This window comes from Silvania sp. (genome assembly GCF_051656365.1).
GTDB lineage: Bacteria > Pseudomonadota > Gammaproteobacteria > Enterobacterales > Enterobacteriaceae > Enterobacter > Enterobacter hatchlandensis.
The window spans coordinates 1-114,401 of the sequence record NZ_JBOGBT010000075.1 but is presented as its reverse complement, the minus strand read 5'-3'; the positions used below and the strand labels follow the sequence as shown (position 1 = coordinate 114,401).

107 protein-coding genes and 4 pseudogenes are annotated in these 114,401 nt (G+C 56.8%); 67 read left to right on the top strand and 44 right to left on the bottom strand.

What is annotated here, in order from left to right; genetic code table 11:
• Positions 1-51 precede the first annotated feature (51 nt).
• Entirely contained in the window at positions 52-1,311 is a 1,260-nt protein-coding gene (locus ACRDD5_RS14805; protein ID WP_271283946.1) for a dicarboxylate/amino acid:cation symporter, read from the bottom strand.
• Between the two features lie 464 nt (positions 1,312-1,775).
• On the opposite strand from ACRDD5_RS14805, the gene ACRDD5_RS14800 reads away from it, so the two are divergent.
• The 16 genes from ACRDD5_RS14800 to bglB all read left to right on the top strand — a co-directional run bounded on the left by ACRDD5_RS14800 (position 1,776) and on the right by bglB (position 20,117).
• Complete coding sequence (locus tag ACRDD5_RS14800) at positions 1,776-2,312, top strand: SCPU domain-containing protein (protein ID WP_418939623.1); 537 nt, start codon at positions 1,776-1,778, stop codon at positions 2,310-2,312.
• An 87-nt stretch (positions 2,313-2,399) separates the two neighbouring features.
• On the top strand, positions 2,400-2,870 hold the full coding sequence (locus tag ACRDD5_RS14795; RefSeq protein ID WP_271284283.1) for a Csu type fimbrial protein: 471 nt from the start codon (positions 2,400-2,402) through the stop codon (positions 2,868-2,870).
• Between the two features lie 16 nt (positions 2,871-2,886).
• A complete protein-coding gene (locus tag ACRDD5_RS14790) occupies positions 2,887-3,645 on the top strand; it encodes a fimbrial biogenesis chaperone (protein ID WP_271284284.1) in 759 nt (252 codons plus the stop codon).
• Entirely contained in the window at positions 3,621-6,005 is a 2,385-nt protein-coding gene (locus ACRDD5_RS14785; protein WP_438677148.1) for a fimbria/pilus outer membrane usher protein, read from the top strand. The genes ACRDD5_RS14790 and ACRDD5_RS14785 overlap by 25 nt, the downstream gene beginning before the upstream one ends.
• Positions 6,002-6,967 (top strand): Csu type fimbrial protein, encoded by a 966-nt coding sequence (locus ACRDD5_RS14780; protein ID WP_271283949.1) that lies wholly within the window; start codon positions 6,002-6,004, stop codon positions 6,965-6,967. Before ACRDD5_RS14785 ends, ACRDD5_RS14780 begins: the two co-directional genes overlap by 4 nt.
• A gap of 83 nt (positions 6,968-7,050) precedes the next feature.
• On the top strand, positions 7,051-8,718 hold the full coding sequence (tar, locus tag ACRDD5_RS14775) for a methyl-accepting chemotaxis protein II (protein ID WP_438677147.1): 1,668 nt from the start codon (positions 7,051-7,053) through the stop codon (positions 8,716-8,718).
• Between the two features lie 44 nt (positions 8,719-8,762).
• Positions 8,763-10,364, top strand: a complete 1,602-nt coding sequence (gene tap, locus ACRDD5_RS14770) for a methyl-accepting chemotaxis protein IV (protein WP_438677146.1) — start codon at positions 8,763-8,765, stop codon at positions 10,362-10,364.
• Between the two features lie 19 nt (positions 10,365-10,383).
• Entirely contained in the window at positions 10,384-11,250 is an 867-nt protein-coding gene (cheR, locus tag ACRDD5_RS14765; RefSeq protein ID WP_271283952.1) for a protein-glutamate O-methyltransferase CheR, read from the top strand.
• Positions 11,247-12,296, top strand: coding sequence for a protein-glutamate methylesterase/protein-glutamine glutaminase (locus ACRDD5_RS14760; RefSeq protein WP_271283953.1), 1,050 nt, complete (start codon positions 11,247-11,249; stop codon positions 12,294-12,296). Before cheR ends, ACRDD5_RS14760 begins: the two co-directional genes overlap by 4 nt.
• A 16-nt stretch (positions 12,297-12,312) precedes the next feature.
• Entirely contained in the window at positions 12,313-12,702 is a 390-nt protein-coding gene (gene cheY / locus ACRDD5_RS14755; protein ID WP_271268555.1) for a chemotaxis response regulator CheY, read from the top strand.
• A 10-nt stretch (positions 12,703-12,712) separates the two neighbouring features.
• Positions 12,713-13,357: a protein phosphatase CheZ gene (gene cheZ, locus ACRDD5_RS14750; RefSeq protein WP_271283954.1), complete on the top strand. Its 645-nt coding sequence runs from the start codon at positions 12,713-12,715 to the stop codon at positions 13,355-13,357.
• 159 nt (positions 13,358-13,516) lie between these two features.
• Positions 13,517-14,665 carry a flagellar biosynthesis protein FlhB gene (gene flhB / locus ACRDD5_RS14745; RefSeq protein ID WP_271283955.1) on the top strand — a complete coding sequence of 383 codons (1,149 nt, stop codon included), beginning with the start codon at positions 13,517-13,519 and terminating at the stop codon, positions 14,663-14,665.
• Positions 14,658-16,736, top strand: a complete 2,079-nt coding sequence (gene flhA / locus ACRDD5_RS14740) for a flagellar biosynthesis protein FlhA (protein WP_271283956.1) — start codon at positions 14,658-14,660, stop codon at positions 16,734-16,736. The genes flhB and flhA overlap by 8 nt, the downstream gene beginning before the upstream one ends.
• On the top strand, positions 16,736-17,128 hold the full coding sequence (flhE, locus tag ACRDD5_RS14735; protein WP_438677145.1) for a flagellar protein FlhE: 393 nt from the start codon (positions 16,736-16,738) through the stop codon (positions 17,126-17,128). Before flhA ends, flhE begins: the two co-directional genes overlap by 1 nt.
• Before the next feature lie 261 nt (positions 17,129-17,389).
• Positions 17,390-18,973 carry an MFS transporter gene (locus tag ACRDD5_RS14730; RefSeq protein WP_271283958.1) on the top strand — a complete coding sequence of 528 codons (1,584 nt, stop codon included), beginning with the start codon at positions 17,390-17,392 and terminating at the stop codon, positions 18,971-18,973.
• A 4-nt stretch (positions 18,974-18,977) separates the two neighbouring features.
• Positions 18,978-20,117 carry a beta-galactosidase BglB gene (bglB, locus tag ACRDD5_RS14725; protein ID WP_271283959.1) on the top strand — a complete coding sequence of 380 codons (1,140 nt, stop codon included), beginning with the start codon at positions 18,978-18,980 and terminating at the stop codon, positions 20,115-20,117.
• A gap of 34 nt (positions 20,118-20,151) precedes the next feature.
• On the opposite strand, the gene argS is transcribed toward bglB, so the two are convergent.
• Complete coding sequence (gene argS, locus ACRDD5_RS14720; RefSeq protein WP_271283960.1) at positions 20,152-21,885, bottom strand: arginine--tRNA ligase; 1,734 nt, start codon at positions 21,883-21,885, stop codon at positions 20,152-20,154.
• 174 nt (positions 21,886-22,059) lie between these two features.
• Here argS and ACRDD5_RS14715 point away from each other — a divergent pair, with 174 nt between their 5' ends.
• The gene (locus ACRDD5_RS14715; protein WP_438677159.1) at positions 22,060-22,620 is read left to right on the top strand and encodes a VOC family protein; all 561 of its coding nucleotides are present in this window, start codon (positions 22,060-22,062) and stop codon (positions 22,618-22,620) included.
• Positions 22,621-22,705: 85 nt separating this feature from the next.
• Positions 22,706-23,449, top strand: coding sequence for a copper homeostasis protein CutC (gene cutC / locus ACRDD5_RS14710; RefSeq protein WP_438677144.1), 744 nt, complete (start codon positions 22,706-22,708; stop codon positions 23,447-23,449).
• A gap of 102 nt (positions 23,450-23,551) precedes the next feature.
• On the opposite strand, the gene cmoB is transcribed toward cutC, so the two are convergent.
• The 5 genes and pseudogenes from cmoB to ACRDD5_RS14685 all read right to left on the bottom strand — a co-directional run bounded on the left by cmoB (position 23,552) and on the right by ACRDD5_RS14685 (position 27,129).
• On the bottom strand, positions 23,552-24,523 hold the full coding sequence (gene cmoB, locus ACRDD5_RS14705) for a tRNA 5-methoxyuridine(34)/uridine 5-oxyacetic acid(34) synthase CmoB (protein WP_271283962.1): 972 nt from the start codon (positions 24,521-24,523) through the stop codon (positions 23,552-23,554).
• Positions 24,520-25,260 carry a carboxy-S-adenosyl-L-methionine synthase CmoA gene (gene cmoA / locus ACRDD5_RS14700; protein ID WP_271283963.1) on the bottom strand — a complete coding sequence of 247 codons (741 nt, stop codon included), beginning with the start codon at positions 25,258-25,260 and terminating at the stop codon, positions 24,520-24,522. The genes cmoB and cmoA overlap by 4 nt, the downstream gene beginning before the upstream one ends.
• Before the next feature lie 40 nt (positions 25,261-25,300).
• Complete coding sequence (locus ACRDD5_RS14695) at positions 25,301-25,696, bottom strand: MAPEG family protein (RefSeq protein ID WP_271283964.1); 396 nt, start codon at positions 25,694-25,696, stop codon at positions 25,301-25,303.
• 51 nt (positions 25,697-25,747) lie between these two features.
• Positions 25,748-26,566: pseudogene (locus ACRDD5_RS14690) on the bottom strand (DUF72 domain-containing protein).
• Positions 26,563-27,129: a hydrolase gene (locus ACRDD5_RS14685; protein WP_271283966.1), complete on the bottom strand. Its 567-nt coding sequence runs from the start codon at positions 27,127-27,129 to the stop codon at positions 26,563-26,565. Before ACRDD5_RS14685 ends, ACRDD5_RS14690 begins: the two are co-directional and overlap by 4 nt.
• Before the next feature lie 240 nt (positions 27,130-27,369).
• Between ACRDD5_RS14685 and aspS the strand changes: the two genes are divergently transcribed.
• The 6 genes from aspS to ruvB all read left to right on the top strand — a co-directional run bounded on the left by aspS (position 27,370) and on the right by ruvB (position 32,624).
• Positions 27,370-29,142 (top strand): aspartate--tRNA ligase, encoded by a 1,773-nt coding sequence (aspS, locus tag ACRDD5_RS14680; protein ID WP_271283967.1) that lies wholly within the window; start codon positions 27,370-27,372, stop codon positions 29,140-29,142.
• A gap of 1 nt (position 29,143) precedes the next feature.
• Positions 29,144-29,587 (top strand): dihydroneopterin triphosphate diphosphatase, encoded by a 444-nt coding sequence (gene nudB / locus ACRDD5_RS14675; RefSeq protein WP_438677143.1) that lies wholly within the window; start codon positions 29,144-29,146, stop codon positions 29,585-29,587.
• A gap of 26 nt (positions 29,588-29,613) precedes the next feature.
• Positions 29,614-30,354, top strand: coding sequence for a YebC/PmpR family DNA-binding transcriptional regulator (locus tag ACRDD5_RS14670; RefSeq protein WP_271283969.1), 741 nt, complete (start codon positions 29,614-29,616; stop codon positions 30,352-30,354).
• 34 nt (positions 30,355-30,388) lie between these two features.
• Positions 30,389-30,910 carry a crossover junction endodeoxyribonuclease RuvC gene (gene ruvC / locus ACRDD5_RS14665; RefSeq protein ID WP_271283970.1) on the top strand — a complete coding sequence of 174 codons (522 nt, stop codon included), beginning with the start codon at positions 30,389-30,391 and terminating at the stop codon, positions 30,908-30,910.
• An 83-nt stretch (positions 30,911-30,993) separates the two neighbouring features.
• Positions 30,994-31,605, top strand: coding sequence for a Holliday junction branch migration protein RuvA (gene ruvA / locus ACRDD5_RS14660; RefSeq protein ID WP_271283971.1), 612 nt, complete (start codon positions 30,994-30,996; stop codon positions 31,603-31,605).
• 8 nt (positions 31,606-31,613) lie between these two features.
• Positions 31,614-32,624 carry a Holliday junction branch migration DNA helicase RuvB gene (gene ruvB, locus ACRDD5_RS14655; RefSeq protein ID WP_271283972.1) on the top strand — a complete coding sequence of 337 codons (1,011 nt, stop codon included), beginning with the start codon at positions 31,614-31,616 and terminating at the stop codon, positions 32,622-32,624.
• A gap of 41 nt (positions 32,625-32,665) precedes the next feature.
• Here ruvB and znuB read toward each other — a convergent pair whose 3' ends face one another.
• Positions 32,666-33,451, bottom strand: a complete 786-nt coding sequence (gene znuB, locus ACRDD5_RS14650) for a zinc ABC transporter permease subunit ZnuB (protein ID WP_271283973.1) — start codon at positions 33,449-33,451, stop codon at positions 32,666-32,668.
• The gene (gene znuC / locus ACRDD5_RS14645) at positions 33,448-34,203 is read right to left on the bottom strand and encodes a zinc ABC transporter ATP-binding protein ZnuC (protein WP_438677142.1); all 756 of its coding nucleotides are present in this window, start codon (positions 34,201-34,203) and stop codon (positions 33,448-33,450) included. The genes znuB and znuC overlap by 4 nt, the downstream gene beginning before the upstream one ends.
• A 77-nt stretch (positions 34,204-34,280) precedes the next feature.
• Between znuC and znuA the strand changes: the two genes are divergently transcribed.
• The 3 genes from znuA (at position 34,281) to lpxM (ending at position 37,652) form a co-directional block, all read left to right on the top strand.
• Positions 34,281-35,225, top strand: coding sequence for a zinc ABC transporter substrate-binding protein ZnuA (gene znuA / locus ACRDD5_RS14640; RefSeq protein WP_438677158.1), 945 nt, complete (start codon positions 34,281-34,283; stop codon positions 35,223-35,225).
• A 15-nt stretch (positions 35,226-35,240) separates the two neighbouring features.
• Entirely contained in the window at positions 35,241-36,563 is a 1,323-nt protein-coding gene (gene mepM / locus ACRDD5_RS14635; protein WP_271283975.1) for a murein DD-endopeptidase MepM, read from the top strand.
• Positions 36,564-36,680: 117 nt separating this feature from the next.
• A complete protein-coding gene (gene lpxM, locus ACRDD5_RS14630) occupies positions 36,681-37,652 on the top strand; it encodes a lauroyl-Kdo(2)-lipid IV(A) myristoyltransferase (RefSeq protein ID WP_271283976.1) in 972 nt (323 codons plus the stop codon).
• A gap of 38 nt (positions 37,653-37,690) precedes the next feature.
• Here lpxM and pyk read toward each other — a convergent pair whose 3' ends face one another.
• Both pyk and ACRDD5_RS14620 read right to left on the bottom strand, forming a co-directional pair.
• Positions 37,691-39,133: a pyruvate kinase gene (gene pyk, locus ACRDD5_RS14625; protein WP_271283977.1), complete on the bottom strand. Its 1,443-nt coding sequence runs from the start codon at positions 39,131-39,133 to the stop codon at positions 37,691-37,693.
• Between the two features lie 122 nt (positions 39,134-39,255).
• A complete protein-coding gene (locus ACRDD5_RS14620) occupies positions 39,256-40,161 on the bottom strand; it encodes a MurR/RpiR family transcriptional regulator (protein WP_271283978.1) in 906 nt (301 codons plus the stop codon).
• A gap of 322 nt (positions 40,162-40,483) precedes the next feature.
• On the opposite strand from ACRDD5_RS14620, the gene zwf reads away from it, so the two are divergent.
• The 3 genes from zwf to ACRDD5_RS14605 all read left to right on the top strand — a co-directional run bounded on the left by zwf (position 40,484) and on the right by ACRDD5_RS14605 (position 44,686).
• Positions 40,484-41,959 carry a glucose-6-phosphate dehydrogenase gene (gene zwf / locus ACRDD5_RS14615; RefSeq protein ID WP_271283979.1) on the top strand — a complete coding sequence of 492 codons (1,476 nt, stop codon included), beginning with the start codon at positions 40,484-40,486 and terminating at the stop codon, positions 41,957-41,959.
• Between the two features lie 234 nt (positions 41,960-42,193).
• Entirely contained in the window at positions 42,194-44,005 is a 1,812-nt protein-coding gene (gene edd, locus ACRDD5_RS14610) for a phosphogluconate dehydratase (RefSeq protein ID WP_438677141.1), read from the top strand.
• Positions 44,006-44,044: 39 nt separating this feature from the next.
• Complete coding sequence (locus ACRDD5_RS14605; protein WP_271283981.1) at positions 44,045-44,686, top strand: bifunctional 4-hydroxy-2-oxoglutarate aldolase/2-dehydro-3-deoxy-phosphogluconate aldolase; 642 nt, start codon at positions 44,045-44,047, stop codon at positions 44,684-44,686.
• Between the two features lie 43 nt (positions 44,687-44,729).
• Here ACRDD5_RS14605 and purT read toward each other — a convergent pair whose 3' ends face one another.
• Positions 44,730-45,908 (bottom strand): formate-dependent phosphoribosylglycinamide formyltransferase, encoded by a 1,179-nt coding sequence (gene purT, locus ACRDD5_RS14600; protein ID WP_271283982.1) that lies wholly within the window; start codon positions 45,906-45,908, stop codon positions 44,730-44,732.
• Between the two features lie 151 nt (positions 45,909-46,059).
• Between purT and yebF the strand changes: the two genes are divergently transcribed.
• The 3 genes from yebF (at position 46,060) to ptrB (ending at position 49,316) form a co-directional block, all read left to right on the top strand.
• Positions 46,060-46,413 carry a protein YebF gene (gene yebF, locus ACRDD5_RS14595; protein ID WP_271283983.1) on the top strand — a complete coding sequence of 118 codons (354 nt, stop codon included), beginning with the start codon at positions 46,060-46,062 and terminating at the stop codon, positions 46,411-46,413.
• A gap of 87 nt (positions 46,414-46,500) precedes the next feature.
• Entirely contained in the window at positions 46,501-47,151 is a 651-nt protein-coding gene (locus ACRDD5_RS14590) for a tellurite resistance TerB family protein (protein WP_438677140.1), read from the top strand.
• Positions 47,152-47,240: 89 nt separating this feature from the next.
• Positions 47,241-49,316, top strand: a complete 2,076-nt coding sequence (gene ptrB, locus ACRDD5_RS14585) for an oligopeptidase B (RefSeq protein WP_438677139.1) — start codon at positions 47,241-47,243, stop codon at positions 49,314-49,316.
• On the opposite strand, the gene exoX is transcribed toward ptrB, so the two are convergent.
• From exoX to ACRDD5_RS14570, 3 genes are all read right to left on the bottom strand, one after another.
• Positions 49,298-49,960: an exodeoxyribonuclease X gene (gene exoX / locus ACRDD5_RS14580; RefSeq protein ID WP_271283986.1), complete on the bottom strand. Its 663-nt coding sequence runs from the start codon at positions 49,958-49,960 to the stop codon at positions 49,298-49,300. The two genes, ptrB and exoX, sit on opposite strands and share 19 nt — an antisense overlap.
• 24 nt (positions 49,961-49,984) lie before the next feature.
• Positions 49,985-50,641, bottom strand: coding sequence for a nitrilase-related carbon-nitrogen hydrolase (locus tag ACRDD5_RS14575; RefSeq protein WP_271283987.1), 657 nt, complete (start codon positions 50,639-50,641; stop codon positions 49,985-49,987).
• A gap of 109 nt (positions 50,642-50,750) precedes the next feature.
• Complete coding sequence (locus tag ACRDD5_RS14570; protein WP_271283988.1) at positions 50,751-50,981, bottom strand: DNA polymerase III subunit theta; 231 nt, start codon at positions 50,979-50,981, stop codon at positions 50,751-50,753.
• Positions 50,982-51,152: 171 nt separating this feature from the next.
• Between ACRDD5_RS14570 and ACRDD5_RS14565 the strand changes: the two genes are divergently transcribed.
• Positions 51,153-51,491 (top strand): YebY family protein, encoded by a 339-nt coding sequence (locus tag ACRDD5_RS14565; RefSeq protein WP_271283989.1) that lies wholly within the window; start codon positions 51,153-51,155, stop codon positions 51,489-51,491.
• A 472-nt stretch (positions 51,492-51,963) separates the two neighbouring features.
• The gene (gene pphA / locus ACRDD5_RS14560; RefSeq protein WP_438677138.1) at positions 51,964-52,608 is read left to right on the top strand and encodes a protein-serine/threonine phosphatase; all 645 of its coding nucleotides are present in this window, start codon (positions 51,964-51,966) and stop codon (positions 52,606-52,608) included.
• On the opposite strand, the gene ACRDD5_RS14555 is transcribed toward pphA, so the two are convergent.
• From ACRDD5_RS14555 to yebS, 5 genes are all read right to left on the bottom strand, one after another.
• Entirely contained in the window at positions 52,609-52,800 is a 192-nt protein-coding gene (locus ACRDD5_RS14555) for a YebW family protein (RefSeq protein WP_271284287.1), read from the bottom strand.
• Between the two features lie 104 nt (positions 52,801-52,904).
• On the bottom strand, positions 52,905-53,144 hold the full coding sequence (locus ACRDD5_RS14550) for a YebV family protein (protein WP_271283991.1): 240 nt from the start codon (positions 53,142-53,144) through the stop codon (positions 52,905-52,907).
• A gap of 103 nt (positions 53,145-53,247) precedes the next feature.
• Positions 53,248-54,690: a 16S rRNA (cytosine(1407)-C(5))-methyltransferase RsmF gene (gene rsmF, locus ACRDD5_RS14545; protein WP_438677137.1), complete on the bottom strand. Its 1,443-nt coding sequence runs from the start codon at positions 54,688-54,690 to the stop codon at positions 53,248-53,250.
• A gap of 76 nt (positions 54,691-54,766) precedes the next feature.
• Complete coding sequence (locus ACRDD5_RS14540) at positions 54,767-57,400, bottom strand: MlaD family protein (protein WP_438677136.1); 2,634 nt, start codon at positions 57,398-57,400, stop codon at positions 54,767-54,769.
• Positions 57,369-58,652 (bottom strand): membrane integrity lipid transport subunit YebS, encoded by a 1,284-nt coding sequence (gene yebS / locus ACRDD5_RS14535; protein WP_438677135.1) that lies wholly within the window; start codon positions 58,650-58,652, stop codon positions 57,369-57,371. Before yebS ends, ACRDD5_RS14540 begins: the two co-directional genes overlap by 32 nt.
• Before the next feature lie 131 nt (positions 58,653-58,783).
• On the opposite strand from yebS, the gene ACRDD5_RS14530 reads away from it, so the two are divergent.
• The 4 genes from ACRDD5_RS14530 to htpX all read left to right on the top strand — a co-directional run bounded on the left by ACRDD5_RS14530 (position 58,784) and on the right by htpX (position 63,208).
• On the top strand, positions 58,784-59,281 hold the full coding sequence (locus tag ACRDD5_RS14530) for a GAF domain-containing protein (protein ID WP_438677134.1): 498 nt from the start codon (positions 58,784-58,786) through the stop codon (positions 59,279-59,281).
• Between the two features lie 97 nt (positions 59,282-59,378).
• On the top strand, positions 59,379-60,065 hold the full coding sequence (gene proQ / locus ACRDD5_RS14525) for an RNA chaperone ProQ (protein ID WP_271283996.1): 687 nt from the start codon (positions 59,379-59,381) through the stop codon (positions 60,063-60,065).
• A gap of 19 nt (positions 60,066-60,084) precedes the next feature.
• Complete coding sequence (gene prc, locus ACRDD5_RS14520; protein ID WP_438677133.1) at positions 60,085-62,133, top strand: carboxy terminal-processing peptidase; 2,049 nt, start codon at positions 60,085-60,087, stop codon at positions 62,131-62,133.
• A gap of 193 nt (positions 62,134-62,326) precedes the next feature.
• Positions 62,327-63,208 (top strand): protease HtpX, encoded by an 882-nt coding sequence (gene htpX / locus ACRDD5_RS14515; protein ID WP_271283998.1) that lies wholly within the window; start codon positions 62,327-62,329, stop codon positions 63,206-63,208.
• 45 nt (positions 63,209-63,253) lie between these two features.
• On the opposite strand, the gene ACRDD5_RS14510 is transcribed toward htpX, so the two are convergent.
• Positions 63,254-64,627, bottom strand: a complete 1,374-nt coding sequence (locus ACRDD5_RS14510; protein WP_271283999.1) for an MFS transporter — start codon at positions 64,625-64,627, stop codon at positions 63,254-63,256.
• A 177-nt stretch (positions 64,628-64,804) separates the two neighbouring features.
• On the opposite strand from ACRDD5_RS14510, the gene kdgR reads away from it, so the two are divergent.
• Positions 64,805-65,596: a DNA-binding transcriptional regulator KdgR gene (gene kdgR / locus ACRDD5_RS14505; RefSeq protein ID WP_271284000.1), complete on the top strand. Its 792-nt coding sequence runs from the start codon at positions 64,805-64,807 to the stop codon at positions 65,594-65,596.
• Positions 65,597-65,651: 55 nt separating this feature from the next.
• Here the strand turns inward: kdgR and ACRDD5_RS14500 are convergent, their stop codons facing one another.
• Complete coding sequence (locus ACRDD5_RS14500) at positions 65,652-65,891, bottom strand: YobH family protein (protein ID WP_271268442.1); 240 nt, start codon at positions 65,889-65,891, stop codon at positions 65,652-65,654.
• 160 nt (positions 65,892-66,051) lie between these two features.
• Between ACRDD5_RS14500 and mgrB the strand changes: the two genes are divergently transcribed.
• From mgrB to rlmA, 7 genes and pseudogenes are all read left to right on the top strand, one after another.
• Positions 66,052-66,195 carry a PhoP/PhoQ regulator MgrB gene (gene mgrB / locus ACRDD5_RS14495; RefSeq protein WP_271284001.1) on the top strand — a complete coding sequence of 48 codons (144 nt, stop codon included), beginning with the start codon at positions 66,052-66,054 and terminating at the stop codon, positions 66,193-66,195.
• Positions 66,196-66,269: 74 nt separating this feature from the next.
• Positions 66,270-66,560 (top strand): YebO family protein, encoded by a 291-nt coding sequence (locus ACRDD5_RS14490; RefSeq protein ID WP_438677132.1) that lies wholly within the window; start codon positions 66,270-66,272, stop codon positions 66,558-66,560.
• An 18-nt stretch (positions 66,561-66,578) separates the two neighbouring features.
• On the top strand, positions 66,579-67,568 hold the full coding sequence (locus tag ACRDD5_RS14485; RefSeq protein WP_438677131.1) for an MBL fold metallo-hydrolase: 990 nt from the start codon (positions 66,579-66,581) through the stop codon (positions 67,566-67,568).
• Positions 67,569-68,093: 525 nt separating this feature from the next.
• Positions 68,094-68,238, top strand: a pseudogene (locus ACRDD5_RS14480) (DUF2627 domain-containing protein).
• A 12-nt stretch (positions 68,239-68,250) separates the two neighbouring features.
• Positions 68,251-68,460, top strand: a complete 210-nt coding sequence (gene cspE / locus ACRDD5_RS14475; RefSeq protein ID WP_001062678.1) for a transcription antiterminator/RNA stability regulator CspE — start codon at positions 68,251-68,253, stop codon at positions 68,458-68,460.
• Between the two features lie 217 nt (positions 68,461-68,677).
• A complete protein-coding gene (gene ftsI / locus ACRDD5_RS14470) occupies positions 68,678-70,396 on the top strand; it encodes a peptidoglycan glycosyltransferase FtsI (RefSeq protein ID WP_438677130.1) in 1,719 nt (572 codons plus the stop codon).
• 63 nt (positions 70,397-70,459) lie between these two features.
• The gene (gene rlmA, locus ACRDD5_RS14465; protein ID WP_438677129.1) at positions 70,460-71,275 is read left to right on the top strand and encodes a 23S rRNA (guanine(745)-N(1))-methyltransferase; all 816 of its coding nucleotides are present in this window, start codon (positions 70,460-70,462) and stop codon (positions 71,273-71,275) included.
• Here rlmA and mntP read toward each other — a convergent pair.
• From mntP to manX, 5 genes are all read right to left on the bottom strand, one after another.
• The gene (gene mntP / locus ACRDD5_RS14460) at positions 71,272-71,838 is read right to left on the bottom strand and encodes a manganese efflux pump MntP (RefSeq protein ID WP_438677157.1); all 567 of its coding nucleotides are present in this window, start codon (positions 71,836-71,838) and stop codon (positions 71,272-71,274) included. The genes rlmA and mntP overlap by 4 nt on opposite strands.
• A 388-nt stretch (positions 71,839-72,226) precedes the next feature.
• A complete protein-coding gene (locus ACRDD5_RS14455; RefSeq protein WP_438677128.1) occupies positions 72,227-72,685 on the bottom strand; it encodes a DUF986 family protein in 459 nt (152 codons plus the stop codon).
• A 54-nt stretch (positions 72,686-72,739) separates the two neighbouring features.
• Complete coding sequence (locus ACRDD5_RS14450; RefSeq protein WP_271268435.1) at positions 72,740-73,591, bottom strand: PTS mannose transporter subunit IID; 852 nt, start codon at positions 73,589-73,591, stop codon at positions 72,740-72,742.
• Positions 73,592-73,603: 12 nt separating this feature from the next.
• Positions 73,604-74,404: a PTS mannose/fructose/sorbose transporter subunit IIC gene (locus ACRDD5_RS14445; protein WP_271284007.1), complete on the bottom strand. Its 801-nt coding sequence runs from the start codon at positions 74,402-74,404 to the stop codon at positions 73,604-73,606.
• 46 nt (positions 74,405-74,450) lie between these two features.
• Positions 74,451-75,419: a PTS mannose transporter subunit IIAB gene (gene manX, locus ACRDD5_RS14440; RefSeq protein WP_271284008.1), complete on the bottom strand. Its 969-nt coding sequence runs from the start codon at positions 75,417-75,419 to the stop codon at positions 74,451-74,453.
• Positions 75,420-75,881: 462 nt separating this feature from the next.
• Here manX and yoaE point away from each other — a divergent pair, with 462 nt between their 5' ends.
• Positions 75,882-77,444, top strand: a complete 1,563-nt coding sequence (yoaE, locus tag ACRDD5_RS14435) for a CNNM family cation transport protein YoaE (protein ID WP_271284009.1) — start codon at positions 75,882-75,884, stop codon at positions 77,442-77,444.
• Positions 77,445-77,455: 11 nt separating this feature from the next.
• Here the strand turns inward: yoaE and ACRDD5_RS14430 are convergent, their stop codons facing one another.
• From ACRDD5_RS14430 to pabB, 4 genes are all read right to left on the bottom strand, one after another.
• Positions 77,456-79,048 carry an EAL domain-containing protein gene (locus tag ACRDD5_RS14430; RefSeq protein ID WP_438677127.1) on the bottom strand — a complete coding sequence of 531 codons (1,593 nt, stop codon included), beginning with the start codon at positions 79,046-79,048 and terminating at the stop codon, positions 77,456-77,458.
• 162 nt (positions 79,049-79,210) lie between these two features.
• A complete protein-coding gene (sdaA, locus tag ACRDD5_RS14425; protein WP_438677126.1) occupies positions 79,211-80,575 on the bottom strand; it encodes an L-serine ammonia-lyase in 1,365 nt (454 codons plus the stop codon).
• Positions 80,576-80,758: 183 nt separating this feature from the next.
• Positions 80,759-81,337 carry a CoA pyrophosphatase gene (locus tag ACRDD5_RS14420; protein ID WP_271284012.1) on the bottom strand — a complete coding sequence of 193 codons (579 nt, stop codon included), beginning with the start codon at positions 81,335-81,337 and terminating at the stop codon, positions 80,759-80,761.
• A 3-nt stretch (positions 81,338-81,340) separates the two neighbouring features.
• Positions 81,341-82,693, bottom strand: coding sequence for an aminodeoxychorismate synthase component 1 (gene pabB / locus ACRDD5_RS14415; protein ID WP_438677125.1), 1,353 nt, complete (start codon positions 82,691-82,693; stop codon positions 81,341-81,343).
• Between the two features lie 61 nt (positions 82,694-82,754).
• Between pabB and ACRDD5_RS14410 the strand changes: the two genes are divergently transcribed.
• Entirely contained in the window at positions 82,755-82,937 is a 183-nt protein-coding gene (locus ACRDD5_RS14410) for a YoaH family protein (RefSeq protein ID WP_271284014.1), read from the top strand.
• A gap of 6 nt (positions 82,938-82,943) precedes the next feature.
• Here ACRDD5_RS14410 and ACRDD5_RS14405 read toward each other — a convergent pair whose 3' ends face one another.
• Positions 82,944-83,288 carry a RidA family protein gene (locus ACRDD5_RS14405; RefSeq protein ID WP_438677124.1) on the bottom strand — a complete coding sequence of 115 codons (345 nt, stop codon included), beginning with the start codon at positions 83,286-83,288 and terminating at the stop codon, positions 82,944-82,946.
• Between the two features lie 127 nt (positions 83,289-83,415).
• On the opposite strand from ACRDD5_RS14405, the gene ACRDD5_RS14400 reads away from it, so the two are divergent.
• From ACRDD5_RS14400 to rnd, 5 genes are all read left to right on the top strand, one after another.
• Positions 83,416-85,326, top strand: coding sequence for a helicase C-terminal domain-containing protein (locus ACRDD5_RS14400; protein WP_271284016.1), 1,911 nt, complete (start codon positions 83,416-83,418; stop codon positions 85,324-85,326).
• 66 nt (positions 85,327-85,392) lie between these two features.
• Positions 85,393-86,088 (top strand): tRNA (adenosine(37)-N6)-threonylcarbamoyltransferase complex dimerization subunit type 1 TsaB, encoded by a 696-nt coding sequence (gene tsaB / locus ACRDD5_RS14395; protein WP_438677123.1) that lies wholly within the window; start codon positions 85,393-85,395, stop codon positions 86,086-86,088.
• A gap of 35 nt (positions 86,089-86,123) precedes the next feature.
• Entirely contained in the window at positions 86,124-86,714 is a 591-nt protein-coding gene (locus tag ACRDD5_RS14390) for a Slp/YeaY family lipoprotein (RefSeq protein WP_438677122.1), read from the top strand.
• A gap of 204 nt (positions 86,715-86,918) precedes the next feature.
• The gene (fadD, locus tag ACRDD5_RS14385) at positions 86,919-88,604 is read left to right on the top strand and encodes a long-chain-fatty-acid--CoA ligase FadD (RefSeq protein WP_271284019.1); all 1,686 of its coding nucleotides are present in this window, start codon (positions 86,919-86,921) and stop codon (positions 88,602-88,604) included.
• A gap of 74 nt (positions 88,605-88,678) precedes the next feature.
• Positions 88,679-89,806: a ribonuclease D gene (gene rnd, locus ACRDD5_RS14380; RefSeq protein WP_271284020.1), complete on the top strand. Its 1,128-nt coding sequence runs from the start codon at positions 88,679-88,681 to the stop codon at positions 89,804-89,806.
• Positions 89,807-89,863: 57 nt separating this feature from the next.
• On the opposite strand, the gene minE is transcribed toward rnd, so the two are convergent.
• The 3 genes from minE to minC are packed head-to-tail and all read right to left on the bottom strand — an operon-like array spanning position 89,864 to position 91,677.
• A complete protein-coding gene (minE, locus tag ACRDD5_RS14375) occupies positions 89,864-90,130 on the bottom strand; it encodes a cell division topological specificity factor MinE (RefSeq protein ID WP_003859937.1) in 267 nt (88 codons plus the stop codon).
• Between the two features lie 3 nt (positions 90,131-90,133).
• Positions 90,134-90,946: a septum site-determining protein MinD gene (gene minD, locus ACRDD5_RS14370; protein WP_271284021.1), complete on the bottom strand. Its 813-nt coding sequence runs from the start codon at positions 90,944-90,946 to the stop codon at positions 90,134-90,136.
• 23 nt (positions 90,947-90,969) lie between these two features.
• Positions 90,970-91,677, bottom strand: coding sequence for a septum site-determining protein MinC (gene minC, locus ACRDD5_RS14365; protein ID WP_271284022.1), 708 nt, complete (start codon positions 91,675-91,677; stop codon positions 90,970-90,972).
• A 126-nt stretch (positions 91,678-91,803) separates the two neighbouring features.
• Between minC and ACRDD5_RS14360 the strand changes: the two genes are divergently transcribed.
• From ACRDD5_RS14360 to ACRDD5_RS14350, 3 genes are all read left to right on the top strand, one after another.
• Positions 91,804-92,079 (top strand): YcgL domain-containing protein, encoded by a 276-nt coding sequence (locus ACRDD5_RS14360; protein ID WP_271284023.1) that lies wholly within the window; start codon positions 91,804-91,806, stop codon positions 92,077-92,079.
• A gap of 48 nt (positions 92,080-92,127) precedes the next feature.
• Positions 92,128-92,787, top strand: coding sequence for a fumarylacetoacetate hydrolase family protein (locus ACRDD5_RS14355; RefSeq protein WP_271284024.1), 660 nt, complete (start codon positions 92,128-92,130; stop codon positions 92,785-92,787).
• Between the two features lie 93 nt (positions 92,788-92,880).
• Positions 92,881-93,324, top strand: coding sequence for a YcgN family cysteine cluster protein (locus ACRDD5_RS14350; protein WP_271284025.1), 444 nt, complete (start codon positions 92,881-92,883; stop codon positions 93,322-93,324).
• A gap of 39 nt (positions 93,325-93,363) precedes the next feature.
• Here ACRDD5_RS14350 and dsbB read toward each other — a convergent pair whose 3' ends face one another.
• A complete protein-coding gene (gene dsbB / locus ACRDD5_RS14345; RefSeq protein WP_271284026.1) occupies positions 93,364-93,894 on the bottom strand; it encodes a disulfide bond formation protein DsbB in 531 nt (176 codons plus the stop codon).
• A 143-nt stretch (positions 93,895-94,037) separates the two neighbouring features.
• The gene (gene nhaB / locus ACRDD5_RS14340; protein WP_438677121.1) at positions 94,038-95,576 is read right to left on the bottom strand and encodes a sodium/proton antiporter NhaB; all 1,539 of its coding nucleotides are present in this window, start codon (positions 95,574-95,576) and stop codon (positions 94,038-94,040) included.
• A 198-nt stretch (positions 95,577-95,774) separates the two neighbouring features.
• Between nhaB and fadR the strand changes: the two genes are divergently transcribed.
• Positions 95,775-96,494: a fatty acid metabolism transcriptional regulator FadR gene (fadR, locus tag ACRDD5_RS14335; protein WP_271284028.1), complete on the top strand. Its 720-nt coding sequence runs from the start codon at positions 95,775-95,777 to the stop codon at positions 96,492-96,494.
• A gap of 67 nt (positions 96,495-96,561) precedes the next feature.
• Here the strand turns inward: fadR and ACRDD5_RS14330 are convergent, their stop codons facing one another.
• Positions 96,562-98,094, bottom strand: a complete 1,533-nt coding sequence (locus ACRDD5_RS14330; RefSeq protein WP_271284029.1) for a SpoVR family protein — start codon at positions 98,092-98,094, stop codon at positions 96,562-96,564.
• Between the two features lie 323 nt (positions 98,095-98,417).
• Here ACRDD5_RS14330 and ACRDD5_RS14325 point away from each other — a divergent pair, with 323 nt between their 5' ends.
• The 3 genes and pseudogenes from ACRDD5_RS14325 to ACRDD5_RS14315 all read left to right on the top strand — a co-directional run.
• Positions 98,418-99,716 carry a D-amino acid dehydrogenase gene (locus ACRDD5_RS14325; protein ID WP_438677120.1) on the top strand — a complete coding sequence of 433 codons (1,299 nt, stop codon included), beginning with the start codon at positions 98,418-98,420 and terminating at the stop codon, positions 99,714-99,716.
• A 12-nt stretch (positions 99,717-99,728) separates the two neighbouring features.
• The gene (gene dadX, locus ACRDD5_RS14320) at positions 99,729-100,799 is read left to right on the top strand and encodes a catabolic alanine racemase DadX (protein WP_271284031.1); all 1,071 of its coding nucleotides are present in this window, start codon (positions 99,729-99,731) and stop codon (positions 100,797-100,799) included.
• A gap of 67 nt (positions 100,800-100,866) precedes the next feature.
• A pseudogene (locus ACRDD5_RS14315) lies at positions 100,867-100,956 on the top strand (hypothetical protein); the annotation flags it as partial.
• On the opposite strand, the pseudogene ACRDD5_RS14310 reads toward ACRDD5_RS14315, so the two are convergent.
• A pseudogene (locus tag ACRDD5_RS14310) lies at positions 100,954-102,621 on the bottom strand (potassium/proton antiporter); the annotation flags it as partial. The pseudogenes ACRDD5_RS14315 and ACRDD5_RS14310 overlap by 3 nt on opposite strands.
• A gap of 97 nt (positions 102,622-102,718) precedes the next feature.
• Positions 102,719-103,633, bottom strand: a complete 915-nt coding sequence (ldcA, locus tag ACRDD5_RS14305; protein ID WP_438677119.1) for a muramoyltetrapeptide carboxypeptidase — start codon at positions 103,631-103,633, stop codon at positions 102,719-102,721.
• Between the two features lie 113 nt (positions 103,634-103,746).
• On the opposite strand from ldcA, the gene emtA reads away from it, so the two are divergent.
• On the top strand, positions 103,747-104,358 hold the full coding sequence (gene emtA, locus ACRDD5_RS14300; protein ID WP_271284034.1) for a membrane-bound lytic murein transglycosylase EmtA: 612 nt from the start codon (positions 103,747-103,749) through the stop codon (positions 104,356-104,358).
• 36 nt (positions 104,359-104,394) lie between these two features.
• Here emtA and ycgR read toward each other — a convergent pair whose 3' ends face one another.
• A complete protein-coding gene (gene ycgR, locus ACRDD5_RS14295; protein ID WP_438677118.1) occupies positions 104,395-105,126 on the bottom strand; it encodes a flagellar brake protein YcgR in 732 nt (243 codons plus the stop codon).
• Positions 105,127-105,330: 204 nt separating this feature from the next.
• Here ycgR and ACRDD5_RS14290 point away from each other — a divergent pair, with 204 nt between their 5' ends.
• Positions 105,331-105,585 (top strand): GlsB/YeaQ/YmgE family stress response membrane protein, encoded by a 255-nt coding sequence (locus tag ACRDD5_RS14290; protein ID WP_271284036.1) that lies wholly within the window; start codon positions 105,331-105,333, stop codon positions 105,583-105,585.
• A 52-nt stretch (positions 105,586-105,637) separates the two neighbouring features.
• Here ACRDD5_RS14290 and ACRDD5_RS14285 read toward each other — a convergent pair whose 3' ends face one another.
• Positions 105,638-107,323 (bottom strand): alpha,alpha-trehalase, encoded by a 1,686-nt coding sequence (locus tag ACRDD5_RS14285; protein WP_438677117.1) that lies wholly within the window; start codon positions 107,321-107,323, stop codon positions 105,638-105,640.
• Between the two features lie 334 nt (positions 107,324-107,657).
• Between ACRDD5_RS14285 and ACRDD5_RS14280 the strand changes: the two genes are divergently transcribed.
• The 3 genes from ACRDD5_RS14280 (at position 107,658) to ACRDD5_RS14270 (ending at position 111,312) form a co-directional block, all read left to right on the top strand.
• A complete protein-coding gene (locus ACRDD5_RS14280) occupies positions 107,658-109,016 on the top strand; it encodes a glycoside-pentoside-hexuronide (GPH):cation symporter (protein ID WP_438677116.1) in 1,359 nt (452 codons plus the stop codon).
• 41 nt (positions 109,017-109,057) lie between these two features.
• A complete protein-coding gene (locus tag ACRDD5_RS14275) occupies positions 109,058-110,422 on the top strand; it encodes a carbohydrate porin (protein WP_438677115.1) in 1,365 nt (454 codons plus the stop codon).
• A 140-nt stretch (positions 110,423-110,562) separates the two neighbouring features.
• Positions 110,563-111,312 carry a phage antirepressor KilAC domain-containing protein gene (locus ACRDD5_RS14270; RefSeq protein WP_271284040.1) on the top strand — a complete coding sequence of 250 codons (750 nt, stop codon included), beginning with the start codon at positions 110,563-110,565 and terminating at the stop codon, positions 111,310-111,312.
• Between the two features lie 22 nt (positions 111,313-111,334).
• On the opposite strand, the gene ACRDD5_RS14265 is transcribed toward ACRDD5_RS14270, so the two are convergent.
• Entirely contained in the window at positions 111,335-112,291 is a 957-nt protein-coding gene (locus tag ACRDD5_RS14265; protein ID WP_438677114.1) for a cupin domain-containing protein, read from the bottom strand.
• Between the two features lie 115 nt (positions 112,292-112,406).
• Here ACRDD5_RS14265 and ACRDD5_RS14260 point away from each other — a divergent pair, with 115 nt between their 5' ends.
• On the top strand, positions 112,407-113,603 hold the full coding sequence (locus ACRDD5_RS14260) for an MFS transporter (protein ID WP_271284042.1): 1,197 nt from the start codon (positions 112,407-112,409) through the stop codon (positions 113,601-113,603).
• Between the two features lie 50 nt (positions 113,604-113,653).
• Here the strand turns inward: ACRDD5_RS14260 and ACRDD5_RS14255 are convergent.
• Positions 113,654-114,401: MFS transporter (locus tag ACRDD5_RS14255; protein WP_438677113.1), on the bottom strand; the 748-nt coding region annotated here is incomplete at its 5' end.

Genomic DNA, 114,401 nt, shown 5'->3' with positions numbered 1-114,401 from the left:
CAAGCAAAACGGCAACCACAAGTTGCCGTTTGTCGTATTTTAGAGAAACCCTTACGCCTCCTGCTCCACCAGCTCAGGCTCCTCCTCCAGCAACCCCTCATTCTGCGCCAGCATCGCCGTCGCCACGCCATTCCCCAGCACGTTAATCGCCGAACGCCCCATATCCAGGAAGTGATCAATCCCCATCAGCAGCAAAATACCCGCCACCGGAATATGGAAGCTCGGAATGGTTGCCGCCAGCACCACCAGCGCAGAACGCGGTACCCCGGCGATGCCTTTTGAGGCCAGCATGAGGGTCAACATCAACACCACAATCTCGGAAAAACTCAGCTGGATATTGTACGCCTGGGCGATAAACATCGACGCAAACGAGCAATACACCATTGATCCCACCAGGTTAAACGAATACCCAATCGGCAGAACGAACGACACGATGTTGCGTGAACAGCCAAAGCGGGTGAGCTGCTCCAGCGTTTTCGGGTAGGCCGCTTCCGAGCTGCTGGTGGTGAACGCCACCAGTACCGGATCTTTCAGCATACTGACCAGCCGGAAGATCTCTTTTTTCAGCACCATATAACCCACCGCCAGCAGCACCAGACAGGTGAGGACGATTGCAAGATAGTAGCCACCGATAAACGAGGCGTAGTTCAGTAAAATGCCCAGCCCCTGGGTAGCAATCACCGAGGAGATGGCAGCGAAGATTGCCAGCGGGGCAACGTACATCACGTAGCCCGTCACCTTCAGCATGATGTGGGACACGACGTCCAGCGCTGCCACCAGCGGGGCGTTAAATTTTTCGCCCAGCGATGCGCCGCCAATGCCAAAGAACATCGAAAACACGACAATCTGCAGGATCTCGTTGTTCGCCATCGCCCCGGCAATGCTGGTCGGGATGGTGTGGGACAGGAAACCTTTCAGGGTCATACCGCCGGTCGCTAGCCCGGTCTCGACCGAACCGGTTGGTACGGCCAGATTCAGGCCGCTGCCGGGGTGCAACAGGCTGACGATAAACAGGCCGACCAGAATAGAGAGTACCGATGAGCTGATAAACCAGACCATTGCTTTACCGCCTACGCGGCCAATGGTGGCGGTTTCGCCGAGGCGCATGATCCCCACCGTGAGGGTGCTAAAGACCAGCGGCGCTATCACCATTTTAATGAGCCGCAGGAACATATCGGTAAATAACGTGATGTTGTCTGACCAGGTTGCTATCGCGTCGGCTGACGCATATTGATGAATAACCGCGCCGGACAGAATGCCCGCCAGCATAAAAATCACGATAAAGATCGTGAGTTTGTTTGCACTTGCCACCAAAAAATCCTCGTTAAATGTATGTATTATTCAATTTGCTGATTTATATAGGTTTTATTATTCAGCACATCAATAAATCCATTACCTAAACTGAAGTAAATTGATTGTCATTTCAATATTTTTTTAATAATTATTAATTTTGTTGCTAAGTTGGTGTGGATATATTGTGATGCTTATCACGTTTCTACCAATATATTTTCCCGCTTTGTTTGTTAATCAGGACATGACATTTTTTATCTAATTGTTTTAATTAGTAAATTTACGTCAATACGGCAAAGGTATGAGGTCCCGGGTGAAAAGTGGTTGAGTCGGGATCCATAAACTAAATTTCAGATTAACCACCCGACAGAAACGTAATGGGTGCTAACAGATTGAGCGTTATCAGAAAACGGTGATAACCCGATGCGATTTTTTCTGGAGGGTGGGAAATGAATAAAACACATCTGCTGCTATTTACCGGTGGGATGCTCGCCATCATTGCGTCCGGTCCAACCCAGGCGGTAACCAGCAGCGGCACCATTGGCGCGACCCTGACGTTGACCAACGGCTGTCTGATTAACGGCTCGCCAACCCAGAACGGGATCAACTTCGGTACGCTCGATTTTGGCACCCATCCCGCCACGTTCTCGACCCTGACCACCCAGTTAACCGGTGCCAGCGGCGGCAACACCTTTACCATCCAGTGCACCACCGCCAGCTACTCGGTGGCGATCACCGGCAACACCAACGCCACCGCGCCAGGCACGGTCGTGGGAACGCCAGGTACGCCGACGCGCTATCTGGTGAATACCTCCGACGCCAGCCAGGGTGTGGCCTACAGCCTGTTCAGCGACGGCGGATTTAACAACATCATTGCCAACAACGCACCGCTGCCGGTGGCCTCCACCGCGGGCGGCGTCGACAGCTACACGCTGTATGGGCGGATAACCGGCGGCGGCAATAGCGTCACCGTGGTGCCAGGCACCTACACCGATACCATCAACGTCAGCGTCACCTATTAGCGCCAGTTCCCGATGATTGGCAATACGCCATCGCTCCAACACCAGGGAGAGGGCAAACTGCGCGCTTTTTTTATCCTCAGCCTGCTGATGGCGGCGAGTCACGCCGGGGCAGTGACCACCCAGTCTTTTCAGGTCAATGCCACCATCACCCCCGGCTGCTCGGTGGTGGCGGGCAGCGGCGGCCTGCTGGGTACGCTCAATTTTGGCACCCACACCGGGGTGGAAAGCGGTGCGGTGAACACCAGCTTTGTGCCGAACGGATCGCTGTCGATCGCCTGTACGCCAGGAGTGGCGCTGAGCATGAGCATCGACGGCGGCCAGCACTATACCTCGGTGCGCAATATGCAGCGGGCGGGAGGCACCAGTCAGGTAGCGTATCGCCTGTACAGCAGCAGTTCACTGGCGGCCAACAGTGAAATCGGTGTCAACCAGTCGGTGTCCGTGGCCTACACCAACAGCAATAACATTGCGCTGCCGCTGTTTGGCGTGGCGCTTCTGACCGGGTTCAGTCCGGCCGGAAATTATGCAGATCAACTCACCGTGACCTTAACGTGGTGAAAAAGGGAGAGGGATGATGAAGGTATTCTCGCGGCGTTGCCTGCCCGGCCTGATGCTGGCGCTGGGCAGTATGGTAGGGCAGGTCCAGGGTGCGGCAACGATTCTGCTGTGGCCGATTGATCCCTGGCTGTCAGCCGATACCAAAGCGACCGAACTGTGGGTGCAGAATCAGGGCAACAGCGCCACCACCATGCAGGTACGCATTGTACGCTGGCGGCAGGAAAATGGCCTTGAGCGCTACACGGCGCAGCAGGAGGTGGTCGCCAGTCCGCCGATTGTCACCATCGACAAGGGCAGCAAGCAGCTCATTCGCCTGATCAAACAGGGGAATGTCCCGGTGGGGGTGGAGCAAGCCTACCGCATCATCGTGGATGAAATCCCTCAGCCGCAGGATAAAGAGACCCCGCAGATGGGGTTAAAGCTGCAGATGCGCTACTCCATTCCGCTATTCGTTTACGGGCAGGGGATAGAGACCATTAAAGAGGGCGCGCATCACGCGTTGGTGGAGCCGCGCGACCTCAGCTGGCGAGTGGTGCGTGAGAACGGGCAACCTGCGCTACAGGTGCGTAATCAGGGCGATGTGCATGTCCGGCTCAGCCAGGTCACGCTGCAGCAGGGTGGGCAGAGTCGCACCCTGGCGGACGGCCTGCTGGGGTATGTCCTGCCAGGCAGCGCGCGCAGCTGGCCGCTGCCGTCAGGCGTCGGGCAGCCGGGTCAGATGCGTGCGCAAATTAATGCCAGGGATACGCAATGGCAGTCGGCGCCCGTCAACTGAAGCCGTTGATGGGTATCCTGCTCTGTGTCAGTACAGCAAGCTGGGCCGAATCCGGTGACGATATGTTGCCGCCCCCGCCTGCACCGCAGTCGGTCAACGACGAGGCGGTGTTTCAGTTGGCGCTGGTCGTCAACCACTACGACACCGGGCTGGTGGTACCTGTCACCCGGCGCAGCGGCGATTACTGGCTAGGCAGCGCCGATCTGCTGCGCGCCGGGCTGCCCGCCGACCAGGTTGCCCCTGGGGAGGTGAATGTTTCCCGCCTGAAAGAGGTGCGCACCGAGTATGACAGCAGCGGGCAACGCCTGCTGCTCAGCGTCCCGCGGGAGTGGGTCGGCACGCGCGCCACGTCATTCAGCGGCCAGATGGCGCAAAGCACCCCGTACTTTGGCAAAGGGGCGCTCCTCAACTACGACTTCTACACCAACCACACTGAACACAGCGGCGGCCAGGCCTCCCTGTGGCACGAGTTTCGCTATTTTGACGAACGGGGATCGTTATCCTCCACCGGTTACGTGCGGCAAAACTTCACTGGCGGCAGCGGGCAACAGGAAGGATACGTGCGCTACGACACCACCCTGATGGTTACCAACGAAGAGGACGCCACCACCTGGACCGCCGGGGATGTGATCAGCGATGCCCTGAGCTGGAGCAGCAGCGTGCGCATGGGCGGGATAAGCTATGGCCGCGATTTCTCCCTGCGCCCGGACCTGGTGACCTGGCCTCTGCCGGAATTTTCCGGCGAAGCGGCGGTGCCTACCGCCGTGGATCTGTTCGTTAATGGCTACCGCGCGGGCTCCACCAATCTGCAGCCGGGGCCATTCACCCTCACCAATCTGCCCTATATCAACGGGGCAGGGGATGCGGTGCTGGTTACCACCGATGCGCTGGGGCGCCAGATCAGCACCACGCTGCCGTTCTACGTCACCAGCGAGCTGCTCAAACAAGGGCTCAGCGACGGGGCCATTACCCTCGGCAGCCTGCGGCGCAATTACGGTATCGACAGTTTTGATTACGGCCCGGCGGCGGGCAGCGGCTCATATCGTTACGGCCTGACCGACTGGCTGACGCTGGAAGGACACGTGGAAGGGGCGGAACAACTGGCGCTCGGCGGTGCCGGTACGGTGGTTAAGCTGGGGCAGTTAGGGGTAGTGAATACCGCCTGGACCCAGAGCCAGATGCGTGGCGACACGGGCGGGCAGCTGAACTGGGGCTATCAGTACAGCACCAGCGCCTTTAGCCTTGCCACCCAACACAGCCGCCGCGATCGCGGGTTTGGCAATCTGGCGCTGTACGATCAGCCGACGCTGTATGATGAATACGACCAGCCCATCGCCAGCCTGAGCCGCAATACCGACCAGTATTCCCTGACCTTCAACATGGGCGAATACGGCAATATCGGCGCGGCCTGGATCGGCGTCCAGAGCTTTGATAACCAGAAGACCGAGCTGCTGAACCTCTCCTGGAGCCGCAATCTGTGGGGCAGCAGCAGTATTTATCTCGCCGCCAGCCGGGATCAGCAGAAGGGCGACTGGACGGTAGCGATGTCGCTGCAGATCCCGCTTGGCGAACGTGACAGCGCCGCCATCACCGTGGAAAACACCCCGACAGCCGGTAGCACCCAGCGCTTCAACTATAACCACTCGATGCCCACCGACGGCGGCCTGAGCTGGAACATGGCCCTCGCGCGCCAGTCGCGTTCCAGCAACTATCAGCAGGGCTCGCTGGGCTGGCGCAACAGCAATATCGAGATCCAGGGCGGCGGCTACGGCGAGCGCAATATGATGACCTGGTGGGGCGAGGCGATGGGCTCGCTGGTGCTGATGGACGGAGAGCTGTTTGCCGCCAACAAAATCAATGACGCCTTTGTGGTGGTCAGTACCGATGGCCAGCCGGAGGTGCCGGTCAGCTACGAGAATCAGCCGGTCGGCAAAACCAACCGCAACGGCTATCTGCTGATCAGCGGCGTCTCGGCCTACTATCCGGCCAGCTACAGTATCAACACGCTCAACCTTCCCGCCGACACCCGCCTGAAGGAGACCGAGCGGCGCGTGGCGCTGCGGCGTAACAGCGGCTATCTGGTGGACTTCCCGATGGAACAAGAGCGGGTGGCGAGCGTGATCCTCCACGACGGCGAAGGGCTGGACATTCCGCTCGGCAGCCAGGTGACGCGCCAGGGCAGGCTCCCGGCGGTGGTAGGCTACGACGGGATCGCCTGGCTGGAAGATCTCGCGGACGTTAACGCCCTGACGGTGCGCACGCCGGATGGCAAACGCTGTCACGTGACCCTCACGCTGGACGCCAATCCGGGGCATAAGCTGCAAACCTTCGGGCCGCTAACCTGCCGGATGTCACCATGAGACGCCTGCTGCTGATGCTGGTCCTGATGCTGGTTTCCACGGCAAGCTGGGGGGCATGCACCGTCAGCACCGTCAATGCCAACTTTGGCAACGTCACCTCGTTTGCCCTTAGCGGCAGCGGGGAAGTGCAGACCACCGGCACGCTGGTGGTGACCTGCGACGCGACGCTCAACCTGCTGACCAACGACTCCATTACCCTTAATTACATCGGCGCGACCGTCAATGCCAACAGCCGCGCCACCCTGAAGCGCACCGATAATGCGGCGATAACCGACGTGATCCCCACCCGCCTGTGCGGGCTGGCCGGTTGCGGGAGCAGCAGCGAAGTGCAGATTGGCAAAGCCTACACCTGGAGCGGCCCGACGCTGTTGAGCCTGCTCGGTGCCAAACAGTACAATATTCCGCTCTATTTTCGCACCGTTCCCGGCCAGAACGTCAGCGCCGGGCCTTATCAGGTGACACTTAATTTCAGCATCAACTACAACGTCTGCGCGGTGGGTATACTTGGCTTGTGTAGCACCCCGCAGGTGGGAACCGCCACGACCAGCATCGTCCTGAATATGACCGTCACCAACGACTGCAGCGCAATGACCACGCCGAATGTCAATTTCAACAGTGCGCCGCTGGTGCAGAACTTCCCTACGGTGTCGCAGGCCATCTCGGTCACCTGCACCAAAGGCAGCGTCTATACCATCGGCATTAATAACGGTGCCAACGCCAGCAATAACGTGCGGCGCATGGCGAGCGGCAATAACCGCATGAGCTATGAAATTTATAAAGAAGCCACCAGCAATCGCTGGGGCAGCAGCGGCACCGAACGCTGGTCCAGCGGGGTTTCATCCCAGGTGAGCGCCGACGGTTTACTGCGCAGCTATAACTACACCGCCCGGGTGTTAACCACCCAAACGACGCCGCCCGCAGGCAACTACAGCGATACTCTGGTGGTCGACGTCGCCTTCTGAACCACGCTTTCCCCAACTCCTGCGTAAAGTTCTCGCCAGTTGTGCCGATAACACCGGGAACAAATCCAGTTAGAAGGTGTTGTATGTTGAACCGTATGCGCGTTGTCACAATGCTGATGTTAGTGCTGGTCGTCTTCGCACTTCTGCAGCTTATTTCCGGCAGCCTGTTTTTCTCGTCTCTTAAACACAATCAGGCCATCTTCGCGGCCTCCAACGATTTACGCCTTCAGCAAAGTGAACTTACCACGACCTGGGATTTGATGCTGCAAACCCGCATTAATCTCAGCCGCTCGTCGGCGCGGATGATGATGGATGCCGCTAATCAGCAGAGCAGCGCCAAAACCGAGTTGTTAAAAAATGCCCGCGCCACCCTTGATGAAGCCGGGAAACACTTCGCGGCCTTCAAGCAGATTGCACCGCTGCCGTCGATGGAACAGGCGAGCCAGAACATCGACGAAAAGTATCATAGCTATGCGGCCGGTCTGGCGGAGCTGATCCAGTTCCTTGAGAGCGGCAATACTGACGCCTACTTTGCCCAACCGACTCAGGGGATGCAAAACGCCCTGGGCGCCGCTCTGGGTGAGTACGCTAAAGCCAGCGACGCGCAGTACCGCACCGCCTTCACCACCAGCGTGGACGACTACCGCTTTGCGCAATGGCAGATGGCGATCCTCGCGCTGGCGCTGGCGATTGTGCTGATCGCTGTCTGGTACGGCATTCGGCATATCCTGCTTAACCCGCTGGGCCGCGTCATTACCCACATCCGCGAAATTGCCAGCGGCAACCTGATGCATACCCTGGCGATTTCCGGTCGCAATGAGATCACCGAACTGGCCAGCAGCGTGGACCACATGCAGCGCTCGCTGATCGAGACAGTCACCAACGTGCGTCAGGGATCGGATGCCATCTACACCGGCACCAGTGAGATCGCGATGGGCAACAATGACCTCTCGTCCCGCACCGAGCAGCAGGCGTCGGCGCTGGAAGAGACCGCGGCCAGTATGGAGCAGTTGACCGCTACCGTTAAACAGAACGCCGACAACGCGCGTCAGGCGTCGCAGCTGGCAGAGAGCGCATCTGAAACCGCCCAGCGCGGCGGCAAGGTGGTGGACGGGGTGGTGAAAACCATGCACGACATCGCCGACAGCTCGAAGAAAATCGCCGACATCATCAGCGTGATTGACGGTATCGCCTTCCAGACCAACATTCTGGCGCTGAACGCGGCGGTTGAAGCCGCCCGTGCCGGTGAGCAGGGGCGCGGATTTGCGGTGGTCGCCGGAGAAGTGCGCAACCTCGCCAGCCGCAGCGCCAATGCCGCCAAAGAGATCAAAACCCTGATTCAGGACTCTGTTTCACGCGTGGATACCGGCTCGGTGCTGGTGGAAAGCGCGGGTGAAACCATGAATGACATCGTCAACGCCGTCACCCGGGTGACGGACATCATGGGTGAGATCGCCTCGGCCTCCGACGAGCAGAGCCGCGGTATTGACCAGGTGGCGCTGGCAGTTTCGGAGATGGATCGTGTTACACAGCAAAACGCCGCGCTGGTGCAGGAGTCCGCCACGGCGGCGGCTGCGCTGGAAGAACAGGCGAGCCTGTTGAAGATGGCCGTTTCGGCATTTCGTCTTACCTCTACGCCCGCAAGAACGGTTTCCACCCACGCCGGACCTTCGATGACGGCGCCTGCCGCTGCATCGGGCAAACCGCGTGCGCTGGCAACCGGACAGGATGACAACTGGGAAACATTTTGATCGAACTTTAAACCGCGGCTGCTGGCCGCTGAATGGGAGCGTGGATGTTAAATCGTATTCGTATCTCGACCACACTGTTTTTGATTTTGATTCTGTGTGGGGTATTGCAGGTTGGCAGTAACGGCTTGTCGTTCTGGGCGTTTCGCGACGGCTATCAGAATTTACAGGAAGTGGAAGTCGGTAATCAGCAGCGGGCGCTGCTCGACCAGACCCGTGGCGTGCTGCTGCAGGCCAGTACCGCGCTGAACAAGGCCGGAACCTTAACAGCCCTGAGCTATCCGCCGGATGACATTAAAGCGCTGATGACCACCGCCCGCGACAGCCTGAAGCAGGCTGACGGCATGTTCAAAACCTTTATTGAACATCGGGCGATCAGTGCCAAAGGCGATGCGCTGAAAAAAACCGTGCAGGCGGGCTATGCCCAGTGGCACGGCGATTTAGATCATCAGGCGACCTGGCTTGAGAACAACCAGCTGTCGGACTTCCTCACTGCGCCAGTGCAGGAATCGCAGGCGGCGTTTGACGCCAGCGCGCAAAACTGGCAGCAGGAAATTAACCACTTTGTGGAAGAGGCCGGGGCGGACAGCCGCAACAGCTACCACATGTCGGGGGTGATCTTCGCCACCATGGTGGTGCTGGCCGCGTTGCTGACCAGCGCAGCGCTGTTCTGGTCGCGCAGAATGATTGTCCAGCCGCTGGCGATCATCAGCAGCCATTTCGACAGCATTGCCAAAGGCGACCTCGCGCGCCCGGTAGCGGTGTACGGCAAAAATGAAATTTCGGCCATTTTCGCCAGCCTGAAAGCGATGCAAAGCTCGCTGCGCGAAACGGTGACCCAGGTGCGCCACGGCAGCTATGCCATGCACACCGGGATCTCCGAGATTGCCGAAGGTAACAACGATCTCTCGTCGCGTACGGAACAGCAGGCGGCCTCGCTGGCGCAAACCGCTGCCAGCATGGAGCAATTAACCGCCACGGTCGGGCAGAACGCCGACAACGCCCGTCAGGCTTCGGGTCTGGCGAAAAGTGCTGCGCAAACGGCGAAGCAGGGGGGTGAACAAGCCACTCGCGTCGCCAGCACCATGAATGATATCGCCGCCAGTTCGCACAAGATTGGCGACATCATCAGCGTGATCGACGGCATTGCCTTCCAGACCAACATTCTGGCGCTCAATGCCGCGGTCGAAGCGGCGCGCGCGGGTGAGCAGGGGCGCGGGTTTGCGGTGGTGGCCGGTGAAGTACGCAACCTGGCAAGCCGCAGCGCCAATGCGGCAAAAGAGATCAAAGGGCTGATTGAAGAGTCCGTGTCACGCGTACAGCAGGGTTCTGCGCTGGTGGATACCGCCGCAAAAACCATGACTGAAATCGTCAGTTCCGTGACCCGGGTGAACGACATTATGGGTGAAATCGCGTCTGCGTCCGACGAGCAGCGTCGCGGTATCGAGCAGGTTGCCCAGGCAGTAAGTCAGATGGATCAGGTGACACAGCAGAACGCCTCTCTTGTGGAAGAGGCGGCGGCGGCCACCGACCAGTTAGCCAGTCAGGCAGATCATCTGACCTCGCTGGTGTCTGTTTTTAATGTGAATGAGCGTGTTGAAACCGTAACAGAAGTCGGGCGGTCGCAGACCGTTCCAGTGGGTTCCTGAAAGTGATTAAGAAGGCGCTATGACATCATCTCTGCCCTCAGGGCAATCGTCATTACTGTTACAGATGACACAGCGCCTCGCGCTGTCCGATACGCATTTCCGTCGGATATGTCAGTTAATCTACCAGCGCGCGGGGATCGTACTTGCCGATCACAAGCGCGACATGGTCTACAACCGTCTCGTGCGGCGCTTACGCACCCTCGAGCTGGATGATTTTGGCCGCTATCTGGGGATGCTGGAAGCGAATCCGAACAGCGCGGAATGGCAGGCGTTTATCAACTCGCTGACCACTAACCTGACCGCCTTTTTCCGCGAAGCGCATCACTTCCCGGTGCTGGCGGAGCATGCGCGTCGGCGTAGCGGGGAATATCGCGTCTGGAGCGCCGCTGCCTCTACCGGTGAGGAGCCGTACTCCCTCGCCATCACCCTTGCCGATACGTTAGGTACCGCGCCAGGTCGCTGGAAGGTGATTGCCAGCGATATCGACACCGAAGTGCTGCAAAAAGCGCAGAACGGCATCTACCGTCAGGAAGAGCTGAAAACACTGTCGCCGCAGCAGCTGCAGCGCTACTTCATGCGCGGCACGGGTCCGCACGACGGGCTGGTACGCGTGCGCAGCGAACTGACGAACGCAGTCGAGTTCTCGGCGCTGAACCTGCTCGAGAAGCAGTACAACGTGGCGGGACCCTTTGACGCCATTTTCTGCCGTAATGTGATGATCTATTTCGACAAAACGACGCAGCAGGAGATCCTTCGCCGTTTTGTGCCGCTGCTCAAACCGGACGGTTTACTGTTTGCCGGACACTCGGAGAATTTCAGCAATCTCGCGCGCGAGTTTAGCCTTCGTGGCCAGACGGTCTATGCGCTGAGTAAGGATAAAGCATGAGTAAAATCAGGGTCCTGGCAGTCGATGACTCGGCGCTGATGCGCCAGATCATGACGGAGATTATCAACAGTCACAGTGACATGGAGATGGTGGCAACCGCCCCCGATCCGTTGGTTGCCCGGGATTTGATTAAAAAATTTAACCCCGACGTGCTAACGCTGGATGTTGAAATGCCGCGCATGGACGGCATCGATTTTCTTGAGAAGCTGATGCGTCTGCGTCCGATGCCGGTAGTGATGGTCTCATCCCTGACCGGCAAAGGGTCGGAAATCACCCTGCGGGCGCTGGAGCTGGGGGCGGTGGATTTCGTCACCAAACCGCAGCTGGGCATTCGCGAAGGGATGCTGGCTTACAGCGAGATGATCGCCGAGAAAATTCGCACGGCGTCCCGCGCGCAGATTGCGGTGCATAAGCCGCTGGCGGCACCTGCACTGCTGAAATCCGGCCCGCTTTTGAGCTCGGAAAAGCTGCTGGCGATTGGCGCGTCAACCGGGGGAACAGAGGCAATTCGCCATGTACTCCAGCCATTGCCGCTCTCCAGCCCCGGTATTCTGATTACCCAGCATATGCCGCCGGGCTTTACCCGCTCGTTTGCCGATCGTCTGAACAAGCTGTGTCAGATCAGCGTAAAAGAGGCGGAAGACGGCGAGCGCGTCCTGCCGGGGCATGCCTATATCGCCCCTGGCGACAGGCATATGGAGCTGGCGCGCAGCGGGGCGAACTATCAGATTCGAATTCATGACGGTCCGGCGGTTAACCGGCACCGGCCGTCGGTGGATGTGCTGTTTCATTCGGTGGCGAAATACGCGGGGCGCAACGCCGTTGGGGTGATCCTGACGGGGATGGGCAACGACGGCGCCGCCGGAATGCTTGCGATGCACCAGGCTGGCGCCTGGACCATCGCGCAGAATGAAGCAAGTTGTGTGGTGTTCGGCATGCCGCGCGAGGCCATCAATACGGGTGGCGTGAGCGAAGTGGTCGATCTCAGTCAGGTTAGTCAGCAGATGCTGGCAAAAATCAGTGCCGGACAGGCAATACGTATTTAACGAGGAGTGTAGTTTTATGGCGGACAAAGAGCTCAAGTTTTTGGTTGTGGATGACTTTTCCACCATGCGTCGCATCGTACGCAACCTGCTAAAAGAGCTGGGTTTTAATAATGTTGAAGAAGCGGAAGACGGTGTCGATGCGCTGAACAAACTGAACGGCGGCGGTTTTGGTTTTGTGATTTCTGACTGGAACATGCCGAACATGGACGGTCTGGAACTGCTGAAAACCATTCGTGCCAATGGCGCGATGTCCTCTCTGCCGGTGCTGATGGTGACCGCAGAAGCGAAGAAAGAGAACATTATTGCTGCGGCACAGGCGGGCGCAAGCGGGTATGTGGTGAAGCCATTCACTGCAGCAACACTGGAAGAGAAGCTCGGGAAGATCTTCGAGAAACTCGGCATGTGAGGTACGGGTGATGATGCAGCCTTCGATTAAACCTACGGATGAGCATTCAGCCGGCGATATAATTGCCCGGATCGGCAGCCTGACGCGCATGTTGCGCGACAGCCTGCGTGAGCTGGGTCTGGATCAGGCGATTGCTGAAGCAGCGGAAGCGATTCCCGATGCCCGCGATCGTCTCGATTACGTGGTGCAGATGACCGCCCAGGCGGCAGAGCGAGCGCTGAACAGCGTTGAAGCCTCGCAGCCGCATCAGGACGAAATGGAAAAAGGCGCGAAAGCGCTGACCAAACGCTGGGACGAATGGTTCGAAAACCCAATCGAACTGTCCGACGCGCGTGAGCTGGTCACCGATACCCGCCAGTACCTTGGCGACGTACCGGGTCATACCAGCTTCACCAACGCCCAGCTGCTGGACATCATGATGGCGCAGGATTTCCAGGACCTCACCGGTCAGGTGATCAAGCGCATGATGGATGTGATCCAGGAGATTGAGCGTCAGCTGCTGATGGTGCTGCTGGAGAACATCCCGGAACCGTCGGCGCGCCCTCAGCGCGAAAACGAAAGCCTGCTCAATGGCCCACAGCTCGACGCCAGCAAAGCCGGCGTGGTGGCAAGCCAGGACCAGGTGGACGACCTGCTGGACAGCCTCGGTTTCTGATGAGAAACGCCACCTGAGAAGGTGGCGTTTTACCGTTCTGCGCTCGCCCCCTTTTGCCGAATCGCCTAAATCAGCCCTTTTAACGCCCCTATTTCGCCCATTGTTCACATCCTGCTTTGGCATCATAGCGTCCAAACCTATACCTGCGGGATGCTTGCCGTGGCAGACGACAGCGACGACAAAACAGAAGCCCCCACACCCCACCGACTAGAAAAGGCGCGTGAGGATGGGCAAATACCCCGATCCAGAGAACTCACCTCGCTACTGATTATGTTAGTCGGCGTGTGCATTATCTGGCTTGGCGGGGAGTCCCTTGCCCACAGACTGGCAGGTATGCTCTCGGCCGGGCTGCGCTTTGACCACAGCATGGTGAACGACCCCAATTTGATCCTCAGCCAGATAATCCTGCTGATCAAAGGCGCGATGATGGCGCTGCTGCCGCTGATTACCGGCGTGGTGCTGGTGGCGCTGATATCGCCGGTGATGCTGGGCGGTCTGGTGTTTAGCGGCAAGTCGCTGCAGCCTAAATTTTCCAAACTCAACCCGCTCTCCGGGATCGCGAAGATGTTCTCAGCCCAGACCGGGGCCGAACTGCTGAAAGCGTTGATGAAAGCCACCCTGATGGGCAGCGTGGCCGGGTTTTTCCTGTGGCATAACTGGCCGGAGATGATGCGCTTAATCAGCGAATCACCGCTGAGCGCAATGCGCAATGCGCTTAACCTGGTGGGGCTATGTTCCCTGCTGGTGGCGCTGAGCATTATCCCGATGGTGGGGTTCGACGTCTTCTTCCAGATCTACAGCCACATTAAAAAGCTGCGCATGTCCCAGCAGGACATCCGCGATGAATATAAGCAGATGGAGGGCGACCCGCACGTGAAGGGGCGTATCCGCCAGATGCAGCGTGCGGCGGCGCGCCGCCGGATGATGGAAGATGTGCCGAAAGCGGACGTGATCGTCACCAACCCGACCCACTACTCGGTGGCGCTACAGTACGACGAAAACAAAATGAGCGCGCCAAAAGTGGTGGCGAAAGGGGCGGGGCTTATCGCCCTGCGCATCCGCGAAATAGGTAATGAAAACCGCATCCCGATGCTCGAGGCCCCGCCGCTGGCGCGTGCCCTGTACCGGCATGCGGAAATTGGACAACAAATCCCGGGCCAGCTGTATGCCGCCGTGGCGGAAGTACTGGCGTGGGTATGGCAGTTGAAACGCTGGCGTCTGGCGGGAGGTCAACGACCTGTCAAACCTGAGAATCTCCCGGTGCCTGCAGCGCTGGATTTTATGAACGAGAAGGACACTGATGGCTAATCTGATGGCAATGTTGCGCTTGCCTGGCAACCTGAAATCGACGCAATGGCAGATCCTTGCCGGGCCGATCCTCATCCTGTTAATCCTGTCGATGATGGTGTTGCCGCTCCCGGCCTTCATCCTTGACCTGCTTTTCACCTTCAACATTGCGCTCTCCATTATGGTGCTGCTGGTGGCGATGTTCACTCAGCGCACGCTGGAGTTCGCCGCGTTCCCGACCATCCTGCTGTTCACCACGCTGTTGCGGCTGGCGCTGAACGTGGCCTCGACGCGTATTATTCTGATGGACGGCCATACCGGCGGCGCAGCGGCAGGTAAGGTGGTTGAAGCCTTCGGCCACTTCCTGGTGGGCGGCAACTTTGCTATCGGCATCGTGGTGTTCGTGATCCTGGTCATCATCAACTTTATGGTTATCACCAAGGGTGCGGGGCGTATCGCCGAAGTTGGCGCGCGTTTCGTCCTCGACGGGATGCCGGGTAAGCAGATGGCGATTGACGCCGATCTTAACGCAGGGCTGATTGGCGAAGATGAAGCCAAAAAACGCCGTTCTGATGTAACCCAGGAAGCGGACTTCTACGGGTCGATGGACGGTGCGAGTAAGTTCGTTCGCGGGGATGCCATCGCCGGTATTCTGATCATGGTGATCAACGTTATTGGCGGCCTGCTGGTCGGCGTATTGCAGCATGGCATGGACATGGGCCACGCGGCCGAAACCTATACCCTGCTGACCATCGGTGACGGCCTGGTCGCCCAGATCCCGGCGCTGGTGATCTCCACCGCGGCGGGCGTAATCGTGACCCGCGTTGCCACCGATCAGGATGTTGGCCAGCAGATGGTCACTCAGCTGTTCAGCAACCCGAACGTGATGCTGCTGTCGGCGGCGGTACTCGGCCTGCTGGGGCTGGTGCCGGGAATGCCAAACTTTGTCTTCCTGCTGTTTACCGGCATGCTGCTGGGACTGGCCTGGTGGCTGCGAGGACGAGAAACCAAGCCTCAGGCCGAAGCCGCGCCAATTAAAATGCCGGAAAATACCCAGGCGGTGGAAGCCACCTGGAACGACGTGCAGCTGGAAGACTCGCTGGGAATGGAGGTGGGCTATCGCCTGATCCCGATGGTCGATTTCCAGCAGGACGGGGAACTGCTGGGGCGTATCCGCAGTATCCGTAAGAAATTTGCCCAGGACATGGGCTTCCTGCCGCCGGTGGTGCATATCCGCGACAACATGGATCTGCCGCCTGCGCGCTACCGTATTCTGATGAAAGGGGTCGAGATCGGCAGCGGAGACGCCTACCCGGGGCGCTGGCTGGCGATAAACCCGGGCACGGCGGCGGGTACGCTGCCGGGTGAACAGACCATCGACCCGGCATTTGGCCTGGCGGCGATCTGGATTGAAAGCGCCCTGAAAGAGCAGGCGCAGATCCAGGGCTATACCGTGGTAGAGGCCAGTACCGTGGTGGCGACCCACCTTAACCACCTGATTGGCCAGTTCTCCGCCGAGCTGTTTGGCCGTCAGGAAGCGCAGCAGCTGCTGGATCGTGTGACCCAGGAGATGCCGAAGCTGACCGAAGATCTGGTCCCGGGCGTGGTGACGCTCACCACCCTGCACAAGGTGCTGCAAAATCTGCTCGACGAGAAAGTACCGATCCGCGATATGCGTACCATTCTGGAAACCCTGGCCGAGCATGCGCCGCTGCAAAGCGATCCGCACGAACTTACCGCCGTGGTGCGCGTGGCGCTGGGCCGGGCGATCACTCAGCAGTGGTTCCCGGGTACTGGCGAAGTGCAGGTGATTGGCCTGGATACACCGCTTGAGCGTCTGCTGCTGCAGGCACTGCAGGGCGGCGGCGGTCTGGAGCCGGGACTGGCCGACCGCCTGCTGGCGCAAACTCAGGAGGCCTTGCAGCGCCAGGAGATGCTCGGCGCGCCGCCGGTGCTGCTGGTTAACCATGCCCTGCGTCCGCTGCTCTCCCGCTTCCTGCGTCGCAGTCTGACCCAGCTGGTGGTGCTCTCTAATATGGAACTGTCGGATAATCGTCACATCCGCATGACCGCCACCATCGGAGGTCAGTGATGCGTAAATTACTTTGGCTGTTGGCGCTACCGCTGATGGCCCAGGCCGCAGGGGAGGGGGCATGGCAGGACAGCAGTATCGGCCTGACCCTTAACCATCGCGGCGTGGCGGCGTCGTCGCGCCCGCTTTCTGCGCAGCAACCGGTGTCAGGTCTGATGACGCTGGTAGCCTGGCGCTATGCGCTGAATGGCCCGATCCCGGCCGGGCTGCGGGTGCGGTTATGCTCCCAGTCGCGCTGCACGGAGCTGGACGGTGCCAGCGGCACCACCCGGGCGTTTGAAAACGTGCCCGCCGTCGAGCCGTTACGCTTTATCTGGGAAGTCCCCGGCGGCGGTCGGCTGATCCCCGCGCTGCAGGTCCAACGTAACGAAGTCATCGTTAACTACCGCTAATTGCCCGCTTTTTCACCAGCCGTCAGGATATTCTGGCGGCTGGCTCGCAAAACTGACACCTCCTTTTGATGCAAAAGAAACGCTGTTTTATAAAACAGTGACACGCGTAGTAAATCTCTTTGCATTTTTGCCAGTTGCCGCCGGGTGATGGCAGCAACAGAAAGGTATCCCCGTAGCGATACTCTTACTGTAACCGTGTAGTCACTCCCGTTCACGTCTGTGTTCACCGGGAGTCTTTTAAAACTTACAGGGTCGACGGTAATGAAAACACGTAAAATTGGACTCGCGAATTATCTGGCCTATGGTTCGGGCGATTTTCTCGGGGCGGGAACGACAGCACTGACCGCTGCCTGGCTGTTATATTTCTACACCACCTTCTGCGGCCTTACGCCGATTGAAGCCACCTTTATCTTTGCTGCGGCAAGGGTATTAGACGCCGTTGTCAGCCCGCTGATGGGGTTCCTGACCGATAACTTCGGCACCACCTGGTTGGGCAAACGCTTTGGCCGCCGCAAATTCTTTATTCTGCTCGGTATCCCATGTGTCTTCAGCTACTCGCTGATGTGGGTCGGGGACATGGGATTCTGGTACTACCTGCTCACCTATCTGGTGTTTGATATCGTCTACACCATGATTCTGGTGCCGTACGAAACGCTGGTGCCGGAAATGACCGACGATTTCAAACAGAAGACCAAATTCTCCGGCGCGCGCATCTCCATGGCGCAGATGTCGGCGATCCTGGCCTCGTTCCTGCCGGGCATTCTGTTAACGCACTTCGGTAAAGACAACGCCGTCTCCTTCTTCTATGCGAGCCTGGTCTTCTCGGTGTTGTGCGCCATGATGCTGACCTTCGTCTGGTTCTTTACCTGGGAACGTCCGCGCGAAGAGTGGTCCGAAGCGGCGCTGCGTGCCGAGGAAGAGAAGAAAAAACTCAATCTGGGGCAGAGCCTCAACCGTCTGTTTGTTGAACTGAGCTCCACGCTGCGGGTGAAGATTTTCCGCCAGCATCTGGGGATGTACCTCGGCGGCTATATCGCCCAGGACGTATTCAATGCCGTGTTTACTTACTATGTGGTGTTCGTGCTGATGCAGGAGGCGTCGATGGCGTCGAATCTGCTGGGTACGATGGCCATCTTCCAGTTTATCGCCGTGATCGCCATGATCCCGCTGTGCATCCGCTTCGGGCCGGCACCCTCCTACCGCATGGTGGTGGTGCTGTTTGGTCTGGCGTCTATTTCGTATGCGATGCTCTATTACGCTGGACTCAGCGATGTTTACTCTCTGCTGCTGCTGGTGTCTGCCCTCGCAGGTCTGGGACGTGGCGGGATCAACTACGTGCCGTGGAACGTTTATACCTATATTGCGGATGTGGATGAAGTCATCACCGGTCAGCGTCGCGAAGGCATCTTCGCCGGCATCATGACCCTGACCCGCAAAGCCTCTCAGGCGGGTGCCATCATGCTGGTGGGGATTGTGATGCAGCTGTCCGGCTTTGTCAGCGGCCAGAAAGTGCAGCCGGAAGAGGTCAGCCATACCATCCTGATGATCCTGAGCGTAGGCACCGTGCTGGTGCTGATCTGCGGCTTCCTGGTGTCATTGCGCTTCAAGCTGAATTTGCAAACGCACAGTACGCTGCGTGAAGAGACGGCCAAAATGCGTGAGTCTGGCCGCGCGATGCCGGAAACCGCAACGCCGCAGGCGCGCGCCACCGTGGAGATGCTGGCGGGTCTGCCGTACGAGTGCCTGTGGGGCAATAACAACATCGGCTACCTGAACCGCAATAAACCTGCGGCACCGTCCCTGAATGAACGTGCTTCACTGAATTCGACATACAACAGAGGTTAAGATTATGAAGGTTTGGCCTGTCAAACATAGCCCGTTACTGCGTCAGCCTGAGCGTTTTATCGCCAGGGATGAGCTGAAATCACTGATTCAAAAAGTGACGCATAACCTGGTCAACATTCACGATAAAACCGGTGAGTTTTTACTGCGGCTGGACGACGGGCGCGTGATCGACACCAAAGGCTGGGCGGGCTGGGAATGGACGCACGGCGTGGGTCTCTACGGTATCTGGCAGTATTACTGCCAGACCGGCGATGTGGCGATGCGCGATATTATCGACGGCTGGTTTACCGAACGCTTCGCCGAAGGGGCGACCACCAAGAACGTCAACACCATGTCGCCGTTTTTGACGCTGGCCTATCGCTATGAAGAGACGCGCAATCCGGCCTGGCTGCCGTGGCTGGAGAGCTGGGCCGAGTGGGCGATGAACGAGATGCCGCGCACCGATCACGGCGGGATGCAGCACATCACGCTGGCGGAAGAGAACCATCAACAGATGTGGGATGACACCCTGATGATGACCGTGCTGCCGCTGGCGAAGATTGGCAAGCTGCTCAATCGCCCGGATTATGTGGAAGAGGCGGTCTATCAGTTCCTGCTGCACGTACAAAACCTGATGGACCGGGAGACTGGCCTCTGGTTCCACGGCTGGAACTATGACGGCCAGCATAATTTTGCCAACGCCCGCTGGGCGCGCGGCAACAGCTGGCTGACCATCGTGATCCCGGACTTCCTCGAGCTTGTGGATCTGCCGGAAAACAACGCCGTGCGCCGTTATCTGGTGCAGGTGCTGAACGCGCAGATTGCGGCGCTGGCGAAGTGCCAGGATGCGAGCGGCCTGTGGCATACGCTGCTCGACGATCCGAACTCGTATCTGGAGGCCTCGGCGACTGCCGGGTTCAGCTACGGGATCCTCAAAGCGGTGCGTAAGCGCTACGTGGGGCCGGAGTATGCAGAGGTGGCGGAGAAAGCCATTCGCGGGATTGTGAAAAACATCTCCCCGGAAGGGGAACTGCTGCAAACTTCATTCGGTACCGGGATGGGCAGCGATCTGGAGTTCTATCGCCAGATCCCGCTGACCTCGATGCCGTACGGGCAGGCGATGGCGATATTGTGTCTGACGGAGTATTTGCGAAAGTACTTCTGATAAAAAAGAAACCCGGCTTGCGCCGGGTTTCTTTTTACATACGTTCTACGGTATTGATACCCAGCGTATCCAGACCCAGCTTCAGGGTTTTCGCGGTCAGCTGCGCCAGTTTCAGGCGGCTGTTGCGAACCGCCTCGCTCTCGGCGGAGAGAATCGGGCAGTGCTCGTAAAAGCCTGAGAACAGACCAGCCAGATCGTACAGGTAAGCACACATCACGTGTGGCGTACCGTCGCGGGCGACCACGGCCAGGGTCTCTTCGAACTGCAGCAGACGCGCTGCCAGCTGCGCTTCGCGATCTTCGCTAATCACTACCGTTGCATTCGCCAGCACGCTCTCGTCGATCGCGGCTTTACGGAACACAGACAGCACGCGGGTGTAGGCATACTGCATATACGGCGCAGTGTTGCCTTCAAACGCCAGCATGTTGTCCCAGTCGAACACGTAGTCGGTGGTACGGTTCTTGGAGAGATCCGCATATTTCACCGCGCCGATACCCACTGCGGTTGCCAGTTTTTCCAGCTCGTCGGCAGGCATGTCCGGGTTTTTCTCGGCCACCAGACGACGGGCACGCTCCAGCGCTTCGTCCAGCAGATCCGCCAGCTTCACGGTGCCGCCTGCGCGGGTTTTAAACGGCTTGCCGTCTTTACCCAGCATCATGCCGAACATGTGGTGTTCCAGCGGGACCGAATCCGGCACGTAACCCGCTTTACGCACGATGGTCCACGCCTGCATCAGGTGCTGGTGCTGACGGGAGTCGATGTAATAGAGCACGCGATCCGCATGCAGCGTCTCAAAGCGATACTTAGCGCAGGCGATGTCGGTCGTGGTGTACAGATAGCCGCCATCCTTCTTCTGGATGATAACGCCCATCGGTTCGCCTTCCTTGTTTTTATACTCATCAAGGAACACGACGGTAGCACCTTCGCTCTCAACGGCCAGACCTTTGGCTTTGAGATCGGCGACGATACCGGCCAGCATCGGGTTGTACAGGCTTTCACCCATCACGTCTTTACGGGTCAGGGTGACGTTCAGACGATCGTAGGTCAGCTGGTTCTGGGACATGGTAATGTCGACCAGCTTGCGCCACATCTGACGGAAGTACTCGTCACCGCCCTGCAGCTTAACCACGTAGCTGCGTGCGCGCTCGGCAAAGACTTCGTCTTCGTCGTAGTGTTTTTTCGCTTCGCGGTAGAAACCTTCGAGATCCGCCAGCGCCATTTCACCGGCGTTTTCCTGCTGCTGTTTTTCCAGGTAAGCAATCAGCATCCCGAACTGGGTGCCCCAGTCGCCGACGTGGTTCGCGCGGATCACCTTGTGGCCAAGGAACTCGAGCGTGCGCACGGCGGCGTCGCCGATGATGGTGGAGCGCAGGTGGCCCACATGCATCTCTTTTGCGACGTTAGGCGCAGAGTAGTCGACCACGATGGTTTGCGCTTGTGGCTGGGTCACGCCCAGACGGTCGGACTGCAGCGCGGCGTCAACGTGACGCGCCAGGAAGGCCGGCTCGAGGAAAATGTTGATAAAGCCCGGCCCGGCGATCTCGGTTTTACTGGCGATACCCTTGAGATCCAGGTGCGTCAGAACCTGCTCAGCGAGTTGTCGCGGCGCCATGCCCAGTTTTTTCGCCACTGCCATCACGCCATTAGCCTGATAGTCGCCAAACTGTACTTTTGCTGACTGACGAACCTGGGGTTCGCAATCCGCAGGTGCACCTGCAGCAATCAGAGCCTGACTGACTTTTTCTGAGAGAAGAGCCTGAATATTCACCGGGATACCTTACATTTTTGTCGCGGCTGTCATGCTGCCGCGCCAGTTAAAGAAATTAGGCCGGGAGTATACTGCAATTGCCTCTTGCCGTCAGCACTGGCTCAAATCAGCGGTTGGTCGCCAGCCCCCAACAGAGTAAATTAACGCTTTTGCACCATGACAAGAGTATTGATGATGGCGAACTGGCTCTCTATTGACGACCTGCAGGACATTGCAGCCGATTTACCGCGCTTCACCGAGGCGTTCACCACCCTGGCGGATCGCCTCGGTCTGGATATCGTTCCCCTCGCAGCAGACCACATTTCCCTGCGCTGCCACCAGAATGCTACTGCGGATCGCTGGCGGCGTGGGTTTGAGCAATGCGGCGAACTGCTCTCCGAAAACATCATCAACGGCCGTCCGATCTGTCTGTTTAAGTTGCATGAACCGGTCTGCGTGGCGCACTGGCGTTTGGATGTGATTGAGCTGCCGTGGCCGGGCGAAAAACGCTATCCCCATGAAGGCTGGGAGCATATTGAAATCGTTCTGCCCGGTGAGCCGGAAAGCCTGAATGCCCGCGCGTTGGCGCTGCTGTCCGACGACGGACTTAGCCAGCCGGGGATCTTCGTCAAAAGCAGTTCGCCGAAGGGTGAGCGCGAGCGTCTGCCGAACCCGACGCTGGCGGTGACGGACGGCAGCGTGACGGTCAAATTCCATCCGTGGACCATCGAACAGATTGTCGCCAGCGAAGAATAAAGCACAAGAGTTTGTGAGCTAACGCCGCGTCGCGCCGGATGCGGCATGGCATGATGCAACGATCGAGTGGGTATAAGGAGGTTTTGTGGCATTGCTGGAGATCTGTTGTTACAGCATGGAGTGTGCGCTGACTGCGCAGCAGCGGGGAGCCGATCGCGTTGAACTCTGTGCGGCGCCAAAAGAGGGCGGGCTGACCCCCTCCTGGGGCGTGTTGAAATCGGTGCGTCAGGCGGTGACTATCCCCGTTCATCCGATTATTCGCCCGCGCGGCGGAGACTTTTACTATAGCGCGAGCGAGTTTAACGCCATGCTGGAGGATATTGCCGTCGTGCGCGATCTCGGCTTCCCGGGGCTGGTGATCGGTCTGCTGGATGAGGACGGTCATGTCGATATGCCGCGTATGCGCCAGATTATGGCTGCCGCGCAGGGGATGGCGGTGACTTTTCATCGCGCCTTTGATATGTGCGTCAATCCGCTGCAAGCGTTTGAAAATCTGGCGGAACTGGGGGTCGCGCGGGTGCTCACATCCGGTCAGCAATCGTCCGCCGAAAAAGGTATTTCATTAATTAAGGAACTAAAAGCGCAATCAGGTGTTCCAATAATAATGGCAGGTGCTGGCGTTCGCGCCGCTAACCTTGAATTGTTTTTACAGGCAGGGGTATTCGAGCTTCACAGTTCGGCAGGCAGATGGTTGCCGTCACCCATGCGCTATCGCAATGCCGGCTTGTCGATGTCGACGGAGAGTGGGGCGGATGAGTATTCCCGCTACAGCGTTGATGGCGAGTCGGTTGCAGTGATGAAAGCGATGATCGAAAGGTATCGCCGTTAAAATCCGTTTTTACCGCGCATCATGTCGCCCAATATGATGCTTGTTTGTACCAGGCCCCTGCAATTTCAACAGGGGCCTTTTTTTATCCTTTTTTTGGCGCCATCACGGCTTGGTAGCAATCAATACCGCGCGCACCGGCGCCGGATAACCTTCAATCGTCTTCGTCGGGTCTTTCGGGTCGAGGAATTCGGCCAGCGACTCGGTGGTCATCCACTCGGTGCGGCGCTGCTCTTCGGTGGTGGTGACGCAGACGTCGGCAATACGGATATCGACAAACCCGCACTTCGCCAGCCAGTTTTTCAGCGCCAGCGCCGACGGGATAAAGTAGACGTTGCGCATCTGGGCGTAGCGATCGCCCGGCACCAGCACTGCATTTTCGTCGCCTTCAATCACCAGCGTCTCCAGCACCAGTTCGCCCCCGCTGACCAGCTGATCTTTCAGCTGCCACAGGTGCTCAAGCGGAGAGCGGCGGTGATAGAGCACGCCCATCGAGAATACGGTATCAAACGCAGCCAGCGCCGGAAGTTGCTCAATGCCCAGCGGCAGCAGGTGCGCGCGCTGATCGTTGCCCAGCAGCTTACGTACGGCTTCAAACTGACAGAGGAACAGCTGCATCGGGTCGATGCCGACCGCCAGATTCGCCCCGGCGCCGATCATGCGCCACAGGTGATAGCCGCTCCCGCAGCCGACGTCCAGAATGGTGCGCCCGGTTAAATCGGACAGGTGCGGCAGCACGCGATCCCATTTCCAGTCGGAATGCCATTCGGTGTCGATATCCATGCCGTACAGGGAGAATGGCCCTTTACGCCATGGCATCAGATTACGCAGCAGCTTTTCGAGACGGATTAACTGACCTTCGCTCAACGGCGCTTCACTTTCGGCGGTGACGCTGTGCAGCAGATCCAATTTATACGGGGTCATTTCCGGCAGAAATTCGACTGCGTTGCTCCACTGCTTGAACTGGCCATGCAGAGATTCGCGCTGCCAGACGGCAATCTGCGCAGGCAGGGTTTCCAGCCAGTGCGACAGATGGTTTTTGGCAATCAGCTGATAAAAGTTACCGAAATCAATCATGCTGTACCGCCTTTCAGCGCCACCAGGGAACCAAAGTTGAAGCACTGGAACCACAGCTCGCTGTGCTCGAAGCCGGCCTTCTGCAGGCGCGCTTTGTGGGCTTCGACCGAATCAGTGAGCATGACGTTCTCCAGCATGCTGCGCTTCTGGCTGATCTCCAGCTCGCTGTAGCCGTTTGCTCGTTTAAAATCGTGGTGCATGTTGAACAGCAGCTCGCCCACGGCGGCATCTTCAAAGCTGAATTTCTCTGACAGCACCAGCGCGCCGCCGGGGTTCAGCCCCTGATAAATGTTGTTCAGCAGCAGCTGACGATCGTCGGGCTCGAGGAACTGGAGGGTAAAGTTCAGCACCACCATCGAGGCGTTTTTGATTTCGACATGGCGGATATCGCCTTCGATCACCTCTACCGGGGTAGGGGCTTTCCAGGCATCGATATGGCGGCGGCAGCGCTCGACCATGGCCGGAGAATTATCGATAGCGATAATCTTGCAGCCGTCCTGACGAATGTTACGACGAACCGACAGCGTGGCTGCACCCAGCGAACATCCCAGATCGTAAACCTGCGTGCCGGGCTGGACAAAACGTTCCGCCAGCATGCCAATCATAGAGATGATATTGGAGTAGCCGGGTACCGAGCGCTGGATCATATCCGGGAAGACTTCAGCCACCCGTTCATCAAAGGTCCAGTCGCCCAGACTGGCGATAGGCGCAGAAAAAAGCGTGTCGCGATCTGACATAACGTAAAAATCCGGGAAAAATAAAGTGGCGTATTGTGCGCTAATGCAGGGAGAAAACCAACTCCCACGGCATATACCACAGGTTAGCCAGCACCATCAGCACAAGCGAACTCCAGGTGGCGCTCATGCCGGAACGTCGCCAGCGGATCAGGCGATGGTGAAAGCCATAATAGTGCATCAGACGACCGGCGATCAGCAGCAGGCCACAGACATGTACCATCCAGGTCTCGGCGCCGTTCATCTCCATAAACAGCATCAAAATAAGTGCGACGGGAATGTACTCCACCGCATTACCATGAACGCGGATCGCCGTTTGCAGCTCAGAAAAACCGCCGTCCCCGTAGGAGACGCGATACAGCATCCGCAGGCGCACGACGTCGAACGAAAACTTAATTAACAGTAACGCACCCAGAACCGCATACAGCGCGCAGACCATACAAACTCCCTGTTTTTTGCAGATGGCACTTCTATATGATAGGGGTTGCGATCAGAAAAGAGAAGATTGCTGCGGTATGGCAGGGGCGTTGCCAATCGACGGCACCGCGGCTTGCAAGGCTTGCCAGAGAGCTTCGACCAGTTCCGGTGCCTGGGCGATATCAGGGGTATGCAGAAACAGATACGGTGTGGTGGTCTGTTCCCACTTCGCCAGGGTCTGCAGCCAGACGGCAAACAGCGCCTGGTTCTGCGGCATATTGTCGCTGCCGATAAACCGCACCATGGGGTTATGGGCGGTGAGCACCGCATGCACCGGCACTTTCGGTTTTTTGCGCTGGGCGTCGATAATCGCCTCGCTGTGCGGTACCGCAGCATGGACCGGACGGCTGTCGAGGATCACCCGATTAGCGCCGCGCTGGTGAAGTCCACGATTAAGCGCTTTTTCCGCATCTCCTTTGGCAAAAAAGTCCGGATGCCGGACTTCCACGCCATAGGTGAACTCCCGGGGCAGGGCGTCCAGAAACGTCCACAGCGCGGGCAGATCGCGCGGGCCAAAAGTGGCGGGCAACTGTAGCTAGTACTGCCCCATCCGGTTGGCGAGGGGTGACATCCGGCTGAAAAACTCTGCGGTTAAATCGCCGCAGTCGCGCAGCCTGGCCTGATGCGAAATGGTGGCCGGGAATTTAAAACAGAAGCGGAAATCATCGTGGGTCTGCTCATGCCAGCGCGCCACTACGTCGGCTTTTGGCAGGGCGTACAGCGTGGTGTTGCCCTCCACGCAGTTAAAATGGCGGGCATACTGTTCAAGGCTGGTAATACCCAGCCGCACCCATTTCGGGTGCGACCATTGGGGAAGACCCAGATAGATCATAGCGCGTTGATAATCTCGTCAGTGCTGCGCACCCGGCCAATACGCGGGAAGATATGGGTCATGCTGCCCTGATGCTGATCGGCAGAGGCCGCGCTGCAGGCGTCTTCGGCAATCACCAGGTTAAAGCCCAGCTCCCAGGCGTTACGCGCGGTGGACTCGACGCCAATGTTGGTGGAAATCCCGCACAGGATAATGCTGTCGATTCCGCGACGGCGCAGCTGGAGCTCGAGATCGGTGCCGTAGAATGCCCCCCACTGGCGTTTGGTTACTTCGATATCGCTGTCACGTTTGCCGAGTGAGACCGGATACGTCCACCAGTTGTCCGGCAGGGCGTGGGCAGGCGTCTGCGCATCCACCGGCTGCTTCAGGGCGTCGGCGAAGTCAGCCGACCAGCCGACACGCACCAGCACTACCGGAATGCCACTGGTGCGGCATTTGTCCGCCAGACGCGCGCTGCGGCTGACCACATCCTGCGCGCTGTGCGGCCCCCCGGCGAACGGCAGGATCCCTTCCTGTAAATCAATGACCACAAGGGCGGTTCTGGCGGCGTCGAGTGTAAACATGTTTATTCCTGTTAAAGAGTGAGCGTCGGTGACACCTTACGCTGCAGAGGCTGCGTGTGGGTCGGATATTTTTGTTAAATTTTGTGAGAATATGCAAGATGCGCGCAGCAATCGCGCGTCTGGCGCGCTTCTCTCTTATCGTCAGGCGGAATTTCCAGTATAATAGCCCCCTTTTTTCATCCAGTTTGACATACATAAAGCTGCGACCTAATAGCCTGCGGCTAAGTTAAGGGATATCTCATGCGTACAGAATATTGCGGGCAGCTGCGTCAGTCCCACGTTGGGCAGCAGGTGACCCTGTGTGGTTGGGTCAACCGTCGTCGTGATCTTGGCAGCCTTATCTTTATCGACATGCGCGACCGTGAAGGCATCGTGCAGGTATTTTTCGATCCGGATCGCGCCGATGCGTTAAAACTGGCCTCTGAACTGCGTAATGAGTTCTGCATTCAGGTCACCGGCACCGTGCGTGCGCGTGACGAAAAAAACGTGAACAGCGAAATGGCAACCGGCGCGGTCGAAGTGCTGGCCTCCGATCTGACCATCATCAACCGTTCAGAATCGCTGCCGCTTGACTTCAACCACGTCAACACTGAAGAAGCGCGTCTGAAATTCCGCTATCTGGATCTGCGTCGCCCGGAAATGGCTGACCGCCTGAAAACCCGCGCCAAAGTTACCAGCCTTGTGCGCCGCTTTATGGACGATCACGGTTTCCTCGATATCGAAACCCCGATGCTGACCAAAGCCACCCCAGAAGGCGCGCGTGACTACCTCGTGCCTTCTCGCGTGCATAAAGGCAAATTCTACGCGCTGCCGCAGTCTCCTCAGCTGTTCAAACAGCTGCTGATGATGTCTGGCTTCGACCGTTACTATCAGATCGTTAAATGCTTCCGTGACGAAGATCTGCGTGCTGACCGTCAGCCTGAATTTACCCAGATCGACGTCGAAACCTCCTTCATGACCGCCGAACAGGTGCGTGAAGTGATGGAAGCGCTGGTGCGCAGCCTGTGGCTGGACGTGAAGGGTGTGGATCTGGGCGATTTCCCGATCATGACCTTCGCTGAAGCGGAACGCCGTTACGGCTCCGATAAGCCAGATCTGCGTAACCCGATGGAGCTGGTGGACGTGGCTGACCTGCTGAAAGCGGTTGAGTTTGCGGTGTTCTCCGGCCCGGCTAACGATGCTAAAGGCCGCGTGGCTGCCCTGCGCGTACCGGGCGGTGCGAGCCTGAGCCGTAAGCAGATCGACGACTACGGCAACTTCATTAAGATTTACGGCGCGAAAGGCCTGGCTTATATCAAAGTCACCGAGCGTGCGAAGGGTATCGAAGGGATCACCAGCCCGGTGGCCAAATTCCTCAACGCTGAAATCGTAGAATCCATTCTTGAGCGCACCGGCGCGCAGGATGGCGACATGATCTTCTTCGGTGCCGACAACAAGAAAGTGGTTGCCGATTCAATGGGCGCACTACGTCTGAAGCTGGGTAAAGACCTGAACCTGACAGACGAAGCCAAATGGGCACCGCTGTGGGTTATTGACTTCCCAATGTTTGAAGACGACGGTGAAGGCGGCCTGACCGCTATGCACCACCCGTTCACCTCCGCGAAAGAGATGACGGCTGCTGAACTGCAGGCCGCGCCGGAAACGGCTATCGCCAACGCCTACGACATGGTCATCAACGGTTACGAAGTGGGCGGCGGTTCCGTGCGTATTCACAGCAGCGAAATGCAGCAGACCGTGTTTGGCATTCTGGGCATCAACGAACAAGAGCAGCGCGAGAAGTTCGGCTTCCTGCTGGATGCCCTGAAGTACGGCACTCCGCCGCACGCGGGCCTGGCGTTTGGTCTGGATCGCCTGACCATGCTACTGACCGGTACCGACAACATTCGTGACGTTATTGCCTTCCCGAAAACCACCGCCGCGGCGTGTCTGATGACCGAAGCGCCAAGCTTCGCTAACCCTACCTCCTTGAGCGAGCTGGGTATCGAAGTGGTGAAAAAGGAAGAGAAGAACTGATATGGCATTTAAGCGTCCCGTTTCTGTCTTAGTTATCATTTATGCGCAGGACACGAAGCGGGTGCTGATGCTGCAGCGATGCGACGATCCTGAATTCTGGCAGTCGGTCACCGGCAGCCTGGAAGAGGGTGAAACCGCGTTGCAGGCCGCCGCGCGTGAAGTAAAGGAAGAGATCCTGATTGATGTTGCCGACGAGCAACTGACCCTGATGGACTGTCAGCGCACGGTGGAGTTTGAAATTTTTAGCCATTTACGTCATCGCTATGCTCCGGGAATCAAGCGCAATAAGGAATCGTGGTTCTGTCTTGCGCTTCCCCATGAACGGCAGATCGTGTTCACCGAACATCTGACCTACCGCTGGGTGAATGCGACGGATGCCGCCGCGCTCACCAAGTCGTGGAGCAACCGGCAGGCGATTGAAGAATTTGTAATTAACGCCGCCTGAGAGGGCGGCTTTTTGGAGAACTTTTTATGGCAGGTCATAGTAAGTGGGCCAACACCAAACACCGCAAAGCGGCACAGGATGCCAAACGCGGTAAGATCTTTACCAAAATTATTCGTGAGCTGGTGACTGCAGCCCGTCTGGGCGGCGGCGATGCCGCGTCCAACCCGCGTCTGCGTGCGGCGATCGACAAAGCGCTGTCTAACAACATGACGCGTGACACGCTGAACCGTGCCATCGCCCGTGGCGTTGGCGGCGATGACGACGCGAACATGGAAACCATCATTTATGAAGGTTACGGTCCTGGCGGTACGGCGGTGATGATCGAGTGCCTGTCCGACAACCGTAACCGTACCGTGGCAGAAGTGCGTCATGCGTTCACCAAAACCGGCGGCAACCTCGGTACCGACGGCTCCGTGGCGTATCTGTTCAGCAAGAAAGGGGTGATCTCTTTCGAAGCGGGCGACGAAGATGCAATCATGGACGCTGCGCTGGAAGCGGGTGCTGAAGACGTGGTGGCCTATGACGACGGCGCTGTTGACGTTTATACCGCTTGGGAAGAGATGGGTGCAGTGCGTGATGCGCTGGAAGCGGCTGGCCTGAAAGCCGACGCGGCTGAAGTGTCGATGATCCCGTCCACCAAAGCGGACATGGATGCAGAAACCGCACCGAAACTGCTGCGTCTGATCGACATGCTCGAAGATTGCGACGACGTGCAGGAAGTGTATCACAACGGTGAAATCTCCGACGAGGTTGCGGCTACGCTGTAATGGCCCACCATAAACCGACAGCCGGAGAGGCGTGATGACCATTATTCTCGGTATTGACCCGGGCTCGCGCATCACCGGTTATGGCGTTATTCGCCAGGTCGGGCGTCAGTTGACCTACCTTGGCAGCGGCTGTATCCGCACCAAAGTAGAGGATCTGCCGTCGCGTCTGAAGCTTATCTACGCAGGCGTGACGGAGATTATCACCCAGTTCCAGCCGGACTTTTTTGCTATCGAACAGGTGTTTATGGCGAAAAATGCCGACTCGGCGCTGAAGCTCGGTCAGGCGCGAGGCGTGGCGATTGTCGCGGCAACCAACCAGGATCTGCCGGTGTTTGAATACGCTGCGCGGCAGGTGAAGCAGACCGTGGTGGGGAATGGCGGTGCAGACAAAAGCCAGGTGCAGCACATGGTGCGTACCTTGCTAAAGCTGCCAGCCAATCCGCAGGCGGATGCGGCCGATGCGCTGGCGATTGCGATAACTCACTGCCACGTCAGTCAGAACGCAATGCAAATAAGCGACTCTCGGCTCAATCTGGCGCGAGGTCGATTGCGCTAAATATAAAAATCAGGCTGGATGTTTATCCAGCCTTTTTTTATGATGGCAGCGGTAACTTTTAGCCCTTAACGCAGGAGCGTCACGTGATAGGCAGACTCAGAGGCATCATCCTTGAAAAACAACCCCCGATAGTGCTGCTTGAAGCGGGAGGCGTGGGCTATGAAGTGCATATGCCAATGACCTGCTTCTATGAGCTGCCGGATGCGGGCAAGGAAGCGATTGTCTTCACCCATTTTATCGTCCGTGAAGATGCCCAGCTGCTGTTTGGCTTTAACAACAAGCAAGAGCGGACGCTGTTTAAAGAGCTGATCAAAACTAACGGCGTCGGTCCGAAGCTGGCGCTGGCGATCCTCTCCGGCATGTCGGCCCAGCAGTTCGTGAACGCCGTCGAACGTGAAGAGCTGGCGCTGCTGGTCAAACTGCCGGGTATTGGTAAGAAAACCGCAGAGCGCCTGATTGTTGAAATGAAGGATCGCTTCAAAGGCCTGCACGGCGATCTGTTTACTCCGGCTGCCGATCTGGTGCTGACATCGCCCGCCGGTCCGGCTGATGATGATGCGGAACAGGAAGCGGTTGCTGCGCTGGTGGCGCTGGGCTATAAACCTCAGGAAGCGAGCCGTATGGTCAGCAAAATTGCCAGACCTGACGCCTCCAGTGAAACCCTGATTCGCGAAGCGCTGCGCGCCGCATTGTGAGGTAAAGGATGATTGAAGCAGACCGTCTGGTGTCGGCAGGCAGCGTTCAGACTGAAGATCTGGTAGACAGGGCGATCCGCCCGAAGCTGCTGGATGAGTATATCGGCCAGCCGCAGGTCCGCTCGCAGATGGAGATCTTTATCCAGGCGGCAAAACTGCGCGGCGATGCGCTGGACCACCTGCTGATCTTCGGCCCGCCAGGGCTTGGCAAAACCACCCTCGCGAATATTGTCGCCAACGAGATGGGCGTCAATTTACGCACCACGTCCGGCCCGGTGCTGGAAAAGGCCGGCGATCTGGCGGCGATGCTGACCAACCTCGAACCTCATGACGTGCTGTTTATCGATGAAATCCATCGTCTTTCACCGGTGGTGGAAGAGGTGCTCTATCCGGCAATGGAAGACTATCAGCTGGATATCATGATTGGTGAAGGTCCGGCGGCGCGCTCGATTAAAATCGATCTCCCGCCGTTTACCCTGATTGGTGCCACCACCCGTGCGGGCTCGTTAACCTCGCCACTGCGCGATCGTTTCGGCATTGTGCAGCGGCTGGAATTTTATCAGGTGGCCGATCTGCAGCACATCGTCAGCCGCAGCGCGCGCTATATGGGCCTTGAGCTTAGCGAAGAGGGGGCTTTTGAAGTGGCGAAGCGTTCCCGTGGCACGCCGCGTATCGCCAACCGCCTGCTGCGTCGGGTGCGAGACTTTGCGGAGGTGAAGCACGACGGCACCATTTCGCTGGATATCGCCGCTCAGGCACTGGATATGCTGAACGTCGATGCCGAAGGCTTTGACTATATGGACCGCAAGCTACTGCTGGCGGTGCTGGACAAATTCTTTGGTGGACCTGTGGGTCTGGATAACCTGGCCGCCGCCATTGGCGAAGAGCGTGACACCATTGAAGACGTGCTGGAGCCTTATCTGATCCAGCAGGGCTTCCTCCAGCGTACCCCGCGCGGCCGCATGGCGACCGTGCGGGCGTGGAACCATTTCGGTATTACCCCTCCCGCAATGCCATAGCCACTGTCACCCCGGTAAGCGAAACGCCACCGGGGCATGGTTCAGCTGGCGGGCTTTTTCATCATACTGAAGATAAACATCATCGCGGCGCACAGCACCACTGACGGTCCGGCAGGCGTGTCGTAAAACGCTGAGAAGGTGAGTCCTCCGGTCACCGCAAGCATCCCCACCCCAACGGCGACACTGGCCATTTGCTCCGGCGTACGGGCAAAACGACGTGCGGTGGCGGCAGGGATAATCAGCAGCGACGTAATGATCAACGCCCCGACAAACTTCATCGCCACGCCAATGGTCAGCGCGGTGACCAGCATCAACAGCAGCTTGACCCGCTGCAGCTTCACGCCGTCAACAAAGGCCAGGTCCGGGCTGATGGTCATCGCCAGCAGGTTTCGCCACTGCCACAGCAGGATAGCCAGCACCACCACGACGCCAATGGCTATGGCGATCAAATCGTCCGGCGTTACTGCCAGCAGGTCGCCAAACAGATAGGCCATCAGATCCACGCGGATGTTGTGCATCAGGCTGACCACCACCAGCCCCAGCGACAGGGCGCTGTGAGCCATGATCCCGAGCAGCGTATCCACTGCCAGGTGCGGACGCTTTTCCAGCCACACCAGCCCGGCTGCCAGCATCAACGTGACCGCAATGACCGCGTAAAACGGATTGACATCCAGCAGTAAGCCAAAGGCCACACCCAGCAGAGAAGCATGCGCCAGCGTATCGCCAAAGTAAGACATTCTGCGCCAGACTACGAACGAGCCGAGTGGACCCGCCGCGCAGGCGAGCATCATCCCGGCCAGCCAGCCGGGTAATAATAATTCAATCATGAGTTACCGTTTCCCCGGCGCAGAACAATGCGGCCCTGCAAATCATGGCGGTGATTGTGATGATGGCGATAAATGCCGAGCTGTTCAGCGCCGCGTGGGCCAAACATCGAGATAAACTCCGGATGCATGGAGACCACTTCCGGCGTGCCGGAGCAGCAGATGTGCTGGTTGAGACACAGCACCTCGTCGGTCTTCGCCATTACCAGATGCAGGTCGTGGGAGACCATCAGCACGGCGCAGCCCAACTCTTTACGCAGCTGATCGATCAGGTCATACAGCGCGACCTGACCATTGACATCCACGCCCTGAGTCGGTTCGTCGAGCACCAGTAGTTGTGGTTTATTGAGCAGCGCCCGGGCCAGCAAAACGCGCTGTGTCTCACCGCCGGACAGCTTTTGCAGCGGCGCCTCGATCAGATGCCCGGCCTGCACCCGCTTGAGGGCAGGGAGGATATCCTCCTTACGGGTGTCGGGGCGCAGACGTAAAAAACGGCTCACGGTCAGCGGCAGAGTCGCGTCCAGATGCAGCTTTTGCGGGACATAGCCAATACGTAACTTGCCGTCACGCTTGATAATACCAGTGTCCGGTGCGACCAGACCCAGCACCACGCGCACCAGCGTTGATTTGCCCGCACCGTTCGGGCCGAGCAGCGTTAAAATTCTACCGGCTTTCAGATCCAGGGACACGTCAGAGAGGACGCGGCGCTGGCCAAATGAAACCGAAATTTTTTCGAGAGATACCAAAGTCGTCATGTCAATTTATGCTTGCAGAAGTTATCGAATGTTATAATATCACATTCCACACACTCATTACGATGAATAGTCGCATTATGTTACAGAAAAATACGCTTCTTTTCGCAGCATTATCCGCTGCCCTTTGGGGTTCCGCAGCACAAGATGTTAACGCCGCCGTAGTCGCTTCGCTTAAGCCGCTCGGTTTTATCGCCTCAGCCATTGCTGATGGTGTTACAGAAACTCAGGTTTTACTGCCGGACGGGGCTTCAGAGCACGATTATTCTCTGCGCCCTTCCGATGTAAAACGCTTACAAAACGCGGACTTAGTAGTATGGATTGGCCCGGACATGGAAGCCTTCATGCAAAAGTCAGCAGGTCAGTTGCCTGAGACCAAACAGGTTACCATCGCTAATCTTTCAGGTGTCAAACCGTTGTTGATGAAAGGCGACGATGATGACGGGGATGAGCATGATCACGATCATGGCGCTGGGGCAAAAGGTGACGAGCATCACCATCACGGCGAGTACAATATGCATCTTTGGCTTTCGCCTGAGATCGCCCGCCTGTCAGCGATTGCAATCCACGAAAAATTAGTGGAACTTATGCCGCAAAGTCGAGCCAAATTAGACGCCAACCTGAAGGATTTTGAGGCACAACTTGCCACAACCGACAAGCAGGTAGGTACCGAGCTCGCACCATTGAAAGGTAAAGGATATTTCGTTTTTCATGATGCCTACGGCTACTACGAAAAACACTACGGTCTCACGCCGCTTGGCCACTTCACCGTAAACCCCGAAATTCAACCTGGTGCGCAGCGTTTACATGAAATCAGAACACAGTTGGTTGAGCAAAAAGCGACCTGCGTTTTTGCTGAGCCACAGTTCAGGCCAGCGGTCGTTGAAGCCGTGGCAAGGGGAACGTCCGTACGTATGGGCACCCTTGACCCGCTTGGAACCTCTATCCAGTTGAGCAAAGCGAGCTATTCTCAGTTCCTCAGCCAACTGGCGAACCAGTATGCGAGCTGCCTGAAAGGAGATTAACGAGGAAGTGAATACGTGCAACAGATAGCCCGCTCTGTCGCTCTGGCATTTAATAATCTGCCCCGGCCCCACCGCGTCATGCTGGGGTCGCTTACAGTACTCACCTTAGCGGTCGCCGTCTGGCGGCCCTATATTTACCATCCAGTCTCTACACCTATTGTCAAGACTATCGAACTGGAGAAGAGTGACGTCCGGTCGTTATTGCCAGAAGCCAGTGAACCCATCGATCAGGCTGCGCAGGAAGAGGAAGCGATCCCGCAGGATGAACTTGATGACAAGACTGAAGCTGAAGTCGGTGTTCATGAATATGTGGTCTCCACCGGCGATACGCTCAGCAGCGTTCTTAACCAGTACGGCATTGAAATGGGCGATATCAGCCAGCTTGCCGCCTCGGATAAAGAGCTGCGTAACCTGAAAATCGGCCAACAGCTCTCCTGGACGTTGACCGATGCCGGTGATTTACAGCGCCTGACCTGGGAAATGTCGCGTCGTGAAACCCGTACCTACGATCGTACTGAAAACGGTTTCAAGATGACCAGCGAACTGCAGCAGGGCGACTGGGTCAACAGTGCGATGAAAGGCACGTTAGGCGGCGGTAGCTTTGTCGCCAGCGCACGTGACGCCGGGTTGACCAGCGGTGAAATCAGTTCGGTGATCAAAGCCATGCAGTGGCAGATGGATTTCCGTAAACTGAAAAAAGGCGATGCCTGGTCGGTACTGATGTCCCGTGAAATGCTTGACGGCAAGCGTGAGCAAAGCCAACTGGTCGGGGTGCGTTTGCGCTCGGACGGTAAAGACTATTACGCGATCCGCGCCGAAGACGGTAAGTTCTACGACCGTAACGGTACCGGGCTGGCAAAAGGTTTCCTGCGCTTCCCGACCTCAAAACAGTTCCGCGTGTCGTCGAACTTTAACCCGCGTCGTCTGAACCCGGTTACCGGTCGCGTTGCGCCGCACCGTGGCGTCGATTTCGCCATGCCGCAGGGTACGCCGGTGCTGGCCGTCGGTGATGGTGAAGTGGTGATGGCGAAACGCAGCGGGGCCGCAGGCTATTACGTTGCCGTGCGTCACGGGCGGACCTATACCACCCGTTATATGCACCTGCGCAAGCTGCTGGTGAAGCCTGGCCAGAAGGTGAAACGTGGCGATCGCATTGCGCTGTCGGGCAATACCGGCCGCTCTACCGGTCCGCATCTGCACTATGAAGTGTGGATCAACCAGCTGGCCGTCAACCCGCTCACGGCGAAACTGCCGCGTACCGAAGGGCTGACCGGCAAAGACCGTAGCGATTATCTGGCGCAGGTCAAAGAGGTTATTCCGCAACTCGGCCTGGATTAATTTCCGGGCGACCAAAGCCGGTGCAGACGATGCGCCGGCTTTTTCTTTTGTGCCTGGCGCACGGCCTCGCTAAACTAATGCCTGACTCTTTTGTGCATCACCCGCCCTGGAAAAAGCATGGAAACCAAAAAAAATAACATTGAATACATTCCTGAATTTGAAAAAAACTTTCGCCATCCGCGCTTCTGGGGTGCCTGGTTTGGGGTCTTTGCCTTTGCCGGTATTGCACTGCTTCCTGCTGCCGTGCGCGATCCGGTGCTGGGAAAAGTGGGGCGTCTCGCGGGCAAATTCGGCAAAAGCGCCCGTCGTCGCGCACAGATAAACCTGCTCTACTGCTTCCCGGAAAAGAGCGAGGCGGAACGTGAGGCGATCATCGACGAGATGTTCACCACTGCGCCGCAGGCGATGGCGATGATGGGCGAGCTGGCGTTACGCGGTCCGGAGAAAGTCGCTCAGCGTGTCGACTGGAAAGGGCTGGAGATCATCGACGAGATGCGCCGCAACGACGAAAAGGTGATTTTCCTCGTGCCGCACGGCTGGGGCGTGGATATTCCGGCGATGCTGATGGCGTCGCAGGGCCAAAAAATGGCGGCAATGTTCCATAACCAGGGGAATAAAATCTTCGATTATGTATGGAACACCGTGCGTCGTCGCTTTGGCGGGCGTCTGCATGCCCGTAACGACGGTATCAAGCCATTTATCCAGTCGGTGCGTCAGGGCTACTGGGGCTACTATCTGCCCGATCAGGATCATGGTGCAGAGCACAGCGAGTTCGTTGATTTCTTCTCGACCTATAAAGCGACGCTGCCCGCGATTGGCCGCCTGATGAAGGTGTGCCGGGCGCGAGTGATCCCCCTGTTCCCGGTTTACGACGGCAAAACCCATCGTCTGACGATTGAAGTGCGCCCGCCGATGGACGATCTGCTGACCGCTGACGATGTAACCATCGCGCGGCGGATGAACGAAGAGGTCGAGATTCTGGTGGCACCGCATCTGGAGCAGTACACCTGGATCTTGAAATTGCTGAAGACGCGCAAGCCCGGCGAAACTGAGCCGTATCAGCGCAAAGAGTTATATCCGAGGAAGTAAAAAAGCCCCTCTTCCGACAGGAAGAGGGGAGAGACCTGTTACTCGACGGTCATCACGCGGGTGGTGTTGGTGGAGCCGATGGTGCTCATCACATCACCCTGGGTCACGATGACGATATCGCCGGAGACCAGGTAGCCTTTGTCGCGCAGCAGGTTCACCGCATCGTTCGCCGCAGCTACACCGTCGCTGGTGCTGTCGAAGTAAACCGGGGTTACGCCACGGTACAGCGCGGTCAGGTTCAGGGTGCGCTCATGACGGGACATCGCAAAAATCGGCAGACCGGAGCTGATACGTGAGGTCATCAGGGCGGTACGGCCCGATTCCGTCATGGTGATGATCGCCGTGACGCCTTTCAGGTGGTTGGCCGCGTACATCGCGGACATCGCAATCGCTTCTTCCACGTTGTCGAACTGAATGTCCAGACGGTGCTTGGAGACGTTGATGCTTGGGATCTTCTCGGCACCCAGACAGACGCGCGCCATCGCGGCCACGGTTTCTGCCGGGTACTGACCTGCGGCGGTTTCCGCTGACAGCATCACGGCATCGGTGCCATCCAGCACGGCGTTTGCCACATCCATCACCTCTGCACGGGTTGGCATCGGGTTGGTGATCATCGACTCCATCATCTGGGTGGCGGTGATCACCGAACGGTTCAACTGACGAGCGCGGCGGATCAGCGCCTTCTGGATCCCGACCAGTTCCGGGTCGCCAATCTCAACGCCGAGGTCGCCACGGGCAACCATCACCACGTCAGAGGCGAGGATGATGTCATCCATTGCATCCTGGCTGCAGACCGCTTCCGCACGTTCTACTTTTGCGACGATTTTGGCATCACACCCTGCGTCGCGTGCCAGACGGCGAGCGTAGTTCAGATCTTCGCCACAGCGTGGGAAAGAGACCGCCAGATAATCCACGCCAATCTCGGCTGCAGTGATGATATCGGCTTTGTCTTTCTCGGTCAGGGCTTCAGCGGAAAGACCCCCGCCCAGCTTGTTGATGCCTTTATTGTTGGAGAGCGGGCCGCCAACGGTCACTTCGGTAAACACTTTCATACCCTGAACGCTGAGCACTTTCAGCTGTACGCGACCGTCGTCGAGCAGCAGGATGTCGCCCGGAACCACGTCAGCAGGCAGACCTTTGTAGTCGATCCCCACTTTCTCTTTATCGCCTTCGCCTTTGCTCATGTTGGCGTCGAGCAGGAATTTATCCCCGATATTGAGGAAGACTTTGCCTTCTTTAAAGGTTGAGACGCGGATCTTAGGTCCCTGAAGGTCCCCAAGAATAGCGATGTGGCGTCCCAGTTTTGCCGCGATCTCACGGACTTTATCCGCACGTAATTTATGATCTTCCGGCGTACCGTGGGAGAAGTTCATACGTACCACGTTGGCACCTGCGGCGATGATTTTCTCGAGGTTATTATCGCGGTCTGTGGCCGGGCCTAAGGTGGTAACGATCTTGGTTCTGCGAAGCCTTCTGGTCATGTAATACTCCATTGACTGAAACAACCTGGTGTTGCGTGAACGATAATTCGGCACTCTGTTTGCTCTGTACGAACAAGGAAAATACCGAATACTGAAAAAGGTAACAACCTTGTAATTGACGATCAGGGAACATCACCCTTGATGAACAATTCTTTATCAAAACGCGATTCCTTGAGCGCTTCTTTGACTCGCTTCAAGTTATCTCTGAATTTAGCGCCACGGCGCAGAGTAAAGCCGGTTGCCAGCACATCGATCACCGTCAGCTGCGCCAGACGGGACACCATGGGCATATACATGTCGGTGTCCTCCGGCACATCGAGGGTGATTGCCAGCGTCGCTTCCCGCGCCAGCGGCGTACCGGCGGTGGTAAGGGCAATGACAATGGCATCGTTTTCACGCGCCAGCTGGGCCAGCTCCACCAGACTTTTGGTGCGTCCGGTATGCGAAATCAGCACTACCACGTCATCATCGTTACAATTCATACAGCTCATGCGTTGCAGGACAATGTCGTCGGAATAGATAACCGGCACATTAAAACGGAAAAATTTGTTCATGGCATCATGGGCGACCGCCGCCGACGAGCCGAGCCCAAAGAACGCAATCTTCTTGGCCTGGGTCAGCAAATCAACGGCGCGATTCACCGACGCCATATCCAGCGACTGGCGAACCTGATCCAGCGTCGCCATCGCTGATTCAAAAATCTTGCCGGTATAGGCCTCCACGCTGTCGTCTTCATCGACGTTGCGATTTACGTAAGGCGTCCCGTTCGCCAGACTTTGCGCCAGATGCAGTTTAAAATCAGGGAAGCCACGCGTCTCCATACTGCGGCAGAATCGGTTAACGGTCGGTTCACTGACCCCCGACTCCTGAGCCAGAGTGGCGATGCTGGAATGAATGGCCTGAGCGGGGGTGGCGAGAATTACTTCAGCCACTTTCCGTTCGGATTTGCTAAGGTGTTCCAGTTGAAACTGGATTTTTTCCAGCATGTTCATTATTAACACGACACTCATCGGTGGAAACGATTTCATTAATGGGTGAAATCGCGATTCGAATTAGCAAGAATATACGCCTGTGACCGGCCGAAAAGGGCAAGCCCTGAAAAAAATGTTGTTGTTTTTTTTCATTACTTGATCGCTGTCGGATTTTAGCAACGTTCATGCAGTACAAAATTTCAGCAGCTTTTACGTCACAACCGCGTTCAAAGCAATCCGGGGGCAAAAACCGCCGTTTCGCACGACAGGATAAGTGCTAATGGTTTCGGGAATGACGTAAAAGCAGTACAGTGCATTGTAATAAAATTACAACGGTAATCTGGCAAAAGCACCAGGATATCCAACTGAGGAGAATGACATGGCGGTAACGCAAACAGCCCAGGCATGTGACCTGGTCATTTTCGGCGCGAAAGGCGATCTTGCACGCCGTAAATTGCTGCCTTCCCTGTATCAACTGGAAAAAGCGGGTCAAATCCACCCGGATACGCGCATTCTGGGCGTGGGCCGTGCGGACTGGGATAAAGACGCGTATACCAAAGTCGTGCGCGAAGCGCTGGAAACTTTCATGAAAGAGAAAATCGATGAAAGTTTGTGGGATACGCTGAGTGGACGTCTCGATTTCTGTAACCTGGACGTTAACGATACGACTGCCTTTACCCAACTGGGTGAGATGCTCGATCAGAAAAATCGCGTCACCATCAACTATTTTGCCATGCCACCAAGCACCTTCGGCGCCATCTGCAAAGGTCTGGGCGAGGCGAAACTGAATGCCAAACCGGCTCGCGTGGTGATGGAGAAACCGCTGGGCACGTCGCTTGCGACCTCCCGCGAAATTAACGACCAGGTCGGCGAATATTTTGAAGAGTGCCAGGTTTACCGTATTGACCACTACCTCGGTAAAGAGACGGTGCTGAACCTGCTGGCGCTGCGCTTTGCCAACTCCCTGTTCGTCAACAACTGGGATAACCGCACAATCGACCACGTGGAGATCACCGTGGCGGAAGAGGTGGGTATCGAAGGGCGCTGGGGTTACTTTGACCAGGCCGGTCAGATGCGCGATATGATTCAGAACCACCTGCTGCAAATCCTGTGCATGATCGCCATGGCACCGCCGTCCGATCTGTCTGCGGACAGTATTCGCGATGAGAAAGTGAAAGTGCTGAAGTCGCTGCGTCGCATCGATCGTTCCAATGTGCGCGAAAAAACCGTTCGCGGCCAGTATACCGCCGGTTTTGCTCAGGGCCAGAAAGTGCCGGGCTACCTGGAAGAAGAGGGTGCCAATAAAACCAGCAGCACCGAGACCTTCGTGGCGATCCGCGTCGATATCGATAACTGGCGCTGGGCGGGTGTGCCGTTCTACCTGCGTACCGGTAAACGTCTGCCAGCCAAATGCTCTGAAGTGGTGGTGTACTTCAAGAACCCGGAACTGAACCTGTTCAAAGAGTCCTGGCAGGAGCTGCCACAGAACAAACTGACTATCCGTCTGCAGCCGGACGAAGGCGTGGATATTCAGGTGCTGAACAAAGTGCCGGGCCTCGACCATAAGCATAACCTGCAGACCACCAAGCTGGATCTGAGCTACTCCGAAACCTTCAACCAGACTCATCTGGCCGATGCGTATGAGCGTCTGCTGCTGGAAACCATGCGCGGCATTCAGGCGCTGTTTGTCCGTCGTGATGAAGTGGAAGAGGCGTGGAAGTGGGTCGACTCCATTACCGAAGCCTGGGCCGCCGATCAGGATGCACCTAAGCCGTATCAGGCAGGCACCTGGGGACCGGTTGCCTCGGTAGCGATGATCACCCGCGACGGCCGTTCCTGGAACGAGTTTGAGTAAGGTTTATCGTTAATCCCTACGAGGTATTTTACCGGTAACATGATCTGGCTCAGGCCAGCGCACAATAATTAATCATTTAAGCTCCGGGTGGATTTCCACCCGGAGCTTTTTTTATTACACTGGCTGAAGCGATTTTGCCCCAGAGCTCCGGCCATCAAGCGTTTCAGGGATGTTTCAGCCCGCTAAACGTTTTGTTAAATCCAGAGCGCGGACAGATAAATTACAGGAGCTTCTATGAATCCGAAAATGTTACGCGTAACACAGCGCATTATTGAGCGCTCAAAAGAGACCCGTTCTGCCTACCTCGCACGCATCCAGCAGGCGAAGAGCGATACGGTCCATCGCTCGCAGCTGGCCTGCGGGAATCTGGCGCACGGTTTTGCTGCCTGCCAGCCTGAAGATAAAGCCTCGCTGAAAAGCATGCTGCGTAACAATATCGCGATCATTACCTCCTATAACGACATGCTCTCGGCGCATCAGCCGTACGAGACCTACCCGGACATCATTCGTAAAGCACTGCACCAGGCCAATGCGGTTGGGCAGGTGGCGGGCGGCGTGCCGGCTATGTGCGATGGCGTGACACAGGGTCAGGACGGCATGGAACTTTCTCTGCTGAGCCGCGAAGTGATCGCCATGTCGGCGGCGGTAGGCCTGTCGCACAACATGTTTGATGGTGCGCTGTACCTTGGCGTGTGCGATAAAATCGTCCCGGGCCTGGCGATGGCGGCGCTGTCGTTTGGTCATCTGCCTGCGCTGTTTGTTCCGTCAGGCCCAATGGCTAGCGGTCTGGCGAACAAAGAAAAAGTGCGCATTCGTCAGCTGTATGCCGAAGGCAAGGTCGATCGCATGGCGCTGCTGGAGTCAGAAGCGGCGTCTTATCATGCGCCGGGCACCTGTACATTTTACGGCACCGCTAACACCAATCAGATGGTGGTAGAGTTTATGGGGATGCAGCTCCCGGGCTCGTCGTTTGTCCATCCGGATGCCCCGCTGCGCGAAGCGCTGACGGCCGCCGCGGCGCGGCAGGTCACGCGTCTGACCGGAAACGGCAACGAATGGATGCCGCTCGGGAAAATGGTCGATGAAAAAGTGGTGGTGAACGGTATCGTGGCGCTGCTGGCGACCGGCGGTTCCACCAACCACACCATGCACATGGTGGCGATGGCGCGTGCGGCAGGGATCCAGATCAACTGGGATGATTTCTCCGATCTCTCAGAAGTCGTCCCGCTGATGACTCGCCTGTACCCGAACGGCCCGGCGGATATCAACCATTTCCAGGCAGCGGGCGGCGTACCGGTTCTGATGCGTGAACTGCTGAAAGGCGGCCTGCTGCATGAAGACGTCAATACTGTTGCCGGTTTCGGCCTTAAGCGTTATCTCCAGGAGCCGTGGCTGAACGACGGCGTGCTCGACTGGCGTGAAGGGGCAACGGCATCGCTGGATGACAGCGTGATCGCTACCTTCGATAAGCCATTCTCTCACCACGGTGGCACCAAAGTGCTGAACGGTAACCTCGGTCGCGCGGTGATGAAGACCTCTGCGGTGCCGGTAGAAAACCAGATCGTTGAAGCTCCGGCGATTGTTTTTGAAAGCCAGCATGACGTTCTGCCGGCTTTTGAAGCGGGTCTGCTGGACAAAGATTGCGTGGTGGTGGTGCGTCATCAGGGACCAAAAGCGAACGGGATGCCAGAATTACATAAACTAATGCCGCCGCTTGGTGTATTATTGGACCGCTGTTTCAAAATTGCGTTAGTTACCGATGGACGCCTCTCCGGCGCATCAGGTAAAGTGCCATCGGCAATTCATGTGACCCCGGAAGCCTACGACGGGGGATTACTGGCGAAAGTGTACGACGGTGACATGATCCGTGTTAACGGCCAGACGGGTGAGTTAACCTTACTGGTCGACGAAGCGGTACTTGCCGCTCGTAAGCCGCATATTCCTGACCTGAGCGCATCGCGCGTGGGGACGGGGCGCGAAATGTTCAGCGCGCTGCGCGAGAAACTCTCGGGCGCGGAGCAGGGCGCGACCTGTATTACGTTTTAAGACGACAAGAATAATCGATCTGGTGAGAGAAAAACTCTGATGAAAAACTGGAATACAAGTGCAGAAGCAATCCTGAAAACTGGCCCGGTAGTGCCTGTTATCGTGGTCAACAAGCTGGAACATGCTGTACCGATGGCGAAAGCGCTGGTTGCCGGTGGCGTCCGCGTGCTGGAAGTCACCCTGCGTACCGCCTGTGCAATGGATGCTATTCGCGCCATTGCCAAAGAAGTGCCGGAAGCAATCATCGGTGCGGGCACCGTGCTGAACCCACAGCAGCTGGCTGAAGTGACCGAAGCGGGCGCACAGTTCGCGATTAGCCCGGGACTGACCGAGCCGCTGCTGAAAGCCGCGACCGAAGGTTCTATTCCACTGATCCCAGGCATCAGCACCGTGTCTGAACTGATGCTGGGTCTGGACTACGGCCTGAAAGAGTTCAAATTCTTCCCGGCTGAAGCCAATGGCGGCACCAAAGCGCTGCAGGCGATTGCGGGTCCGTTCGCGCAGGTCCGTTTCTGCCCGACTGGCGGCATCACTCCGGCTAACTACCGTGACTACCTGGCGCTGAAAAGTGTGCTCTGTATCGGCGGCTCCTGGCTGGTGCCAGCGGATGCACTGGAAGCAGGCGACTGGGATCGCATTACCAAACTGGCGCGCGATGCCGTTGAAGGCGCGCAGCAGTAAGGTTATCGAACTGACAAAAAACGGGCCATTCGGCCCGTTTTTTTTATCCTGCGACCTGGACGCTCGCGGCCGCTTTTTTGGCCCGCTCGACCGCCTCATCGGTGGTGTTACCCACCGCCAGTGCCACGCCTAAACGACGCGACCCTTCAATTTCTGGTTTGCCAAACAGACGCAGCTGCAGGCCTGCGCCGACCGCCGCCTCGACGTTAGCAAAGGTGACATTCTGGCTTGTCAACTGCGGCAGGATCACCGCCGAGGCCGCCGGGCCATACTGACGAATGCCGCCGACTGGCAAACCGAGGAAGGCGCGCACGTGCAGCGCAAACTCGGAGAGATCCTGCGAGATTAAGGTCACCATCCCGGTATCGTGCGGACGTGGAGAGACTTCGCTGAAAATGACCTCGTCGCCACAGACGAACAGCTCGACGCCAAACAGACCGTAGCCACCCAGCGCCAGGACGACTTCGCGCGAGATTGCCTGGGCGCGTTCCAGCGCCAGCGGGCTCATCTGCTGCGGCTGCCAGGACTCACGGTAGTCGCCATCTTCCTGACGATGACCAATCGGATCGCAGAAATGCACCCCGTCGACGGCGCTGATGGTCAGCAGAGTGATTTCGAAATCAAACTGCACCACGCCTTCTACGATCACTCGTCCGGCACCCGCGCGGCCGCCCTGTTGGGCATACTCCCACGCCTTATCCAGCTGGTCGGCGCTGCGCACAAAGCTCTGGCCTTTACCGGAGGAGCTCATCACCGGCTTAATGATGCACGGGTAGCCAATTTCCGCCACGGCCTGTAAAAAATCGGCCTGACTGTCGGCAAAACGGTAGCGGGAGGTCGGCAGAGACAACTCTTCTGCGGCCAGGCGGCGAATACCTTCCCGGTTCATGGTCAGTTTTGCCGCACGGGCGCAGGGCACCACGCGCTGGCCTTCGGCCTCCAGCGCCAGCAGGGTGTCGGTGGCGATGGCTTCGATCTCTGGCACCACGAAGTCCGGTTTCTCCAGCGCGATTAACGCGCGCAGGGCGTCACCGTCCAGCATATTAATGACGTGCGCCCGGTGAGCCACGTGCATGGCCGGTGCGTCGGCATAGCGATCGACGGCGATGACTTCAATGCCTAAGCGCTGGCACTCAATGGCCACCTCTTTACCCAGTTCACCTGAACCCAGCAGCATTACGCGCGTTGCTGCCGGTCGCAGCGCGGTTCCTAAAAGAGTCATACTATTCCCCCTGAAAAAGTTGCGCGCAGTATAAACGAAAACGTTTGCGTCTGTCTTGCCCTGCGAAAAAATCCCAGCCAGACAGGTCGTTATTTGCATAGCTGTATTTTTCGACCATGCTTTTGGGGAACCAAAAACAAAGGAGCGCGTGATGAAGAAAACAGGGGTAATGGTAGCAATGCTGTTGCTGGCTGGCAGCCTGACGGCGCAGGCAGCAGAGAACAAAACGGTCAAATTTCCGGCCTGTGAAGGGCAGAATGCCGAAGGGATTGCGGCCAGCGTGAAGCGGGATTATCTGCAAAACCGTATCGTACGCTGGGCTGACGATCAGAAGACGCTGGGGCAGGCCGACCCGGTCGCCTGGATCAACCCTCAGCAGGTGAAAGGCGAGAACGATCGCTGGACGGTGCCGCTGACGGTGCGCGGAAAAACCAGCGACATCCATTATCAGGTGAAGATCGACTGCAAGGCGGGTAGCGCGGAGTATCAGACGTCCGGGAAGTGAATTTTCGCTTCTTTTGTTGCCGCAGACATTTCCTGACATCCCCTCGCTTACGCTGTGAAATTCATGCACAGAAACGTGAGGGGAATCATGTCAAACTGGTTGAATCAATTGCAGTCGCTGCTGGGGCAGAAATCATCGTCATCGTCCGGCGAAGGACTGAGCAAGCTGCTGGTACCGGGCGCACTCGGCGGCCTCGCCGGGCTGCTGGTGGCGAACAAATCATCGCGTAAACTGTTGAGCAAATATGGCACCGGGGCGTTACTCGCCGGTGGCGGTGCTATTGCGGGCTCGGTGCTGTGGAACAAATACAAGGAAAAGGTGCGCAACGCCCATCAGGATGAGCCACAGTTTGGCCACCAGGCCTCGGCGCTGGACGTGCGCAGCGAGCGTCTGATCCTGGCGCTGGTGTTTGCCGCCAAGAGCGACGGGCACATTGATGATAAAGAGCGTGCCGCCATCGAGCAGCAACTGCGCGAAGCCGGTATCGAAGAGCAGGGCCGGGCGCTGGTGGCGCGCGCCATCGAACAGCCGCTCGATCCTGCGCGTCTGGCACAGGGGATCCAGAATGAAGAGGAAGCGCTGGAGCTCTATTTCCTGAGCTGTGCGGCGATCGATATCGATCACTTTATGGAGCGCAGCTATCTCAGTGCACTGGGCGACGCGCTGAAAATTCCGCAGGATGTTCGCGACGGCATTGAGCAGGATATTAAGCAGCAAAAACTGGCGCTGCGGGGCTAGTTTTTACCTGCGGCTGTCACGTTTCGCTTGCATCATGCGCATGTTTTGCCAACCTTATAGGGTGTAAAACGCAAAAGAATCCTACCGACATGCCACCTAAAGCCCAACGTATACCGCACGCCATCACCGTCCACGGTGACACGCGTACCGACAATTATTACTGGTTGCGGGACGACAGCCGCTCGCAACCGGAGGTCCTGGACTACCTTCACGCGGAGAACGACTATGGCCGCAAGGTGATGGCCACCCAGCAGGCGTTGCAGGATCGCCTGCTCAGTGAAATGGTGGAGCGGGTCCCGCAGCGCGATGTTTCGGCGCCGTGGAGCCGAAACGGCTATCGTTACCGGCACGTTTACGAACCCGGCAACGAATACGCTATCTATCAGCGCCAGTCGGTGCTCTGTGCCGAGTGGGAAGAGTGGGAGATCCTGCTGGATGCCAATCAGCGGGCAGCGCACAGCGAATTTTATACCCTCGGGGGAATGGGGGTGTCGCCGGATAACGCGATTATGGCGCTGGCCGAAGATTACCTCTCCCGACGCCAGTACGGCTTACGTTTTCGTAATCTGGAGACCGGCAACTGGTATCCGGAAATGCTGGATAACGTCTCGCCCGGCTTTATCTGGGCCAACGACTCCGAGACGGTCTATTACGTCAAAAAACACGCCACCACGCTGCACCCTTATCAGGTATGGCGCCATACGGTAGGGACGCCCGGGGCCAGTGACGAACTGGTGTATGAAGAGAAAGACGAAACCTTCTACGTTAGCCTGCATAAAACCACCTCGAAGCACTACGTCATTATTTATCTCGCCAGCGCCACCACCACTGAAGTGCTGCTGCTGGATGCTGAACTGCCGGACGCGCAGCCGCTGTGCTTTCTGCCGCGGCGCAAAGACCATGAGTACAGCCTCGATCACTTCCAGCACAGCTTCTATCTGCGCTCCAACCGGGAGGGCAAAAACTTTGGCCTGTATAAAACTAAGGTCCGCGATGAACGTAAGTGGGAAGTGCTGATCCCGTCGCGTGAACAGGTGATGCTCGAGGGCTTTACCCTGTTTACCGACTGGCTGGTGGTGGAAGAGCGCCAGCGCGGATTGACCAGCCTGCGGCGGATCAACCGCAAGACCCGGGAGGTGATTGGTATCGCGTTTGACGATCCCGCCTACGTCACCTGGATTGGCTATAACCCGGAACCGGAATCATCGCGCCTGCGCTACGGCTATTCATCAATGACCACCCCGGATACCCTGTTCGAGCTGGATATGGATACCGGGCAGCGCAAGGTGCTCAAGCAGGCCGAAGTGAAAGGCTTTGATGCAGCACTGTATCGCAGCGAGCACCTGTGGATTGTCGCCCGTGACGGTACCGAAGTGCCGGTATCGCTGGTCTATCATAAAAATCACTTCCAGAAAGGGAAAAACCCGATACTGATCTACGGCTATGGTTCGTATGGTTCCAGCATTGATGCGGACTTTAGCAGCAGCCGGTTAAGCCTGCTGGACAGAGGGTTTGTCTATGCCATCGCCCATATTCGCGGCGGCGGCGAGCTGGGCCAGCACTGGTATGAAAACGGCAAATTCCTGAAGAAGAAAAACACCTTTAACGACTATCTGGATGTCTGTGAAGGTCTGCTGAACCAGGGCTATGGCGAACGTTCTCAGTGCTTTGCGATGGGCGGCAGCGCAGGCGGTATGCTGATGGGTACCGTGATCAACCAACGTCCGGGGCTCTTTAAAGGCGTGGTAGCCCAGGTGCCGTTTGTCGACGTGCTGACCACTATGCTGGATGAGACCATTCCGCTGACCGTCGGCGAGTATGAGGAGTGGGGTAATCCGCAGGATGAAACCTACTATCGCTATATGAAAGCCTACAGTCCGTATGACAACATCGAGGCCAAAGCTTATCCGCATATGCTGGTCACCACCGGCCTGCATGATTCCCAGGTACAATATTGGGAACCGGCGAAATGGGTCGCGAAGCTGCGCGAAATGAAGACCGACGATAACCTGCTGCTACTTTGCACCGACATGGACGCCGGACACGGAGGTAAGTCCGGGCGCTTTAAGTCGTACGAAGGGGTGGCGCTGGAGTATGCGTTTATTGTTGGCCTGGCGCAGGAATCACTCACAGGCCAGGCGGCAGATCAGGCTTCCCCCAGATAGTGTTTCAGGGTCAGACGCAGCTCCGGGCTCATTCTCTCCAGGTTGTTGTACAACCAGCGCAGATAGCCCGGATCTTTGTCCGCCACTTCCGACACCGCTTTGCCGCGGTATTTGCCGAAGGTAAAGGTGGTCAGCAGCGCCGGGCGACCGGTGATGGTCGCCATCTCATCCGGCGTCCAGCCAGTGGTATTCATAATATCGATCAGCAGCGCGGCGGTGATGTAGCAGTCGTACAGGGCGCGGTGATGGTGCAACCCTTCCGGTGTCCTGACGTTGAGCTTACGCGACTTATACAGCGCCATATTGCTGTATTTAATCCCTGGCCATAAGCGGCGTGCCAGCTTCATGGTGCAGATCCACTCCCCCGGCATCTCGGGCAGAACGCGGCGATCAAAACTGGCATTGTGCGCCACGTACCACGCGCTTCCGTGGTAGTGCGGGATCACGTCGTCGATCCACGGCTTATCGGCGACCATCGCTTCGGTGATCCGGTGGATAGCCATCGCCTGGGGGCTGATCGGACGATCCGGGCGCACCAGATGGCTGAGTGGATTGACGATCTGTCCGTTCACAACGTCGACAGATGCCACTTCCACAATCCCTCCCTGCAGATCACAGGTTTCAGTGTCGATGACACGCAGCATGGCTCTCTCCTGGCCGTAAAACGTTTAGCGTAATGGAATGATTTCACCTTGCCAACCCTGCTCGGCAAAGCGGCCTGTCAACAGTAGCTCACCGCCATCAGCCCGCACAATTAATTGCCCACCGGCGTCCCACAGGGCGCTGCCGCCGTCGCCGTTAGCGACCAGCACCGGGATGGCATAGCGATGGGCAAACTGCTGAAACTGGTCAAGAGAGGAGAACCAGTCACATTCGTTGACCGCCAGGTTATGGGTAAACAGCGTGGCATCCGGCGTGATGTTTGGTTGGTCAGCGTGTAAATCGACAATGGTCAGGCTGCTGTTGCCGTTTTCCACGCAGGCTCCGGTTCCGTGCGGGTAAATCATCACCTGCGGTTTATTGGGGGTGAAGTACGCCAGCCCTCGCCGCCGCACGCCTTTCTCTTCCACGGTGATCCCGGCAATCACTGACAGGTTACAGCCGTGCGCGGCCTCAAGCAAAGGGGTGAGCTGGCGAGTATCGGGCGGGGCAGGAAGCGCGGCGTTGTGCTCTGCCGGGCCGGTTAATGACAGTTCCGGAAAAAGCAGCAGATTGCACTGATGGAGGGAGGCGGCGTAGATAAAGCGCAGGTGGTGCGCAACATGGTCGTCTACGCAGTGGTGCTTTGGGCGGTACTGAGCGGCCGCAATATTCCAGTGAGACATCGTGATTTCCTTATGCACCGTGTCGCAGTGATTCATAAAGCCCCTGAATAGGTTGGGGCTTTATTATCCTGACATAAACAGTGTAAGGAATTGTAACTTCTGTTTAAGGTTACTTAACTTTAGGTTCCCACGGCAGGCGGGAGAGGTTAACGGAGGCTAAACGATGCGCAATTAAACGCTGACGAAACCAGTCTCGCAGGTGCGTGGGTTGCTCGCGTTCTACCACTTCGGCGATCACCGGCATGTTGTAGCGCTCTTTAAATGCCACACCAGCGGCGGCCAAATCGACATTCACTTTGTCCATCTCCTCCTGGGGGAGGGTGGCGAGATTACTCTTCATTTCCGTCTCCTTCATTTGCGGGCCAACGTTACCCAATCAGCAGCGCGTTGACAAGCCCGGGCAGGATGATCCTCGACGCGATCATAATACAGCGTTATCCTCTGCCACTCATTGTGCGGGTGAATCGATATGTTCTGGTGCCGCAATTGCGTTTTGACGAGGTAAAAAACGATGAAAAAAACAGTACTTTCTCTTTTATTGCTGGCCTGTTCTGGCGCGGCGCTGGCTGCACCCCAGGTGATTACCGTTAGCCGGTTCGAAGTGGGTAAGGATAAATGGGCGTTTAACCGCGAAGAAGTGATGCTGACCTGCCGACCGGGCCACGCGCTGTATGCCATCAACCCCAGCACCCTGGTGCAGTATCCGCTGAACGATGCGGCGCAGCAGCAGGTGGACAGCGGCAAAAGCATTGGCAAACCCATCAGCATTATCCAGATTGACGACCCGGCTAATCCTTCGCAGAAGAAGAGCCTTGAACCGTTTATAGCGCGCGCCGAAACGCTCTGCTAGCTGTCAGGTTCCAATAAAAAAACCGCAGGCTTCTCTTCGGAAGCGTTGCGGTTTTTGTGTTTAAGGACAGGCTGACGCTTTTTTTCAGGCCACTTTTACTGCGGACTGGAAAACCTGGCGTCGTCATCTATTCTTAAAGGGCAAGGCGACTTAGCCTGCATTAATGCCAACTTTTAGCGCACGGCTCTCTCCCAAGAGCCATTTCCCTGGACCGAATACAGGAATCGTATTCGGTCTCTTTTTATCTGTTGAAAGCAAACGTATTTTTCCGTTACGCACTTTCACAGGCAGGCAACATCCTCTGTTCTTCATTAAACCATACCACACTCCCGCATGAGGAAGTCCAGCGCTTTTTAGCCGTTTTGTTAAATTATTGCTTATTACCGGTGAAAGCAGGGGTTAGTGGTTAAACCGCGTTCCGGCGTGCAGCAGCGGGCCTTCCACAGGGACTATACTGAACGGAGGAGGCGCTATGTATCTCAAACTTGATGGTCACAACTGGCGACACGTCTGGGTGGTCAGCGATCTGCACGGCTGCTATCAGATGCTGATAGGCGCGATCAAACAGCGCCGCCTGGATCCGTATCAGGATCTGCTGATTTGCGTCGGGGATCTGATCGATCGCGGGCCGGATAGCGTGAAATGCCTGCAACTGTTAAATGAAAAGTGGTTTTACGCCGTGCGGGGAAACCATGAGCAGATGGCTCTGGATGCGCTGCACACCCACACTTTTGCGCTGTGGATGATGAACGGCGGAGTGTGGTTTGCTGAATTAAAAGGGGCGCAAAAGCAGCATGCCGTGGATCTGTTTACCCGCTGCGACGCCCTGCCGTGGATTATCGAAATTACCTGCGCCAATGGGGTTAACGTGATTGCCCATGCCGACTATCCGGCGGCGCACTATGCGCTGGATAAACCGGTTGATAAACAGCGTACGCTCTGGGACCGGGATCGCCTGCGCGGCTTGATGGCCGGCGAAGGTGAGGGGATAAGCGGGGCGGATCATTTCTGGTTTGGGCACACGCCGCTCCACCAGCGTTTCGATAGCCACAACCTGCACTATATCGACACCGGGGCGGTGTTTGGCGGCGCGTTAACTCTGGCGCAACTGCAGTGATTACATTTCCGCGTACTCCTGCGCCGGTCGCCAGAAGCCGTCGATAAAATCTTCAACCGGGAAGCAACCACCGTGGCGAATACGTTGATCGTCCATCGATGCCACACACTGTGGTTCGGTGTTGTACACATCTACCACGATGTCCTCGCAGCCAGCGTCCAGATAGCAGATAAACAGTACCAGTGCGAACATCATTCCCTCAACATTAACTACTCAGTTGATATTGTAGGGGAAGATTGCGAGGTAGGGGGAATGCAGGCAATAAATAACCCGCCTGCGGGCGGGTTCTCTCCGGATCAGGCAAGGCGCATGACCCAGGCATCAGAACGTTGGTCGTAATGCTCACGGTAAAGAACGGAATGTTCGCCATCAAGGATTGCCGGAACGCTGGTGTCTGCATCCCAGGCATCAAGCTGCATGCACAGGTCAGGGTCGGATTTGCAGGGGATCGTTAACGTTCGCTCGCCCTGCGTATCGCCGTTTAACTCGGCATCATCGATTTCGAATGCGCCAATGCGCACATTGGTTTTCGTCATAATGCTCTCCGATGTGGTGCTCTGTTCTGGTACGACCAGTATGGTCGCCCACTTTTTAGCCTGGTCAATGGAGAGCAAATCCGCCAGTAAAAAAATGCTTTTTTTAGCTGTCGTTGCTGTTACCGGTAAACAGCCGCCCGTCGCGCACCAGTTCGCGTGGATAGCTGTTTTTCAGGCGCGAACCCACTTTTTTGGCGTGACCAATCGGAAAACCTTGATAGGTTACAACAGCATCATCGCCGGACGGGGTGTCCTGCGGATAGACGTCGCGCCCGCGATACCACTCTTCGGCTTCCTGCTGGGTTAATGCGAATGTGTTGTCCTTACCGGCCAGCGCGATAACGGCTTCGTGCTGCCAGCGGTAGCCTTTGTTGTGCGTCTCGGCTAACCGGATGCCGATGCGGGAGAAGCGCACTTTACCGATCAACGGTTCAATCTCCGTCGGGAACAACCACACCTCTTTATCGCGCTGCCACAGGCGCAGATTATCGCCCCAGGCAATGCCGGCCTGACCGGCGGCTGCGGCGATCTGCGCGCTTTCCCGGGTTTTCATCGGCACAAAGGGGAAGTTGCCAACTTTGAATTTAGGTGCAGGCAGAGGCGCAACGGCCGCGGTTTTGCGTAGACGGGCAACGAAGAAGCCTTCGCAGTCAAAAATTTGCGGGAACACGTGCAGGAACCCTTCCGGCGTGACGGCGTCGCGGGCGCTGGTAAACAGCGCGCCCAGCGGCAGTATCTCGACGGCGTCGGGATACTGGGCTTTGAGCCACAGGCACACGTCTTCGTTCTCGTCGCGGTTCAGGGTGCAGGTGGAGTACACCAATGTGCCGCCGGGACGCAGGGCGTGAAAGGCGCTGTCGATCAGCTCCCGCTGGGTGGCGGCGATGGCCAGATTGCTGTCGACAGACCAGTTTTTCAGAGCGTCGGGATCTTTGCGCACCACGCCTTCGCCGGAGCAGGGGGCGTCGAGCAGGATCGCATCGAAGGCTTCCGGTAGTGCGGCACCAAACACGCGACCGTCAAAATGGGTTAACGCTACATTGCTAATCCCGCAGCGGCTGATGTTGGCGTGCAGCACCTTAACGCGGCTGGCGGAGAACTCATTTGCCAGAATAGCGCCCTGGTTGCCCATGCGGGCAGCGATTTGCGTGGTTTTAGAACCCGGCGCGGCGGCGACGTCCATCACTCGGGCTGGCGTCTGTCCGTCGGCGAACAGGGCGGCAACCGGCAGCATGGAGCTGGCTTCCTGAATGTAAAACAGTCCGCTCAGATGTTCAGCGGTACTGCCCAGCGGCAGCGCTTCCTCGTCGTCACGCTCGATCCAGAATCCTTCTTCGCACCACGGAATGGGGGTGAGCTGCCAGCCGTAGGGCGCCACCAGGGTAAGGAAATCGGCGACACTAATTTTCAGCGTATTAACGCGCAGACTGCGGCGCAGCGGGCGCTGGCAGGCGGCGATAAACGCATCAAAAGAGAGATGTTCAGGCAAGGCCTGGCGCATTTGCGCCAGAAATTCTTCAGGGAGATAGACGGAACGTTGAGCCACAGGCGCACCACAGGGAGTCAAAGAGGCGCGCAGTGTACCACAAACGCTCCGGTGGGTTGCCACCGGAGCGTGAGGGTTAGCGCGGCAGGGCGGTACCCCAGCTGCGCCACTCTTTCGGCTCGCTTTCCAGCAGCAGGAAGTGCTTGCCGGGCTGTGACTTCGGCGCCAGCGGCGTGCCTGGCGGCGTGGCAAAGGCGATACCCCCGCGAATAAACTGATTAAAGGTGCCGGTTTTCACTACTCCGCCGGTCAAACCAAAATCGAGCGTATAGCCGGAGGCCAGCCAGAACACCGAGTTATTGCGCACCAGATGCTGGTAGCGATCGCTGATGCGCAGGCCAACCATCACCCGGTCAGACAGCGTGCCCAGCGTCAGGCCCGTTACCGTACCCACTTCCATTCCGCGGAACAGCACCGGCGTACCAATCGCAAGCGATGCGGCCTCCGGCACTTCTACCACGATGCTCAGACCGTCGAGATAGCGCGAATCGGTAATGGTGGCTTCCTGGAGCTCAAAGTCGCGGCGCGGATTGCCTCGCCCGGGCTCGACGTTGATGTACGGCTGCAGAATGGTATCCAGATGCTCCACACCTGCGGCAGAAATTTGCGGCGTCACCACCGAAAAACGCGTTCCGGCGCGGGCGAAGTTATCCACATACTCCGGGTACAGCACCGCCGTGGCCTGCACTTCGTTGCGGGCGGTGATCAGCTTGAGAGTCTGAATCTGACCGATATCGATTCCCAGATAGCGTACCGGCATCCCTTCGGCGAGTTTACCCGCGTCAAAAGCGTGCAGCGTGATCTGACCACCCACCGCGCGGGCGGCGGTTTCGGACGGATAGAGGATCCGCTTATCGCCTTTGCGCTGGCTGGCGCTCGCCCCGCTCAGATTATCGAAGCTGATAGCACCCCGCAGTGCGCGGGAGAGGGGAGATGCCTGCACTGTCAGTCCGCTGCCGTTGAGCTGCACTTTGGCGCCACCTTCGGCCCAGAAGACGCTGTTGCTGGTCAGCAGCTTGCGGTATTCCGGCTTCACGTGCAGTTCGATATCGAACGCATTGGCGCGAGGCCGGACGGTGATCACTTCCCCCACCTGGAATTTACGGTACAGCACCACTGATCCCGCCTGAACGTCCGGCAGGGTTTCGGCCACCAGCGTCAGGGTGGTGGTCGGCAGATCGCTCAGGCTGTTTTCGATTGCCTTATCGAGATTGGCAAACAGCGGGTAGCTGTCGCGCATTGCCCCTTTTTCACCGGGTAAAATGCGGATCCCGCCGTTTATCCATTCGCTGGCGCTGGCCGCCAGAAACTCGACGCCGTCGAGACCGACTTTGACATCGATCCGGCTGTTAACCACAAATTTGCTGTCGCCGTGCACCAGCTCGCGATACTGCGGATCGATGGCTACCGCAAAAGCCACGCCTTTGGCGGTTAAGGTTCGCTCCAGCACTTGCCCAATCTGCACCCCGTGCAACACCAGCGGCTGACCGGCATCGATGCCGTAGCTTTCCGGCGCGTTGAGCGTCACGGTCAATACGCCCGGCTTTTGCAGCAGGGCTTTATCGGCCGGGGCAATCACAAAGCTGCTGGCCGGTTCCCCTCCCCCCGGGAGCAACTCAAAAGTACTGCCAGTGAGCAGGCTGCTGAGGTTGGTGTTGCTGAGGGACAGTTTAGGGTTACGCAGTTCAATGCGGGTTTTGTCACGCAGCAGATCGACCACGCTGGGATCGACGGTCATTTCACCGGTTACTGAACCGCCGGGATTCAGCGTCAGGCGGGTGAGCTGTCCAACCTGGAGCCCCTGGTACATCAGCGGCGTTGCGTCCGCTTTTAGACCCTCGGCAGAGGGGAGGGCCAGCTTCACAATCACGCCGCGCTGGCTGTGGGCCAGATCTTCGTACAGGCCAAAATCATCGTCCTGTGCCGCAGCGGTCGAACCTTCCGGTGAATCAAAGGCGATAGCCCCATTGACCAGTGCCGCCAGGCTTTCGAGCTTCACTTTCGCCCCGCTCAGGCTCAGATCGGCATCGACGCCGGAGACATTCCAGAAGCGGCTGCCTTTTTTCACCAGCGCGGTAAAGCGCCGTTCGATCAGCACGTCGATGATCACCCCCTGTTTATTGGGGGTGATGGCGTAGTCATAGACCCGCCCGACCGGGATCTTGCGGAAATAGACCAGCGAGCCGCTGTTCAACGAACCGAGATCCGAGGCGTGCAGATGGATCATCAGATCGCCATTGTTGAGCCGATAGCGCGGCTGGGTATCGAGCGCAGTAAAGTGATCTCGTGGCTCACCTTTGCCCGGCATCATGCCGATATAGTTCCCGCCCACCAGTGCGTCCAGCCCGGACACACCCGCCAGCGAGGCCTTGGGCGTCACCAGCCAGAACTGCGTCTCCTCCCGCAAGGCATCTTCCATATCGGATTTGATGCTGGCGCGGACGTTAATTTTATTCAGCTTCTTATCCAGCGAAATATCCTGGACGGTACCCACCTCAACCCCCTGAAAACGTACGGGCGTGCGGCCAGGTACGATGCCGTCAGCACTCTGGAAGTCGATAGTAATGGTATTGCCGCGATCCTCGTAGCTGGTCCAGATCAGCCAGCCGGCGATCATCAAAGCGATGACCGGCAGCAACCAGAATGGCGAAATACGACGTTTTGTTTTAATTCGCGCTTCAGTCGGCGAAGCGGGCGTTTCCTGACTCATGTGCATCCCAAAGTAAGCGGCTATCCAGCCATTCCACTGCAAGAATAGTCAATATCACCGCAGTACCGAAGTACAACGCGGCGGGTCCCATAGTAAAAGCGAGCAGCTGATCGCGGTTAATCAGCGACATCATCAACGCAATAACAAACAGATCCAGCATTGACCAGCGGCCAATCCAGGTGACAAAACGCAACAGCTGTATACGGGTTTTTAGCCCTTGTTCACATTTGAAGTGAATACTGATCAGCAGGGTAAACATCACCACCACTTTGGTAAAGGGAACCAGAATACTGGCGATAAACACCACCGCGGCGACCGCGATATTGCTGTCTGCCAGCGAGATGATCCCCGACATAATGGTATCTTCCTGACGCGCGCCGTTGACGTAAATCACCGAGATTGGCAGCAGGTTGGCCGGTAAGAGCAGCACCATCGAGGCGATCAGCGCCGCCCAGCATTTTTGCAGACTGTTGTTGCGTCGCAGCCGCAGGGGAATGTGGCAGCGAGGGCAGCGGCCACGCGCGTCGGGCAGCCCGGTGTAGTGGCAACCCAGACAGACCCGCAGCTGCTCATTGTAGCGGGTGGCGGGGCGCTGGGGATAGAAGCGTTCCCAAAGCTGCTCCACGTTTAAATGGATCAGGGTCAGAATACTTAAGACGACCAGCGCAATAAACGCAAACAGGCCGCCTCCTGGCTGGATAAAAGCGTAATCCTGGACTTTGATGGAGGCAACGACAATCCCCACCAGATAGATATCCAGCATCACCCACTCCTTGAGCTTCTCGAGCATCAGGAGCACCGGGCGTAAGTTCATCCCCAGAATGTTGCCAAACCACAGGTAGGCGATGGACGCCACCAGCACCACCGGCGCACCCACGGTACAAAACAGCACCATCGAGGCGGTAAGGGGATCGCCCTGACGGGTCATCTGCCAGACCCCCTGCAGCAGGTTGGCGTCAATATGCACGCCCAGCAGATATAACCGCAGCAGCGGTTCACTCCAGGCAAACGGCATCAGCAGCATCATGGTGACGGCCATCGCCGCCAGCCGGGTCAATGACCAGTCGCGTCCATCGCGGATTTTTGCGTTGCAGCGCGGACAAAAAGCACTTTGGTGTGATTTCATCTTTGGCAGCGTAAAAAGCGTATCGCATTGGGGGCAACGCTGATAATGTGCACGAGGAAGCGCATCGCCGACCGTATGAATCGTTATCTTTCTGACCGGCGTGATTTTGGGTGTTTTAAGAGCCATGAGTCGCGCATTGAATGAATAGTTACTAGTTATCTTAACTCATGAATTGATTCATCTTGAGCATGAACGTAAATAATGCGTATTTTAATAGGCTATGCTGTAACTCAGTAAGACAACCAAGTGATTGAATAATGAACAAAACAGAATTCTACGCGGACCTAAATCGCGACTTTCAGGCATTGATGGCAGGCGAAACCAGTTTTTTGGCTACGCTGGCCAACACCAGCGCGCTCCTCTTTGAGCGTCTGTCCGATGTCAACTGGGCCGGCTTTTACCTGCTGGAAGGCGAGACGTTAGTGCTGGGGCCTTTCCAGGGCAAACTGGCTTGCGTGCGTATTCCTGTCGGGCGTGGCGTGTGCGGTACCGCCGTGGCGCAAAACCTGGTGCAGCGTGTCGACGATGTCCACGCATTCGACGGGCATATTGCCTGCGACAGCGCCAGCAACGCGGAAATCGTTCTGCCGCTGGTGGTTAATAAGCAGATTATTGGTGTACTGGATATCGACAGCACTGTCTTCAGTCGCTTTACAGCCAACGATGAACAGGGCCTGCGCGAGCTGGTGGCGAATCTTGAAAACGTCCTCGCCGCGACCGATTATCAAAAATTCTTTGCGCGCGTCGCAGGATAATCAACGGATAACGTAGCATTTACGGATGGCGTCATTATAATGTCGCCTGTTCATGCCTGCGGCTTGTCGGCAACGTCCGTTGTAATCAGGAAATTTCATGGAAAATCAACCTAAGTTGAATAGCAGTAAAGAAGTCATCGCGTTCTTGGCCGAACGTTTTCCACAATGTTTTAGTGCCGAAGGCGAAGCTCGTCCCCTGAAAATTGGTATTTTTCAGGATCTGGTAGAACGTGTTGAAGGTGAGATGAGTCTCAGCAAAACCCAACTGCGTTCTGCTCTGCGTCTTTATACTTCAAGCTGGCGTTACCTTTACGGTATCAAAGCCGGTGCGACGCGTGTCGATCTCGACGGCAACCCGTGCGGTGTGCTGGATGAGCAGCACGTTGAACATGCTCGCAAGCAGCTTGAAGAAGCCAAAGCGCGTGTCCAGACCCAGCGTGCCGAACAGCAAGCGAAAAAACGCGAAGCTGCAGCGGCCAATGGTGAAGAAGACGCGCCTCGTCGCGAACGCAAACCGCGCCCAGCGCCGCGTCGCAAAGAGAATACCGAGCGTAAGCCACGTGCTGATCAACCAGCGGCTAAAGCCCCACGCGCACCTCGTGAAGAGCCGCGCCATACTCCGGTTTCTGACATTAACGCCCTCAGCGTCGGTCAGAATCTGAAAGTAAAAGCGGGCAACAATGCGATGGACGCCACCGTACTGGAAATCACCAAAGATGGCGTTCGTGTACAGCTGACTTCTGGTATGTCAATGATTGTACGCGCAGAACACTTGTTGTTCTGAAACGGAGGCCAGGCCCGGCATGAACACATTTTTTAAGCTCACCGCGCTGGCTGGCCTGTTTGCTATAACAGGCCACGCCTTCGCTGTGGACGAGATTACGCGTGTTGATCAGATTCCTGTTCTGAAGGAAGAGACACAGCACGCGACGGTCAGTGAGCGCGTTTCGTCGCGCTTCACCCGTTCGCACTACCGTCAGTTCGACCTCGACCAGGCTTTCTCGGCTAAAATTTTCGACCGCTATCTGAACCTGCTGGACTACAGTCACAACGTCCTGCTGGCCAGCGATGTCGAACAATTTACCAAAAGACAGTCTGTCGTCGGCGATGAATTACGCAGCGGCAAACTGGACCTGTTCTACGACCTGTACAACCTGTCGCAGAAACGCCGTTTTGAGCGCTATCAATACGCGCTCAAGGTGCTCGAGCGCCCGATGAACTTCACGGGTAACGACACCTTTAATCTTGACCGCAGTAAATCGCCGTGGCCGAAAGATGAAGCCGAGCTCAACACGCTGTGGGACAGCAAAGTTAAGTACGACGAGCTGAGCCTCAAACTCACCGGTAAAGATGAGAAAGAGATCCGCGAAACGCTGACCCGCCGCTACAAATTTGCCATTCGTCGCCTGGCGCAGACCAACAGTGAAGATGTGTTCTCGCTGGCGATGACGGCCTTCGCGCACGAAATCGATCCGCACACCAACTATCTGTCCCCGCGCAACACGGAACAGTTCAATACGGAGATGAGTCTTTCTCTGGAAGGGATTGGTGCCGTACTGCAGATGGATGACGACTACACCGTGATCAACTCTATGGTCGCCGGTGGCCCGGCAGCCAAAAGCAAGGCGATAAGCGTAGGCGATCGCATTGTGGGCGTGGGTCAGACCGGGCAGAACATGGTGGATGTGATCGGCTGGCGACTGGATGACGTGGTTGCTCTGATTAAAGGGCCGAAAGGCAGCAAAGTTCGCCTGGAAGTTCTGCCTGCCGGTAAAGGCACCAAAACCCGTATCGTTACCCTGACCCGTGAGCGCATCCGTCTGGAAGATCGCGCGGTGAAAATGTCGGTGAAAACCGTCGGTAAAGATAAAGTCGGCGTGCTGGATATTCCTGGCTTCTACGTTGGTCTGACGGACGACGTCAAAGTCCAGCTGCAGAAGCTGGAAAAACAGAACGTGAAGAGCGTGATCATCGATCTGCGCACGAACGGCGGCGGCGCACTGACCGAAGCGGTATCGCTTTCCGGTCTGTTTATTCCGTCCGGTCCGGTTGTGCAGGTGCGCGACAACAACGGTAAAGTGCGTGAAGATGCCGATACTGATGGCGTGGTGTACTACAAAGGTCCGCTGGTGGTGCTGGTCGATCGCTTCAGCGCCTCGGCATCGGAGATCTTTGCCGCTGCGATGCAGGATTACAGCCGCGCGCTGGTGGTCGGTGAACCTACCTTCGGTAAAGGCACGGTGCAGCAGTACCGCTCCCTGAACCGTATTTACGACCAGATGCTGCGTCCGGAATGGCCTGCGCTGGGCTCGGTACAATACACCATTCAGAAGTTCTATCGCGTGAATGGCGGCAGTACCCAGCGTAAAGGTGTGACCCCGGATATCATCATGCCGACCGGCAATGAAGAGACGGAAACCGGCGAGAAATTCGAAGATAACGCCCTGCCGTGGGACAGCATTAATGCTGCCACCTACGTCAAATCGGGTGATATCAGCCAGTTTGGTCCGGCATTGCTCAAACAGCACGATGAGCGTATCGCGAAGGATCCTGAGTTCCAGTACATCGCGAAGGACATTGCCCGTTTCAATGCCCTGAAAGCGAAGCGCAATATCGTCTCTCTGAATTACGCTCAGCGTCTGAAAGAGAATGACGAAGATGATGCTACGCGCCTGGCGCGCATCAACGACCGCTTCAAGCGCGAAGGCAAGCCAGAGCTGAAAAAGCTCGACGATCTGCCGAAGGATTATCAGGAACCCGATCCGTATCTCGATGAGACGGTCAAAATCGCCATTGACCTGGCGAAACTTGAAAAAGATCATCCTGCCAGCGACCCTGCACCGGCAAAATAGTCCTCCAACAGGCACAAGAAATTGTGCCTGTTTTTTTGTTAACCGCATCCTGCCGTCAGCCAGTGATCTGAAAGTGTAAAGTTGTGTCTTTCTGGTGACTTACACCCCGCCAAACCTTGAAAATACGCCGAATACCCATACGATGTGGGTAATCGTAATATGCGTTTTGTTAAACTGAGGTTAAAAGAAAATTATGATGCGAATCGGGCTTTTCCTGCTCACCAACCTTGCGGTCATGGTGGTTTTCGGGCTGGTGCTTAGCCTGACAGGAATTCAGTCAAGCAGCATTTCCGGCCTGTTAATTATGGCGTTGCTGTTTGGTTTCGGCGGTTCCTTTATCTCGCTGCTGATGTCCAAATGGATGGCGCTGAAATCCGTGGGTGGCGAGGTTATTGAGCAGCCGCGTAATGATATGGAACATTGGCTGATGACCACCGTGGCGAACCAGTCCCGCCAGGCGGGGATTGCGATGCCGCAGGTTGCTATCTATCACGCACCGGATATTAACGCGTTTGCGACCGGTGCACGCCGCGATGCCTCTCTGGTAGCGGTCAGTACCGGGCTGTTACAGAATATGAGTCGTGACGAAGCGGAAGCCGTTATTGCCCATGAAATCAGCCATATTGCTAACGGCGATATGGTCACCATGACTCTGATCCAGGGTGTTGTGAACACCTTCGTGATCTTTATCTCCCGTATTCTGGCGCAGATCGCGGCCGGATTTATGGGCGGCGACCGTGAAGAGGGCGAATCCAGCAACGGCAACCCGATGATCTACTTTGCCGTCTCCATGGTACTGGAACTGCTGTTTGGTATTCTGGCAAGCATCATCACCATGTGGTTCTCTCGTCACCGCGAGTTTCACGCGGATGCAGGTTCCGCAAAACTGGTGGGCCGCGAGAAGATGATTGCCGCCCTGCAGCGCCTGAAAACCAGCTACGAGCCGCAGGAGGCGTCCAGCATGATGGCGTTTTGCATTAACGGTAAATCGAAGTCGTTGAGCGAGCTGTTTATGTCTCACCCGCCGCTGGATAAGCGTATTGAAGCGCTGCGCAACGGGGAATACCTGAAGTAATCCGGCAGGTTAAAAAGGAAAAGCGCGTCGAATGACGCGCTTTTTTTATGCCTGTGTCTGTGGCTGCGTGACCCGTAGGCCGCTGATAATCGCGGCGACGGTCGCCAGCGCTCCGGCCGTATACAGCGCCACGTGGGTGCCGCCCTGGCCGAACAGGTTGAACATTAACGCCACCAGCGCCGCACCGGTACTTTGCCCCAGCAGTCGGGCGGTACCCAGCATGCCGCTGGCGCCACCGCTGCGATGGCGGGGGGCTGCGGTGATAATCGTATGGTTATTGGGGGACTGGAACAGGCCAAAACCGGCCCCGCAGAGCACCATCCGCCAGATGATATCCAGATCGTGAGGGGCGGCCGGCAGCAGGGCCAGCGCAAACAGACCGACGGCCATTACCCCCATTCCCAGCGTGCCTAACAATCCTGCATGCACCCGGCCAATCAAATAGCCCGCCAGCGGCGCCATCACCATAGTCGCCAGCGGCCAGGGCGTTAACAGCAGGCCGGTTTCCACTTCAGAGCGGCCAATCACGCTTTGCAGGAAAAAGGGCAGCGACACCATAGCCAGCATCTGCGCGCAAAAAGAACAGATCGAGGTGCCGATGGAGAGAGAAAAGAGCGGAATGCGCAGCAGATCCACCGGCAGCAGCGGCACCGGCAGCGCCAACTGGCGACGCACGAAAAAGAAGCCTACGATCAGCAAGGCCACGATTTCTGCGCCAATCAGCGTCAGCGACTGACCCTGAGCAAAGCCGCTCAGGGCGGTGATCAGCAGGCCAAAGGTGAGGGCATTCATCACCGCGCTTGGCAGATCGAACTTCGGCATATTGCTTTTGACCCCGTTAGCCGGCAGATAGCGCAGGGCGAACAGTAGGGCGATGATACCCAGCGGGACGTTGATCAAAAACAGCCACTGCCAGGAGGCAACGGAGAGGATCGCCGCTGCTATCGTCGGTCCCGCCGCAGATGACACGGCGACAATAAACGAGTTTATCCCCATCCCGCGTCCCAGCTGGCGTTGGGGATAGATAAGCCGAATCAATGCGGTATTAACGCTCATCAGCGCTGCGCCGCCAAAACCTTGAGCAATACGCGCCAGCGTCAGCAGGTGCAGCGTGTCCGAAAGGGCGCAAAACAGGGATGTCAGCGTAAACACCACCAGCCCGCACTGGTATACCCGGCGATAGCCAAACATATCGCCGAGAAAAGAGAACGACAGCAGCGAGATAACAATCGCTATCTGGTAGGCGTTAACAACCCAGATAGAGCTGGCAGGGGAGGCGTTGAGATCGCTGGCGATGGTCGGCAGGGCGACGTTGGCGATCGCGCCATCCAGTACGGCCATCGAAATACCGATAATAATCGTAAAAATTGCGCCATACCGCTGGGGCAACGGCAGTCCATCTGAAGGGGTTATCGTCATGGGAATTAATTAGCATTATGGTGATTATTATGAGGATAGTGAGTTTAGCACCGTTATTTTGGTTATATGTCGCAGATTTGTAACCAGGTGAGCCAGGATCGTTTGCAGCAAGGCGGCGACGAATTTATAATAAAAACCGGTTCTGAATTTTATAAAACACTTGGGTTGAGGTGATGAATGGCAATCGCAGATTTGGATAAACAACCAGATTCTGTTTCTTCTGTGTTGAAGGTGTTTGGCATCCTGCAGGCGCTTGGAGAAGAGCGCGAAATTGGTATTACCGAGCTGTCACAGCGTGTGATGATGTCGAAAAGCACTGTTTATCGCTTTTTGCAGACCATGAAGTCACTGGGCTATGTCGCACAGGAAGGTGAGTCAGAAAAATACTCGCTGACCCTGAAACTGTTCGAGCTGGGCGCACGCGCGCTGCAGAATGTCGATCTTATTCGTAGCGCGGATATTCAGATGCGTGAACTCTCTCGCCTGACGAAAGAGACCGTTCACCTGGGCGCGCTGGATGAAGACAGCATAGTCTACATCCATAAAATCGACTCCATGTACAACCTGCGTATGTACTCCCGCATTGGTCGTCGTAACCCGCTGTACAGTACCGCTATCGGTAAAGTATTGCTGGCGTGGCGCGACCGTGAAGAGGTGAAGCAAATCCTCGAAGGCGTTGAGTATAAGCGCAGCACTGACCGGACCATCACCAGCACGGAAGAGCTGCTGCAGGTTCTGGATCAGGTGCGTACGCAAGGTTACGGCGAAGATAACCAGGAGCAGGAAGAAGGCTTACGCTGCATTGGCGTACCGGTATTCGACCGCTTTGGAGTAGTGATCGCCGGTCTGAGCATCTCCTTCCCGACGCTGCGCTTCTCTGAAGAGCATCTGCATGAGTATGTGGCAATGCTGCATACGGCGGCACGGAAGATTTCTGAACAGATGGGTTATAACGACTATCCGTTCTGATTGAGACCAGCAATGAAAAACGCCGCCTTGATGGCGGCGTTTTTTATGCATCCGGTTAACCGTTATCGACCACCATCTCGCTCTTACGCAGCAGCGGGCAGCGGGAGAGTCCGATAATTCCGCTGTCGGAATGAATGTACTGCGCCGTGCTAATCCCCCTCGCGGTGAGATACTGGCACTGGATCCCCAGTCCGGCGGCATTCTCTTTGCTGCCAATCAGCACCCCGTAGCCTGCAAGCAGCAAACCAGTCCAGACGAGTGCTATAACAATCAGTGTGCGAATAAAAAAGCGCATTATGGCCTCATAGTTTTTATATGACTGCCGCTTAGCGTAATCGATACAGTCACTTAAACAAGTGTATGATTCCGAAAGCAACGTGTTCGCATTACGGTTAGCCGTGGTTTAAGTTGCCCATGATAACCTGGAAACATGAGGTTAGAGGACGGAGAGTGGAGTGAAAAAAATACGCTGGATTATCCTGGCTGTGGTGTTGATTGCCTGCGTGGTGCTCTGGACACAGACCCTTAACGTGATGTGCGACCAGGATGTACAGTTTTTTAGCGGTATCTGTTCTGTTAATAAGTTTATCCCCTGGTAAGCGTCATTTTTCGCGCAAATGATTTCCTTCCTGAATGCGAGTGGTAAGATGAGCGCTTTTATTGAGGGGGTGAAATGGGTGAGTTACTGAATGCCGGGATGTTGAGTGTGGCATCACTGGTTGTTTCGTTTGTCTTGCTGCTGGCAGGTCTGGTCGCGTGGTTTTTTGTTAACCGTGCCAGTTCCCGTACCAACGAGCAGATTGAACTACTGGAAACGCTGGTGGAGTTGCAAAAGCGTCAGAACGCGCTGCTGCGTCGCCTGTGCGATGCCAACGAACCGGAAGTAAAAGAGGCGCCGAAAGTGGCAGAAGAAGCGGCAAGCAATCAAGACGATGATTTTATTCGTCTGGTGGCTGAGCGCTAAGCAGACCGGGAGGAGAACATGGCCTGGAGAAATCCCTGGTATAATTCCTCCCTTGCACACCATACTCCGCAGGGTTTTCGCAATGCCGATGCCCCTGCTCATCAACCTGGCGATGTCGAACGCTGGCGTAAAGCGCGTAAAGCCGCCGGGTTGCCCAAACCGCCTTCTCAAGGCTACGATCATTTTATCAGCCAGTGGTGGCAACCGGTTACGCTGAACAGCGAAGCGGAAGACGGTGTCTGGTGGCTGGGACACGCCAGTCTGCTACTGCGCCTTGCTGGTCGCTATATTCTGACGGATCCCGTTTTTTCCCATCGCGCATCCCCTTTACCCTTTGCCGGGCCGCAGCGAAAAACCCCTTCCGTGATGTCGGTGGCCGCACTTCCCCCGCTGGATGCGCTGGTGATTTCCCATAATCATTACGATCATCTGGATAACGCCACGGTGCGCCAGCTGATAAAGCGCTTCCCGCAGCTCACCTTTTTTGTACCGCTAGGGCTCGGCGACTGGTGCCGTCGTCGTGGCGCAAAGCATGTTGTTGAGCTGGACTGGTGGCAAAGCTACGTTTTTGAAGGCCTGACGTTTACCGCTGTGCCTGCCCAACACTGGAGCATGCGCCGCCCGTGGGATCGTAATCGCGCCCTGTGGTGTGGTTGGGTAATGGAAGGGAAAAACCAGCGCTTCTGGTTTAGCGGTGATACCGGCTACTCCCCGGAGCTGCTCACTATTCCGGAACGTCTGGGAAAGCTCGATACGGTTGCCTTACCTGTGGGGGCTTATGCACCACGTTGGTTCATGTCACTTAATCATATGGATCCGCAGTCGGCCGTCGCCCTCTGGCAGCAACTGGGCATGCCGCTGGCTATTCCGGTTCATTGGGGGGTGTTTGAGCTGGCAGATGAGTCGCTTGACGAGCCGGTTAACGAGCTAAGCCAGGCGTTACAGGATGTGGCACCGGATAACAGTCGCTTTCACATCCTGAAGATCGGTCAATATTTATCCTTATAACAACTCAGCGCCGGGTTATTGAATATTCTGTATTAAGTCGACGACAGTCATACATTATTTTAATCGAAACGTTTTGCTTGCCTTTTTTTGATGCAGGTTCATAAAAATATCATTATTTTGGTGCATGGCGATAAATACAACAGCGGTGTATATAAGTTGCACAAGCGAAGCGATATACAATGTTTTCTCGGTGCAACCATTGCTTAGCGTTGCGATCAATTCAGAATAACATGTCATAAAAAGTACTAACTGAAATAACCCCGGAAGGGAACTTTTTCACCTTGCTGGACGACTTGAACATATTGAGCTATGGTAAAAAAGTCTTTGATTACAGCGGCTACGCTGGCTGAGGCGGGTTGCGCTGCCTTCTGGTACGGTATACACAGAACGTGCGTATTTGTGCAGATTGTGGCAGATCAGTCTCAGAATTTGTGCGACTGATCGAGACATGTTTAAAAATGGCTTGCCATTATTTAAGTAGTATGTGATAACACGGCTTAGGTCAAACGAGGTACAGTTCTGTTTATGTGTGGCATTTTCAGTAAAGAAGTCCTGAGTAAACACGTTGTCGTTGAATACCGCTTCTCTGCCGAACCTTATATTAGTGCCTCATGCAGTAATGTCTCAGTTTTATCTCAGTGAATGCCTGCGGGCTAAGAAAACATTCTAAGGAATTTTGCAAATGGCAAAGATTAAAGGTCAAGTTAAGTGGTTCAACGAGTCTAAAGGTTTTGGCTTCATTACTCCTGCTGACGGCAGCAAAGATGTATTCGTACATTTCTCTGCAATCCAGGGTAACGGCTTCAAAACTCTGGCTGAAGGCCAGAACGTTGAGTTCGAAATTCAGGACGGCCAGAAAGGTCCGGCTGCTGTTAACGTAACCGCTATCTGATCGGACACCTGCCAACTCTGAATCGTTCCGACGCTTCAGTTGCAGAGATAAAGCCTCGCAAATGCGGGGCTTTTTAATGCGTCTTTTTCAAAGTGTTACCACATGCGCTCCAGTTAGCAATTTGTTGCAAAGCTGCGAGGTTATTAGCATTGTTTTTGCCCCTACCAGCCATTTTTCCCGTTAAATCAGTGCGTTGTTAACTAGCCCTGGAGCACTGGTGAAAAAGAAACCCGCCCATCCCGCCTCAAACTTCACCCCGTTACGTTTTGCACTTCTCTGTCTGGCCATTCTGGGGAGTCTGGTGTTCCTGCTGGGACGCGTCGCCTGGCTGCAGATCATTAATCCAGACCCGCTGGTAAAGCAGGAAGATATGCGCTCCCTGCGTGAAGTGGCGATCGATGCCCCAAGAGGGATGATCGTTGACCGCGAGGGGAACGCACTGGCCGTCAGCGTACCGGTGCAGGCGGTGTGGGCCGATCCAAAAACGGTGCTGGGAAAAGGCGGCGTGGGTTCTGACTATCGCTGGCAGGCATTAGCCAGCGCGCTGCACCTGTCGCTTTCGGACCTGGCCGCACGCATTAACAGCAATCCCCATGGCAGGTTTATCTACCTGGCGCGTCAGGTGGATCCCACACAGGCCCACTGGATCGATAAGCTGCATTTACCGGGCATCAGCCTGCGCGATGAATCCCGACGCTTTTACCCGGCCGGGCACGTGGCGGCCAATCTGATTGGCTTCACCAACATTGACGGCCAGGGTATAGAAGGGATTGAAAAAAGCTTTAATTCCCAACTAACCGGCAAACCGGGTCTGCGGCGAGTGCGTGAGGATCGCTACGGCCACGTGGTGGAAAATATCACCGAAGTCCCGCCGGTACCGGCGCACAACATCCAACTCAGTATCGATAAGCGGCTGCAAACGCTCACCGAAGATGCGCTGGATAACGCCGTCGCATGGAATAAAGCAGAGTCGGGCGCGGCGGTGCTGATTAACATTCAGACCGGAGAGATCCTGGCGATGGCGAGCTTCCCGGACTTCAACCCCAATAATCGCGAAGGTGCGACATTGAATGACTTCCGTAACCGGGCCATCAGCGACACCTTTGAGCCGGGCTCTACCGTCAAACCACTGGTACTGATGACCGCCCTACAGCAAAATCTGGTCCAGCCGGACAGTGTCATCGATACCCATCCCTATACCCTGGCCGGGCACCGCATCCGCGATGTCGGCTATTATCCCGAGCTGACTCTCACCGGCATTCTGCAAAAATCGAGCGACACCGGGGTATCTCGTCTGTCGCTGGCGATGCCGATTCAGCGTCTGCTGGATACTTATCACGCGTTTGGCTTTGGTCGCACCACTGGGCTGGGGTTAACCGGTGAAAGCAGCGGTCTGCTGCCAACGCGAAAATTCTGGAGTCAGTTGGATCGGGCGACATTCGCGTTTGGTTACGGCCTGATGGCTACCCCGCTGCAGCTGGCTCATGTCTACGCCACCATCGGCAGCTACGGGATCGAACGGCCATTGTCGATAACCCGCATCGATCCACCCGTCCTCGGTACCCGAGTCATGCCGGAAGAGATTGTGCATCAAGTCGAGCATATGATGGAAAGCGTGGCGCTACCCGGCGGCGGCGGGATCAAAGCTGCGGTGCGTGACTACCGGGTGGCGGTCAAAACCGGTACTGCGAAGAAAATTGACGACGGTGGCCAGTATGTCGACAAATATGTGGCCTATACCGCTGGCGTAGCCCCGGCCAGCCGCCCGGTGTTTGCGCTCGCGGTGGTGATCAACGATCCGCAAAACGGAGCTTATTACGGCGGGGCGGTGTCGGCGCCGGTATTTAGTCAAATCATGGGTGACGTTTTGCGCATTGAGAACATAAAACCGGATGGGTTACCGGCAGATTCAAGCCATCTTATCGTTATGCGCTAAGGTCGTTTTATAGCGGGACGATTAGCGGTACACTTTCGCCCTTTATGATTGCCCGGAGTTCCCATGACATTCTGCTGTCCTCTTTGCCACGCGCCGCTGGCGCATATGGATAAAAGCTACGCCTGCCCGCAGGGGCATCGCTACGATATGGCGAAAGAGGGGTATGTCAATCTGCTGCCGGTTCAGCATAAGCGGTCCCGCGATCCAGGCGACAGCGCGGAGATGATGCAGGCGCGCAGAGCGTTTCTCGATGCCGGGCACTATCAGCCCCTGCGCGACGCGGTTGCCAGCAAGCTGGAAGAGATCCTGCCTGACGGCGCCTCATCGATTCTGGACATTGGCTGTGGGGAAGGGTATTACACCGCCGCGTTTGCCCGTACCGCCGAAGAGAAGGGTGCCATCACGTTTGGCCTGGATGTCTCTAAATCGGCGATCCGTGCCGCCGCCAAACGCTATTCTCAGGTGACATTCTGCGTGGCATCCAGCCATCGCCTGCCGTTTGAGCAGAGCAGTATGGATGCGGTGATCCGTATTTATGCCCCCTGTAAAGGCGAAGAGCTGGCGCGGGTAGTGAAAGAGGGGGGCTGGGTGATTACCGTAACGCCGGGTCCGCGTCACTTAATGGAGCTAAAAGGGCTGATTTACAGTGAAGTTCTGCTGCATGCCCCGCATTCTGAACAGCTGCCGGGCTTTGTGCTCCAGCAAGAGCAGTCGCTGGCCTATGAAATGTCGTTGACGGGGAAAGAGGCGGTTGCGCTGCTGCAGATGACGCCGTTTGCCTGGCGGGCAAAGCCGGAGGTGTGGGAAACGCTGGCGGCACAGGAAACGTTCAGCTGCCAGACGGATTTCAGCATCCACTGCTGGCAGCGAGTCGATTAACCGGCGAAGTGATTCCACAGGATCTGCGCGCCAATCCCGATCAGCACCACACCGCCGAGTATCTCGGCGCGTTTGCCTAACAGCGGGCCGATAAAGCGGCCAACCATAATTCCCAGCGTTGACATAATGAAGGTCGCACAGCCGATCGCCAGCGCGGTGGTCAAGATGCTGACCTGCAGGAAAGCCAGCCCAACGCCAACGGCCATCGCATCGAGACTGGTAGCGATGGCTGTTGTCACCAGCAGCCAGAAGCCGTGACGGCGAACCGGCGTTTCGTCTTCATCGATATCATTGCGGATCCCTTCAATCACCATTCGGCCGCCGAGGAAAACCAGCAGCGTAAAGGCGATCCAGTGGTTCCATTCCAGCACGAACTGGCTGGCGAGCATGCCCAAAGCCCAGCCGATAAGCGGGGTCAGGGTTTCGATAGCGCCAAAGATAAGACCGGTGCGCAGGGCTTCAGACAATTTTGGTTTGTGGAGCGTCGCGCCTTTTCCAATGGAAGCCGCAAATGCGTCCATCGACATACCAAAGGCCAGAAGAAGTGTTGCAGAGAGGTTCATCAGCGCGTCCAGACCGGGAATATCCATATGACACATCACTGCCCCCAGTAAACAGCAGTAAATGCATCTATGGTCTCGCCTGATCGTTCTGCTGACGCAGAACCATCCGTACGTGCCACGTTTTTCAACGAGTATGTTGACACGTACATTTCCGGCATAGCGGAAATCGGCTACTCCCCAACGACGGGCGCAACCTTAACATATTTTGAGAATGTAAAACAATAACCGACTTGTATTATCTTATTAACCAAACGATAACGATTTTCATTTAGATTGATTCGTGAAAATAACGTTAAAAACATATCGTCATTAAGGTTAAATAATATAGCTTTGGCTATAACCGATTGCGGAAAACTTGCCAGAATATAGCCAGTGCTATCTCTTTAACTTATTGAACTTTAACGAGTAGTTTGTATATGCGTTCCAGGTCGTCTATATTTCGTACCCGAACAAGCAGGCGACGCTGCTCTAATTGCATCACCAGTACGCCGTCCTCAGATAAATTCATCTCTTTAATACGGTTATATTCTATCCAGACGTTGGCGAAAAAGAATCCAGCGCTTTTAAAGATTATTTTCGGGGCGCGGAGCCAGAACAGATAAAAGGCCATTAATGCCAGCACACATAATAACCATGTGGTTAATAAAGCACCCTGGCTCATCACGTTGTTATAAATCAGGATCATCAGTAGACCAGCAAAAATCACCGCATCAACGCGACCACGACGCAAAAGAGGGATAGTGAGCAACGTCTTGCCGTTGCGGCGGGGCATGATCAATTCGTCGTAGATGGCATAGGCCAGAAGAGCAACAATAAACAGTACCAGTACGATGTCCGTGATCGTCATTCATCCTCCAGATAAAAAAACCGGGGGCAGGCCCCCGGTGTATCAGGTCAAATCTTACAGGCCCAGCAGGCCGATGGCATAGCCAACGATACCGATGACGAAGAAGCCAACGATGATCCACAGAGCGTTAACTTTCTTACGCAGCAGCCACATACAGGCGAAGGTCAACAGCAGCGGGACCAGGCCCGGCATCAGCTGATCGAGGATTGTCTGTACGGTGGTGACGCGAGTCTGACCATCCTGACCGGTGATTGTCGAGACCACCAGCGGAATGTTGACGTGGGTCCACTTGTTAACCAGTGCCCCCATGACAAACAGGCCCAGAATCGACGCCCCCTCGGTCAGTTTCTGCAGGAAGCCGCCGCCCATATCTTTAACGATGTCGATACCTTTACGGTAGCCGTATGCCACGCCGTAGTAACGGGTTGCCAGACGGACGGCGTTGAACAGGATAAAAAACAGCAGGGGACCCAGCAGGCTACCGCTCATCGCGATTCCTGCCCCCAGTGCCGCAAAGACCGGGCGCACGGTACCCCAGAAGATCGGGTCACCCACGCCTGCCAGCGGCCCCATCAGACCAACTTTGATCCCGTTGATGGCACCGTCGTCAATCTCGGCGCCATTGGCACGCTGCTCTTCCATCGCCAGCGTTACGCCGAGAACCGGGGCCGCAACGTACGGATGGGTGTTAAAGAATTCCAGGTGACGTTTAATCGCCTGGCGACGCGCCTCGTTGTTTTCTGGATACAGGCGTTTGATCGCCGGTACCATCGAGAAGCAAAAGCCCAGCGCCTGCATACGTTCGAAGTTCCATGAACCCTGGAACAGGTTTGAACGAATGAATACGCCACGAATATCGCTCGGAGTGAGTTTTTTCTCCGGGGTAGTTTTTGTCATATCAACCATTTCGCTCACCTGCTAGTCCAGTTCGTTATCGAGATCGTTGTTGCCAGCAGCCTGCGCTGGTGCACCCGCGACGCGGTTATATTTCGGGCTGAGCTGAATGTAGAGGATGGCCATAACAGCACCAATCACACCCAAGGCCACGAGGTTAAAGTTAGTAAACGCCGCGGTAACAAAACCGAGATAGAAGAACGGCATCAGGTAGCCCGCACGCATCATGTTGATGACCATTGCGTAACCGACAACCACGATCATGCCACCGGCAATGTTCAGGCCGCTGGTGACCACTTCAGGAATAGCATTCAGCAGACCCTGAACTTCGCTGGTGCCAACGGACACCGCCACGATAACGGCAGGAATCGCGATACGCATCGCCTGCAGGAACAGGGAGGAGATGTGGATCCAGGACAGTGCCGTCAGGTTTCCGCTGTCGGCCGCCTTATCCGCCGCATGCTGGAAGGCAACGGTGATGGTACGAACGATAATGGTCAGTACCTGACCGGCTGCAGCCAGTGGGATAGCCAGCGCGATACCGGCGCCGATATTCTGATGACCGGCGATAACCAGAACGGTCGAGATGATGGATGCCAGCGCGGCGTCCGGCGCAACCGCCGCACCGATGTTCATCCAGCCGAGGGCGATCATTTCCAGCGTACCACCGATGATGATACCGGTTTTCATATCGCCCAGAACGGCACCAATTAACGTACAGGCGACCAGCGGACGGTGAAACTGAAATTCATCAAGTACGGATTCCATACCGGCAATACACGCGACGACGAACACCAGCACAATCTGAAGAGTGGTAATCTCCATTGTACTTCTCCTATAACATAAGCTTTATGTGAAAATCAGCGCAGGGTTAATTCCCGACTTTGCCGATCAAATCCATCATTTTCAGTTTCTGATCGGTGGAAACCTTACGGGCTTCCAGTTCAATACCGCGTGCATTCAGCTTTTTAAATGCTTCGATATCATTCTGATCGACTGAAATCGCGTTATTCACCTGGGTTTTACCCTGACGGAAAGCCATACCCCCGATATTGACGGAAGTAATGTTAACGCCGCCCTCGACAACGCGTTCGACGTCCGTTGGGTTGGTAAACAGGAGCATGATGCGCTCGCCCGCATATTTCGGGTTGTTATAGACGCGGATCATTTTGGCGACATCCACCACGTGCGCCGTTACGCCCGGCGGAGCCACCTGAGTCAGAAGGGTTTTACGCACTGTGTCGGCGGCAACTTCGTCGCTGACCACGATAATGCGCTGTACGTTGGTCTCTTTGGTCCAGCGTGTTGCCACCTGGCCATGGATCAGGCGGTCATCGATACGTGCAAGGCCAATCTGCATGTAATCGTTCGGGCCCATTGGCTTGAGCGGGGCTGCGGCTTTGGCGGCTGCAGGGGCAGCAACCGGTGCGGCTTTCTCAACGGGTTTCGCTTTCAGCGCTTTCACGCCTTCGCGACCGGTTTCGACGGCCAGGGCCACCAGTTCGTCAAAGCTCGGGTTGTCATCGCGCGCCATCAGCGTTTCAACCAACATCGGGATGTTCACCCCGGCCACGACTTCGTGCTGTTCTTTATCGACAACTATACGACTGGCGGCGTTAAACGGACTGCCACCCCAGGTATCGACGAGGAACAGCACGCCACTGCCGGTATCCAGTTTTTCGAGTTGCGCCGTGTATTTCTCAATCAGCGTTTCGGCGTTTTCACCGGGAACGAAATCGATCCAGCCGACGTTTTCTTGCTCGCCTAACAACATCTCTGCGGTTTTAAGTAACTGCTCTGCGGCCCAGCCATGTGTGCCTATTACAATAGCAATGGTCACTTGCTACCTCCTTTTATTATCGTTTATGCACCTGTGTGACGAGGGCATCAGAATTCATCTTCGAAACAACGAATCGATTCAGATAAGGGTTAGAGTCTAATTAACTAAGACGTACGCGATTTATTTTAGACAGTGAAAAAATAATTTATGTGATGAAGATCCGTAATTTAGCCTAAGCCAGCCAGATAATTTTATGCGCAAAAAAATGCTGAAACATCTGTTTGCAAAGCAAAGTAAATCTTTGCCAAAAAGGCCATGTCTCTGATATGTTTACCCTCCATTTCATTGTCAGGAGTATAGGGCAGTAGCCCACTGTATGGACCGTCACCGACGTCAGTCATTTTCCAGGCCAACTCTGGCCAGCCGTATCGGCGATTCGCGCCACTCACTCTCTACGTCTTTTAACGCTTCGCCCGAATGTTCCGCGGCGCCGTTTTGTCATTCCTTTAGCAGGAGCTTGTCATGGAATTCTTAATGGACCCGCAGATCTGGGTGGGGTTGCTCACGCTGGTGGTGCTGGAGATCGTGCTCGGCATCGATAACCTGGTCTTTATCGCCATCCTTGCGGACAAACTGCCGCCAAAGCAGCGCGATAAAGCCCGGTTGATCGGCCTGTCGTTGGCGCTGATTATGCGTCTTGCACTCCTGTCGGTGATCTCGTGGATGGTCACGCTCACGCAGCCGCTCTTTACCGCCTTCGATTTTACCTTCTCAGGGCGCGACCTGATTATGCTGGTGGGGGGGCTATTCCTGCTGTTCAAGGCCACCACTGAGCTTCATGAACGGCTTGAAAACCGTCAGCACGATGACGGACACGGCAAAGGCTACGCCAGCTTCTGGGTGGTCGTGATGCAGATCGTGGTGTTGGATGCCGTCTTCTCCCTCGACGCGGTGATCACTGCGGTGGGGATGGTGAACCACCTGCCGGTGATGATGGCTGCGGTCATTATTGCGATGGCGGTGATGCTGCTGGCCTCGAAGCCGCTGACGCGTTTCGTCAACGAGCACCCGACGGTGGTTGTGCTCTGTCTGAGCTTCCTGCTGATGATCGGTCTGAGCCTGGTTGCAGAAGGCTTCGGCTTCCATATTCCGAAAGGCTACCTGTACGCGGCGATTGGTTTCTCGATCATTATTGAGATGTTTAACCAGATTGCCCGCCGTAACTTTATCCGTCAGCAGTCGAATCAGCCGCTGCGTGCCCGTACCGCGGATGCAATTTTGCGTCTGATGGGGGGGCGCCGTCAGGCTCAGGTTCAGCAGCAGGATAGCGAAAACCATATCCCTGTGCCGGTGCCGGAAGGCGCGTTTGTGGAAGAAGAGCGCTATATGATCAACGGCGTACTGTCGCTGGCCTCACGCTCTCTGCGCGGAATTATGACCCCGCGCGGTGAAATCAGCTGGGTTGATGCCAGCCTGAGCGTGGCGGAAATCCGTCAGCAACTGCTCTCCTCCCCGCACAGCCTGTTCCCGGTGTGTCGCGGTGAACTGGATGAAGTGATTGGCGTAGTGCGTGCGAAAGAGATGCTGGTGGCGCTGGAAGAGGGCGGCGACGTTGAATCCATTGCTGCTGCAACCCCGGCTATCGTGGTACCGGAAACGCTCGACCCGATCAACCTGCTTGGCGTGCTGCGCCGTGCTCGCGGTAGCTTTGTGATCGTGACCAACGAATTTGGTGTGGTACAAGGTCTGGTGACGCCGCTGGACGTGCTGGAAGCCATTGCCGGTGAGTTCCCGGATGCCGACGAAACGCCGGAAATTATCCATGATAATGACGGCTGGCTGGTTAAAGGCTCAACCGACATCCACGCGCTGCAGCAGACGCTGGGTCTGGAACACCTGACCAACCATGATGACGATATCGCGACGGTTGCAGGCCTGGTGATTGCTATTAACGGCCAGATCCCGCGCAGCGGCGACGTGCTGGAGTTACCGCCGCTGAAGATCACTATCGTTACTGCCAATGATTACCGTGTTGACCTGGTGCGTATTGTAAAAGAGCAGTCCGCCCATGACGATGAAGAGTAATCAGGCCGGCACTACGGCATAAACTGCATGATCGGCTTGTGATGCGAGGCTGGCGGGGGCGTGTTCTCCGCCAGCCACTTCGGAAAACTCCGCAGTGGCATCGGCTCTGCATATAAGAATCCCTGCAAAATATTGACCCCATGGCGGCGAAGATGACTCGCCTGATCTTTTGTCTCTACCCCTTCTGCCACCAGCTCGATATGCAGCCGCTGGCCCAGCGCAATAATAATGTCCGTTACCGTTGAGTTCACGGCGTCTGTCCCGATGGCAGCGGTAAACGACTTGTCAATTTTCAGCACTTCCGGGTTGAGCTTTTCCAGCCACGAGAGTGAATTGGTGCCAGTACCAAAATCATCAATCGCCAGCTTGATGCCTTTGCGGTGCAACTCGTCCACGATGTGATAATCCACCTCCAGCAGCGAGTCACGCTCCGTCAGTTCAATCATCAGTTGCTGAGCGGGCCTGGCGCTGAACCAGACACGATTCAGATCCTGCAGCAGCACCCCGTCGCGAAAATGGCTGGCCGCCACGTTGATGCCAATGTGAAAATCCCGCGCACCAGGGAACATCGACAGATGGCGCACGGTTTCAATCAGCACGAAGCGGGTCAGGGGAACGATCAGGTTATGCTGCTCGGCCAGCGGAATAAAAATCTCCGGCGAAATCCACCCCTGACGGGGATTGTTCCAGCGCAGCAGGATCTCCACCCCCACACAGCGCTGGGTTTGCGCATTCACCAGCGGCTGGCAAAACAGCTCAAATTCACCTGCGGCCAACCCCATGTTGATCTCCCAGGTGAAGCTCATGCGGCTGGCAGTTGCAAGCCAGGCGATATAGCCCACCAGCATGCTAAAGATGACCGCCAGTGGCAGCTGCCTGGGCAAATTTTGCAGAGCCAGTGCGCTGGAGCCCGGGCCACTGACAGTGATCGTGAAAGGGAATTTTTGTGAGGTTTGCTGGTAGATACTGTCGTGTTTATCGAACTCCAGCGTATTCGAGAGCTGACTGTAATAGCTCAGATGCTTACCGCCCACACTCAACCTCACGTCGCGGATGATCGGCAGCAGCGGCTCCAGCAGCATCCTGGCAATTAAATCGATGTTCACAATCTGCATAATGCCGTCATCGCTTTTTCCGGGCGCCGGATACCACTGGATCAGGACCGGGCTGCCGGTCAGCAGGGCCTGATCGGTGGTCAGCAGCAACAGCGGCTCGGCAGAGGGCAATTGAGGAACAAACTGGTGAATAGGAATATCGCGGCGGCCAAATGTGCTGGAGCAGTAGAGAATGCCGTTCTGGATCAGGCCTATAGAGCGCACCGACTGCAGGGAGGCGGCCTGTTTGCGCAGAAGAAAATTGACCTCCAGGCAGGGCCTGCCGAGCAGCGGCTCGACGATGGCCCGCCCGGCCTGGATCGGCAAGAGGATTTTCTCCAGCGTTTCGACTGCATGATTAACGAAGGTAGCATTGGTTTGCTGATTTAAATTGCGCTGTGAAATAAAACTGCAGCCCAGCGTGGTCAGCAGGGTGAGAAGTGAAAGCGACGCACAGACGATGATACGCTTGCGGCGATAATTTTTAATGATCGTCTGCGCTGTTTGCATGCCACGGCCATCCCAAAAGCCACTGGTGCATATGCCCGTGGCAACAGAGGTAGTGTAGTGGGCAATGTTTCGGCTAACGAGAAAAGGGGCGCAATTTCGCCCATCTGTATCAGATGGGCGAAGGGAGTATGAGAAACGAAACCAACGGTAAAACGGGGAGGATTAGTCGCACTGCACCTTAATCGCCAGACCGCCGCGAGAAGTTTCACGGTACTTGGCGTTCATGTCCTTGCCGGTCTCGTACATGGTTTCGATGACCTTATCCAGCGACACGCGTGGCGCACTGGTGCGGCGCATCGCCATGCGCGTGGCGTTAATCGCTTTTACCGACGCGATGGCATTACGTTCGATGCACGGCACCTGTACCTGACCGGCTACCGGGTCACAGGTCAGGCCGAGGTTATGCTCCATGCCGATCTCTGCTGCTACGCACACCTGCTCCGGGCTGGCGCCCAGCAGCTCTGCCAGACCCGCCGCCGCCATTGAACAGGCCACGCCGACTTCACCCTGACAACCCACTTCCGCACCGGAAATTGAGGCGTTCATCTTGTACAGCGCACCCACCGCACCCGAGGCGAGGAAGTAGCGAATGTAACTTTCCTGGGTGACAGGTTCGATAAAGTGGTCATAGTAGGCCAGCACCGCTGGAACGATCCCGCAGGCGCCGTTGGTTGGAGCGGTAACAACCCGTCCACCTGCGGCGTTCTCTTCATTCACCGCCAGGGCAAACATATTCACCCAGTCCACCACGTTCATCGGATCGTTGGAGTACTTATCGGTTGTCACCAGCATCCGGCGCAGGGCCGAGGCGCGACGGGGAACGCGCAGCGGGCCGGGCAACACGCCTTCGGTATTGATGCCGCGATCGATACAGGCGCGCATGGTCTTCCAGATATCGGCGAAATAGTCTTCGATCTCTTGCTTGCTGTGCAGCGCCAGTTCGTTCTGCATTACCATGCCGGAGAGCGACAGGCCGGTCTCTTTGCAGTAATTGAGCATCTCTGTCGCCGATTTAAACGGATACGGCACGTTCACATCGCCGGAAGCATCGTTGCCGAAATGCTCTTCGTCGACAATAAAGCCGCCGCCGATAGAGTAATAGGTTTTGCTATAGATCACTTTCTCGCCGCTGAAGGCGTGGATCTGCATCCCGTTTTCGTGCAGCGAGAGATTGTCGCTGCGAAAACGCATCCCGTCGTCCTGTGGGAAATCCACTTCGTGCTGGCCGTTCGCCAGCAGCAGACGGCCACGTGTTTCCACGTCACGAATAAACGCCGGAATGGCGTCAATATCTACGGTGGCCGGCATATTACCAGCCAGACCCATAATAATGGCGATATCGGTGTGGTGGCCTTTACCCGTTAACGAGAGCGAACCGTACACATCCACGGCCACGCGGGTAACGCTATCCAGTAATCCTTTTTCGACCAGGTCATCGACGAACTGTTTACCGGCCTTCATCGGCCCTACAGTGTGGGAGGAAGAGGGGCCAATACCCACTTTGAACATGTCGAATATACTAATCACTTTAACACTCCTGACAGGGTTACCGGGTTTCCAGTAACGATGTAATAACTGCGCATAGTGTAAGAGGGATACCGGCCGTCAGCTCAACTATTCACATGAATTTAACTAATGGCTAAGACCGGATTAACTAATAGCGGGAGGGCGATCGCAAAGGCGGAAAAAAAGTACGAATGTAAAGTATAGTCAAGGTTTCAGGCCGATCTGTAGCGCCAGCTCACGAATAATTCCGGCCGTCATGCCCCAGACAAAATAATGCTGATACCATGAAAGCCAGACCCGATGTTCGTGTCCACGACGTTGAATATCCAGCGGATGATATCGGCTCAAACGCAGGGCTTCCATCAGCGGCATTTCAAACACCGATTCTACTTCGTCCACGCTGGCATGGTAGTGCAAATCCGGGGGAATAATCCCGACAACAGGGGTCACCTGAAACCCGGTCACGCTGTCCACCGGAGGCAGTACGCCGATCACCTCAACTTTCTCCGGGGGGATCGCGACTTCTTCCTGCGCCTCGCGCAGCGCGGCGGCAATCAACGAAGCATCGGTACTGTCCACCGCGCCCCCAGGAAACGCCACCTGACCCGCATGTTTACGCATCTGCGACGAACGGCGGGTCAGCAGCAGTCCGGGCTGCTCCCGACGCACCACCGGGATCAGCACCGCTGCCTGGCGCTGGTTCAGCGACGCTTTGTTGATTTGCGGACGTAAAAGCTGAAAGCGCGATAAAAAATCGTCAAGAGTCAGGTTGCGGGTGTCCATCAGTTAATACTCCAGCTGCTGCAGAATGCGGTTCACTTTATCAAAGGTTTCCTGATATTCCGCATCGGCCTGGCTATCTGCGACGATCCCGCCGCCTGCGGAGCAGTAGAGCTGTCCGTCAAACGCGGTCAGCGTGCGAATGGTGATGCTGGTATCCATGCCGCCGCACAGGCTGAGGTAGCCGATGCTGCCGCACCAGGCATTGCGCCGATGCGGTTCCAGTTCGTCGATGATCGCCATCGCCCGCACCTTTGGCGCGCCGGTAATCGACCCACCCGGGAAGGCGGCGCGCAGTAGATCGCAGGCGGTACGCGCAGGGGGCAGGCGGGCGGTAATGGTGCTCACCAGGTGGTGCACAGCAGGGAAGGGCTCAACGATGAACAGTTCCGGTACTCGCACGCTGCCGGGTTCGGCTACCCGGCCAATATCGTTACGCATCAGATCGACAATCATCAGGTTCTCAGCGCGATCTTTTGGCGAGGCGGCGAGTTTCTGTGCCTGCTGGCGATCGGCCTCGGCATCTGCCAGACGCGGCAGGGTGCCTTTAATGGGGCGGGTCTGGATGGTGCCATCCGCCAGGTGAATAAAGCGCTCCGGCGACAGGCTCAGAATCACCCCCTCATCGAGGCGTATAAAGGCGCTGAACGGCGCGCGGTTCCGGGCATTCAGCTGAGTAAACGCCTGCCACTCATCGCCCTCGTAATGGGCCTGAAAGCGCTGAGCCAGGTTAACCTGGTAGCAGTCGCCGCTGTGCAGGTAAGCCTGCACCTGGTGGAATTTTTCGTGGTACTCCGCCTCCGTCATATTGGCCTGCCAGCGGGAGGTTAAGCGGAATGCGGGCCCGGTTGCAGGGGCGCGTCGGGATTCAAGCCACGCCAGCCGCGCGGCCGCATCGCCATGGCACACCAGCGACACCTGCTGTTTGTGGTGATCGACGATCAGCGCCCAGTCGTACAGGCCCACGGCCATATCGGCCAGGGTGATATCGCGCGCGGCATGCTCGGGCAGGTTTTCAAAGCGGCGTCCGAGATCGTACCCGAACAGGCCGAGCGCCCCGCCCTGGAAGGGCAGGTCAGTTTCTGGCGCGCAGGGCAGTCCCATCGAATCAATAGTCTGCTGCAGCAAAGTCAGCGGACAGGCGTCAACGTGAAGGCCATCGATGACGGTGTCCGCACCGTGTGTCACCAGCGTGGTGCGCGGATCGGCCACCAGAATATCGAAGCGGCTGTAGGGATGATCCGCATGGCCAGAGTGCAGCAGCATCGCCCACGGCAGATGGCTTATTGGCGCAAACCAGAATTCTGCGGCGTCAGGGCGCCACGATAATGTCAAAACAGTGGGGGATAACGGGTTCATCGGTGGCATACTACCGGGCAGCGTGAAATTATTAGCGCTGATAATTTAGCAGGAGTTGACGATGTTTGCAGGTTTACCTTCACTGAGCCATGAGCAGCAACAAAAGGCCGTCGAGCGCATTCAGGAACTGATGTCCAACGGGATGAGCAGCGGAGAGGCTATTACCATCGTCGCAGCAGAGTTACGCGCCACCCACACCGGAGAGCGGATTGTGGCGCGTTTTGAGGATGACGAAGAAGAGTAACCCGCCTTACACCGCAGCGATGATCTTAATCTCAACCTTATACTGCGGTTTCATCAGTGTCGCCTGTACCGTGCAGCGTACAGGCGCATGACCTGCCACCACCCACGCATCCCAGGCTTTGTTCATCGCCGCGAAATCGTCTTTATTTGCCAGAAAAATGGTCGCATCCAGAATACGGGATTTGTCGCTGCCCTGTTTCTCCAGCACGGCGTCAATCTGAGCCAGGGTGTTGGCGGTCTGTTCAAGCGCGTCGGCATCCAGATTCGCCGGTACGCCGGTGTAATACAGGGTCTGGTTGTGGATCACCACATCTGACCAGCGGGCTTCGGCATCAATGCGAACAATTGTCATATACGATTCCTCGTTAGTGTGAATTTCAGCGGGCAAGACTGCCATATTGTTTTGTCTGCGTCACTCTCGACTGGCGCCAGGGCGAGCGGCCTGACATAATCCCCTGTGCAAAAATACAGGGGGCAGAGTGGCAGACGATTTCTTAGCAGACGGGCAGTTAGCGCAGGCAATTCCCGGTTTTAAGCCGCGCGAGCCGCAGCGTCAGATGGCGCACGCGGTCGCCAAAGCCATCGACAGCGGTCAGCCGCTGGTGGTGGAAGCGGGTACCGGTACCGGTAAAACCTACGCCTATCTGGCGCCTGCGCTGCGCGCCAAAAAGAAAGTGATCATCTCCACCGGCTCGAAAGCCCTGCAGGATCAGCTCTACAGCCGCGACCTGCCGACGGTGGCAAAAGCCCTGAAATACAAAGGCCGTCTGGCTCTGCTGAAAGGGCGCTCCAACTACCTGTGCCTTGAACGCCTCGAACAGCAGGCGCTGGCGGGCGGTGACCTGCCGGTACAAACCCTCAGCGACGTTATCATCCTGCGCAGCTGGTCCAATCAGACTCTCGACGGGGATATCAGCACCTGCGCCAGCGTAGCCGAAGACTCCGCCGTCTGGCCACTGGTCACCAGCACCAACGACAACTGTCTGGGCAGCGACTGCCCGCTGTATAAAGACTGCTTCGTGGTAAAAGCGCGTAAAACGGCAATGGATGCCGACGTGGTGGTGGTCAACCACCATCTGTTCCTCGCCGATATGGTGGTTAAAGAGAGCGGCTTTGGCGAGCTGATCCCCGAGGCCGAGGTATTAATCTTCGATGAAGCGCACCAGCTTCCTGATATCGCCAGCCAGTATTTCGGCCAGTCGCTCTCCAGCCGCCAGCTGCTGGACCTGGCGAAAGATTTCACCATTGCGTACCGCACCGAACTGAAAGATACCCAGCAGCTGCAAAAGTGTGCCGACCGCCTGGCACAGAGCACTCAGGACTTCCGCATGCAGCTCGGCGATCCGGGCTATCGCGGCAATCTACGAGAGCTGCTGGCCAATCAGCATATCCAGCGCGCGCTGCTGTTACTCGATGACGCGCTGGAGCTTTGTTACGACGTGGCGAAGCTGTCGCTGGGCCGCTCGGCCTTGCTGGACGCCGCCTTTGAACGCGCGACGCTGTATCGCACGCGCCTGAAACGTCTAAAAGAGTTCAACCAGCCGGGCTACAGCTACTGGTACGAATGCAATTCCCGCCACTTCACCCTTGCCCTGACGCCGCTGACCGTGGCCGATAAATTTAAAGAGGTGATGGCGCAAAAACCGGGTAGCTGGATTTTTACCTCCGCGACGCTGTCGGTGAACGACGATCTGCACCACTTCACGGAGCGGCTGGGCATCGAGCAGGCGGAATCGCTGCTGCTGCCCAGCCCGTTCGACTATGCCACCCAGGCGCTACTGTGCGTGCCGCGTAACCTGCCGCTACCCAACCAGCCGGGGGCGGCCCGCCACCTGGCGGCGATGCTTAAGCCGATGATTGAGGCCAACAATGGCCGCTGCTTTATGCTCTGCACCTCGCATGCCATGATGCGCGATCTGGCCGAGCAGTTCCGTGCCACCATGACCCTGCCGGTGCTGCTGCAGGGTGAAACCAGCAAAGGTCAGCTGCTCCAGCAGTTTGTCAGCGCGGGCAATGCCCTGCTGGTGGCGACCAGCAGCTTCTGGGAAGGGGTGGACGTGCGCGGCGATGCCCTGTCGCTGGTGATCATCGATAAACTGCCCTTTACCTCGCCGGACGATCCGCTGCTGAAGGCGCGGATGGAAGATTGCCGTCTGCGCGGGGGCGATCCGTTCGACGAAGTACAGCTCCCGGATGCCGTCATCACGCTTAAGCAGGGCGTCGGGCGTCTGATCCGCGATGTGGACGACCGCGGGGTGCTGGTGATCTGCGATAACCGACTGGTGATGCGCCCTTACGGCGCCACCTTCATCGCCAGCCTGCCGCCTGCGCCACGCACCCGCGACATCGATCGCGCCGTGCGCTTCCTTGCGGCGACCCGGACGGAGTAATTTGCCTGGGCGTGTGCTAAAATACGCGCCTTTTTGTGACTGACCATTGCGAGAGCGCGACAACGAATGCGAATTCTGGCTATTGATACCGCCACAGAGGCCTGCTCTGTTGCCCTGTGGAACGACGGTGCTATCTGTGCTCATTTCGAAGAGTGCGCCCGGGAACATACCCAACGTATCCTGCCTTTGGTGAAGATGATCCTCACCGAAGGCAACACCTCCCTGCATAACCTTGATGCTCTGGCCTATGGCCGTGGCCCCGGCAGCTTTACCGGCGTGCGCATTGGTATTGGCATTGCGCAGGGGCTGGCGCTGGGCGCTGAACTGCCGATGATTGGCGTCTCGACGCTGGCCACCATGGCGCAGGGCGCATGGCGCAACACCGGTGCAACCCGCGTGCTGGCCGCCATCGACGCGCGAATGGGCGAAGTCTACTGGGCGGAGTACACTCGCGATGAGCAGGGCGTCTGGCACGGCGAAACGAGCGAAGCGGTGCTCAAACCGGACGCGGTAAGCGATCGCTTGAAAACCCTGTCGGGTGAATGGGCGACCGTGGGCACCGGCTGGCAGACGTGGCCGGATATGGCTAACGACAGCGGCCTGACGCTGGTTGAGGGGAAGGTACTACTGCCTGCTGCAGAAGATATGCTGCCGATTGCCTGTCAGATGCTGGCAGCCGGACAAACCGTGGCGGTCGAGAAGGCCGAGCCGGTTTATTTACGAAACGAAGTGGCGTGGAAGAAACTTCCGGGCCGGGCATGAATCTCAGTAATAGAATCTGAGAAAAGGAGTCGCACATGGCGGTTCAACAATGCGTAGTTCGCCTGCTGGCGGTAGGGACGTTGACCCTGGCCCTGAGCGGGTGTGTTTCGGTTCCTGATGCCATCAAGGGCAGCAGCCCGACGCCGCAGCAGGATCTGGTGCGGGTGATGAATGCGCCGGAGCTGTATGTCGGTCAGGAAGCACGCTTCGGCGGTAAAGTGGTTGGCGTAGAAAACCGGCAGGGCAAAACCCGACTGGAAATTGCCACTGTCCCGCTGGACAGCGGGGCACGTCCTATCCTGGGTGAAGCCTCACGCGGACGGATCTTTGCCGATCTGAACGGGTTCCTCGACCCGGTGGATTTCCGGGGGCATCTGGTCACCGTTGTCGGTCCGATCACTGGCGCGGAGCAGGGCAAAATTGGTAATACGCCGTATAAATTTATGACCATGCAGGCTAACGGTTACAAGCGCTGGCGCGTGACGCAGCAGGTGATGATGCCTCCGCAGCCGATTGATCCCTGGTATTGGGGACCGCATCCATGGCGCTATGGCGGTTATGGTGGCTATGGCGGCTGGGCAGGATACGGTGGACCTGCAGAGGTTCGGACGATAGTCACCGAGTAACTTGCTGTTATTATTATAAAAGAAGCAGCGGCGCGTCCGCTGCTTCTCATTTTCGACGGCTATAACAAAAATAAATAGTGACGCGCTTCGCAACCTTAAATCCGGACAATTTTTAAACTGGTACGCTGAGTTAATATTATGTTAACGACTTGTATATTAACCGGGGTTGTGATGACGACGAACACGCATTTCAGAGGTGAAGTAGTGAAGAAGGTTTGGCTTAACCGTTATCCTGCGGATGTCCCCGCCGAGATAAACCCTGACCGTTATCAATCCCTGGTTGAACTGTTTGAACACTCCGTCGCGCGTTACGCCGATCAGCCTGCCTTTGTGAACATGGGCGAGGTGATGACCTTCCGCAAGCTGGAAGAGCGTAGCCGGGCTTTTGCCGCCTATCTGCAACAGGGTTTAGGTCTGCAAAAAGGTGATCGGGTGGCATTAATGATGCCTAACCTGCTGCAGTATCCGGTTGCGCTGTTTGGCATCCTGCGTGCGGGCATGATCGTGGTCAACGTCAATCCGCTGTATACCCCCCGCGAGCTGGAGCATCAGCTCAACGACAGCGGTGCAGCGGCAATTGTGATTGTCTCCAACTTTGCCCACACCCTGGAAAAAGTGGTTGATAAAACCCAGGTGAAGCACGTCATTCTGACGCGGATGGGCGATCAGCTGTCTACCGCCAAAGGGACGCTGGTTAACTTCGTCGTCAAATACGTTAAACGGCTGGTGCCAAAATACCACCTGCCGGATGCTATCTCCTTCCGCCGTGCGCTGCACAACGGCTACCGGATGCAGTACGTGAAGCCGGAAGTGGTGCCGCAGGATCTGGCGTTCCTGCAATATACCGGCGGCACGACGGGCGTGGCGAAAGGGGCAATGCTGACCCACCGCAACATGCTGGCCAACCTCGAGCAGGTGAATGCCACCTACGGCCCGCTGCTGCATCGCGGCAAAGAGCTGGTCATCACCGCGCTGCCGCTGTATCACATCTTCGCCCTGACCATGAACTGCCTGCTGTTTATCGAGCTGGGCGGGCAAAACGTGCTGATAACCAACCCGCGTGATATTCCGGGACTGGTGAAAGAGCTGGCGAAATATCCGTTTACCGCCATGACAGGGGTTAACACGCTGTTTAATGCGCTGCTCAACAACAAAGAGTTCCATCAGCTCGATTTCTCAACGCTGCATCTCTCCGCAGGCGGCGGGATGCCGGTTCAGCAGGCGGTGGCCGATCGCTGGGTCAAGCTGACCGGTCAGTATCTGCTCGAAGGCTACGGCCTGACCGAATGCGCCCCGCTGGTCAGCGTCAACCCACACGATATCGATTATCACAGCGGCAGCATCGGCCTGCCGGTGCCCTCCACCGAAGCGAAGCTGGTGGACGATGAGGATAACGAAGTCGCACCTGGCGAACCGGGCGAGCTGTGTGTAAAGGGCCCGCAAGTGATGCTCGGCTACTGGCAGCGCCCGGATGCCACCGACGAAATCATCAAAGACGGCTGGTTATATACCGGTGATATCGCGGTGATGGACGACGAAGGCTTCCTGCGCATTGTCGATCGCAAGAAAGATATGATCCTGGTGTCTGGCTTTAACGTCTATCCTAATGAAATCGAAGACGTGGTGATGCAGCACGACGGCGTGCAGGAAGTGGCGGCCGTGGGCGTGCCTGCGGGCAGCAGCGGCGAAACGGTAAAAATCTTTGTCGTGAAAAAAGATCCGGCCCTGACTGAAGAGGCGCTGGTCACCTTCTGCCGTCGTCAGTTGACCGGCTATAAGGTACCGAAGCTGGTAGAGTTTCGGGATGAACTGCCTAAATCGAACGTCGGGAAGATATTACGACGAGAATTACGTGACGAAGCGCGTGCCAAAGTGGACAATAAAGGCTGAGCTTCGTGCTAGTCACTCCAAAACGCTGGCTACGCCGGCGTTTTTTTATGGGTGCAAACTAAAGAGAAAATGATTTGAACTACCAGATGATCACCACCAATGACGAGCTGGCTTCCCTGTGCGATGTCACTCGCGACGCGCCCGCCATCGCTCTGGATACCGAATTTGTTCGTACCCGTACCTATTATCCGCAGCTGGGTCTGATCCAACTGTACGACGGCAAACATGTGTCGCTGATCGACCCCCTTGGAATCACCGACTGGGCACCGATGCGTGCGCTACTGCTGAACACGGCCATTACTAAATATCTGCACGCCGGTAGCGAAGATCTGGAAGTTTTCCTCAATACGTTCGGCATCATGCCGCAGCCGTTGATCGACACCCAGATCCTGGCGGCGTTTGCCGGTCGTCCGCTCTCATGGGGTTTTGCCGGCATGGTCGAAGAGTATACGGGGCTGGTGATCGACAAGAGCGAATCCCGCACCGACTGGCTGGCGCGCCCGCTGACCGAGCGTCAGCTCGACTACGCGGCGGCAGATGTGTTTTACCTGCTGCCGATTGCCGGTCAACTGATGCAGGAGGCGGAAGCCTCAGGCTGGCTGCCCGCCGCGCTGGATGAGTGCCGCATGACGCAGCAGCGTCGTCAGGAGGTCACCGACCCGAAAGACGCCTGGCGCGACATCACCAACGCCTGGCAGCTGCGTACCCGTCAGCTGGCCTGCCTGCAACTGTTGGCCGACTGGCGTCTGCGCAAGGCTCGTGAGCGCGATCTGGCGGTGAATTTCGTGGTGCGTGAGGAGCATCTGTGGGGCGTGGCGCGTTATATGCCTTCCAGTCTGGGCGAACTGGACAGCATTGGTTTGTCCGGCTCTGAAATTCGCTTCCACGGCAAAACGCTGCTGGCACTGGTGGCTAAAGCCCAACAGCTGCCGGACGATGAACTGCCAGAACCCCTGCTGAATCTGATGGACATGCCGGGCTATCGCAAAGCCTTTAAAGCGATTAAAGCGTTGGTACAGGAAGTGGCTACCGAAAGCAAAATTAGCGCCGAGCTGCTGGCGTCGCGTCGTCAGATCAACCAGCTGCTAAACGTGCACTGGAAGCTGAAAACGCCAAATGGACAGCCGGAGTTAATTTCAGGCTGGCGTGGGGAATTGATGGCCGATCGTCTGAAGGCCTTGCTGGAAGAGTATCCGCAGTAAGCCGTAGAGTAGGCCGGGCAAGCGCAGCGCCGCCCGGCGTCTACAGGCCCCACAAACCTAACGTGATTCTTCCGCTTCCGGCAGGGTCACGTTGAGCTCCAGAATCGAGATATCCCCGTCCTTTTGCTCCAGCTGTACGGTGACCATTTCCGGGTCGATCTGCACGTACTTACAAATCACTTCCAGAATGTCCTTGCGCAGCTGCGGCAGGTAGTGCGGTTCCGCATCGCTACGACGGCGTTCCGCGACAATGATTTGCAGTCGCTCTTTCGCGATGTTGGCGGTGCTTTTCTTTCGTGAGAGAAAAAAGTCCAGTAATGCCATAACTTATCCTCCGAACAGGCGTTTGAGGAAACCTTTCTTCTCTTCCTCTATGAAGCGGAAAGGACGTTCGTCTCCAAGCAGACGATCCACGGTATCGGCATAGGCTTTACCCGCGTCAGCGTTGACGTCGAGGATCACCGGCTCGCCCTGGTTAGATGCGCGCAGCACGGACTGATCTTCCGGGATGACGCCAACCAGTTTGATGCGCAGGATCTCCAGCACGTCTTCCATGCTCAACATATCACCTTTGTTCACGCGACCCGGGTTGTAACGGGTCAGCAGCAGGTGCTCTTTGATCGGGTCCTGGCCATTTTCCGCACGGCGGGATTTTGAGGCGAGGATCCCTAAAATACGGTCGGAGTCGCGTACGGACGACACTTCCGGGTTGGTGGTGATGATCGCTTCATCGGCGAAGTACAGCGCCATCAGCGCCCCGGTTTCGATGCCTGCCGGGGAGTCGCAGACCACGAAGTCGAACTCCATCTTTTTCAGCTCATCGAGCACTTTCTCCACGCCTTCGCGGGTCAGTGCATCTTTGTCACGCGTCTGAGAAGCCGGCAGAACAAAGAGGTTTTCGGTGCGTTTGTCTTTAATCAGCGCCTGATTCAGCGTGGCGTCACCCTGAATCACGTTAACGAAATCGTACACCACGCGACGCTCGCAGCCCATAATCAGGTCGAGGTTACGCAGACCGATATCAAAATCGATAACGACGGTTTTCTTGCCCTTCTGGGCCAAACCGGTTGCGATGGCCGCGCTGGAGGTGGTCTTGCCAACGCCTCCTTTACCAGAAGTCACAACAATAATGCGTGCCATAGAAATTCCTTGTGAAAAAGGGATCAATTCAACGGTTGAACGGCCAAAGCGTTATCTGCCAGTCGCAGACGCGCCGCTTTGCCATAAAATTCGGCCGGGATGTTATCGCTCAGCCAGTAAACCCCTGCGATGGAGACCAGCTCCGCCTCCAGGTGGGTACAAAATATCTGCGCATCGCGCTCGCCGCTGGCGCCCGCCAGCGCGCGGCCGCGCATTGCGCCATAAATATGAATATTGCCATCCGCAATCAGCTCTGCGCCCGCGCTGACGTGATTGGTCACAATCAGGTCGCAGTTTGGCGCATAAATGCGCTGACCGGAACGAACCGGCAGATCAATAAATCGCGTTTTTGTGACAGGGATAACAGCGGGCTCAGGTGGAGCAGGGGGCTCGCTCTCCGGGAGGGCGGTCCGTGGGGCTTTTTCTTTGCCTTCGTTCAGCAGCGGAAGACCTGCACGGTCTATCTCTGCTTTCAGTTCGGCATCTTTACAGCCGCTGATGCCCACGATACGCAGACCGGTGGCAGAAACCGCCTCTTGCACATGCCGCCAGTTAACCGGCGCTTCGAGCGCGCTAACGTTGATCACCACCGGCGCATGTTTCAGAAATGCGGGCGCCTGCGCAATTTTGTCTTCTAACGCCTGACGAATAACCTCGGGTTTTGCTTCATGCAAATGAACCACTGATAAGGTGAAGCTACTGCCTTTAAGCTCGATGGGCGTGTTTGACATCCTGGCCTTACTCAATTTGCTTTTAACCGTCACGCCAGCGCGACGATATTCCGAAGAGTACCAGGCATGTTATAGTCACAACTATATTGAGGCAAGTCACCCTCCACGGATATTCAGAGGAAATATATGTTTTGTGTGATCTACAGAAGTACCCAACGGGATCAAACCTATCTTTATGTCGAAAAAAAGGACGATTTCTCCCGGGTGCCTGAGGCACTGCTGAAGTCCTTCGGCAAGCCGCAGCTGGTGATGCTGATGCCGCTCGACGGGCGTAAACAATTGAGCAACGCCGATCTGGAAAAAGTTAAAAGTGCATTAGCTGAACAAGGCTATTATTTACAACTCCCTCCTCCGCAAGAGAATTTACTCAAACAGCATCTTGAAGAGCAGAGGAAAAATTAGTTTAAGAATTATCTGTTAGCATGACATAAACCTTTTTAGGGGATTAACATGTATCAACATCATAACTGGCAAGGAGCCTTACTGGATTTTCCAGTAAGTAAAGTCGTCTGTGTAGGCAGTAATTATGCTAAGCATATTCAGGAAATGGGAAGTGCGGTTCCGGATGAGCCGGTACTGTTCATTAAACCTGAGACCGCGCTGTGCGATCTGCGCCAGCCGCTGGTACTACCCCAGGGGCTGGGGTCGGTTCACCACGAAGTGGAGCTGGCGGTGTTGATTGGTGCCACGCTGCGCCAGGCCTCAGAAGAGCATGTGCAGAAGGCGATTGCCGGTTATGGCGTTGCACTGGACCTGACCCTGCGTGACCTGCAGGGCAAAATGAAAAAAGCCGGCCAGCCGTGGGAAAAAGCCAAAGGCTTTGATAATTCCTGCCCGATCTCCGGGTTTATCCCGGTGTCAGAATTCAAAGACGATCCGCAGAACACCCCCCTGAGCCTGAAGGTTAACGGTGAAGTGCGCCAGCAGGGTTCAACGTCTGACATGATCCACAAGATCGTGCCGCTGATCGCCTATATGAGCCGTTTCTTTACCCTCAAACCGGGTGATGTGATCCTCACCGGCACCCCGGAAGGCGTAGGCCCGCTGTCCGGCGGCGACGAGCTGGAAGTGGCCTTTAACGGCCTGTCACTGAAAACCCGCGTGCTGTAACCCCTTATTGCCGCCTCTTTCCGGCGGCAAAACTTGCATCATGGTGCCAGACTGGTTATAAGGTGCGCTTTCTTTTGTTGCGTGGACATTCTTATGAGCGAAATCCCTTTCTGGCAGAGCAAGACACTTGAGACCATGACCGACGCCGAGTGGGAATCGCTGTGCGACGGCTGCGGCCAGTGCTGCCTGCATAAGCTGATGGATGAAGACTCAGACGAAATCTACTTCACCAACGTCGCCTGTAAACAGCTGAACATCAAAACCTGCCAGTGCCGTAACTACGAGCGTCGCTTCGAGTATGAGCCGGACTGCATCAAGCTGACCCGCGAAAATCTGCCGACTTTTGAATGGTTACCGCCGACCTGCGCCTATCGCCTGCTGGCGGAAGGAAAGGGGCTACCGGACTGGCATCCGTTGCTGACGGGGTCGAAAGCGGCGATGCACGGTGAGCGCATTTCCGTTCGCCATATTGCGGTGAAGGAATCCGAGGTGCGCGACTGGGAAGACCATATTCTGAATCACCCTTCCCGCGCGTAAAAAAAAACCTGCCGCGGCAGGTTTTTTATTTGCCGGACATTAACGCCCGAACAGATCGCGTTTTTTGGGTTTGAACGGCTGGGCAATCAGCACCAGCAGGGCTACCACGAAGAAAGCGACAAAAATACCCACCAGCCACTGCGGCATCTCGAGCGTCAGGAACTCCCACTGGCGCACGGAGCAGTCACCTGAGGCGACAAACACCTGCGGCAGCCATTTGTCCAGCGGCAGCCAGCTTGGGAAGCGGGCGGCAAAATCACAGGTCATAAACGGCGATGGGTGCAGCTGCATCATCGTATGCTCCCAGGCCAGCTCAATCCCTTTCCAGGCACTGTACAGCCAGATAGCGATACCCGCATAGCGCAGCGGGGATTTTGGGGCAATGGCACCCACCAGGCCTGCGCCCATCACGCCGAACAGCGCACAGCGTTCATAGATGCAAAGCACGCAGGGTTTCAGCAACATCACATGCTGGAACCACAATGCCACCATTTCGAGAGCGAAAGCGGTCAGGGCCAACAGCAACCACGCTCCGCGACCGCGCGAGCATTGGTTCAAAAATCTCAACATAATCATTTCCCTGGGACATGCATAGAAAGCGCAGTGTAAACGAAAACATTTTGCGCGCCACCTGCGGCGCGCAAAATAAAACGTAATCGCGTATTTATCATTCGGAAAGTGCCACCGGGCAGCGAGCCGCCCGGTTTACGCACTTAAAGCGACGTCAGTATACCCGTCTGCAGCATCCAATGTGTTAAAGGAATAAGGGTAATTTTGACGCACAGCAAGCCGACCCCGGTTAAAACCACCGTATAGGGCAGCGCCATCCACACCATCCGTCCATAAGAGAGCCTTATCAGTGGTGCCAGCGCAGAGGTAAGCAGGAACAGGAATGCCGCCTGGCCGTTTGGCGTGGCGACGGAGGGCAGGTTGGTACCGGTGTTGATCGCCACTGCCAGCAGTTCAAACTGCTGCTGGCTGATCGCCCCATTCTGCAGAGCGGTTTTGGCTTCATTGATGTACACCGAGCCGACAAACACGTTATCAGAAATCGCCGACAGCAGGCCGTTAAACAGATAGAACAGCGACAGCTGGGCATCGGGTTCAGCCTGCAGTACGTAGCGGATGATCGGTGCAAACAGCTGTTGATCGACAATCACCGCCACGATGGCGAAAAAGATCGCCAGCAGCGCGGTGAAGGGCAGCGCTTCGGTAAAGGCTTTGCCGATGGCATGCTCGTCCGTCACGCCGGTAAACGAGGTGGCGAGGATTATCACCGACAGGCCGATTAATCCCACTTCCGCCAGATGAAACGCCAGCGCAAAGATGAGCCAGGCGCCGATAAGGCCCTGGAAAATCAGCGCCAGCGTCTGCTGGCGGGTACGCTGGCTGCGGCTTTGCTCGTCAAAGGCATGCAGCACCTCGCGAACCTGAACCGGAAGAAGCGTACCGTAGCCAAACCACTGGCGTTTTTCTACCAGCCAGCAGGTAAACAACCCGCACACCAGTACCGGCACGCTCACTGGTGCCACCCGCAGGAAAAAGTCGCTAAACCCCCAGCCTGCGGCCTTGGCGATAATCAGGTTCTGCGGCTCGCCGACCATGGTCATCACCCCGCCGAGTGCGGTACCCACGCCCGCGTGCATCATCAGACTGCGCAAGAAGGCACGGAACTGATCCAGCACCGCGCGCTGCTGGGCATCGACATGGCTGTCGTCCTGCAGCGCATTTTCCGGCTGTGAAGAGGCCACCCGATGATAAATACCGTAAAACCCGACGGCCACGCTAATCACCACCGCCACCACGGTCAGGGCATCGAGAAAGGCCGACAGAAACGCTGCCGCCAGGCAGAAGGCCAGCGAAAGCAGGGTTTTAGACGGAATGCTCAACAGCAGACGGGTAAAGATAAACAGCAGCAGCTGCTTCATAAAGTAGATCCCGGCCACCATAAACATCAGCAGCAGGAGCACTTCGAGGTTAGCCGCCAGCTCTTCTTTCACATGTTCCGCGCTGGTCATGCCTATTACCACCGCTTCAAAGGCAAGCAGGCCGCCCGGCAGCAGCGGGTAACATTTTAACGCCATCGCCAGGGTGAAGATAAACTCCGCGACCAGCAGCCAGCCTGCGACAAAAGGATCAACGAGAAAGAGGAGTGGGTTAACAACCAGAAAAGCAATAAGAGTGATTTTGTACCAGTCAGGCGACTGACCTAAAAAATTGCGCCATAGCGCGCGACCGTAAGACATTTCCACAACAAATTTCCCTGTCCGTCAGATTATTACGCCCTAAGTATATCCAAAGCTTACCCGGTAAGGGGCGGCAACGATGTTTTTTAAATAATAAAAATAAAACGGCGATCCCCTTTTCTCAGCTTGCTGCGCTATCTGCCTCAGCCTGCCTCTGGTATGATGAGTAAATTTTGTAAAAAGCAGTGGAATGGACAACTCACTATGGTCATAAAGGCGCAAAGCCCGGCGGGTTTCGCTGAAGAGTATATTATCGAAAGCATCTGGAATAACCGTTTCGCTCCAGGCTCGATTCTTCCCGCAGAACGCGAACTCTCTGAACTGATTGGCGTCACCCGCACCACCTTACGCGAAGTGTTACAGCGTCTGGCGCGCGATGGCTGGTTGACAATCCAACACGGCAAACCGACCAAAGTGAATAACTTCTGGGAAACGTCGGGTCTGAATATTCTCGAAACGCTGGCACGTCTCGATCATGAAAGCGTGCCGCAGCTGATTGATAACCTGCTCTCCGTGCGCACCAACATTGCTACCATCTTTATCCGCACTGCATTTCGCCAGCACCCGGATAAAGCGCTGGAAGTGCTCGCCCGCGCCACGGCGGTGGAAGACCACGCAGATGCGTTTGCGCTGCTGGACTACAACGTCTTCCGCGGGCTGGCGTTTGCCTCCGGCAACCCAATCTACGGCCTGATCCTCAACGGGATGAAAGGGCTGTATACCCGCATCGGTCGTCACTACTTCGCCAACCCGGAAGCCCGCAGTCTGGCGCTTGGTTTCTACCATAAGTTGAGTGAACTCTGTGCCGAAGGGATGCACGACCAGGTCTATGAAACCGTGCGTCGTTACGGTCACGACAGCGGCGAGATCTGGCACCGGATGCAGAAAACGCTGCCTGGCGACCTGGCGATCCACAGTCGCTAAAATAAAAAACCTCTCATTCGAGAGGTTTTTTTTTGCCGGCTAAGCGACGCGCCGCCCGGTCATAATACTACAGCATATTGCTCTTAGCCGGGCAGCGCTCCAGTAACTCCACGCTGCCGTCTTCGTTTTGCTGCTCCAGCAGAATATCAAAGCCCCACAGCCGATGGACATGCTTCAACACCTCTTTACGCCCTTTATCCAGCGGGGCGCGATTGTGCGGAATATAGCGCAGCGTTAAGGAGCGATCCCCACGTAGATCCACATTCCATACCTGAATATTCGGCTCCAGATTACTCAAGTTGTACTGGGAGGAGAGCCGGGAGCGGATCTCGCGATACCCCTCTTCATTGTGGATCGCCGAAATCTCCAGATAGTTGTTGTGATCGTTATCCAGCACCGTAAACAGGCGAAAATCACGCATCACTTTCGGCGACAGGAACTGGCTGATAAAGCTCTCGTCTTTGAAGTCGCGCATCGCAAAATGCAGCGTCTCCAGCCAGTCGGAACCGGCGATATCCGGGAACCAGTATTTATCCTCTTCCGTCGGCGTCTGGCAAATACGCTTGATGTCCTGGAACATGGCAAAGCCAAGAGCATACGGGTTAATGCCGCTGTACCACGGGCTATTGTAAGGGGGCTGGAACACCACGTTGGTGTGGCTGTGCAGGAACTCCAGCATAAAGCGTTCGCTGACTTTGCCCTCGTCGTACAGATGGTTGAGGATGGTGTAGTGCCAGAACGTCGCCCAGCCTTCGTTCATTACCTGGGTCTGTTTTTGCGGATAGAAATACTGGCTGACCTTGCGCACGATGCGCAGGACCTCACGCTGCCACGGCTCCAGCAGCGGGGCGTTTTTCTCCATAAAATAGAGCAGGTTTTCCTGCGGCTCAGAAGGGTAACGCCGCGCTTCAACAACCGCTTTCTCTTCTTCACGCTTCGGCAGAGTGCGCCACAGGGTATTCACCTGGCTCTGCAGATACTCTTCGCGACTTTTCTGCCGGGCTTTCTCCTCCTGCAGGGAGATTTTCTGCGGACGTTTGTAGCGATCCACGCCGTAGTTCATCAGCGCATGGCACGAATCCAGCAGCTTTTCAACCTCATCCACCCCATAGCGCTCTTCGCACTGGGTGATGTAGTTGCGGGCGAAAATCAGGTAATCGACAATCGAACTGGCATCGGTCCAGCTGCGGAACAGGTAGTTATTCTTGAAAAACGAATTATGCCCGTAGCAGGCGTGCGCCATCACCAGCGCCTGCATGGTAATGGTGTTCTCTTCCATCAGGTAGGCGATACACGGGTTGGAGTTAATAACGATCTCGTATGCCAGCCCCTGTTGACCGTGCTTATACAACCGCTCGGTTTCAATGAATTTTTTACCAAACGACCAGTGGGTATAGTTGATCGGCATTCCGACGCTGGAGTAAGCATCCATCATCTGTTCGGAGGTGATCACTTCGATTTGGTGGGGGTAGGCGTCCAGACGGTAGATTTTTGCTACCCGGTCAATTTCGGCCAGATAGGTATCCAGCAGCTCGAACGTCCAGTCGGGTCCATCGCTCAGACGGGTGGTGTCCTTATCCATGGGGTCAAATGTAGCCATTAGCGCGCCCTCGTTGTGGGTAGCTCTCTCTGTCTGGAGAACCTCATTTCAAGCATAGAACACGCCAATCAAAAGCGTGCTGATGCGCTATTTTTTTCTTTGCGATTTCCCGTTTTTCGGTGAGCGAAAAAGTGCTATCTCGCAGCATAATCTGCTGGTTAAAAATGCCGCGCAGCAGGAGATCCCAAATACGCCCCAACCCCGTATGCAGGGGAAGGTGTGAGATAAGTCACCATAAAAAAGGCCTATGTTGAATAATATTTTCGGCTGGGTTATCAATATGTAATCAGAAGATTGTTCTTTTGCTTATAAATGGAGTGGCTATGCGTGTTGTCATACTGGGAAGTGGCGTCGTTGGCGTAACCAGCGCCTGGTACTTAAGTCAGGCCGGGCATGAGGTGACCGTTATCGATCGCGAACCGGGACCGGCGCTGGAGACCAGCGCAGCCAATGCCGGACAAATTTCTCCGGGCTACGCGGCACCCTGGGCGGCACCGGGCGTGCCGCTGAAGGCAATTAAATGGATGTTCCAGCGTCATGCGCCGCTGGCGATTAGCCTTGACGGCACCCAGTTCCAGCTAAAGTGGATGTGGCAGATGCTGCGCAACTGCGACACTCGCCACTACATGGAAAATAAAGGTCGGATGGTGCGTCTGGCTGAATACAGTCGCGACTGCCTGAAAGCCCTTCGCGCGTCCACCGATATTCAGTACGAAGGCCGCCAGGGCGGCACATTACAGCTGTTCCGCACCGCGCAGCAGTATGAAAACGCCACCCGCGATATCGCGGTGCTCGAAGACGCGGGCGTGCCTTATCAGCTATTGGAAGCCAGTCAGTTGGCGCAGGTCGAACCGGCGCTGGCCGAGGTGGCACACAAGCTGACCGGCGGGCTGCGCCTGCCCAACGATGAAACCGGCGACTGTCAGCTGTTTACCCAGAACCTGGCGCAGATGGCCGCCCAGGCCGGGGTCAAATTCCGCTATAACACTCCGGTCGATAAGCTGCTGTACGAAGGGGATAACATCTACGGCGTGCAGTGCGGCGACGAAGTGGTCAAAGCCGACGCCTACGTGATGGCCTTTGGCTCGTATTCCACGGCGATGCTGAAGGGCATTGTGGATATTCCGGTCTATCCGCTGAAAGGTTACTCCCTGACCATCCCGGTGAAAGAGGACAGCGGCGCTCCGGTTTCGACTATCCTTGATGAAACATACAAAATCGCGATTACCCGATTTAACAATCGGATCCGCGTGGGGGGAATGGCGGAAATCGTCGGCTTTAACACTGAGCTGCTGCAACCGCGCCGGGAAACGCTGGAGATGGTCGTCGGCGATCTGTTCCCGCGCGGGGGATTTATCGAACAGGCGACCTTCTGGACCGGGCTGCGGCCGATGACCCCGGACGGCACGCCGGTGGTTGGACGGACCCCGTTCAAAAACCTGTGGCTCAATACCGGGCACGGTACCCTGGGCTGGACGATGGCCTGCGGTTCAGGACAGCTGCTGAGTGATTTGATCTCCGGACGCACGCCCGCCATTCCGTTTGATGATCTCAGCGTCGCGCGCTACCGTCCGGGTTTCTCTCCGTCACGTCCGCAGCATTTACACGGCGCGCATAACTAACAAGGAGTCGTCATGTCCCGTCCCGTTCAGGCTCAGCTGGATCTGCAGGCCCTGAAACATAACCTGCAAATTGTCCGGCGCGCTGCGCCCGCGTCCCGCATCTGGTCGGTGGTCAAGGCCAACGCCTATGGTCACGGTCTGGATCGTATCTGGAGTGCATTAGGTGCGACCGATGGTTTTGCGCTGCTCAATCTTGAAGAGGCGATCCTGCTGCGCGAGCGCGGCTGGAAAGGGCCTGTTCTGATGCTTGAGGGCTTTTTTAACAGCGACGAACTGCCGCTGCTTGATAAGTACCGCCTGACCACCAGCGTGCACAGCAACTGGCAGATCAAGGCCCTACAGAACGCGAAGCTGCACGCCCCGCTCGATATCTACCTGAAGGTCAACAGCGGCATGAACCGCCTCGGGTTTCAGCCGGAACGCGTGCATAGCGTCTGGCAGCAGTTACGGGCGCTTAAAAACGTGGGCGAGATGACCCTGATGGCGCATTTTGCCGATGCCGAGCAGCCGGACGGTATTGTCGAGCCGATGCTGCGTATTGAACAGGCGGCGGAGGGGCTGGATTGCTCGCGCTCGCTGTCTAACTCGGCAGCCACGCTCTGGCATCCGGAGGCACATTTTGACTGGGTGCGTCCGGGGATCATTCTGTACGGCGCGTCGCCTTCCGGGCAGTGGCAGGATATCGCCAACAGTGGCCTGAGGCCAGTAATGACCTTGCGCAGTGAAATCATCGGTATCCAGACCCTGAAGGCGGGTGATACCGTTGGCTATGGCAGCCGCTATCGGGCGTCCGGCGAACAGCGGATCGGCATTGTTGCTGGCGGTTATGCCGACGGCTATCCGCGCGTGGCACCCTCTGGCACCCCGGTATGGGTTGATGGCGTACGCACCGGCACGGTGGGAACGGTGTCGATGGATATGCTGGCTATCGATTTAACCCCGTGTCCGCAGGCTGGGATCGGCTCGCCGGTTGAGCTGTGGGGCAACGAGGTCAAAGTAGATGATGTCGCCGCAGCGGCAGGCACCATTGGGTATGAGTTGTTAACCGCGTTAGCCCCAAGGGTGCCAGTGGTTACGATATAAAAGTAAAACGGTAACGCCTGTTACCGTTTTTAGTCTTTGCGCCCTCTCCCGGTGGGAGAGGGGTGGGGTGAGGGCATCAGGCCGCAGCTTACTCCTCGGCGTCTTCCGCCACGCGTACACCCACTTTCAGCACCGCATTGTCCTCTTTCTCAGCCACCGTCCAGATCATCCCGGCAAACTCTACCTGGTCACCGACCACCGGTGCCGCACCCAGCAGCTGCTGGATAATCTCACCCAGCGTCTGCTGCTTATCACGATACTCCAGCCCCTCGTCCAGGCCGTAAATCAAGGCCACGTCGGCAAATTTGGCGCTGGCTTCCAGAATAAAGTCGCCAAAGAAGCGCTGATCCAGCGCCACCGGTGGCGACTGGCTGAACAGCTTGCCGAGCGCAGGCAGGTCGCGCTCGCGGCCAATCACGCACAGAATATCGCCTTCACGCAGGCGCGTACTCCCGGTCGGGTGCAGTAGGGCGTTATCGCGAAACAGCGCGGCAATGCGCGTCTCATCAGGCATATGCAGGTCGCGCAGCGACGCCCCTACGCACCATTTATCGGCGCTGAGCTGGTAGACAAACTGCTCCCACGGATTTTCAGGGTGAATATCCAGCCCGACGCGGGAGACCGGCCAGCCCACCGGTGGGATCACCACTTTGGCCTTTTTCGCCGCCCACGAGAGGGACGTGCCCTGGAAAAGCAGCGACACCAGCACCACGAAGAACGCCACGTTGAAGAACAGCCGCGAATTATCCAGCCCGGCCATCATCGGGAATACCGCGAGGATAATTGGCACCGCACCGCGCAGGCCCACCCAGCTGATAAACACGCGCTCGCGCAGGTTAAACCCTTTAAACGGCAGCAGCCCGGCAAACACCGAGAGCGGACGGGCAATGAAAATCATCCACAGCGACAGCAGCAGCGCCGGCACGGCAATCGGCAGCAGATCCGATGGCGTCACCAGCAGGCCGAGCACCAGGAACATGCCAATCTGCGCCAGCCAGGCCAGACCGTCGAAGTTTTGCAGAATGCCAAAGCGGTTGCGGATCGGACGGTTCCCCAGCAGAAAACCGCACAGGTAGACAGCCAGAATGCCGCTGCCGTCCAGGGCGGTGGTCAGGGCAAAAATCAAAATCCCACCGCTCAATGCCAGCAGCGGGTACAGCCCCGCAGGCAGCGAGATGCGGTTAATCATTTGCAGCAGCAAGTAGCCGCCGGAAAGGCCAATCAGGATCCCCAGCCCAAACTGCTGAATGATATGCCAGGCGAATATCCAGCTCAGACTGGTCTCGTGCTGCTGAATCATCTCTATCAGGGTGATGGTGAGAAACACCGCCATCGGATCGTTGCTGCCGGATTCAATCTCCAGCGTCGAGCCAACGCGTTCGTTGAGACCCTTACCCCCCAGCAGTGAAAACACGGCGGCGGCATCGGTGGACCCGACAATCGCGCCAATCAGCAGCCCTTCCATGATATTCAGGTGAAATAGCCACGCCGCCATCATCCCGGTCAGGCCGGAGGTGATCAGTACCCCCACCGTCGCCAGCGACAGGGCCGGACCCAGCGCCACGCGAAACGAACTGGCCTGGGTGCGCATACCGCCGTCCAGCAGGATCACCGCCAGCGCGAGGTTACTGACCATGTAGGCAAACGGGTAATTATCGAACGGGATCCCGCCGACGCCGTCAATGCCCGCCAGCATGCCGATTGCGAGGAAAATAACCAGAATGGGGATGCCAAGACGAGATGAAAATGAACTCAATAAAATACTACAGGTTACAAGTACTGAACCCAGGATAAAAAGACTGATAATTGCTGCTGCATCCAATGTTTGCTTACTCCCGCCTGACGCTGTGACTGTTAGTAAAACCCTACCATATTAACGACACTCACAGCGTTTAATTGAGGCGCTTAAGCGGCTTTTTTTACCTGTTTATTGTGGGATGTCCGCTCAGCGTTAACCGGGCGCCGTTGACATTATGCTCGAGCCTCGCCTGGGCGCCGAGCGGCAGGGTCACCGTCTGCTGTTCATGACCATAATCGAGGCTGCTGATAATTGGCACGGATACCCGGGTGCGCAGGTAATCGATCATGGTTGCGAGGTCGTACCCGGCGTCGTAATCGTTGGAGGCGGCTCCGCTAAAGCTGCCGAGCACAATCGCTTTCTGCCGCTCAAGAATGCCCGCGTGATGCAGCTGCAACAGCATCCGTTCAACGCGGAACGGGTGCTCATTGATATCTTCCAGAACCAGGATGCCGTTTTCGATAGCGGGCAGCCAGCGGGTGCCCACCAGCGACACCAGCATCGCCAGGTTCCCGCCCCACAGCTGGCCGGTGCAGTCGGCATCCGGGCCGTCGCCCTGCCACTCGACGCGGTAGGTGCTGTTGTGCAGGGCGCGCCAGAAGTGGTCGACGGTAAAGGCATTCAGCTCCGGGGCGCCGAAGTTGCCTGCCAGCATCGGGCCGCTAAAGGTGATGACGTTATGCAGGGCCAGGAGGCCAAGCTGGATCACCGTAAAGTCGCTGTGGCCGCAAATCAGCAGGGGCTGCTCGCGCTGACGCTGGGCCAGCCCCTGCCAGTTGATCTGCTCCAGCAGACGACCCGCACCGTAGCCCCCGCGTACCGCCATCACGATCTGGTTTGCGCCAGGCAGGCGGGCGAGGGCGTTAATGTCCATCAGCCGCTGCGCCTCCGTTCCGGCAAAACGCTGCTGACGGCGGGGTATAATCGTCTGATTTTGTACCTGATGTCCGTCGGCCAGTAACCGCTGCACGCCCCGCTGGGCCGCTTCCTGATTCATGCAGTAACCTGATGGTGCGACGAGATGAAACTGAGACATGGCATTTCCTTGCTGACTTATAAAACCAAATGTATATATCATGCCGCCTGAGCGCGTCCTTCATCAAGCGGAGGATAGGGTGACAGCGATGATTGGCCATAAGGATAGATGACGTGAAATTGAGATGGTTTGCTTTTTTGATTGTGCTGCTGGCAGGCTGCAGTTCAAAGCAGGATTATAAAAACCCGGCATGGAACCCGGACGTTCCCGTCAAGCGGGCAATGCAGTGGATGCCGATCAGCGAAAAAGCCGGTGAGGCCTGGGGGGTCAGTCCGCGTCTGGTCACCGCCATTATTGCCGTTGAGTCTGGTGGCAACCCGACCCTGGTCAGCAAATCTAACGCCGTTGGCCTGATGCAGTTAAAAGCCTCTACTGCCGGAAAAGAAGTGTATCGTCACATGGGCTGGAGCGGGCAACCGTCCACCAGCGAGTTGAAAAACCCGGAACGTAATATCTCGATGGGCACCGCCTACCTGAGCATTCTGGAGCATGGCATTCTGAAAGGGATCGACGACCCGGAGGTGATGCAATACGCGCTGGTGGTGTCGTATGTGAACGGGGCAGGGGCGCTGTTGCGGACCTTCTCGTCAGATCGTAAAAAGGCGATTGCTGAGATCAACGACATGGATAAAGACGAGTTCTTCGACCATGTGGTTAACAACCACCCGTCTCCACAGGCGCCGCGCTATATCTGGAAAGTGCAGAAGGCGATGGACGCCATGTAACCGACCGGGAGGCCGCGCAATGCTGCCTCCCGGCATTTAACGGACTTTATTCGCGCGTTCCCGCGCTTCACGTTCCAGCGAGTAGATAATGCGCTGAAGTTCGCGCTCCGGACCCGGGCCAATATTCAGAAAACGGAAGCTCAGACGCGGGGTGGTAATGGTTTCGTTTTTGCTGTCCACCACTTTCCGTTCGCTGACCGTAATCAGTTGTGCGTCAAAGAAGAACCGACCCCAGCCGCCCATATCCAGTTCAATCTGTGAGAAACGCATCCCCTCCACCAGCGCATCCGGCTTCGCGGTATCCATCAGCGCACCCATCCCGCCCAGCGACAGGTCATGGAGGCGAAAACGGATCACACTTTTATCGGGCATTTTGGCCTTGCAGAAGTAGGCCGGGTGCAGCGGGGCGCTGATACGGAAGTATTCGCGTCGCTGAATACACCATACCGACGTCGGTAAAGGGGTAATAAAGGCAGGAAGCGACTGATAATTACCCTGTTCCAGGCGGGGTAACTCAAACTCCACTTTGGCGCCCTGGGTATCGGCGGTCACAGAGATATTCTCTGCCCGCAATACGGCGCGGTTTTCGTACTCCTGACTGCCCAGATCCATTACCAGCCGCTCCGGGGTAGCGTCGAGGATCTTGCTGATGAACTGGTTCCCTGCCCAGTTGATACGGACGGGCACATCCTGTTTTTGCAGATCGCGTAATACACCTAACACAGCCAGCGGATTAGTTTTCAGGAACTGCTCACTGTAATTACTCACGCCCCAGGGCTCCTCGATGTTGGACAAACTGTGGTTGAGTTATCGGCATCCTCCGCGAGAACTTAATACAAATCCGTGATTTTTTACGCCCGGGCCGTAATTAAGTGGGTGAGCTAAAAATAGTTTTGCCGCCATTGCCTATACTTGTATGACTTGCGCAGACTGGTGTTCCGCGCAAGCTTCACTCTGCAAGAGGGCATCACTATGGGTATTATCGCCTGGATCGTATTTGGTCTTATTGCTGGTGTTATTGCGAAATTCATTATGCCAGGACGCGACGGGGGCGGCTTTATTGTGACCTGTATCCTTGGGGTCGTCGGCGCAGTTGTCGGCGGTTGGCTGGCAACGATGTTTGGCGTCGGCGGCAGTGTATCGGGTTTTAACCTGCATAGTTTTCTGGTTGCTGTGGTTGGTGCCATTGTGGTGCTTGCCATCTACAGGCTGGTACGACGCGCCTGACAAACGTGAAAACGGCTCTTGTAAAAGAGCCGTTTTTTTGGGCTTTTAAAACCTACTGTCCAACGCTTTTATGCGTCGGTTCCGCCACCGGTTCATCATTCGCCGCTGGCTGCGTAGCCGGCACCTTATCGCACGGTTTCTCCTCGGCACAGATCATATCCAGCATCTTCAGCGTCACCCCGTTGGTCCAGCCAAAGCCATCCTGCAGTGGATATTCACCCCCGCCGCCGCCCGTGCCGGTGCTGGACACATCATATTTTTCCACCAGCTTCTGCTCGCGATCGTAGGTGTGCTGCACGTTGGTCAGGAATCGCCAGGTCACATTCATTGCCACTTTCTTATGACCGTAATTTTGTAACCCCTGGGCAGCGACCCACTGCAGCGGCGCCCAGCCGTTTGGCGCATCCCACTGCTGGCCGCTGTTGACGTTGGTGGTAGCAATCCCGCCCGGTTTCAGCAGTTGCGCGGCGGTGGCGGTCGCCACTTTATCGGCACGATCCTGCGCTGCGGCGTGGACATACAGCGGGAACAGCGCCGCGGCGGTAAGCTGACTGCGTACCTGTTTGGTTTTCAGATCATAATCCGCGTACCACCCCTCTTTGTCATTCCACAGGTGGCTCTCCATCGCTTTCTGGCGCCCGGTGGCCAGGGTCTCATAGCGGCTGGCGGCCGCGCTGTCGCCCGCGTCCTGGCTGGCCTTCGCCAGCAGTTTTTCCATCTTGAACATCAGGGCGTTCAGATCCACCGGCACGATGCTGGTGGTGCGGATCGTGCCCAGTTTTTTCGGATCGTCCATCCAGCGTGAGCTAAAGTCCCAGCCGGACGCGGCGGCAGATCGCAGATCGCGATAGATCTCCGCAGCCGGGCGAGCCGGGTTGTTTTTAGCGGTGGTGATGTCATCCAGCCATGACTCCGGGCGCGGGGTGTCGCGGTCGTCCCAGTAGCGGTTGAGGACTGCTCCATCCTCCAGCTTCACCACCCGCTTGTTGGCCTGGCCGGGCTGCAGGGCATCGGCGCCCTCCATCCAGTAGGCGTACTCTTTTTCCATCTGCGGGCGATATTTTTTCAGCGCACCGCTGTCGTGGGTGGCCAACAGCTCAACCATCAAGGAGAAGAATGGCGGTTGGGAGCGGCTCAGGTAATAGCTGCGGTTGCCGTTGGGGATATGGCCCCAGGCATCCAGTTCGTGGGCAAAATTGTCCACCATGTCGCTGATTTTGTCCCAGTGCCCGCTCTCGGCAAGCCCCAGCATGGTGAAGTAACTGTCCCAGTAATAGACCTCGCGAAAACGCCCGCCCGGCACCACATAGGGTTTAGGCAGCGGCAGCAGCGAGTCCCATTTTCCAGCGCTGGAGGTGGTGCGGGTCAGCACCGGCCACAGGCCGTCGATATGCGCGCGCAGGCTCTGTCCGGCAGGGGGAACATACTTCTCGCCTTCACCCGGCAGGGTGAAGTTGGCATCGACAAAGCGCCGCAGGTCGAAGCCGGACTGTTTACGCTGCATCTGGTAATCGGCGAGGATCGTCTGCGGATCGTTCTTCGGTACCGCATCGGCGAACGTCTTCTGATCCGGGAACAGTTTGGCGCTTTGCACATCGTTAAACAGCGAACCAAACAGGATATCCGGTGGCTGCGTCTGACCGTTGGCCGGGTCATCCGCATAGCTGAATGCAGTAACGCCAAGCAGCATACTGCCAATCGCCAGCCGCAATGTAGGGTGCAGGTGAGGACTCGTCATGCTTATTCTCCATTATTTACTGAGCAGCGTGAACGCTGATATCAATCTCATGAAAACCTTAGACGAAACTCCGCCAGTTCGCGTGTTGGATGCGACATTTTGCGCAAATCCAGATTATTTACCGCTGCGTTTTGTTGACCCGGAATAGTGCCGTTAAATATATGAATAAAAAGAATTCATTGATGTGATAAATAACAACTAATCGTGTGGATCACATAAAGAAAAAATCATAACTCCTTTGCGAGAAAACATAATAGATTCACTTGCTGTGCCTGTGGGAATTATGTCGGCGCACGATCAAGGTAGGTCGGAAAATAACAGGGAGACACGTGATATGCCGACAACGGAAAAATTAACGGTAAAAGAGAAAATAGGATACAGCCTCGGCGATGCTGCCAGCCATATTGTATTTGACTCATCAGTGGCGATCCTTGCCTATTTTTATACGGATATTTACGGTCTGCCGCCGGCAGTGATGGGGACCATGTTCTTGCTGGTCAGGCTACTGGATGCCATTACCGATCCGATAATGGGCGCCATTGCCGACGCCACCGTCACGCGCTGGGGCCGCTTTCGTCCGTGGCTGCTGGCCATCTGCGTGCCGTTTGCCGTCAGCTGTGTGCTGGTTTACTCGATCCCGTCGTTTTCCGACAGCGGTAAAGTCGTTTATGCGGTTGCGGCCTATATCTTTATGACCCTGATGTACACCGCCATCAACATCCCTTACTGCTCCCTGGGCGCGGCGGTCACCTCAGACCCACGGGAAAACCTCTCCCTGCAGTCCTGGCGTTTTGCCATTACTCCGCTCGGCGGTGCGCTCGGTACGGCCTGCATTCTGCCGCTGGCGGACTACCTGTTTCCACAGGATCGTGCCGTCGGTATCCAGGTGGCGATGGGGATTTTTGGCGTGATTGGTTGCCTGATGTTCGTGGTCTGCTTCTTCACCACCAAAGAGCGCGTCCAGCCGATCAAAGAGGAGAACCTGAACATCGTGCGCGACGTTAAGATCCTTTTTCGCAACGAGCAGTGGCGCATTCTCTCGGTCTACAACTTTACGATGCTGATAGCGGTGGTGATCCGCGGCGGCGCGGTGGTCTATTACGTCAACACCGTCCTCAGACAGGGAACCGATATTATCTCGCTGTTTATGCTCGGCGGGATGATCGCCTCAATGCTCGGGTCGGTGCTGGCTCAGCCGCTGGGCACGCGCTTTTGTAAAATTAAAGTCTCGTTCTGGGTAAACCTGCTTAACGCCGTGCTGGGGATTATCTGCTTCTGGTTGCCGGTGCAATACTGGTTGATCCCGCTGGCGGCCCATTTCCTGATCCAGCTGGTTCAGGGCGGAAATGGCGCCCTGCAGTGGTCGATGATCACCGACGCCAATAATTATGGTGAGTGGAAAACCCAGCGCCGTATTACCGGTATGAACGTCGCGGCCAATATTTTTGTTATTAAATTAGGGGTAGCGGTAGGCGGCGCTATTTTGGGATGGGTATTAGCCGGGTTTGAATATCAATCCAGCGCGACCGTGCAATCCCCGCAGGCGGTACAGGGCGTTATCTGGCTGTTTACGCTTATTCCCTCACTGTTTTATCTGCTCACCGCCTTTGCGATTAAATTCTACCGCCTGGATGAGCAGGTGATGAATAACGTGGTGGGCGATTTAAATAAAGGCCAGTTTGCCAGGCCGTAAGTATTTACTGAAACCAATGATAAACAAATGGGATGGAATCTATGCGAATAAATACTCTTGCGCTGCTGATCGGCGCCTGTTTTCCGGCCTCGCTATTGGCTGCCACGCAGACAGTGAGCGTGGATGAGAAATTTGCCCAGCTCGAAGCAAGGCTAGCCAACGCCGAAGCGCGGGCGGCAAAGGCTGAAGCGCAAATTGCCGATTTACAGCAGGTACAGCGTCCGACCGCCGTGAGCGTGGAGTCCGCCGAACCGGTTACCGCTCCGGCACCGAAGCTGACCCTCTCCGGCTACGGCGATATCCGCTTCTATGGCGACGTGGAATTTAACATGGACGCCGCCAGCCGCAGCGGCAGCCTCACCTCCATGAAAACCAGCGCCAACAAGGACTGGGCTCCGTCGAATAACGAACGCTGGGATATCAATGGCCGCCTGCTGCTGGGCTTTGACGGCTACCGGCGGATGGACAACGGCCAGTTTGCCGGGTTCTCGGTGCAGCCGCTGGCGGATCTCACCGGCAAGATGAATCTCGATGATGCGGCCTTTTTCTTCGGCCAGGAAAACGACTGGAAAATCAAAGTCGGGCGCTTCGAGGCCTACGACATGTTCCCGCTCAACCAGGATACCTTTGTTGAGTATTCCGGCAACACCGCCAACGACCTCTACAGCGACGGTTACGGCTACATCTATATGATGAAAGAAGGACGCGGGCGCAGCGACAGCGGCGGCAACTTCCTGCTGAGTAAAAATCTCGATAACTGGTACTTTGAAGTCAATACCCTGCTGGAAAACGGCAGTTCGCTGTTCGTCGATAAGCAGTATCACGGCATGACGCTTGATAACGACAAAAATGTGGCCTACGTGCGCCCGGTTATCGCCTGGTCAAGCGGGCGCTTCTCCAGCGCGCTGGCGATGGAGAGCAACCTGGTCAATAACGCCTACGGCTACCGCGACGCCGCCGGTCAGTGGGTCGATCAGTCCGATCGCACCGGCTACGGTCTGACGATGACCTGGAACGGGCAAAAAAACGATCCGGATAACGGCATGGTGCTGAACCTTAACACCGCGTATCTTGACGCCAGCGACGAAACTGACTTCAGTGCCGGGTTTAACGGCCTGTGGAAAAACCTCGAGCTGGGCTATATCTATGCGCACAACGAGGTCGATAAATTCAACACTGCCGGGCTGAATGATGACTGCGACGGCGACTGCTGGATAACCGATCCGGGCGAATACGACATCCACACCCTGCATGCGTCGTACCTGATCCCCAACGTCATGAAGATGAAAAACTTCAATATCTACCTCGGGGCCTACGCCTCCTGGGTTGATGCGCATCCGACAGACGGCAACAACGACACCGATTCCCGCTACGGGGGGCGCGTCCGCTTCAAATATTATTTCTGACCGAACGCCTGCCAGGCCTCCTGCGGGGTCTGGCGGGCTTCCCGTGAGTCAGTCTAAAAATTATACTGGATATTTAAACAGGTATTTGTATACTATAAGAGCAAATTACCCGCGTAATGTATCAATGAGGGGTGAAACCTATGGTAATTCCTGTTGAAAACGTCCAGTCCCACGACCTGCTCACCACCATCAGCAGCCGCGAAATCGCGAAGATGACCGGTATTGCCCATGCCGAGGTGAAGCGCATGGTCACAAGCCTGGAAACGGCGCAGCGTCTTTCGCAGCCGGTAACGGCCCGTGCGTATGAGCGTGAAGGTGAAACGTGGCAGGAGTTTTTGCTGAACAAACGGGACTCCCTGCTGACCGTTTCACGTCTCTCTCCGGGCTTTACGGCCGCGATGCTGGATTGCTGGCAGGAGCGTGAGCGAAACGTCAATATCCCTGACTTCACCAACCCGGCGGTGGCGGCACGTGCCTGGGCCGAGCAGTATGAAAAACGCCAGCGGGCAGAGGAACAGCTGGCCCTGTGCGCGCCAAAGGCGGCGTTTTTTGACCAGTTCGTCAAGGTGAATGAGTCGCTGGGTTTTCGTCAGCTCTGTAAAACCTTTAAAGCCAAAGAGCCCGAGTTTCGGGCGTTCTTGCTGGCGCGCAACATCATGCAGCGCGTCGGCGGGGCGCTGGTTCCGCCCGCACACCACATCGAGGCGGGATATTTTACTCTGCACAGCGGCGTGGGTGATAACCAGCGCACCTGGTCCCAGGCGCGTTTTACCGCGCGTGGCGTGAAATGGGTGGCTGACCTGTGGGCTAAACACCTGTCATCGCTGGCCATTGAGATGCCCCGTACGGAACGCAGCGAGGGAGCCGCCTCGCCGCAGAGCTGGCTGTAGATTTCTCATCTGAACAGGCCGGTCAAACTTCCTCTGGGGTCTGGATGGCTTCCCGCAGCGCGCCCGGCGACTGGCCGACAATCCGCTTAAACGCCCGGCTGAAGGCCGCCAGCGAACCGTAGCCGAGGCGCAGGGCCACGGTTTCGATCGGCAGATTTTCCTGGCCGATATACTGAATCGCCAGCCGCATCCGCAGCTCGCTGAGGTATTTCGCCGGGGTCGTGCCGGTAGCGGAGAGAAAGCGCTCGGCAAACACCGACCGCGAGGTGCCCGCCTCTTTGGCCAGTTCCGCCACGCTCCAGTTTACCCCCGGCTGCTGATGCATGGCGTAAATCGCCCGGCTCAGGCGCGGGTCGCGCAGCACCTGCACCCATCCGGTGGCTTTGCCGCAGCCCGCCTCGACCCAGCCGCGCACGATCAGCGCCGCCACCACGTCGGCAAGCCGGGCGAGGATCCCGGCAAAACCGACCTGCCGCGCCATCGATTCCCGCTCCATAGCGGCGAGAAGCGGGTGGATCTCCGGCCAGGTGGACATCAGGCGACTCACCATCATCACTTCCGGCATCGCTTTGATCAGCGGCTGCATCCCACCCAGCTCGAAATCCATACATCCACTGAATATCACTACATTGTCGCTGTCTGGACAGGGCTCGCAGTGAATATCACACACCGTGTTGCAGATCGGCTCGCTCGGAAAAGCCGTCACCGGTATTACCGTCGCATTGTCGTCTGAGAGCAGGTCATGGGGATCGCCGTTGGGGATAAACAACGCATCGCCGCTGTTGAGCGCAAAGCGCGCCCCGCTGCGCATGCGCAGTACCGCCGGGCCACGGCTGACAAAGTGAAACTGGGCCTTACCGGGGGCAAAGCCAAAGGCCACGCCAAACGGCGCGCTGGCGACAATCCGTCGGTATCTGACACCCGACAGGCGCATGCCGCGCAGTAATTCGCTGATCATATCAGGGGGCTGGAGGGGCATTACGGGATTCCCGGACGATTAATCAATAATTGGAGATTATATGTCATAGATCGTCTGCGGGGAACTTCCTATGATTTGCGACATACGTCACATATTAATAACCGGAGAGTAACAGATGAATTCATCCATCAGCGCAAACGAGGCCAGCGCGCCTATTGTCCCCGCCTGGCGCGCGGTCTGGTCGCTGGGGCTGGGGGTGTTCGGCCTTATCATCGCCGAGTTTTTACCCGCCAGCCTGCTGACGCCAATGGCCGAAAGTCTTGGCGTCAGCGAGGGCGTCGCCGGGCAATCGGTCACCGCCACCGCGCTGGTGGCGCTGGTCACCGGCCTGCTGATCACCTCCGCCACTAAAAGTATCGATCGTCGCTGGGTACTGATGTTCTTCTCGGTGCTGCAGATCGTCTCCAGCCTGATGGTGGCCTTCGCCCCGTCGCTGCACGTGCTGCTGATGGGGCGCTTATTGCTGGGTGTGGCGATTGGCGGCTTCTGGGCGATGTCCACCGCCACCGCCATGCGGCTGGTGCCCGCCAGCGATGTGCCAAAAGCACTGGCGATTATCTTCTCCGGCGTGTCGATTGCCACCGTGGTGGCGGCTCCACTGGGGAGCTATCTCGGCAGCCTGATCGGCTGGCGCAACGTGTTTCTGCTCTGCGTCATCCCGAGCCTGCTGGCGCTGGTGTGGCAGCTGTGGGTTCTGCCGTCGATGCGCCCGGAGAACAGCGGCAGCCTGCGCACGCTGGTGCGGGTGCTGCGCCGTCCGGGGATGATGGGCGGTCTGCTGGCGACAATCCTGATTTTCAGCGGTCACTTTGCCTTCTTTACCTACCTGCGGCCGTTCCTTGAGACGGTGGGGCAGGCGAACGTCGAGACCGTCTCGCTGATTTTGCTCGGCTTTGGCGTGGCGAACTTTGTTGGCACTTCGATTGCCGGGCATCTGCTGGCGCGCAATCTGCGTCTGACCCTGGCACTGGTACCGTTCGCAATGGGGATCCTCGCGCTGCTGATGGTAGCCTTTGGTCATCTGGCGATGGTCGACGGTCTGCTGGTCACCCTTTGGGGCTTCGCCTTTGGGCTGGTGCCGGTGGGCTGGTCAACCTGGCTGGCGACCACCGTCACTGACGAGGCCGAAAGTGCGGGTGGCTTGATGGTTGCGTCGATTCAACTGGCGATCAGCGCCGGCGCGGCAGGGGGCGGAGCAGTGTTCGATCTTAACGGTGCCAGTGGAGTATTTACCGCCAGCGGCGTGTTGCTGGTGGCGGCGATGGTGATGGTACTGGCTGGGGTGCGGGTCAAACCGGTAGTGTCCGAATAACAAAAAAACCCGGAACAGCGCTGCCGTTCCGGGCTTAAACGTTCATACCATTACGACTGCGGTTCGGGCTTCTGCATCGGAATCAATGCAATCACCACCGCGCCCAGCACCAGGAACCCGGCCACCATAAAGATCCCAGCGTTAAAGTTGCCGGTGACATCCTTCATCCAGCCCATCAGCAGCGGACCCAGCGCGGCACCGGTCATCCCGGTGGCGTTGATCACCGCAATCCCCAGCGCACGGGCGCGCAGCGAGATGGCGCGGTCAGGCGTGGTCCAGAAAATCACCATTGCCGCAAAGGCACCGGCCGAGGCCATGATAATCCCGGTGAACTGCAGCATCGGATCGCGGCTGGAAGCGGTCAGGATCCAGCCCGCAGCGGCAAACAGGTACGGCAGCAGGGTATGGATCTTACGCTCGTTGTACTTATCTGAACGCTTACTCCACCACACCATCGCCACGATGGTACACACCTGCGGAATGGCGCTTAGCAAGCCGATGGTCACGTTGCTGCTCTCCTGGTTGAAACTGCGCAGGATCAGCGGCGTCCAGACGCTCAGGGCGCTCAGGGTGTTGGTCAGGCAGAAGTAGGCCAGCGTATAGAGCATGATCGTCGGGGTGAACAGCTCGCGGAACATGCTGCGCTGCGTCGGTACCAGGGTGGCTTTTTCCCGCTGCTGGGTGCTGATGGCATTCAGGCGATCTGCCTCGAGCATCTCATTCAGACAGGCTTTGTCATCGTCGGTCAGCCAGCGCGCCTTCGACGGGCTGTCATCCAGCCAGAACCAGACCACAAAG

What these genes read in the sequence shown, in the direction of transcription:
- ACRDD5_RS14800 (WP_418939623.1), top strand. Translation starts at nt 1,776, where the DNA reads ATGCTCGCCATCATTGCGTCCGGTCCAACCCAGGCGGTAACCAGCAGC.
- ACRDD5_RS14795 (WP_271284283.1), top strand. Translation starts at nt 2,400, where the DNA reads ATGGCGGCGAGTCACGCCGGGGCAGTGACCACCCAGTCTTTTCAGGTC.
- ACRDD5_RS14790 (WP_271284284.1), top strand. Translation starts at nt 2,887, where the DNA reads ATGAAGGTATTCTCGCGGCGTTGCCTGCCCGGCCTGATGCTGGCGCTG.
- ACRDD5_RS14785 (WP_438677148.1), top strand. Translation starts at nt 3,621, where the DNA reads ATGGCAGTCGGCGCCCGTCAACTGAAGCCGTTGATGGGTATCCTGCTC.
- ACRDD5_RS14780 (WP_271283949.1), top strand. Translation starts at nt 6,002, where the DNA reads ATGAGACGCCTGCTGCTGATGCTGGTCCTGATGCTGGTTTCCACGGCA.
- tar (WP_438677147.1), top strand. Translation starts at nt 7,051, where the DNA reads ATGTTGAACCGTATGCGCGTTGTCACAATGCTGATGTTAGTGCTGGTC.
- tap (WP_438677146.1), top strand. Translation starts at nt 8,763, where the DNA reads ATGTTAAATCGTATTCGTATCTCGACCACACTGTTTTTGATTTTGATT.
- cheR (WP_271283952.1), top strand. Translation starts at nt 10,384, where the DNA reads ATGACATCATCTCTGCCCTCAGGGCAATCGTCATTACTGTTACAGATG.
- ACRDD5_RS14760 (WP_271283953.1), top strand. Translation starts at nt 11,247, where the DNA reads ATGAGTAAAATCAGGGTCCTGGCAGTCGATGACTCGGCGCTGATGCGC.
- cheY (WP_271268555.1), top strand. Translation starts at nt 12,313, where the DNA reads ATGGCGGACAAAGAGCTCAAGTTTTTGGTTGTGGATGACTTTTCCACC.
- cheZ (WP_271283954.1), top strand. Translation starts at nt 12,713, where the DNA reads ATGATGCAGCCTTCGATTAAACCTACGGATGAGCATTCAGCCGGCGAT.
- flhA (WP_271283956.1), top strand. Translation starts at nt 14,658, where the DNA reads ATGGCTAATCTGATGGCAATGTTGCGCTTGCCTGGCAACCTGAAATCG.
- flhE (WP_438677145.1), top strand. Translation starts at nt 16,736, where the DNA reads ATGCGTAAATTACTTTGGCTGTTGGCGCTACCGCTGATGGCCCAGGCC.
- ACRDD5_RS14730 (WP_271283958.1), top strand. Translation starts at nt 17,390, where the DNA reads ATGAAAACACGTAAAATTGGACTCGCGAATTATCTGGCCTATGGTTCG.
- bglB (WP_271283959.1), top strand. Translation starts at nt 18,978, where the DNA reads ATGAAGGTTTGGCCTGTCAAACATAGCCCGTTACTGCGTCAGCCTGAG.
- ACRDD5_RS14715 (WP_438677159.1), top strand. Translation starts at nt 22,060, where the DNA reads ATGGCGAACTGGCTCTCTATTGACGACCTGCAGGACATTGCAGCCGAT.
- cmoB (WP_271283962.1), bottom strand. Translation starts at nt 24,523, where the DNA reads ATGATTGATTTCGGTAACTTTTATCAGCTGATTGCCAAAAACCATCTG.
- cmoA (WP_271283963.1), bottom strand. Translation starts at nt 25,260, where the DNA reads ATGTCAGATCGCGACACGCTTTTTTCTGCGCCTATCGCCAGTCTGGGC.
- ACRDD5_RS14695 (WP_271283964.1), bottom strand. Translation starts at nt 25,696, where the DNA reads ATGGTCTGCGCGCTGTATGCGGTTCTGGGTGCGTTACTGTTAATTAAG.
- ACRDD5_RS14685 (WP_271283966.1), bottom strand. Translation starts at nt 27,129, where the DNA reads ATGTTTACACTCGACGCCGCCAGAACCGCCCTTGTGGTCATTGATTTA.
- aspS (WP_271283967.1), top strand. Translation starts at nt 27,370, where the DNA reads ATGCGTACAGAATATTGCGGGCAGCTGCGTCAGTCCCACGTTGGGCAG.
- nudB (WP_438677143.1), top strand. Translation starts at nt 29,144, where the DNA reads ATGGCATTTAAGCGTCCCGTTTCTGTCTTAGTTATCATTTATGCGCAG.
- ACRDD5_RS14670 (WP_271283969.1), top strand. Translation starts at nt 29,614, where the DNA reads ATGGCAGGTCATAGTAAGTGGGCCAACACCAAACACCGCAAAGCGGCA.
- ruvC (WP_271283970.1), top strand. Translation starts at nt 30,389, where the DNA reads ATGACCATTATTCTCGGTATTGACCCGGGCTCGCGCATCACCGGTTAT.
- ruvB (WP_271283972.1), top strand. Translation starts at nt 31,614, where the DNA reads ATGATTGAAGCAGACCGTCTGGTGTCGGCAGGCAGCGTTCAGACTGAA.
- znuB (WP_271283973.1), bottom strand. Translation starts at nt 33,451, where the DNA reads ATGATTGAATTATTATTACCCGGCTGGCTGGCCGGGATGATGCTCGCC.
- znuC (WP_438677142.1), bottom strand. Translation starts at nt 34,203, where the DNA reads ATGACGACTTTGGTATCTCTCGAAAAAATTTCGGTTTCATTTGGCCAG.
- znuA (WP_438677158.1), top strand. Translation starts at nt 34,281, where the DNA reads ATGTTACAGAAAAATACGCTTCTTTTCGCAGCATTATCCGCTGCCCTT.
- lpxM (WP_271283976.1), top strand. Translation starts at nt 36,681, where the DNA reads ATGGAAACCAAAAAAAATAACATTGAATACATTCCTGAATTTGAAAAA.
- pyk (WP_271283977.1), bottom strand. Translation starts at nt 39,133, where the DNA reads ATGACCAGAAGGCTTCGCAGAACCAAGATCGTTACCACCTTAGGCCCG.
- ACRDD5_RS14620 (WP_271283978.1), bottom strand. Translation starts at nt 40,161, where the DNA reads ATGAAATCGTTTCCACCGATGAGTGTCGTGTTAATAATGAACATGCTG.
- zwf (WP_271283979.1), top strand. Translation starts at nt 40,484, where the DNA reads ATGGCGGTAACGCAAACAGCCCAGGCATGTGACCTGGTCATTTTCGGC.
- edd (WP_438677141.1), top strand. Translation starts at nt 42,194, where the DNA reads ATGAATCCGAAAATGTTACGCGTAACACAGCGCATTATTGAGCGCTCA.
- ACRDD5_RS14605 (WP_271283981.1), top strand. Translation starts at nt 44,045, where the DNA reads ATGAAAAACTGGAATACAAGTGCAGAAGCAATCCTGAAAACTGGCCCG.
- purT (WP_271283982.1), bottom strand. Translation starts at nt 45,908, where the DNA reads ATGACTCTTTTAGGAACCGCGCTGCGACCGGCAGCAACGCGCGTAATG.
- yebF (WP_271283983.1), top strand. Translation starts at nt 46,060, where the DNA reads ATGAAGAAAACAGGGGTAATGGTAGCAATGCTGTTGCTGGCTGGCAGC.
- ACRDD5_RS14590 (WP_438677140.1), top strand. Translation starts at nt 46,501, where the DNA reads ATGTCAAACTGGTTGAATCAATTGCAGTCGCTGCTGGGGCAGAAATCA.
- ptrB (WP_438677139.1), top strand. Translation starts at nt 47,241, where the DNA reads ATGCCACCTAAAGCCCAACGTATACCGCACGCCATCACCGTCCACGGT.
- exoX (WP_271283986.1), bottom strand. Translation starts at nt 49,960, where the DNA reads ATGCTGCGTGTCATCGACACTGAAACCTGTGATCTGCAGGGAGGGATT.
- ACRDD5_RS14575 (WP_271283987.1), bottom strand. Translation starts at nt 50,641, where the DNA reads ATGTCTCACTGGAATATTGCGGCCGCTCAGTACCGCCCAAAGCACCAC.
- ACRDD5_RS14570 (WP_271283988.1), bottom strand. Translation starts at nt 50,981, where the DNA reads ATGAAGAGTAATCTCGCCACCCTCCCCCAGGAGGAGATGGACAAAGTG.
- ACRDD5_RS14565 (WP_271283989.1), top strand. Translation starts at nt 51,153, where the DNA reads ATGAAAAAAACAGTACTTTCTCTTTTATTGCTGGCCTGTTCTGGCGCG.
- pphA (WP_438677138.1), top strand. Translation starts at nt 51,964, where the DNA reads ATGTATCTCAAACTTGATGGTCACAACTGGCGACACGTCTGGGTGGTC.
- ACRDD5_RS14555 (WP_271284287.1), bottom strand. Translation starts at nt 52,800, where the DNA reads ATGTTCGCACTGGTACTGTTTATCTGCTATCTGGACGCTGGCTGCGAG.
- ACRDD5_RS14550 (WP_271283991.1), bottom strand. Translation starts at nt 53,144, where the DNA reads ATGACGAAAACCAATGTGCGCATTGGCGCATTCGAAATCGATGATGCC.
- ACRDD5_RS14540 (WP_438677136.1), bottom strand. Translation starts at nt 57,400, where the DNA reads ATGAGTCAGGAAACGCCCGCTTCGCCGACTGAAGCGCGAATTAAAACA.
- yebS (WP_438677135.1), bottom strand. Translation starts at nt 58,652, where the DNA reads ATGGCTCTTAAAACACCCAAAATCACGCCGGTCAGAAAGATAACGATT.
- ACRDD5_RS14530 (WP_438677134.1), top strand. Translation starts at nt 58,784, where the DNA reads ATGAACAAAACAGAATTCTACGCGGACCTAAATCGCGACTTTCAGGCA.
- proQ (WP_271283996.1), top strand. Translation starts at nt 59,379, where the DNA reads ATGGAAAATCAACCTAAGTTGAATAGCAGTAAAGAAGTCATCGCGTTC.
- prc (WP_438677133.1), top strand. Translation starts at nt 60,085, where the DNA reads ATGAACACATTTTTTAAGCTCACCGCGCTGGCTGGCCTGTTTGCTATA.
- htpX (WP_271283998.1), top strand. Translation starts at nt 62,327, where the DNA reads ATGATGCGAATCGGGCTTTTCCTGCTCACCAACCTTGCGGTCATGGTG.
- ACRDD5_RS14510 (WP_271283999.1), bottom strand. Translation starts at nt 64,627, where the DNA reads ATGACGATAACCCCTTCAGATGGACTGCCGTTGCCCCAGCGGTATGGC.
- kdgR (WP_271284000.1), top strand. Translation starts at nt 64,805, where the DNA reads ATGGCAATCGCAGATTTGGATAAACAACCAGATTCTGTTTCTTCTGTG.
- ACRDD5_RS14500 (WP_271268442.1), bottom strand. Translation starts at nt 65,891, where the DNA reads ATGCGCTTTTTTATTCGCACACTGATTGTTATAGCACTCGTCTGGACT.
- ACRDD5_RS14490 (WP_438677132.1), top strand. Translation starts at nt 66,270, where the DNA reads ATGGGTGAGTTACTGAATGCCGGGATGTTGAGTGTGGCATCACTGGTT.
- ACRDD5_RS14485 (WP_438677131.1), top strand. Translation starts at nt 66,579, where the DNA reads ATGGCCTGGAGAAATCCCTGGTATAATTCCTCCCTTGCACACCATACT.
- cspE (WP_001062678.1), top strand. Translation starts at nt 68,251, where the DNA reads ATGGCAAAGATTAAAGGTCAAGTTAAGTGGTTCAACGAGTCTAAAGGT.
- rlmA (WP_438677129.1), top strand. Translation starts at nt 70,460, where the DNA reads ATGACATTCTGCTGTCCTCTTTGCCACGCGCCGCTGGCGCATATGGAT.
- mntP (WP_438677157.1), bottom strand. Translation starts at nt 71,838, where the DNA reads ATGAACCTCTCTGCAACACTTCTTCTGGCCTTTGGTATGTCGATGGAC.
- ACRDD5_RS14455 (WP_438677128.1), bottom strand. Translation starts at nt 72,685, where the DNA reads ATGACGATCACGGACATCGTACTGGTACTGTTTATTGTTGCTCTTCTG.
- ACRDD5_RS14450 (WP_271268435.1), bottom strand. Translation starts at nt 73,591, where the DNA reads ATGGTTGATATGACAAAAACTACCCCGGAGAAAAAACTCACTCCGAGC.
- ACRDD5_RS14445 (WP_271284007.1), bottom strand. Translation starts at nt 74,404, where the DNA reads ATGGAGATTACCACTCTTCAGATTGTGCTGGTGTTCGTCGTCGCGTGT.
- yoaE (WP_271284009.1), top strand. Translation starts at nt 75,882, where the DNA reads ATGGAATTCTTAATGGACCCGCAGATCTGGGTGGGGTTGCTCACGCTG.
- ACRDD5_RS14430 (WP_438677127.1), bottom strand. Translation starts at nt 79,048, where the DNA reads ATGCAAACAGCGCAGACGATCATTAAAAATTATCGCCGCAAGCGTATC.
- ACRDD5_RS14420 (WP_271284012.1), bottom strand. Translation starts at nt 81,337, where the DNA reads ATGGACACCCGCAACCTGACTCTTGACGATTTTTTATCGCGCTTTCAG.
- pabB (WP_438677125.1), bottom strand. Translation starts at nt 82,693, where the DNA reads ATGAACCCGTTATCCCCCACTGTTTTGACATTATCGTGGCGCCCTGAC.
- ACRDD5_RS14410 (WP_271284014.1), top strand. Translation starts at nt 82,755, where the DNA reads ATGTTTGCAGGTTTACCTTCACTGAGCCATGAGCAGCAACAAAAGGCC.
- ACRDD5_RS14405 (WP_438677124.1), bottom strand. Translation starts at nt 83,288, where the DNA reads ATGACAATTGTTCGCATTGATGCCGAAGCCCGCTGGTCAGATGTGGTG.
- tsaB (WP_438677123.1), top strand. Translation starts at nt 85,393, where the DNA reads ATGCGAATTCTGGCTATTGATACCGCCACAGAGGCCTGCTCTGTTGCC.
- ACRDD5_RS14390 (WP_438677122.1), top strand. Translation starts at nt 86,124, where the DNA reads ATGGCGGTTCAACAATGCGTAGTTCGCCTGCTGGCGGTAGGGACGTTG.
- minE (WP_003859937.1), bottom strand. Translation starts at nt 90,130, where the DNA reads ATGGCATTACTGGACTTTTTTCTCTCACGAAAGAAAAGCACCGCCAAC.
- minD (WP_271284021.1), bottom strand. Translation starts at nt 90,946, where the DNA reads ATGGCACGCATTATTGTTGTGACTTCTGGTAAAGGAGGCGTTGGCAAG.
- minC (WP_271284022.1), bottom strand. Translation starts at nt 91,677, where the DNA reads ATGTCAAACACGCCCATCGAGCTTAAAGGCAGTAGCTTCACCTTATCA.
- ACRDD5_RS14360 (WP_271284023.1), top strand. Translation starts at nt 91,804, where the DNA reads ATGTTTTGTGTGATCTACAGAAGTACCCAACGGGATCAAACCTATCTT.
- ACRDD5_RS14355 (WP_271284024.1), top strand. Translation starts at nt 92,128, where the DNA reads ATGTATCAACATCATAACTGGCAAGGAGCCTTACTGGATTTTCCAGTA.
- ACRDD5_RS14350 (WP_271284025.1), top strand. Translation starts at nt 92,881, where the DNA reads ATGAGCGAAATCCCTTTCTGGCAGAGCAAGACACTTGAGACCATGACC.
- dsbB (WP_271284026.1), bottom strand. Translation starts at nt 93,894, where the DNA reads ATGTTGAGATTTTTGAACCAATGCTCGCGCGGTCGCGGAGCGTGGTTG.
- fadR (WP_271284028.1), top strand. Translation starts at nt 95,775, where the DNA reads ATGGTCATAAAGGCGCAAAGCCCGGCGGGTTTCGCTGAAGAGTATATT.
- ACRDD5_RS14330 (WP_271284029.1), bottom strand. Translation starts at nt 98,094, where the DNA reads ATGGCTACATTTGACCCCATGGATAAGGACACCACCCGTCTGAGCGAT.
- ACRDD5_RS14325 (WP_438677120.1), top strand. Translation starts at nt 98,418, where the DNA reads ATGCGTGTTGTCATACTGGGAAGTGGCGTCGTTGGCGTAACCAGCGCC.
- dadX (WP_271284031.1), top strand. Translation starts at nt 99,729, where the DNA reads ATGTCCCGTCCCGTTCAGGCTCAGCTGGATCTGCAGGCCCTGAAACAT.
- ldcA (WP_438677119.1), bottom strand. Translation starts at nt 103,633, where the DNA reads ATGTCTCAGTTTCATCTCGTCGCACCATCAGGTTACTGCATGAATCAG.
- ACRDD5_RS14290 (WP_271284036.1), top strand. Translation starts at nt 105,331, where the DNA reads ATGGGTATTATCGCCTGGATCGTATTTGGTCTTATTGCTGGTGTTATT.
- ACRDD5_RS14285 (WP_438677117.1), bottom strand. Translation starts at nt 107,323, where the DNA reads ATGACGAGTCCTCACCTGCACCCTACATTGCGGCTGGCGATTGGCAGT.
- ACRDD5_RS14280 (WP_438677116.1), top strand. Translation starts at nt 107,658, where the DNA reads ATGCCGACAACGGAAAAATTAACGGTAAAAGAGAAAATAGGATACAGC.
- ACRDD5_RS14275 (WP_438677115.1), top strand. Translation starts at nt 109,058, where the DNA reads ATGCGAATAAATACTCTTGCGCTGCTGATCGGCGCCTGTTTTCCGGCC.
- ACRDD5_RS14270 (WP_271284040.1), top strand. Translation starts at nt 110,563, where the DNA reads ATGGTAATTCCTGTTGAAAACGTCCAGTCCCACGACCTGCTCACCACC.
- ACRDD5_RS14265 (WP_438677114.1), bottom strand. Translation starts at nt 112,291, where the DNA reads ATGCCCCTCCAGCCCCCTGATATGATCAGCGAATTACTGCGCGGCATG.
- ACRDD5_RS14260 (WP_271284042.1), top strand. Translation starts at nt 112,407, where the DNA reads ATGAATTCATCCATCAGCGCAAACGAGGCCAGCGCGCCTATTGTCCCC.